Annotated in this window: 107 protein-coding genes and 1 tRNA gene (2 of these 108 running past the window's edge); 40 read left to right on the plus strand and 68 right to left on the minus strand. The window is 63.4% G+C overall.

Annotation, left to right across the window (positions count from 1 at the left end; translation table 11 throughout):
* The 3 genes in view from VHN57_RS08790 to VHN57_RS08800 are tightly spaced (each overlapping or abutting the next) and all read left to right on the plus strand, a layout consistent with a single transcriptional unit that may run on beyond the window.
* A protein-coding gene (locus tag VHN57_RS08790) for a DUF1285 domain-containing protein (protein WP_278987405.1) crosses the window boundary here: on the plus strand, positions 1–251 show its final stretch. Its footprint begins 316 nt before the window's first position; 251 of the gene's 567 nt are visible here — the last part of the coding sequence; the start codon falls outside the window, past its left edge; its stop codon occupies positions 249–251.
* A complete protein-coding gene (locus VHN57_RS08795) occupies positions 248–859 on the plus strand; it encodes a CoA pyrophosphatase (RefSeq protein WP_278987403.1) in 612 nt (203 codons plus the stop codon). Before VHN57_RS08790 ends, VHN57_RS08795 begins: the two co-directional genes overlap by 4 nt.
* Positions 840–2051, plus strand: a complete 1212-nt coding sequence (locus VHN57_RS08800) for a CCA tRNA nucleotidyltransferase (RefSeq protein ID WP_278987402.1) — start codon at positions 840–842, stop codon at positions 2049–2051. The genes VHN57_RS08795 and VHN57_RS08800 overlap by 20 nt, the downstream gene beginning before the upstream one ends.
* Here VHN57_RS08800 and VHN57_RS08805 read toward each other — a convergent pair.
* From VHN57_RS08805 to VHN57_RS08825, 5 genes are all read right to left on the minus strand, one after another.
* On the minus strand, positions 2015–3769 hold the full coding sequence (locus VHN57_RS08805) for a putative bifunctional diguanylate cyclase/phosphodiesterase (protein WP_278987401.1): 1755 nt from the start codon (positions 3767–3769) through the stop codon (positions 2015–2017). The two genes, VHN57_RS08800 and VHN57_RS08805, sit on opposite strands and share 37 nt — an antisense overlap.
* Positions 3770–3837: 68 nt before the next feature.
* On the minus strand, positions 3838–6165 hold the full coding sequence (gene parC, locus VHN57_RS08810; protein ID WP_423283618.1) for a DNA topoisomerase IV subunit A: 2328 nt from the start codon (positions 6163–6165) through the stop codon (positions 3838–3840).
* A gap of 45 nt (positions 6166–6210) precedes the next feature.
* A complete protein-coding gene (locus VHN57_RS08815) occupies positions 6211–6504 on the minus strand; it encodes a CcdB family protein (protein WP_278985857.1) in 294 nt (97 codons plus the stop codon).
* A complete protein-coding gene (locus tag VHN57_RS08820) occupies positions 6504–6746 on the minus strand; it encodes a type II toxin-antitoxin system CcdA family antitoxin (RefSeq protein WP_278985855.1) in 243 nt (80 codons plus the stop codon). Before VHN57_RS08820 ends, VHN57_RS08815 begins: the two co-directional genes overlap by 1 nt.
* Before the next feature lie 47 nt (positions 6747–6793).
* Complete coding sequence (locus tag VHN57_RS08825; RefSeq protein WP_423283621.1) at positions 6794–7714, minus strand: LysR substrate-binding domain-containing protein; 921 nt, start codon at positions 7712–7714, stop codon at positions 6794–6796.
* 131 nt (positions 7715–7845) lie between these two features.
* On the opposite strand from VHN57_RS08825, the gene VHN57_RS08830 reads away from it, so the two are divergent.
* The 7 genes from VHN57_RS08830 (at position 7846) to purC (ending at position 14557) form a co-directional block, all read left to right on the plus strand.
* Positions 7846–8016, plus strand: coding sequence for a hypothetical protein (locus tag VHN57_RS08830; RefSeq protein WP_004207346.1), 171 nt, complete (start codon positions 7846–7848; stop codon positions 8014–8016).
* A gap of 61 nt (positions 8017–8077) precedes the next feature.
* Positions 8078–8842, plus strand: a complete 765-nt coding sequence (gene otsB, locus VHN57_RS08835) for a trehalose-phosphatase (protein ID WP_278985851.1) — start codon at positions 8078–8080, stop codon at positions 8840–8842.
* 98 nt (positions 8843–8940) lie between these two features.
* Positions 8941–10710 (plus strand): glycoside hydrolase family 15 protein, encoded by a 1770-nt coding sequence (locus tag VHN57_RS08840; RefSeq protein ID WP_278985861.1) that lies wholly within the window; start codon positions 8941–8943, stop codon positions 10708–10710.
* A complete protein-coding gene (gene otsA, locus VHN57_RS08845; RefSeq protein WP_278985848.1) occupies positions 10707–12113 on the plus strand; it encodes an alpha,alpha-trehalose-phosphate synthase (UDP-forming) in 1407 nt (468 codons plus the stop codon). Before VHN57_RS08840 ends, otsA begins: the two co-directional genes overlap by 4 nt.
* Before the next feature lie 35 nt (positions 12114–12148).
* On the plus strand, positions 12149–12283 hold the full coding sequence (locus VHN57_RS08850; protein WP_004207350.1) for a hypothetical protein: 135 nt from the start codon (positions 12149–12151) through the stop codon (positions 12281–12283).
* Between the two features lie 89 nt (positions 12284–12372).
* The gene (locus VHN57_RS08855; protein WP_278985845.1) at positions 12373–13647 is read left to right on the plus strand and encodes an aminotransferase class V-fold PLP-dependent enzyme; all 1275 of its coding nucleotides are present in this window, start codon (positions 12373–12375) and stop codon (positions 13645–13647) included.
* 127 nt (positions 13648–13774) lie between these two features.
* Complete coding sequence (gene purC, locus VHN57_RS08860) at positions 13775–14557, plus strand: phosphoribosylaminoimidazolesuccinocarboxamide synthase (RefSeq protein WP_004207352.1); 783 nt, start codon at positions 13775–13777, stop codon at positions 14555–14557.
* A gap of 45 nt (positions 14558–14602) precedes the next feature.
* Here the strand turns inward: purC and VHN57_RS08865 are convergent, their stop codons facing one another.
* Both VHN57_RS08865 and VHN57_RS08870 read right to left on the minus strand, forming a co-directional pair.
* Entirely contained in the window at positions 14603–15355 is a 753-nt protein-coding gene (locus VHN57_RS08865) for a sulfite exporter TauE/SafE family protein (protein ID WP_161734003.1), read from the minus strand.
* Positions 15356–15426: 71 nt separating this feature from the next.
* Positions 15427–16641, minus strand: coding sequence for an MFS transporter (locus VHN57_RS08870; protein WP_169861044.1), 1215 nt, complete (start codon positions 16639–16641; stop codon positions 15427–15429).
* A gap of 92 nt (positions 16642–16733) precedes the next feature.
* Between VHN57_RS08870 and VHN57_RS08875 the strand changes: the two genes are divergently transcribed.
* A complete protein-coding gene (locus VHN57_RS08875) occupies positions 16734–17498 on the plus strand; it encodes an AraC family transcriptional regulator (protein WP_010337743.1) in 765 nt (254 codons plus the stop codon).
* A gap of 3 nt (positions 17499–17501) precedes the next feature.
* Here the strand turns inward: VHN57_RS08875 and VHN57_RS08880 are convergent, their stop codons facing one another.
* A complete protein-coding gene (locus VHN57_RS08880) occupies positions 17502–17654 on the minus strand; it encodes a hypothetical protein (RefSeq protein ID WP_004207357.1) in 153 nt (50 codons plus the stop codon).
* A 154-nt stretch (positions 17655–17808) separates the two neighbouring features.
* Between VHN57_RS08880 and purS the strand changes: the two genes are divergently transcribed.
* The 3 genes from purS (at position 17809) to VHN57_RS08895 (ending at position 19402) form a co-directional block, all read left to right on the plus strand.
* On the plus strand, positions 17809–18042 hold the full coding sequence (gene purS, locus VHN57_RS08885; RefSeq protein ID WP_004207358.1) for a phosphoribosylformylglycinamidine synthase subunit PurS: 234 nt from the start codon (positions 17809–17811) through the stop codon (positions 18040–18042).
* Positions 18043–18045: 3 nt separating this feature from the next.
* Positions 18046–18720, plus strand: coding sequence for a phosphoribosylformylglycinamidine synthase subunit PurQ (gene purQ, locus VHN57_RS08890; protein WP_069338256.1), 675 nt, complete (start codon positions 18046–18048; stop codon positions 18718–18720).
* Positions 18721–18871: 151 nt separating this feature from the next.
* Positions 18872–19402: a hypothetical protein gene (locus VHN57_RS08895; protein WP_278985838.1), complete on the plus strand. Its 531-nt coding sequence runs from the start codon at positions 18872–18874 to the stop codon at positions 19400–19402.
* An 11-nt stretch (positions 19403–19413) separates the two neighbouring features.
* Here the strand turns inward: VHN57_RS08895 and VHN57_RS08900 are convergent, their stop codons facing one another.
* From VHN57_RS08900 to wecB, 4 genes are all read right to left on the minus strand, one after another.
* Positions 19414–21558: a GumC family protein gene (locus tag VHN57_RS08900; protein WP_423283627.1), complete on the minus strand. Its 2145-nt coding sequence runs from the start codon at positions 21556–21558 to the stop codon at positions 19414–19416.
* The gene (locus VHN57_RS08905; protein ID WP_010337739.1) at positions 21558–22286 is read right to left on the minus strand and encodes a polysaccharide biosynthesis/export family protein; all 729 of its coding nucleotides are present in this window, start codon (positions 22284–22286) and stop codon (positions 21558–21560) included. The genes VHN57_RS08900 and VHN57_RS08905 overlap by 1 nt, the downstream gene beginning before the upstream one ends.
* Before the next feature lie 117 nt (positions 22287–22403).
* A complete protein-coding gene (wecC, locus tag VHN57_RS08910) occupies positions 22404–23699 on the minus strand; it encodes a UDP-N-acetyl-D-mannosamine dehydrogenase (protein WP_069338254.1) in 1296 nt (431 codons plus the stop codon).
* A 71-nt stretch (positions 23700–23770) separates the two neighbouring features.
* On the minus strand, positions 23771–24907 hold the full coding sequence (gene wecB / locus VHN57_RS08915; protein ID WP_278987540.1) for a non-hydrolyzing UDP-N-acetylglucosamine 2-epimerase: 1137 nt from the start codon (positions 24905–24907) through the stop codon (positions 23771–23773).
* A 157-nt stretch (positions 24908–25064) separates the two neighbouring features.
* Here wecB and VHN57_RS08920 point away from each other — a divergent pair, with 157 nt between their 5' ends.
* The gene (locus tag VHN57_RS08920; protein WP_017499497.1) at positions 25065–26384 is read left to right on the plus strand and encodes a UDP-glucose dehydrogenase family protein; all 1320 of its coding nucleotides are present in this window, start codon (positions 25065–25067) and stop codon (positions 26382–26384) included.
* A 124-nt stretch (positions 26385–26508) separates the two neighbouring features.
* On the opposite strand, the gene VHN57_RS08925 is transcribed toward VHN57_RS08920, so the two are convergent.
* The gene (locus VHN57_RS08925; protein WP_010337736.1) at positions 26509–27357 is read right to left on the minus strand and encodes an ABC transporter permease; all 849 of its coding nucleotides are present in this window, start codon (positions 27355–27357) and stop codon (positions 26509–26511) included.
* Between the two features lie 113 nt (positions 27358–27470).
* On the opposite strand from VHN57_RS08925, the gene VHN57_RS08930 reads away from it, so the two are divergent.
* Positions 27471–28160 (plus strand): GcrA family cell cycle regulator, encoded by a 690-nt coding sequence (locus tag VHN57_RS08930; RefSeq protein ID WP_037519632.1) that lies wholly within the window; start codon positions 27471–27473, stop codon positions 28158–28160.
* 51 nt (positions 28161–28211) lie between these two features.
* Here the strand turns inward: VHN57_RS08930 and VHN57_RS08935 are convergent, their stop codons facing one another.
* Entirely contained in the window at positions 28212–29390 is a 1179-nt protein-coding gene (locus tag VHN57_RS08935; RefSeq protein ID WP_278987538.1) for a M48 family metalloprotease, read from the minus strand.
* A gap of 115 nt (positions 29391–29505) precedes the next feature.
* Positions 29506–30348 carry an outer membrane protein gene (locus tag VHN57_RS08940; protein WP_423283631.1) on the minus strand — a complete coding sequence of 281 codons (843 nt, stop codon included), beginning with the start codon at positions 30346–30348 and terminating at the stop codon, positions 29506–29508.
* Positions 30349–30501: 153 nt separating this feature from the next.
* Here VHN57_RS08940 and parE point away from each other — a divergent pair, with 153 nt between their 5' ends.
* A complete protein-coding gene (parE, locus tag VHN57_RS08945) occupies positions 30502–32481 on the plus strand; it encodes a DNA topoisomerase IV subunit B (RefSeq protein ID WP_278988525.1) in 1980 nt (659 codons plus the stop codon).
* Positions 32478–33752, plus strand: a complete 1275-nt coding sequence (locus VHN57_RS08950; protein ID WP_423283634.1) for a serine hydrolase — start codon at positions 32478–32480, stop codon at positions 33750–33752. Before parE ends, VHN57_RS08950 begins: the two co-directional genes overlap by 4 nt.
* Before the next feature lie 168 nt (positions 33753–33920).
* Here the strand turns inward: VHN57_RS08950 and VHN57_RS08955 are convergent, their stop codons facing one another.
* The 9 genes from VHN57_RS08955 to VHN57_RS08995 all read right to left on the minus strand — a co-directional run bounded on the left by VHN57_RS08955 (position 33921) and on the right by VHN57_RS08995 (position 42606).
* On the minus strand, positions 33921–34712 hold the full coding sequence (locus VHN57_RS08955; RefSeq protein WP_423283636.1) for a LysR family transcriptional regulator: 792 nt from the start codon (positions 34710–34712) through the stop codon (positions 33921–33923).
* Positions 34709–35107 carry a Co2+/Mg2+ efflux protein ApaG gene (gene apaG / locus VHN57_RS08960; protein ID WP_004207375.1) on the minus strand — a complete coding sequence of 133 codons (399 nt, stop codon included), beginning with the start codon at positions 35105–35107 and terminating at the stop codon, positions 34709–34711. The genes VHN57_RS08955 and apaG overlap by 4 nt, the downstream gene beginning before the upstream one ends.
* 32 nt (positions 35108–35139) lie before the next feature.
* Positions 35140–36348 carry a trans-sulfuration enzyme family protein gene (locus VHN57_RS08965; protein WP_037519625.1) on the minus strand — a complete coding sequence of 403 codons (1209 nt, stop codon included), beginning with the start codon at positions 36346–36348 and terminating at the stop codon, positions 35140–35142.
* Positions 36345–37343, minus strand: a complete 999-nt coding sequence (locus VHN57_RS08970) for a threonine dehydratase (protein ID WP_423283638.1) — start codon at positions 37341–37343, stop codon at positions 36345–36347. The genes VHN57_RS08965 and VHN57_RS08970 overlap by 4 nt, the downstream gene beginning before the upstream one ends.
* A gap of 184 nt (positions 37344–37527) precedes the next feature.
* The gene (locus VHN57_RS08975) at positions 37528–37944 is read right to left on the minus strand and encodes a hypothetical protein (protein ID WP_278988369.1); all 417 of its coding nucleotides are present in this window, start codon (positions 37942–37944) and stop codon (positions 37528–37530) included.
* 85 nt (positions 37945–38029) lie between these two features.
* On the minus strand, positions 38030–39073 hold the full coding sequence (leuB, locus tag VHN57_RS08980; protein ID WP_423283640.1) for a 3-isopropylmalate dehydrogenase: 1044 nt from the start codon (positions 39071–39073) through the stop codon (positions 38030–38032).
* 120 nt (positions 39074–39193) lie between these two features.
* Positions 39194–39928: a DNA repair protein RecO gene (recO, locus tag VHN57_RS08985; RefSeq protein ID WP_423283642.1), complete on the minus strand. Its 735-nt coding sequence runs from the start codon at positions 39926–39928 to the stop codon at positions 39194–39196.
* A gap of 38 nt (positions 39929–39966) precedes the next feature.
* A complete protein-coding gene (locus tag VHN57_RS08990) occupies positions 39967–40947 on the minus strand; it encodes a TerC family protein (protein ID WP_278987695.1) in 981 nt (326 codons plus the stop codon).
* Positions 40948–41088: 141 nt separating this feature from the next.
* On the minus strand, positions 41089–42606 hold the full coding sequence (locus tag VHN57_RS08995) for an acetyl-CoA hydrolase/transferase family protein (protein ID WP_278987697.1): 1518 nt from the start codon (positions 42604–42606) through the stop codon (positions 41089–41091).
* A gap of 116 nt (positions 42607–42722) precedes the next feature.
* Between VHN57_RS08995 and VHN57_RS09000 the strand changes: the two genes are divergently transcribed.
* Positions 42723–43610, plus strand: coding sequence for a LysR family transcriptional regulator (locus tag VHN57_RS09000; protein ID WP_278987698.1), 888 nt, complete (start codon positions 42723–42725; stop codon positions 43608–43610).
* Here the strand turns inward: VHN57_RS09000 and VHN57_RS09005 are convergent.
* The 3 genes from VHN57_RS09005 to uvrC form a co-directional block, all read right to left on the minus strand.
* Positions 43607–45133, minus strand: coding sequence for a methyl-accepting chemotaxis protein (locus tag VHN57_RS09005; protein WP_423283645.1), 1527 nt, complete (start codon positions 45131–45133; stop codon positions 43607–43609). The genes VHN57_RS09000 and VHN57_RS09005 overlap by 4 nt on opposite strands.
* On the minus strand, positions 45130–45402 hold the full coding sequence (locus VHN57_RS09010) for a hypothetical protein (RefSeq protein WP_423283647.1): 273 nt from the start codon (positions 45400–45402) through the stop codon (positions 45130–45132). Before VHN57_RS09010 ends, VHN57_RS09005 begins: the two co-directional genes overlap by 4 nt.
* A gap of 132 nt (positions 45403–45534) precedes the next feature.
* Positions 45535–47448, minus strand: a complete 1914-nt coding sequence (uvrC, locus tag VHN57_RS09015; RefSeq protein WP_423286005.1) for an excinuclease ABC subunit UvrC — start codon at positions 47446–47448, stop codon at positions 45535–45537.
* 240 nt (positions 47449–47688) lie between these two features.
* Between uvrC and VHN57_RS09020 the strand changes: the two genes are divergently transcribed.
* The 3 genes from VHN57_RS09020 (at position 47689) to VHN57_RS09030 (ending at position 50393) form a co-directional block, all read left to right on the plus strand.
* Positions 47689–48741, plus strand: coding sequence for an NAD(P)-dependent alcohol dehydrogenase (locus VHN57_RS09020; RefSeq protein ID WP_278986891.1), 1053 nt, complete (start codon positions 47689–47691; stop codon positions 48739–48741).
* Between the two features lie 142 nt (positions 48742–48883).
* On the plus strand, positions 48884–49798 hold the full coding sequence (locus tag VHN57_RS09025) for an HAD family hydrolase (RefSeq protein WP_278986890.1): 915 nt from the start codon (positions 48884–48886) through the stop codon (positions 49796–49798).
* A 70-nt stretch (positions 49799–49868) separates the two neighbouring features.
* Positions 49869–50393: a GNAT family N-acetyltransferase gene (locus VHN57_RS09030; protein ID WP_278986888.1), complete on the plus strand. Its 525-nt coding sequence runs from the start codon at positions 49869–49871 to the stop codon at positions 50391–50393.
* Between the two features lie 63 nt (positions 50394–50456).
* Here the strand turns inward: VHN57_RS09030 and VHN57_RS09035 are convergent, their stop codons facing one another.
* The 8 genes from VHN57_RS09035 to VHN57_RS09070 all read right to left on the minus strand — a co-directional run bounded on the left by VHN57_RS09035 (position 50457) and on the right by VHN57_RS09070 (position 57042).
* Positions 50457–51071, minus strand: a complete 615-nt coding sequence (locus tag VHN57_RS09035) for a F0F1 ATP synthase subunit B family protein (RefSeq protein WP_004207390.1) — start codon at positions 51069–51071, stop codon at positions 50457–50459.
* Positions 51064–51558 carry a F0F1 ATP synthase subunit B family protein gene (locus tag VHN57_RS09040; protein WP_004207391.1) on the minus strand — a complete coding sequence of 165 codons (495 nt, stop codon included), beginning with the start codon at positions 51556–51558 and terminating at the stop codon, positions 51064–51066. The genes VHN57_RS09035 and VHN57_RS09040 overlap by 8 nt, the downstream gene beginning before the upstream one ends.
* 67 nt (positions 51559–51625) lie before the next feature.
* Positions 51626–51853 carry a F0F1 ATP synthase subunit C gene (locus VHN57_RS09045; RefSeq protein ID WP_004207392.1) on the minus strand — a complete coding sequence of 76 codons (228 nt, stop codon included), beginning with the start codon at positions 51851–51853 and terminating at the stop codon, positions 51626–51628.
* Between the two features lie 52 nt (positions 51854–51905).
* Complete coding sequence (locus VHN57_RS09050; protein ID WP_017503282.1) at positions 51906–52691, minus strand: F0F1 ATP synthase subunit A; 786 nt, start codon at positions 52689–52691, stop codon at positions 51906–51908.
* A 46-nt stretch (positions 52692–52737) separates the two neighbouring features.
* Positions 52738–53061 carry an AtpZ/AtpI family protein gene (locus VHN57_RS09055; protein WP_278986892.1) on the minus strand — a complete coding sequence of 108 codons (324 nt, stop codon included), beginning with the start codon at positions 53059–53061 and terminating at the stop codon, positions 52738–52740.
* 173 nt (positions 53062–53234) lie between these two features.
* Positions 53235–53621, minus strand: a complete 387-nt coding sequence (locus tag VHN57_RS09060) for a YdbL family probable chaperone protein (RefSeq protein ID WP_004207395.1) — start codon at positions 53619–53621, stop codon at positions 53235–53237.
* A complete protein-coding gene (locus tag VHN57_RS09065) occupies positions 53618–53806 on the minus strand; it encodes a YnbE family lipoprotein (RefSeq protein WP_004207396.1) in 189 nt (62 codons plus the stop codon). Before VHN57_RS09065 ends, VHN57_RS09060 begins: the two co-directional genes overlap by 4 nt.
* Positions 53803–57042 (minus strand): intermembrane phospholipid transport protein YdbH family protein, encoded by a 3240-nt coding sequence (locus tag VHN57_RS09070; RefSeq protein WP_423283653.1) that lies wholly within the window; start codon positions 57040–57042, stop codon positions 53803–53805. Before VHN57_RS09070 ends, VHN57_RS09065 begins: the two co-directional genes overlap by 4 nt.
* Before the next feature lie 152 nt (positions 57043–57194).
* Between VHN57_RS09070 and radC the strand changes: the two genes are divergently transcribed.
* Positions 57195–57887, plus strand: coding sequence for a RadC family protein (gene radC, locus VHN57_RS09075; RefSeq protein WP_278987658.1), 693 nt, complete (start codon positions 57195–57197; stop codon positions 57885–57887).
* A gap of 2 nt (positions 57888–57889) precedes the next feature.
* Here the strand turns inward: radC and VHN57_RS09080 are convergent, their stop codons facing one another.
* The 3 genes from VHN57_RS09080 to VHN57_RS09090 all read right to left on the minus strand — a co-directional run bounded on the left by VHN57_RS09080 (position 57890) and on the right by VHN57_RS09090 (position 60325).
* Positions 57890–58270, minus strand: a complete 381-nt coding sequence (locus VHN57_RS09080; protein WP_423283655.1) for a VOC family protein — start codon at positions 58268–58270, stop codon at positions 57890–57892.
* Positions 58271–58367: 97 nt separating this feature from the next.
* Positions 58368–59759 (minus strand): DEAD/DEAH box helicase, encoded by a 1392-nt coding sequence (locus VHN57_RS09085; protein ID WP_278987655.1) that lies wholly within the window; start codon positions 59757–59759, stop codon positions 58368–58370.
* Between the two features lie 134 nt (positions 59760–59893).
* Positions 59894–60325 (minus strand): hypothetical protein, encoded by a 432-nt coding sequence (locus VHN57_RS09090; protein ID WP_423283658.1) that lies wholly within the window; start codon positions 60323–60325, stop codon positions 59894–59896.
* 77 nt (positions 60326–60402) lie between these two features.
* Between VHN57_RS09090 and VHN57_RS09095 the strand changes: the two genes are divergently transcribed.
* The 3 genes from VHN57_RS09095 (at position 60403) to VHN57_RS09105 (ending at position 63142) form a co-directional block, all read left to right on the plus strand.
* Positions 60403–61857: an FAD-binding oxidoreductase gene (locus VHN57_RS09095; RefSeq protein ID WP_278987651.1), complete on the plus strand. Its 1455-nt coding sequence runs from the start codon at positions 60403–60405 to the stop codon at positions 61855–61857.
* A 116-nt stretch (positions 61858–61973) separates the two neighbouring features.
* Positions 61974–62762, plus strand: a complete 789-nt coding sequence (locus VHN57_RS09100; protein ID WP_278987649.1) for a SapC family protein — start codon at positions 61974–61976, stop codon at positions 62760–62762.
* Positions 62763–63067: 305 nt separating this feature from the next.
* A tRNA-Glu gene (locus VHN57_RS09105) sits at positions 63068–63142 on the plus strand.
* 798 nt (positions 63143–63940) lie between these two features.
* Here VHN57_RS09105 and VHN57_RS09110 read toward each other — a convergent pair.
* From VHN57_RS09110 to VHN57_RS09125, 4 genes are read right to left on the minus strand one after another with little or no spacing between them, the layout of a single operon-like run.
* Positions 63941–64480 carry a lytic transglycosylase domain-containing protein gene (locus tag VHN57_RS09110; RefSeq protein WP_230461472.1) on the minus strand — a complete coding sequence of 180 codons (540 nt, stop codon included), beginning with the start codon at positions 64478–64480 and terminating at the stop codon, positions 63941–63943.
* Positions 64464–67397, minus strand: coding sequence for a MobF family relaxase (mobF, locus tag VHN57_RS09115; protein WP_017502399.1), 2934 nt, complete (start codon positions 67395–67397; stop codon positions 64464–64466). Before mobF ends, VHN57_RS09110 begins: the two co-directional genes overlap by 17 nt.
* Entirely contained in the window at positions 67394–69397 is a 2004-nt protein-coding gene (locus VHN57_RS09120; RefSeq protein ID WP_017502400.1) for a type IV secretion system DNA-binding domain-containing protein, read from the minus strand. Before VHN57_RS09120 ends, mobF begins: the two co-directional genes overlap by 4 nt.
* Positions 69394–69696: a hypothetical protein gene (locus tag VHN57_RS09125; RefSeq protein ID WP_026109438.1), complete on the minus strand. Its 303-nt coding sequence runs from the start codon at positions 69694–69696 to the stop codon at positions 69394–69396. The genes VHN57_RS09120 and VHN57_RS09125 overlap by 4 nt, the downstream gene beginning before the upstream one ends.
* Positions 69697–70179: 483 nt before the next feature.
* On the opposite strand from VHN57_RS09125, the gene VHN57_RS09130 reads away from it, so the two are divergent.
* Positions 70180–70440 carry a hypothetical protein gene (locus tag VHN57_RS09130; protein ID WP_017502403.1) on the plus strand — a complete coding sequence of 87 codons (261 nt, stop codon included), beginning with the start codon at positions 70180–70182 and terminating at the stop codon, positions 70438–70440.
* 185 nt (positions 70441–70625) lie between these two features.
* On the opposite strand, the gene VHN57_RS09135 is transcribed toward VHN57_RS09130, so the two are convergent.
* The 4 genes from VHN57_RS09135 to VHN57_RS09150 all read right to left on the minus strand — a co-directional run bounded on the left by VHN57_RS09135 (position 70626) and on the right by VHN57_RS09150 (position 73795).
* Positions 70626–71609: a DUF2493 domain-containing protein gene (locus VHN57_RS09135; protein WP_038292990.1), complete on the minus strand. Its 984-nt coding sequence runs from the start codon at positions 71607–71609 to the stop codon at positions 70626–70628.
* A 406-nt stretch (positions 71610–72015) separates the two neighbouring features.
* Positions 72016–72231, minus strand: coding sequence for a DUF6117 family protein (locus tag VHN57_RS09140; RefSeq protein WP_026109578.1), 216 nt, complete (start codon positions 72229–72231; stop codon positions 72016–72018).
* A gap of 11 nt (positions 72232–72242) precedes the next feature.
* A complete protein-coding gene (locus VHN57_RS09145) occupies positions 72243–73253 on the minus strand; it encodes a DUF2493 domain-containing protein (RefSeq protein WP_293921997.1) in 1011 nt (336 codons plus the stop codon).
* Between the two features lie 83 nt (positions 73254–73336).
* A complete protein-coding gene (locus VHN57_RS09150) occupies positions 73337–73795 on the minus strand; it encodes a DUF736 domain-containing protein (protein WP_017503022.1) in 459 nt (152 codons plus the stop codon).
* Positions 73796–74130: 335 nt separating this feature from the next.
* Here VHN57_RS09150 and VHN57_RS09155 point away from each other — a divergent pair, with 335 nt between their 5' ends.
* The 5 genes from VHN57_RS09155 (at position 74131) to VHN57_RS09175 (ending at position 81213) form a co-directional block, all read left to right on the plus strand.
* Positions 74131–74640 carry a hemerythrin domain-containing protein gene (locus tag VHN57_RS09155; protein ID WP_017503021.1) on the plus strand — a complete coding sequence of 170 codons (510 nt, stop codon included), beginning with the start codon at positions 74131–74133 and terminating at the stop codon, positions 74638–74640.
* Between the two features lie 247 nt (positions 74641–74887).
* The gene (locus VHN57_RS09160; RefSeq protein WP_026109577.1) at positions 74888–75544 is read left to right on the plus strand and encodes a DUF6766 family protein; all 657 of its coding nucleotides are present in this window, start codon (positions 74888–74890) and stop codon (positions 75542–75544) included.
* Positions 75545–75897: 353 nt separating this feature from the next.
* Positions 75898–76074, plus strand: coding sequence for a type II toxin-antitoxin system ParD family antitoxin (locus VHN57_RS09165; RefSeq protein WP_081600964.1), 177 nt, complete (start codon positions 75898–75900; stop codon positions 76072–76074).
* Positions 76071–78056, plus strand: a complete 1986-nt coding sequence (locus VHN57_RS09170; protein WP_038293050.1) for a hybrid sensor histidine kinase/response regulator — start codon at positions 76071–76073, stop codon at positions 78054–78056. The genes VHN57_RS09165 and VHN57_RS09170 overlap by 4 nt, the downstream gene beginning before the upstream one ends.
* A gap of 31 nt (positions 78057–78087) precedes the next feature.
* Entirely contained in the window at positions 78088–81213 is a 3126-nt protein-coding gene (locus tag VHN57_RS09175; RefSeq protein WP_026109576.1) for a hybrid sensor histidine kinase/response regulator, read from the plus strand.
* Between the two features lie 48 nt (positions 81214–81261).
* On the opposite strand, the gene VHN57_RS09180 is transcribed toward VHN57_RS09175, so the two are convergent.
* From VHN57_RS09180 to VHN57_RS09255, 16 genes are all read right to left on the minus strand, one after another.
* Positions 81262–82038, minus strand: coding sequence for a Crp/Fnr family transcriptional regulator (locus VHN57_RS09180; protein WP_026109575.1), 777 nt, complete (start codon positions 82036–82038; stop codon positions 81262–81264).
* Positions 82039–82402: 364 nt separating this feature from the next.
* Entirely contained in the window at positions 82403–83032 is a 630-nt protein-coding gene (locus tag VHN57_RS09185) for a hypothetical protein (RefSeq protein ID WP_293921994.1), read from the minus strand.
* A gap of 41 nt (positions 83033–83073) precedes the next feature.
* A complete protein-coding gene (locus tag VHN57_RS09190; RefSeq protein ID WP_293921992.1) occupies positions 83074–84264 on the minus strand; it encodes a DUF932 domain-containing protein in 1191 nt (396 codons plus the stop codon).
* 113 nt (positions 84265–84377) lie between these two features.
* A complete protein-coding gene (locus VHN57_RS09195; RefSeq protein WP_423283665.1) occupies positions 84378–86480 on the minus strand; it encodes a strawberry notch C-terminal domain-containing protein in 2103 nt (700 codons plus the stop codon).
* A gap of 111 nt (positions 86481–86591) precedes the next feature.
* Positions 86592–87596: a site-specific integrase gene (locus VHN57_RS09200; protein WP_036529394.1), complete on the minus strand. Its 1005-nt coding sequence runs from the start codon at positions 87594–87596 to the stop codon at positions 86592–86594.
* Positions 87593–88948, minus strand: coding sequence for a tyrosine-type recombinase/integrase (locus VHN57_RS09205; protein WP_066212557.1), 1356 nt, complete (start codon positions 88946–88948; stop codon positions 87593–87595). Before VHN57_RS09205 ends, VHN57_RS09200 begins: the two co-directional genes overlap by 4 nt.
* Positions 88945–90177, minus strand: a complete 1233-nt coding sequence (locus VHN57_RS09210) for a site-specific integrase (protein WP_036529393.1) — start codon at positions 90175–90177, stop codon at positions 88945–88947. Before VHN57_RS09210 ends, VHN57_RS09205 begins: the two co-directional genes overlap by 4 nt.
* Before the next feature lie 90 nt (positions 90178–90267).
* On the minus strand, positions 90268–92541 hold the full coding sequence (locus tag VHN57_RS09215; RefSeq protein WP_423283670.1) for a strawberry notch-like NTP hydrolase domain-containing protein: 2274 nt from the start codon (positions 92539–92541) through the stop codon (positions 90268–90270).
* 122 nt (positions 92542–92663) lie between these two features.
* Positions 92664–93809, minus strand: coding sequence for a hypothetical protein (locus VHN57_RS09220; RefSeq protein WP_375188862.1), 1146 nt, complete (start codon positions 93807–93809; stop codon positions 92664–92666).
* Positions 93761–94339, minus strand: coding sequence for a ParB/RepB/Spo0J family partition protein (locus VHN57_RS09225; protein WP_423283673.1), 579 nt, complete (start codon positions 94337–94339; stop codon positions 93761–93763). Before VHN57_RS09225 ends, VHN57_RS09220 begins: the two co-directional genes overlap by 49 nt.
* 52 nt (positions 94340–94391) lie before the next feature.
* Entirely contained in the window at positions 94392–94877 is a 486-nt protein-coding gene (locus tag VHN57_RS09230) for a hypothetical protein (protein ID WP_063976795.1), read from the minus strand.
* Between the two features lie 4 nt (positions 94878–94881).
* The gene (locus VHN57_RS09235; protein ID WP_063976796.1) at positions 94882–96723 is read right to left on the minus strand and encodes a site-specific integrase; all 1842 of its coding nucleotides are present in this window, start codon (positions 96721–96723) and stop codon (positions 94882–94884) included.
* Positions 96720–98468 (minus strand): site-specific integrase, encoded by a 1749-nt coding sequence (locus tag VHN57_RS09240; protein WP_063976797.1) that lies wholly within the window; start codon positions 98466–98468, stop codon positions 96720–96722. Before VHN57_RS09240 ends, VHN57_RS09235 begins: the two co-directional genes overlap by 4 nt.
* The gene (locus VHN57_RS09245) at positions 98461–99612 is read right to left on the minus strand and encodes a tyrosine-type recombinase/integrase (RefSeq protein WP_063976798.1); all 1152 of its coding nucleotides are present in this window, start codon (positions 99610–99612) and stop codon (positions 98461–98463) included. Before VHN57_RS09245 ends, VHN57_RS09240 begins: the two co-directional genes overlap by 8 nt.
* A 98-nt stretch (positions 99613–99710) precedes the next feature.
* Positions 99711–100265 carry a ParB/Srx family N-terminal domain-containing protein gene (locus tag VHN57_RS09250; RefSeq protein WP_423283676.1) on the minus strand — a complete coding sequence of 185 codons (555 nt, stop codon included), beginning with the start codon at positions 100263–100265 and terminating at the stop codon, positions 99711–99713.
* 32 nt (positions 100266–100297) lie between these two features.
* Entirely contained in the window at positions 100298–101185 is an 888-nt protein-coding gene (locus VHN57_RS09255) for a DUF7146 domain-containing protein (protein ID WP_026109727.1), read from the minus strand.
* Between the two features lie 180 nt (positions 101186–101365).
* Here VHN57_RS09255 and VHN57_RS09260 point away from each other — a divergent pair, with 180 nt between their 5' ends.
* From VHN57_RS09260 to VHN57_RS09280, 5 genes are all read left to right on the plus strand, one after another.
* Positions 101366–102166 (plus strand): helix-turn-helix domain-containing protein, encoded by an 801-nt coding sequence (locus VHN57_RS09260; RefSeq protein ID WP_293921984.1) that lies wholly within the window; start codon positions 101366–101368, stop codon positions 102164–102166.
* Positions 102167–102228: 62 nt separating this feature from the next.
* On the plus strand, positions 102229–102579 hold the full coding sequence (locus VHN57_RS09265; RefSeq protein ID WP_017503688.1) for a hypothetical protein: 351 nt from the start codon (positions 102229–102231) through the stop codon (positions 102577–102579).
* A 65-nt stretch (positions 102580–102644) separates the two neighbouring features.
* A complete protein-coding gene (locus tag VHN57_RS09270) occupies positions 102645–103073 on the plus strand; it encodes a hypothetical protein (RefSeq protein WP_017503687.1) in 429 nt (142 codons plus the stop codon).
* 32 nt (positions 103074–103105) lie between these two features.
* Complete coding sequence (locus VHN57_RS09275) at positions 103106–103642, plus strand: JAB domain-containing protein (RefSeq protein ID WP_017503686.1); 537 nt, start codon at positions 103106–103108, stop codon at positions 103640–103642.
* A 64-nt stretch (positions 103643–103706) separates the two neighbouring features.
* Positions 103707–104129, plus strand: a complete 423-nt coding sequence (locus VHN57_RS09280; RefSeq protein ID WP_293921980.1) for a helix-turn-helix domain-containing protein — start codon at positions 103707–103709, stop codon at positions 104127–104129.
* A gap of 113 nt (positions 104130–104242) precedes the next feature.
* Here VHN57_RS09280 and VHN57_RS09285 read toward each other — a convergent pair whose 3' ends face one another.
* The 4 genes from VHN57_RS09285 to VHN57_RS09300 are packed head-to-tail and all read right to left on the minus strand — an operon-like array spanning position 104243 to position 110353.
* The gene (locus tag VHN57_RS09285) at positions 104243–107455 is read right to left on the minus strand and encodes an error-prone DNA polymerase (protein WP_017503115.1); all 3213 of its coding nucleotides are present in this window, start codon (positions 107453–107455) and stop codon (positions 104243–104245) included.
* Positions 107455–109266, minus strand: a complete 1812-nt coding sequence (locus VHN57_RS09290; protein WP_157228574.1) for a DUF6504 family protein — start codon at positions 109264–109266, stop codon at positions 107455–107457. Before VHN57_RS09290 ends, VHN57_RS09285 begins: the two co-directional genes overlap by 1 nt.
* On the minus strand, positions 109181–109942 hold the full coding sequence (locus VHN57_RS09295; RefSeq protein WP_026109607.1) for an ImuA family protein: 762 nt from the start codon (positions 109940–109942) through the stop codon (positions 109181–109183). Before VHN57_RS09295 ends, VHN57_RS09290 begins: the two co-directional genes overlap by 86 nt.
* 12 nt (positions 109943–109954) lie before the next feature.
* The gene (locus VHN57_RS09300; protein ID WP_157228575.1) at positions 109955–110353 is read right to left on the minus strand and encodes a hypothetical protein; all 399 of its coding nucleotides are present in this window, start codon (positions 110351–110353) and stop codon (positions 109955–109957) included.
* Between the two features lie 143 nt (positions 110354–110496).
* On the opposite strand from VHN57_RS09300, the gene VHN57_RS09305 reads away from it, so the two are divergent.
* Positions 110497–110658 (plus strand): DUF6771 family protein, encoded by a 162-nt coding sequence (locus VHN57_RS09305; RefSeq protein WP_375284378.1) that lies wholly within the window; start codon positions 110497–110499, stop codon positions 110656–110658.
* A 1353-nt stretch (positions 110659–112011) separates the two neighbouring features.
* Here VHN57_RS09305 and VHN57_RS09310 read toward each other — a convergent pair.
* Positions 112012–112389 carry a hypothetical protein gene (locus VHN57_RS09310; RefSeq protein WP_157228576.1) on the minus strand — a complete coding sequence of 126 codons (378 nt, stop codon included), beginning with the start codon at positions 112387–112389 and terminating at the stop codon, positions 112012–112014.
* A gap of 77 nt (positions 112390–112466) precedes the next feature.
* On the opposite strand from VHN57_RS09310, the gene VHN57_RS09315 reads away from it, so the two are divergent.
* Positions 112467–113227, plus strand: a protein-coding gene (locus VHN57_RS09315; protein ID WP_312219538.1) for an IS5 family transposase whose coding sequence is annotated in 2 segments (ribosomal slippage) — positions 112467–112800 and positions 112800–113227 — 762 coding nt in all. Because the reading frame shifts where the segments join, the coding sequence is not laid out codon by codon here.
* Positions 113228–113839: 612 nt separating this feature from the next.
* Positions 113840–114094, plus strand: coding sequence for a hypothetical protein (locus VHN57_RS09320; protein ID WP_017503124.1), 255 nt, complete (start codon positions 113840–113842; stop codon positions 114092–114094).
* 445 nt (positions 114095–114539) lie between these two features.
* Here VHN57_RS09320 and VHN57_RS09325 read toward each other — a convergent pair whose 3' ends face one another.
* On the minus strand, positions 114540–115343 hold the 3' portion of the coding sequence (locus tag VHN57_RS09325) for an NAD(P)H-hydrate dehydratase (protein WP_017503125.1). 114 nt of this gene lie beyond the right edge of the window; the window shows 804 of its 918 coding nt (coding positions 115–918); the start codon falls outside the window, past its right edge; the stop codon is at positions 114540–114542.

The raw sequence follows: 115343 nt of genomic DNA on the forward strand, positions 1-115343 counted from the left end.
AAGGCGCCAGCCGCAAGCTCGCCTTCCGGCTCAACACCGGCGAACTGGTGCCGGCCGGCCCCGAGCATGCCCTGACCCTGCGCGAGAAGGATGGTGGCCCCCATCCCTATCTCCACGTCCGTGCCGGGCTCGACGCGCTGATCGTGCGCAGCGTCTATTATGAACTGATGAACCTGGCCCTGAGTGAAGAAGGCGAGCGGGTCGGCTTGTGGAGCGAAGGCCGCTTCTTTCCGCTGGACGGCGCGGCATGACGCTGGCCGAGCGGCTGCGCGCCGCACTGATCGACGGGCATAGCCGCGATATCCAGTTGCTTCCGTCCGAAACCCGCGATCCGCGCATCGTCGGCGACATGGCACTAGCCCCCGCCGCCGTGCTGGTCGCGATCACCGACCGGGCCAATCCCGGCCTGATCCTGACCCAGCGTTCGGAAAAGCTGCGCAAGCATGCGGGGCAAGTCGCCTTTCCCGGAGGCCGGGTCGATCCGGACGATGTCAACGAGATCGCCGGCGCCCTGCGCGAGGCCCGAGAGGAAATCGCTCTGCCCTCCGAGCGGGTCGACATCATCGGCACCTCGGATCGCTATCATACCTTCACCGGCTTCGACATCGTGCCGGTGCTGGGTGTTATCCCGCCCGACCTGCCGCTGCGCGCCCAGCCGGGCGAAGTGGCCGACTGGTTCGAACTGCCGCTTGACTATGCGCTCGATCCGGCCAATCGGGTGCGCCGCAGCCTGATGTTCGAAGGCATCGAGCGGCAATATTATGAAATCGACTGGCAGGGCCGCCGCATCTGGGGCGTGACCGCTGCCATCCTCGCCAATCTTTCCCGCAGGCTCGGCCATGACCCGCATTCTTCCTGACGCCCCCTGGCGCCACCGCTCCGGCCTTTCCGGCCTTCTCGCCGCGCTCGACGCCGACCAGGGCCGTGCCCGCTATGTCGGTGGCGCGGTGCGCGACGGGCTGCTCGGCCTGCCGGTCAATGATCTCGACATCGCCACCAGCCTGATGCCGCAGGATGTGGTCGATCGGCTGAAGGCGGCCGGGATCAAGGCGGTGCCGACCGGGATCGAGCATGGCACGATCACCGCTGTGTTGCCCGACGGGCCGGTCGAGATCACCACGCTGCGCCGCGACGTCAGCACCGACGGCCGCCGCGCCACCATCGCCTATACCGACGACTGGCAGCAGGACGCCGCTCGTCGCGACTTCACCTTCAACGCCCTCTATGCAGATCCCCTGACCGGCGCGATCAGCGACTATTTCGGCGGCGTGGCCGATCTCGATGCACGGCACCTGCGCTTCATCGGCGATGCCAGCGCGCGGATTGCCGAGGATCATCTGCGCATCCTGCGCTATTTCCGTTTCCTGGCCCGCTATGGCGACAACGAAGTTGACGCATCGGCCTATGATGCCTGCGTCGCAGCGGCCAACAGCCTGATGGCATTGTCGCGCGAGCGGATCGCCGACGAACTGCTCAAATTGCTGGTGGTGCGCGATCCTGTGCCGGCGCTGCGCCTGATGGTGGACGGCGGGATCTGGCTGCCGGTGCTGCCCGAAATCACGCACGAAGGCATCGACCGGCTGGCTAAGCTGATTGCGCGGGAGAATGAGGCGAGCATGGCACCATCGGCGCTGCGCCGATTGGCCGCGCTGGTGCCGGCCGACGCGGCGCTGGCGGACCAGATCGGCGCGCGGCTCAAACTCTCCAACAAGGCGCGCAAGCGGCTGATCACCGCGCTCGAAACCGCCTCCGCCCCCGAAGGCCCGCGCGCGCTGGCGCACCGGGTCGGCGTGGAAGGCGCGATCGACCGCATCCTGCTCGACCCCGCCGCGTGCCTGTCGGCACTGGTCCCGCTCGACGGCTGGACGCCGCCCAGCCTGCCGATCGGCGGCGGCGCGCTGATCGCGCGCGGCCTTCAGCCCGGCCCGGACGTCGCCCGTGCCTTGCAGGAAGTGCAGAAATCATGGGTGGCGGAGGATTTCCCCGACGCCGACCGGGTCGGCGAAATCGCCGATCAGATCGTCTCGAAATTCCAGCGCACGCGCCAATAGTCGAAGGCATCGGCTTCGCTCATCGGGCGGGCGAAATAATAGCCCTGCCCCTGCCAGCAGCCCATCTTCTGCAGCATGTCGGCCAGTTCCTGGGTTTCGATACCCTCGGCCGTGACCCGCAGGTTGAGCGATTCCGCCAGTGACAATATGGTGCGGACGATCACGGCTTTATCGTGATCTTCCAGCATGTTGGACACGAAACTTCGATCAATTTTGAGGATATCGATCGGCAGGCTGTGCAGGCTCGCCAGGTTGGAGAAGCCGGTGCCGAAATCGTCCATCGCGATCGGCATCTGCAGATCCTTGAGCGCGAACAGCAATTTGCGCGCCTTGTCCGGATCGGCGATGATCGCGCTTTCGGTCAGTTCGGCGGTCAGGCGATGGCCGCCAATGCCCGAATAGCGCAGCGCTTCCTCGAACATCGATGCGACATCGTCGCGCGCCATCTGGATCGGCGAAAGGTTGACGTTGACGCCGACCGGCAGGGCCTGGCCAAATTTCGCGTCCCAGCGGCTCAGCGCCTGCGCCGCTTCATAGGCGGCCCAGCGACCGAGCGGGGTGATGAGACCGCTCTCTTCCGCGACCGGCACGAACTCCACCGGCGAGACATGGCCCAGTTCCGGGTCATCCCAACGCGCCAGCGCCTCGAAACCGGTAATTTCGCCGGTCTGGAGATGGATCAGCGGCTGATAGGCCAGGGTCAGCCCGCCATGGGCCAGCGCATCACGCAGTCGGCTCTCGATCGAGAAGCGGCGCTGCGCTTCCTTGAGCACGCCATTGCGATAAATCTCGACCTTGCCGGTGCGCTTGGCGATCTTGACCGCCGCCTGCGCCTTGCGGACGACATCGTCCGGATCATCCTCCAGATGCGTCGACAGGGCGCAGCCGATCGCGCAATCGACGCGGATCTGCAGGTCAGACAGGCGGATCGGCGAACTCAGCGCCTCTCTGATTCTCTGAACGATCTGAAGAGAGTCAGACAAGCCATTGTTCAAGCGCGCAAAAATTGCAAAGTCATTGCCGCCGATGCGGGCCAGCACATCGCCCTGGCGCAGGCAGGATTTGAGCCGCTTGGCGACCGTGATCAGCAGTTCATCACCGGCCATCGGGCCAAGCGATTCGTTCACCCGGCTGAACCGGCTGAGATCGATCGCGATGATGCCGAACTGGGCATTGTCCGGCCAGCTGCCATTGGCGAGCCGATCGTCAATCTCCTCGCCGAAGCCGGTGCGGTTGGGCAGCGCGGTCAGGCCATCGGAAAGCAGCTCGCGCCGCAAATTCTTCTCCATCGTCCGCTCGCTGGTGCGATCGATCGCGGTGAAGAGAAATTGTTCGGCGCGCGCGCCGGTGGCCCGCAGCCGTCCGAGCGTGCAGAGAAAATATTCAGGGCCAAGCTTGCCGTCACGGCGGATTTCGAAACTTTCCGAATCGCGATCCGACTGGGCAAAACCGGTGACGCGCGCGCGCCATTCGGCCGATGCCTGGGCCGTTGCGGCCGTCCGTTCGCGATGTTCCCGGAACGCCTTGAGGAACGGCTCATTCGCTTCGACAATGCTTATTGCATTGTTCTCACATGATAAAATTGCCGCAGCCTGCGACAAGGCGGTGAGCCATTCGCTCGCTCCGATCATGTGCGGCAGATGCGTGTCATCACCCCCGGGCAAGGGGAGGCCACTGGTCTGTTCAGGGGGCCAGCTACGCACCGACATGGCTTTCATGCCTCTGCCTTATCCGCCAAGGGTAAATATTCGGGAAACGAACATCTGCCGATGGTGCTGAATTTGCGTCAGAACTTGTTGTCGCGCGGGAAGCCTGTCGGTGGCATGCGACCGGCGGCACCGCGGGCTACCCGCCATGGCGTCATGTCCGCCTCGGTCCGGGTCCGGCCGGTCTCGCCGCCCATCGCCCAGCTGATCCCGTCGCTCAGGCGGAAGGCGATCGCGTCGGACAGGCCGCCGTCGCGATAGCGCTGCATCTGCACACCCTGCCCGCGCGCCATCTTGGGCATTTCGATGATCGAATAGACCAGCAGCTTCCGGTTCTCGCCGATGACGGCAATGCTGTCCGCCTCCGGATCGACCGCATGCAACACGGCAAGCTTCGCGCCCGTGCGGACATTGACCACCTGTTTGCCCTTGCGCGTCTCCGCCAGGATATCCGCCACATCAGCAAGGAAGCCGCGCCCGTCGGACGAAGCCAGCAGCAACTGCCCGCCGGCCTTTGCCGGCATCAGGGCCACGATCGCACCCTGATCGTCCATGTCGACCATCATCCGCACCGGATCGCCAAAGCCGCGCCCGCCCGGCAGCTTGTCCGCCCCCAGCGTGTAGATGCGCCCGCTCGACGTCGCCATCAGCAGCTTGTCGGTGGTATAGGCGTGGAAGGCGAATTGCGGGCCATCGCCTTCCTTGAACTTCAGCGTATCGGCCGCAGCCAGGTCGCGATGCCCGCTCATTGCGCGGATCCAGCCGCGTTCGGACAGGATCACCGTCACCGGCTCGCGCTCGATCATCGCCTCAAGCGGGATCTCACGCGCCGGCCCGGCTTCCTCGACCAGCGTGCGGCGCCGGCCGATCACCGTATCGGGGCCATAGCGCTTGCGCAGGTCGGCAATGTCGCGCTTCAGCCGCGTGCGCTGCCGGGCCGGACTCTCGACCAGCTTTTCCAGCTCCGCCTGTTCCTTGACCAGCTCGGCATGTTCGCGCCGCAGTTCCATTTCCTCCAGCTTGCGCAAGCTGCGCAGCCGCATGTTGAGGATCGCCTCGGCCTGACGGTCGGTCAGGCTGAATTCGGCCATCATGACATCCTTGGGCTCATCCTCGGTGCGGATGATCTCGATCACCCGGTCGAGGTTGAGATAGGCGATGATATAGCCGTCGAGCAGTTCCAGCCGCGCGGCAATCTTCTCCAGCCGGTGCTGCGCCCGGCGGACCAGCACCTCGATCTGGTGCTTGAGCCATTCGACCAGCACCGCGCGCAGCCCCAGCACGCGCGGCGTATGGCTGGCGTCGAGCACGTTGAGGTTGAGCGGAAAACGATTTTCCAGGTCGGTCAGCCGGAACAGGCTGTCCTTGAGCACATCGACCGGGACGTTGCGGCTCTTGGGCACGATGACGATGCGGATCGCCTCGTCGCTCTCGTCGCGCACATCTTCCAGGATCGGCAGCTTCTTGTCGTTGATCAGCGCCGCGATCTGCTCGATCAGCTTGGACTTCTGCACCTGATAGGGGATTTCGGAAATCACCAACTGCCAGGTGCCCCCGGCCAGCTTCTCGATCCCCTCCGCTTCCCAGCTGCCGTCCTCGTTGCGGCCGGTGGAGAAGCGGGCACGGGTGCGGAAGGAACCGCGCCCCGTGCGATAGGCTTCGGAGATGATCGCCTGATTATCGACCAACACGCCGCCGGTCGGGAAATCCGGCCCCTTGACGATCTCCATCAGCGCGGCGTCGTCCGCCTCCGGGCTGTCGATCAGCAGGGTGGCGGCATCCAGCAGTTCGCCGACATTGTGCGGCGGGATGCTGGTCGCCATGCCGACGGCGATGCCGCTGGCGCCATTGGCCAGCAGATTGGGGAAGAGGCCGGGAAAAACCTCCGGCTCCTCATCCTCGCCATTATAGGTCGGACGGAAATCGACCGTGCCTTCGTCAAGGCCCGCCATCAGGTCGGCCGCCGCCTGGGTCAGCCGCGCCTCGGTATAGCGCATGGCCGCCGCATTATCGCCGTCGATATTGCCGAAATTGCCCTGGCCATCGACCAGCGGGGTGCGCAGCGAGAAATCCTGCGCCAGGCGCACCATCGCGTCATAGACCGATGCGTCGCCATGCGGGTGATATTTACCGATAACGTCGCCGACGACACGGGCGCATTTCTTGTAGCTGGTGGTGTTGCGCGCCGGATTGGCGACCAGAATGTCCGGGTTCGCGCCGCCCGGCTCCATCCGCAGCAGCCGCATCGCCCAGAGCAGGCGCCGATGCACCGGCTTCAGCCCGTCGCGCAGGTCCGGCAGCGAACGCGCGGTGATGGTGGAGAGCGCATAGACCAGATAGCGCTGCGAGAGCGCCGCGTCGAAAGGATGGTCCTTGATAGCGTCGAACGGGTCGCGAAAATCGGTCATCGGGAGTGGCTTAGCAGGACGGGGGCAAAACGGAAACGGATTTGCTCAATAGCCGCTGACGAGCATGTCCAGGGCATTCATGATAGCATCCTGCTCATGCCATAAGGTCGCAACGCGACGCCCGAGCAAATGCGTCGGCACGGACGCGGCCATATGCGTTGCCATGATGTAAGGTTGCGCCTGGACATCAAATTGTGGGTGCAATCGCTTCGTGGGCGATGGGACATCCGTAGGCGACAGCAAGGGAACGACAAAGCGCCTGTCGAAGACTTGCAGCAAATCAGCCTGACAATCCAGCACCAGCCCATCTCCCAGCCGGTAAACATCAAAGCGCGCCATCAGAATGACCGATATTGGTCAAGCGGCGAACCATGCTCCTTTTCATATCGATTCCACGCGGCAATGTTTTCGGCACTCTCCGCCTGCCATAGCCGACCACGTTCCGCCGCGATCTCCTGCCGCAAGGCATCTTCGCAAGCACGCGACAGGTTGATGCCAAGAGCCTTGGCTTCCTCCACCAAGGCACTGTCGAGCGACAGGTTGGTCGCCTTGCGCGTTCCGATCCGTTCCTGCTTTGTCATACCGGCACTCCTGCACATAGCATGCGCATAGATATACGCATAAACGCTCAACGCGGCAAGAAACGCGCCTCCGGATCGGCGGCGATGGCGCTCGCAAATTCCGCGCTGATCCAGTCGCGAAAAGCCTTGATCTTGGGCGTGTTGCGGGCGTGGGGCGGATAGACCAGCCAGTAGCTGGCGATTTCGCGGACATAGGAGGGCACCGCCTCCACCAGTTGCCCCGCTTCCACCTCCGCCTTCCAGAGGAAATGGTTGAGGATGGCGATCCCCTGCCCGGCAATCGCGGCGCGGCCCTCCATCACCTGGCTGTCGAGCGCGATGCCGGGCGGGCCATCGGCCGGGTCGGCCTCCACGCCCATCGCCGCGAACCATTCATGCCACCACATGTCGTCGGGCGACAGGCGCGGCAAGGCGTGGAGCGCCTGCGCATCGGCGATTGGCCCGTACCGGTCGCGCCAGGCCGGGCTGCACATCGGCACCAGCCGGTTATGGGTCAGCAGCTTCGCCTCCAGCCCCGGCCATTCGCCCTTGCCGCCGCGCACCGCCAGATCGATGCCGTCGCGCGCCAGGTCGACCACCGCGTCATCGGCCATGATCCGCACGGCGAGGTTCGGGTGGCGCATCTGGAAGGCGCCGATCCGCGGCGCCAGCCAGAGATGCGCGAAACTGTTGGTGCAGCTTATGCTCAGCACCGCCGAATGATCCTGGGTCAGCGCGGCAAAACCCTGCCGCATCTGGTCGAAGGCGCGGGTCAGGATCGGCGCGATCTCGCGCCCCTTCTCGGTCAGCGCCACCTTGCGCCCGGTTCGCTGGAACAGGCTGATGCCCAGCCGCTCCTCCAGCAATTTCACTTGATAGCTGACCGCCGCTTGGGTCATCCCCAGTTCCTGCGCGGCGGCCGTAAAATTCTCCAGCCGCGCAGCGGCCTCGTACACGCGAATGGCGGACAGGGGCGGCAGCGGCGACATGCGCCATTCGATAAGCCAGGCTTATCTATGCTGTCCATGCTTTTGTTGGCGCCAAGCGGGCCGTTCGGGCAGAGACAGCGGTGCCGGCGGCCCTCCGCGCCCGGCGATGATCATGGACGGAAGGAACAGTGATGCGCGATCAATATGACGCCCGGCTGTGGAACGACAGCCATGAAGAAATCAGCAAGAGTGCCGACCATTTCCTGCATCGCGTGATGCAGGCATTTCGGGTGCTTCACCGCATCGAATGGAGCGCGCCCTGGGCCGATGAACGCCAATGCAAGCGCCCCTGCCAATCGTGAAAATCCCGGCAAGGGGCAAAACAGGGGTTGCGGTTTCCGGTACAGGCGCCACCTTTAGGCCGTGCCCGAAACCGCTCTTCCCCCTCTGCCCGATCTTCCCGCTCCCCCGCCCGCGCTGCTGACCGGCGCCGCCCTGTTCCTCGATTTCGACGGGACATTGGCGCCGATCGCGGACACGCCCGACGGGGTGCATGTCGATGATGATCTGCTTGCCCTGCTGGCGGCGCTACGACGCAAGCTGGACGGGCGCCTCGCCATCGTCAGCGGCCGGTCGATCGCCACGCTGCGCGATTTCGGCTTTCAGGATTTCCTGCTCGCCGGCACCCACGGCCTTGAATTTGCCGCGCCCGGCGCAGCGCCGGATGCGCCGCCCCGTCTGCCCGCCATAGACGCGGTCGAACGGGCCTTTCATATCTTTGCCGACACCCGTCCCGGCGTGCTGGTCGAACGCAAGTCGATCAGCGTCGGCCTCCATTTCCGCGGCGCGCCCGATTGTGGCGAGGCCGCCGGCCTGCTTGCCCATCAGCTTGCAGAGGAACATGGCCTGGCCGTGCAGTCCGGCAAGATGCTGTTCGAACTGCGCCCCGGCGGCGCCGACAAGGGCAGCGCGCTCACCCGCCTGATGCAGCAGGCGCCGATGGCCGGCGGCACGCCGATCTTCATCGGCGACGATGTCACGGACGAGGAAGGTTTCGCCGCCGCCGCGCAATTGGGCGGCCATGGCATATTGGTCGGGCCCGCGCGGCACACGCACGCGGCCTTCGGCTTGGAACAGGTTGCCGCCGTCAGGCATTATCTGGCGCAGGGGGTCGCCGCGATCATCTGACCGGCGGCCACCATTCGCATGAACGAAGGGGGCCGAACATCATCGATACCAGCGACCATATCCTGGCCGGAAACGAGCGTGATCTCGACCTCTGGCCGATCGGAAACTGCCAGGCATCCGCCCTGATCGACCGCGCCGGGCGCATGGTCTGGGCCTGCGTGCCGCGGGTCGACGGCGACCCCGTCTTTTCCGCCCTGCTCGACAACAAGCATTGGGACAGCAAGGAAGCGCGCGGATTCTGGGCGATCGAGCTGGAAAATTGCATCGCGGTCGAGCAGCATTACATCCGCAACACGCCGATCCTGGTCACCCGCCAGAGCGACGGCCAAGGCAATGCGATCGAGATTTTCGATTTCTGCCCGCGCCACAAGCATAAGGGGCGCATGTATCGCCCGGTCGCCTTCGCCCGCATCGTGCGCCCCGCCGCCGGCAGCCCGCGTATCCGTGTCCGCCTGCGCCCCACGACAAGCTGGGGCAAGGAAAATGTCCCGGTCACCTACGGCTCCAACCATATCCGCATGGTCCTGTCCTACATGGCGATGCGGATATCGACCAACGCGCCGATCGGCCTTATTTCCCAGGAAAGCTGGTTCCGGCTGGAATCCGACATGCATTTCTTCATGGGGCCAGACGAGGGATTTTCCGACGCGCTGCGCCCGGCGATCGAGCGGATGCTGGACGACACCATCCTGGAATGGCAGCTCTGGGTGCGCGGCCTTGCCATCCCGCCCGAATGGCAGGAGGCGGTGATCCGCTCCGCCATAACGCTCAAGCTCTGCCAGCATGAGGAAACCGGCGCGATCGTCGCCGCGCTCACCACCTCCATCCCCGAACATGCCGACAGCGGCCGCAACTGGGACTATCGCTACTGCTGGGTGCGCGACGCCTATTATACGGTCGAGGCGCTGAACCGGCTCGGCGCGCTGGACGTGCTGGAAACATACCTCGTCTATCTGCGCAACATCGTCGACGGCGCCAAGGGCGGCCATATCCAGCCGCTCTACGACGTGCGCGGCAATGCCACGCTGCATGAATGGGAGGCCGCGCATCTGCCCGGCTATCGCGGCATGGGGCCGGTGCGGGTCGGCAATGCCGCCTATGAACAGATCCAGCACGACGCCTATGGCCAGATCGTCCTTTCCTCGGTCCAGGGCTTCATCGACCGGCGCCTGCTGCGCATGGCCGGCCATGCCGATTTCGAGGCACTGGAGGCGGTAGGCGAACGCGCTTGGCAGGTTTATGACCAGCCGGACGCGGGCCTGTGGGAATTGCGCACCCGCGCCCATGTCCACAGCTATAGCGCGGTGATGTGCTGGGCCGCCTGCGATCGGCTCGCCCATGCCGCCACCGCGCTCGACCTGCCGCTGCGCGCCGCCCATTGGGAAAACCGCGCCGAAACCATGCGCGCCCGCATCATCGAATCCGCCTGGCGCGCCGACAGCAAGGCGATCTCCGCCAATTTCGAGGATGACGCGCGCGACGCGTCGCTGCTGCAACTGCTCGACCTGCGCTTCCTGACCGCCGACGATCCGATGTTCACTGGCACGCTCGAAGCACTGGAAAAGGATCTGCGCCGCGGCAACGACATGCTGCGCTACAGCGCACCGGACGATTTCGGCGAGCCGGTCACCGCCTTCAATGTCTGCACCTTCTGGCTGATCGAGGCGCTGCATCGCACCGGCCGGACCGAGGAGGCACGCGAACTGTTCGAGGAGATGCTGTCCCGTCGTACCGCCGCCGGCCTGCTGTCCGAAGATATCGATCCCCATAATGGGGAACTCTGGGGAAATTACCCGCAAACCTATTCGTTGGTCGGCATCATCAACTGCGCCGTCTTGCTGAGCAAACCGTGGAGCGTGATGCGATGAGCCGTCTGATAGTCATTTCCAACCGGGTCAGTCGCCCCAATGGCGCCGCCAATCAGGGTGGCCTTGCCGTGGCGCTGGCCCAGGCGCTGCGCGAAAGCCGGGGCATCTGGGTCGGCTGGTCGGGTGGCACGACCGACAATTTCACCGGCCATATCGGCTTTGCCGACGATGACGGGGTCAAGACCGCGACGATCGACCTGGAAGAACAGGATGTCGACGAATATTATAATGGCTATGCCAACAAGACGCTGTGGCCGCTGTTCCATTATCGCATCGACCTGGCCGAATATGCCCGCGATTTCGAGGGCGGGTACAATCGCGTCAACCAGCGCTTCGCCGACACCGCCAGCCCGCTGATCGAACCGGAAGACATCATCTGGGTGCAGGATTATCACATGATCCCGCTCGGCCAGATGCTGCGCGACCGGGGCCATCAGAACCGGATGGGCTTCTTCCTGCACATTCCCTGGCCGCCGACCCGCCTGCTGGTATCCCTGCCCCACCATACCAAGCTGGTCAGCACCCTCTTCGCCTATGACGTCATCGGCTTCCATACCGAGGAATGGCTGGAATCCTTCCGCCATTATGTCGAGCGCGAGATGGGCGGCACCGTCGATGGCGATTTCGTCACCGTCGGCGGTCGCACCATCCAGGCCGTCGCCTGCCCGATCGGCATCAATGCCGAGGAGTTCAAGCAGGCCGCCGCCAGCGACGCGGCGGTGGAGATGCACCGCCAGGTCCGCGCCTCGCTGCAGGATCGCTCGCTGATCGTCGGCGTCGACCGGCTCGACTATAGCAAGGGCCTGGAAGAACGGTTCAACGGTTACGCCCGCTTCCTGAAGGATCACACCGAACATCATCGCCGCGTCGTGCTGGCGCAGATCGCCCCGCCCTCACGCGGCGAGGTGGAAAGCTATCAGCAGATCCGCGCCACGCTGGACTCGCTCGCCGGGCGGATCAACGGCGAATATAGCGATGTCGACTGGACACCGATCCGATACGTCAACCAGGGCTATCCGCGCGACAAGCTGGCCGGCATCTATCGCTCCGCCCGGATCGGCCTGGTGACGCCGCTGCGCGACGGCATGAACCTGGTCGCCAAGGAATATGTCGCAGCCCAGAACCCGGACGATCCCGGCGTCCTGATCCTGTCCCGCTTTGCCGGCGCAGCGATGCAGCTGAAGGACGCGCTGCTCATCAACCCCTATAGTCCCGAAGAGATGTCCGACGCGATCGACCGGGCGCTGGCCATGCCGCTCGACGAGCGCAAGCGGCGCTGGCGGGCGATGATGGACAGCGTCGAGCAGCAGGATATCAGCTGGTGGCGCAGCGCCTTCACCGATCGGCTGGCCGCCACCCGCCAGGAGGAGCCGGAGGCCGAACCGGAACCGGCCACCGAATGATTGAGATCAGGCACCGGTCCCGCTAGGCCGGTGCCATGCATAGCGAAGATGATGACGAACCGCGCGGCCTGTGGGCCGCCATCAGTGCCAAATCCGGCGTGATCATTGGCAGCATCGGCCTGATCGCCTGGCTGGCGCTGATCTGGTTCATGTTCGGCGATGTGCTCTAGCGCCCCTGCGGATTTCCCCTTGCGCCTCGTTGAACCAGCGGCAGACATGATGCCGCTCCGGCTTCGGGAGCGCCAAATGGGGGATGTCCATGCTCGATCGCCGTTCCTTCCTCGGCAGTGCCGCTGCCGCCTCGCTCGCCGCGCCGATCGGGGCGGAAGCGCTGATCAGCGTACCGCTGCCGGCCGCCGATCTCCATGCGAAGAATGAAGATGCTTATTGGGCGGCGCTGCGCAAACAGTTCCTGATCCCGGCCGATGTCGTGAACCTCAATGTCGGCACCGTCGGCTCCTCGCCGCGCCCGGTATTGAAGGCGATCTTCGACGGGTTCGAGACGACCGAGCAGATGACCCAGGAAGGGTCCGAGGATTATCCGATCTGGGGCTATGGCGCCTGGGACCAGTATCGCAAGCCCTTTGCCGACTTCATGGGCGCGAAGGTCGAGCAAATGGCGATCCTGCGCAACTGCACGGAGGCCAACAGCTATATCGCCAATGGCTTCGACATGAAGCCGGGCGACGAGGTGCTGATATCCGACGAGGAACATGGATCGGGCGAAATGCCCTGGATGCTGCGGTCGCGCCGCTATGGCGTGGTGGTCAAGAAATTCGCCATGCCCAAGCCGCCGAAGAACGCTGCCGAAATCCTCGACCGCATCAACGACGCGATCACGCCGAAAACCCGGATCATCTTCGTCAGCCATATCAGCACCTCGACCGGCGTGGTGCTGCCGGCCAAGGAGATTGCCGCGCTCGCCCGGTCGAAGGGGATCATCTCCGCCTTTGACGGCGCCCATGCGCCGGGCATGATGAAGGTCGACCTCAACGATATCGGCTGCGACCTCTATACCGGGTCGATGCACAAATGGCTGTTCGCGACCAAGGGCACCGGCTTCCTCTATCTGCGCGACAAAAGCGTGATGGACCGGGTCTGGAACACGATCGCGACCGGCGGCTATGACGACCCGACCCGCATGGCGGACCGTTATATGCAGATCGGCTCCTCCTGCATCCCGACCTTGATGGGCCTAAACGCCGCGATCAGCTTCGCCGACAGCATCGGCATGGAGCGGATCGAGGCGCGCAACCGCATGCTCGCCGACTATATCCATGCCGAAATGGTGAAGCGCGGCGCGGAGGACTGGACCTCGCCTGATCCGGCGCTGCGCTGCGCGATCGCGACCGTCAACGTGCCGCCGGTGCAGCGGATGGAATTGCAGGACTGGCTCTGGAAAAATCACAAGGTGCGCATTCGCGGCGGCAACCCCAGCAAGCTGCGCCTCGCCACCCCCTATTTCCTGAGCAGGGCGGACATCGACCGCTTCCTTGGCCTGTTCGACGAATATCGGAAGATGAAGGGGGCATAGCCGCTACAATTGCACCCCCGCCTATATTGCTCTATGGGCCACCCCAAGCAGCCCCGGCACCCGCTGATCCTTTCCGATTCGCGTTTGCCGGGGCAAAATCTTTTGTAAGAAAAAGACAGGAACGCGCATGGCCCGTCGCCGCCAGATCTACGAAGGCAAGGCAAAGATCCTTTACGAAGGCCCCGAGCCCGGCACGATCATCCAATATTTCAAGGATGATGCGACCGCCTTCAATGCCCAGAAGAAGGGCACGATTTCGGGCAAGGGCGTGCTCAACAACCGTATCTCCGAGCATATCTTCACCCTGCTCGGCCAGATCGGCGTACCGACCCACTTCATCCGCCGCCTCAACATGCGCGAACAGCTCGTCCGCCAGGTCGAGATCGTGCCGATCGAGGTCGTGGTGCGCAACGTCGCCGCCGGTTCGCTGTCGAAGAAGCTCGGCATCGAGGAAGGCACCCAGCTGCCCCGCACGCTGATCGAATATTGCTACAAGGATGATGCGCTGGGCGACCCGCTGATCTCCGAGGAGCATATCGCCTGCTTCGGCTGGGCCACGCAGGAAGAGATGCACGACATCGCCGACATGGCGATCCGCATCAACGACTTCATGTGCGGCCTGTTCGCCGGCATCGGCATTCGCCTGATCGACTTCAAGCTGGAATTCGGCCGCCTCTATGACGGCGACTACAGCCGCATCATCCTGGCCGACGAGATCAGCCCCGATGGTTGCCGCCTGTGGGACATGGCGACCAACGAGAAGCTGGACAAGGATCGCTTCCGTCGCGACCTCGGCGGCGAAGTCGAAGCCTATCAGGAAGTGGCGCGCCGCCTGGGCCTGCTGCCCGAAGGGTTGGACACCACCGTCCTCGACCTCGACACGCATCGCAAGAAGCGCGAGAAGGACTGATCTACGAAAAGGCCGGCCGCAACGCCGGCCTTTTTCTTTCAGCTCTTAGGCGAGGATGGCATCCGCCATCAGCTTGAGCCCCAGCAGCACCATCAGCACATAGATGAGCGTGTAGAAGCGCGCAGCATCCACCCGCCGGACCAGCCAGACGCCGGCGAAGGTCGAGACCACCGCCACCGGCACCAGCAGCGCCGTCGCCATCAGATTGGCATGAGTGAACTGGCCGAGCGCGGCATAGGCCGGCACCTTCATCCAGTTCATGACAGCGAAGGCGACAGCCGTGGTGCCGACCAGCATGTCGCGCGGCAGCTTCTTGGGCAGCACCCACATCTGGAAGGGCGGTGATCCGGCATGGGCGATCTGGCTGGTGAAGCCGCTGGCGATACCGAACAGGGTGCCGACCCAACCCGGCGAACTGGACGGCAGGACGATCGCCCCGCCCCGCTCGACCCAGAGCCGCTGCAACCCGAACAAGGTGGAAATGGCGCCGAGCGCGCCCAGCACCGCGGTTTCGGAGACCTGCGCCGCGAACCAGTAGCCCAGCGCCACGCCGATTGCCATGCCGGGCAGCATCACCGCCAGGATATGCCCGTCCCAGCTACGGCGGAACGCCCAGACGCTGACCGCGTCCTGCAGGATCAGGATCGGCAGCAGGATCGCCGCGCCGCGCACCGGATCGACTCCCAGCGCCATGATCGGCATCGCCAGCGCCCCGACACCGGCAAATCCGCCCTTGGCGAGCCCCGATATGATGACGGCGATGATGGCACAGGCGAGATAGAGAAGGTCGGGACTCATGCCCCAGCCTTATAAGCAGTTGCCGGCAAAGAGAATAAGCGGGGCGACCTGAGCCGCCCCGCCCGTGACATTCAGTTCCGTTCGCGTCCCAGATTGGGCAGGAAGGCGGTGAGCAGGCCGATCGCCGGCAGGAAGGCACAGACCCGGAACACCATCTCGATGCTGCTATGGTCGGCCAACCAGCCCAGCCCGGCCGCGCCCAGACCGCCCATGCCGAAGGAGAAGCCGAAGAACAGGCCGGAGATCATGCCGACCTTGCCGGGCACCAGTTCCTGCGCGAACACGACGATCGCGGGAAAGGCGGAGGCAAGGATCAGGCCGATGATGACGGTCAGCGGCCCGCTCCAGAACAGCCCGGCATAGGGCAGCGCCAGGGTGAAGGGCAGCGCCCCCAGGATCGAGAACCAGATCACATATTTGCGCCCGAACCGGTCGCCCAGCGGCCCGCCCGCGACCGTACCCACTGCCACCGCCGCCAGGAAGGCGAACAGATGGAGTTGCGCATTCTGCACCGACAGGTCGAACCGCTGGATCAGGTAGAAGGTGTAATAACTCGTCAGGCTGGCGAGATAGACATATTTGGAGAAGATCAGCGCCAGCAGGATGGCGATGCCCCGCGCCGCCTGCCCGCGTGGCAGTTCGATATGCAGCGCGCCAGCGCCCCCGACCTGCAGCCGACTGAGGCCATGATGGCGATACCAGTTGGCGACATTCCACAACACCGCGCCCGACAGCAGCGCCAGCAGCGCAAAGAAGGCCAGGCTCGACTGGCCCCAGCGCACCACGACCAGCGCCGCCGCCAGCGGCCCCAGCGCCTGCCCCGCATTGCCACCGACCTGGAACAACGACTGGGCCAAACCATGGCGACCGCCGGCTGCCATCCGCGCCACCCGCGAGGATTCGGGGTGGAAGACCGATGAACCGACGCCCAGCAGCGCCGCGCCGACCAGCACGAGGCCGTAGCTGTGCGCGATCGACAGCACGGTCAGGCCCGCCAGCGAGAAGAGCGTGCCACCCGGCAGTGCCATCGGCGTCGGCCGCTTGTCAGCATAGAGGCCGATCATCGGCTGCAGGATCGACGCGGTAATCTGATAGACCAGGGTCACCATGCCGATCTGGCCGAAGCTCAGATGTAGCTCGCTCTTGAGACCCGGATAGATGGCGGGAAGCAGCGACTGCATCATGTCGTTGAGCAGATGGCAGAAGCTGATCGCCACGATCACGCCAAATGCCGTGCCGCCCGCTGCCAATTGTGCGCCTGCCTTTTCTATCCTTATCTCTTTCATTGTCCGTTCCTTTCTGAGGCCGGACCGATTAGCGCTTCCCTTCTCGTCCCGCTTCCGCATATGGGCCAATCTCTTTTGCGATCGGGACAATCATGGACCAGCGGCACCCGGACGATCATGAGCATGTGCCCCGGCCGGTGGTCGGCATCGGCAATGATTATCCGCCCTCCTTCGAACTGGCCGAGCATCAGCATCGCCGCGGGCAATTGCTTTATGCCGCGTCCGGCGTGGTCGCGGTCAGCACGCCGCAGGGCGCCTGGGTCGCCCCACCCGAACGGGCCGTCTGGATTCCGGGCGGCACGCCCCATGCTGTGCGGATGGTCGGCGCGGTGCAGACGCGCAGCGTGCTGGTCGATCAGGCCGTCTATCCCGGCCTGGCCCGGTCCTGCCGGGTGCTCGGCGTGTCACCACTGCTGCGCCAGCTATTGGTGGAGGCCGCCCATGTTCCGGTCGAATATGCCGAAGCGGCGCGCGATGGCCTGGTCATGCGGTTGCTGGTGGCGGAGATCGAGCGGGCGCCGCTGATCCCGCTGGCCGTGCCCTTCCCGCGCCATGCCGCGCTTGCGGCGCGCTGCCACGCCTTTGTCGAACAGCCACAGGCGCATGTGACGATCGACCAATGGGCCGACGCGCTGGCGATGAACCGGCGTCGCTTCACCCGGTTGTTCCGGCGAGAAACGGGGATGAGCTTCGCGCAATGGCGGCAACAGGCCTGCCTGTCGGCCGCTCTGCCCCGGCTGGCGGCGGGCGAACCGATCACGACGATCGCTCTGGACCTGGGCTATGACGGGCCGGCCAATTTCTCGACCATGTTCAAGCGGGCGCTGGGAGTCTCGCCCAGCCGCTATCGCCCCTGATCCTCAGGCGGACTTGGCGCGATAGCCCACCAGAAGGCCAAAGCAGAAGGTCGCGAACAGCGCCAGTTGAACCCGCCCATGCGGGTCATCATAGCCCACAATCTGCTGCCCCCAGGCAAAAAGTCCCACAAACATTGCCAGTGCCAGACCGGACATGCCCCATATCCCTGTAAAAAACTCGGCGATCAGATTATCCTCAGCTTCCTAAGAAAGTCATAATCTCTTGCCTGCGCGCCGCGCCGCGCCTAGGGGGAGCGGCAAAGTTCATCCCCCCGCATCGGCGGGCGGCATGCCAAGGAGTTTGCACCTCATGAAAGCCCGCATCTTCGTCACTCTCAAGGGCGGCGTCCTCGATCCGCAGGGCCGTGCGATCCATCACGCGCTCGAAGGCCTGGGCTTTGGCGGCGTCAACGACGTGCGCGCCGGCAAGCTCATCGAGCTGGACCTGGCCGATGGCACCAGCGACGAGGATATCGACGCCATGTGCCGCAAGCTGCTGGCCAACACGGTCATCGAAAATTATCGCATCGAAAAGGTGGCCTGAGCCATGAAGAGCGCCGTCATCGTCTTTCCGGGCAGCAATTGCGACCGCGACCTGGCGGTGGCGTTCGAGGCTGCGACCGGTTCCAAGCCCACCATGGTGTGGCATCGCGATACCGAACTGCCCGACGACATCGACCTGATCGGCGTGCCCGGCGGCTTTTCCTATGGCGACTATCTGCGCTCCGGCGCTATGGCCGCCCGCTCGCCGGTGATGCAGGCTGTCGCCCGCGCCGCTGACCGTGGCGCCTTCGTCCTGGGCATCTGCAACGGCTTCCAGGTGCTGACCGAAAGCGGTCTGCTGCCCGGCGCCCTGCTGCGCAACGCCGGCGGTCATTTCGTCTGCCGCGACGTCGCCCTGACCGTCGAGAACGCCCAGAGCGCCTTCACCAGCCGCTATGCCGCCGGCGAAGCGATCAGCTTCCCGGTCGCCCATCATGACGGCAATTATTTCGCCGACGACGCCACGCTCGATCGGCTGGAAGGCGAAGGCCGCGTCGCGCTGCGCTACGCCCTGAACATCAACGGTTCGGCCCACAACATCGCCGGCGTCCTCAACGAAGCCGGCAATGTGCTGGGCATGATGCCCCACCCCGAACGCGTGATCGAACAGGCCCATGGCAACACCGACGGCCAGCGCCTGTTCGCCGGCCTGGTCGAGGGCCTGCTCGCCCGCGCCTGATCCTCCGGATCGAGATCACAAAAAAGCCCGCCACGCATCAGCGCGGCGGGCTTTTTTTTTTACGTCCGGCTGCGGCGATGCCGGCATCGGTCCTGACTTGCATCATTCCCCCTTTGTTCTACACGGGATGGACAATGACCAAGGGGGATCGATGATCAGCAAATCGCGCGTGCAGCTGATGGCCTTGCTGCTATTGCCGACGGCCGCTCAAGCTGCCGAACCCGGCACGATCGCGGTTCCCGAAGCGGTCCTTGCGCTAAGTGGCTGCTGGGAAGGCGAAGGCAGCGTGATGGGCAAGCCGGTCAGCGTGTCCATCCGCAGTCAGCCCATCACGCTCGACGCCATGCTCGCACTCGATGTGGAAAGTAGCGCCCTGGCCGATCCCAAGGATCGCTATGCTGCGCATCTGATCTTCGGCGGCACCGCAAAATCCCATCCGATCATCGGTTTCTGGGCCGACAGTTTCGGCGGCGCCTTCACGGCCCTTGGCGAAGGCGAAAGCCAGCCCGATGGCTTCGACATCGACTATGCCTATCCCGACGCGACCTTCGTCAACCGTTGGCGCATCACAGGCGCGCAACTGACATGGAGCATCGTCGCGCGGGACGAGGCAAATGCCGAAAAGCCCTTCGCCAGCTACAGCCTCCACAAGGTTGCGTGCGCGCCCGCCAAGACGCGCTAAACGATCAGGTTCTAGCCGCCCCGGTGATAGTCATAATCATAGGCCCGGCCATGCGCCTTGGTCAGCACCGCGCCGACGATCGAGCCGCCAGCCCGGCGCAGTCGTTCCACCGCGACCCGCAGGCCGCCATGATGGTTGCGGCCCCATTCGACCACCAGCAGCGTGACCTGCACCTTGGCGGCGAGCAGTTGCGCGTCGGACATGCCCAGGATCGGCGGCGCGTCGATCAGCACCGTGTCATAGCGGTCGCGCACCGCGCCCAGCAGCGCATCGAGCGCCGGGGTGGAGAGCAGTTCCGCCGGATTGGGCGGCACCGCGCCACAGGGTAGCAGCGACACGCCCGCGACACCGCTGTCGAGGATCAGATCCTCGGCCTTGCCCTGCCCGGTCAGCACCTCGCTGATGCCGCGCGTCGCGGTCACCCGGAACAGGCTGTGCTGCACCGGCCGGCGCATGTCGGCGTCGATCACCAGCACCTTCTTGTCCAGCCGCGCCAACGCGCGGGCCAGCGCGTTGACGGTCAGCGACTTGCCTTCCTCCTCCTGCGCGCTGGTAACCAGGATGGAGCGCGGCAGGCCGGCAACCGATGCCAGTTGCAGCGACGCCGCGATCGGCGCGAAGATGTCGGGCGCGCTCGGCTGGTCGCCGGTGGTCGGCACTGCGCCCAGCAGCGGCAGGTCGACACGCTCCGCCAGCGTATCGGCCGACGTCACCGCATCGTCGAACATGTGCCGCGCCGCGATCAGCAGCAGGCCCAGCAGCATGCCGCCGAGCAGCGCGACCAGCATGATCTGGCCGGCATGGGGGGCAAAGGGCGTGGTCGGCACCGCCGCCCGGTCGAGCGGCTGGATGCGGCCCGCCTGGAAACCCGCCTGCGATGCCATGTCGCGATAGCGCTGCAACAGGCTGTCATGCAGCAGGCGATAGGTTTCGACCGACCGGCTCATCATGCTCATCTGCATGTCGCGGCCGCGCTCGACCCGCGCATCACCTTCCAGCGCGGCGATTTCCGAGGCAATCTGCTTCTCGCCATGCGCCGCCACCTCATATTCCTGGCGCAGCGACGCGCGGATCGTGTTCGCCATGCTCTCGGCCTGGTCGTCAAGCGCCGCCAGCCGCGCCCGCGCTTCGCGCATTTCGGGGTGCGCATCCTTGCGGAACTGCCGTTCCTCGACCAGCGCCGCCCGCGCCTGCGCCCGCTCCGCCATCAACTGCTGCATGGCGCCGTTACCCAGCACCTCGGGCAGCGTCTCGGCGCTCGCGGCCTTGGCGCTTTCCCAGCGCTTCTGCGCGGCGATACGGTCCGCGACCGCCTGCGCGCGGAAGGCGTTGAGCTGTGCCAGACGGGCCGCGGTCGATCCTTCCGGCACCGGTGCGGCATCGGGCTTTGCATCCTTGCCGTCGCTCTTCTTGTCCTCGTCCGTGGCCGCCTCGGCCGGCACAGCGCCGGTGCGCGAGGCATAGACCGCCAGATCCCGCTCGGCCCGTTCCAGATCCTTGCGCGCGCCATCCAGCTCACCCAGCAGGAAACGACGCGCCTGCACGCCGGACTCAAAGCCGCGCTTCAGGTCCGCCCGGATCAGGCTGTCGGCATAGCTGTTCGCCACCCGCGCCGACAAGGCCGGATCGGCGCTGACGAAGCTGATGCGCAGCACCCGCGACTTGCCCGGCAGTTCGACCTGCAGATTGTCGCGCAGCAGCTTGATGACCTGCTCATGCTCGACCTGGCGCTGGGTCAGGCTGCCCTGCCCCTGTGCCGGGCGGCGCGCATCCATGCCCTGGAAGAAGACCGGGCTGCCGACCAGCGCCAGATCGCGCGCGACATCCTCGGCCAATGCCCGGCTGCGCAGCACTTCCAGTTCGGTCTGCATCATGCTTTCCGTGTCGGCCGCGCTGACCGGCTTCTGCATCGCGCCGGCGCCGGCGGCCCCCGCCGGCACATCCTCCACCTCGACCGAGGCGGTCGCGCGATAGTCCGGCGTCGACAGCAGGATATAGATGACGCCCGCCAGCACGCAGTGCGCCATGGTGACGAACAGGATCACCCTGTGCCGCCGCACCACGGTCCATGTGCCGCGCGCACTCTCGACAAAGCGGGTGGTGCGATCCTCCTCCCCGGCCTGACGCTGTTCCAGTTCGATGATCCGGGACACCATCAATTGCCTCCGTCTATGGCGATGAAGCCGGTCGCGACGGCAGGAATGGCGATCAGCGCGCCGCCAAGGATAGCCTTGGCGCGCGACAGGCCGACGATCACCAGATCGCCGGGCAATATTTCAGGATCGGGCGCTTCGCCCTTGCGGATGGCACCCAGGTCGAAAGTCGCGGCCTGGCGCTGCCCCTCGACGGTGCGGACCACCACCACCTGCCCCAGGCTCGCCAGCCGGGTTGGGCCATGGGCCAGCGCCACCGCCTGGATGAGGCCGATCCGGCCTTCGATCGGAAACAGGCCGGGCTCGCGCACCTCGCCATCGACGGTGATGCGGCGGCCGACCGCCTGCTTCACGAACACCGTGACCTGCGGCGACACCAGATAGCGCTCGCCAAGCCTACCGGCGATCACGTCCGACGCCTCGCCGGCGGTCAGCCCGCCGATCGACACATCGCCGACCAGCGGCATGCGGACCATGCCGGCCGCGCTGACCCGCGCATCCTCCAGCGACAGGTCGGGCTCATGATAGACCTGGATACGCAGCACATCGTCGGGACTGATGACATAGTCGCGGCCCACCGCGGCAGGCGCGGGCATCAGCGCATAGGCGGCCTCGCCGCGCGGGGCATCCTCAACAGTCGAGCAGCCGGCGAGCAGCATCGCCGCTGCCGCGACGGCGCCGCCCTTCATGCCCTTGCCATAGTGCCCCAAAATCTGGCGCTTCATGCGCATCAACACCCCATTGCGAACCGGGTGCGGCCCGCAAAAGGGCCGCTCGGCTCGGGGGTTAGCGACGCGGCACCGTCATGGCAACCGCGCGGGGGGCAGGACGAACCGCCCGGCCGACGATCAGACCGCGATGCGCTGCGCAGCCGGCTCGGGCTGACGGCGCGGCTGGTCGGGCCAGATGCCGCGCGTATCATAGACGGCCTTGCCGGCACGTTCGTCGACGGGAACGGATTTGAACATGTCATGATCGACAAGAATGATGAACACGCCGCATTGTTCCAGAGCCGTATCGAGATCGATCAGTTCGGCACCGGTGCCGGCGAACTCCATCGGCAGATCCTGGGCATAGGGTTCGACGAGCTTGACCCGCTTGCCGTAGCGGCGGGCGAGCCGGCTGGCGACCTTGACCGCCGGGCTTTCGCGGAAATCGTCGATGTTCGGCTTGAAGGCGAGGCCGAGGCAGGCGACATCCTCGCCGGCAAAGGCGTCGATCATGTCCGACGATTTGGCCACGACATAGTCGGTCTTGCCGTCATTCACTTCGCGCGCCGTGCGGATGATGCGGGCATTTTCCGGGTCGCCATGGACGATGAACCAGGGATCGACGGCGATGCAATGACCGCCAACGCCCGGCCCCGGCTGCAATATGTTGACGCGCGGATGGCGGTTGGCCAGGCGGATCACCTCCCACACGTCGATGTCCATACGGTCGGCGATCACCGACAATTCATTGGCGAAGGCGATGTTGACGTCGCGGAAGCTGTTTTCCACCAGCTTCACCATCTCGGCCGCCCGCGCCGTGGTGGTGATGCAGGCGCCGCGCACGAACTGGCGATAGAAGCCCAGCGCCTTGCGCGCGCAGCGCGGCGTGATGCCGCCGATGCAGCGATCATTGTCGATCAGCTCGACCAGGATGCGGCCGGGCAGCACCCGCTCGGGGCAATAGGCGATAGCGATGTCGCCCGCCACGCCCGGCGCCGGCATCTTGAGGTCGGGGCGCAGCTCGGCGATCAGGTCGCGCATCGCCTCGGTCGTGCCGACCGGCGAGGTGGATTCCAGGATCACCGTATCGCCGTTCTTCAGCACCGGTGCGACGGTCCGCGCCGCCTGCAACACATAGGAGATGTCGGGCGCGCGGTCTTCGGCCACCGGGGTCGGCACGGCGATGATGAAGACGTCGCTGGCCTCGACGCTGAGCGACGCACGCAGATTGCCGCGTGCCACCACGCCCTGCACCAGGCCGTCCAGATCGACTTCCTCGATATGGACCCGGCCCGAATTGACCGTCTCGACCACATGGGCGCTGACATCGACACCGACGACCTGCGCCCCGCCGCGCGCGATCAGCGCCGCAGTCGGCAGGCCGATATAGCCCAGGCCAATGACGGAAACCTTCTGCTTGCTGTCGACGGGCATGGGGGAGATAATCCTTCATTCACCAAGTTTCGGAGCGACATTGCCCGGAAATGTTGAAGATTCCGGTAATGTCAGGCGGCAAGATGCGCCGCGCCGGCCTTTCCTGCAATGATATCGGCAATCCGCTCGGCCGCCTTGCCGTCGCCGAACGGGTTATGGGCACGGGCCATCGCCTGATAGGCGACATCATCATCGAGCAGCGCCAGCACCTCGCGCACGATCCGGTCCCGGTCCGCGCCGACCAGCTTCGCCGTGCCGGCCTGCACCCCTTCGGGCCGTTCGGTGGTCTCGCGCATCACCAGCACCGGCTTGCCAAGCGAGGGCGCCTCTTCCTGCACGCCGCCGCTGTCGGTGAGCACCAGATGGCACAGGTCGAGCAGGCGGACGAAATGGGGATAGTCGAGCGGTTCGATCATCGCGACATTGGGCAGGTCGCCCAGCATCGCATCCATGACCGGACGGACATTGGGATTGGGATGGACGGGGAAGATCACCGCGACATCGGGCCGCGCGGCAATGTCCGCGATGGAACGGGCGATCGCCTCCATCCCGCCGCCGAAATTCTCGCGACGGTGGCTGGTGACGGCAACGATCCGCTTGCCGGCGAAGCGCGTGGCCAGATCATCAAGGCCGCTGGCCAGCGCTGGTTCGCCATGGACCCGATCGACCGTCGCCAGCAGCGCGTCGATCACGGTATTCCCCGTGACATGAATGCCGGCCGCATCGCGATTTTCCCGCAGCAGTGCGTCGGCCGCCGCCTGGGTCGGCGCGAAATTCATGTCGGCGATACAGGCGACGACGCGGCGATTAACCTCCTCGGGCCAGGGATGATGGATGTCGCCGCTGCGCAGGCCCGCCTCGACATGGGCGACCGGGATCTTGCGATAATAGGCCGCCAGGCTCGCCACCATCGTCGTCAACGTGTCGCCATGCACCACCACCCGGTCCGGCTTTTCCGCGTCGAACGCCTCGCCCAGCGCGACGATCAGCTTGGCGGTCAGCCCGTCCAGCGTCTGGTTGGGCGTCATGACGTCCAGATCGATGTCGGGCACGATGCCGGCAATCTCCAGCACCTGATCCAGCAGGCCACGATGCTGCGCCGTCACGATCACGCGGGTGTCGATATCGGCACGCGCCTTGAGCGCATGGATCACCGGAAACAGCTTGATCGCTTCCGGCCGTGTCCCAAATACCAGCGCTACTTTCACTCTGTGCCCTTTCGTTCGGATGCGCCTTCCCTGGCAAAAAAGGGTAACCAGCCGCTAAACGGTAGCATGGTAATTACGCAAAGGCGCGAATTGTATTGCGTTATGACTATGCTAGAGCCTCAAACCAATCACTTCCCGTTTGGAGTTCCACCAACTCATGAAAATCACCATGATCGGCACCGGCTATGTCGGCCTCGTCTCCGGGGCCTGCTTTGCGGATTTCGGCCATGATGTCGTCTGCGTCGACAAGGATGCGGGCAAGATCGCCGCGATCGAGGCCGGCACGATGCCGATCTACGAACCCGGCCTTGACCAGCTGGTCGGCACCAACGCCGCCGCCGGTCGCCTGACCTTCACCACCGACCTGCCCGAAGGCGTGAAGGGCGCCGACGCGATCTTCATCGCCGTCGGCACGCCCTCGCGGCGGGGCGATGGCCATGCCGACCTCAGCTATGTCTATGCCGCCGCCAAGGAAATCGTCGAATCCCTCGATGGCCCGGCGGTCATCGTCACCAAGTCGACCGTGCCGGTCGGCACCGGCGACGAGGTCGAGCGGATCGCGCGCGAACTGCGCCCGGACCTCGACATCCAGGTCGTGTCGAACCCCGAATTCCTGCGCGAAGGCGCGGCGATCGGCGATTTCAAGCGCCCCGACCGCGTCGTCGTGGGCACCACCGGATCGGAACGCGCCATTTCGGTGATGAGCCAGGTCTATCGCCCGCTGAACCTGAACCAGGCGCCGCTGATGTTCACCGGCCGTCGCACGGCCGAACTGATCAAATATGCCGCCAACGCCTTCCTGGCGACCAAGATCACCTTCATCAACGAGATGGCGGACCTGTGCGAGGCGGTCGGCGCCGAAGTGCAAGACGTGTCGCGCGGCATCGGCCTCGACAAGCGGATCGGCAGCAAGTTCCTGCATGCCGGTCCGGGCTATGGCGGCTCCTGCTTCCCCAAGGATACGCTGGCCCTGGTCAAGACCGGGCAGGATTATGACGCGCCGATCCGCATCGTCGAAACCGTGGTGCAGGTGAACGACCTGCGCAAGCGCGCCATGGGCCGCAAGATCGTGAAGGCGCTGGGCGGTGAAGCGCGCGGCAAGACCGTCGCCTTGCTGGGCGTCACCTTCAAGCCCAACACCGACGACATGCGCGACGCGCCCAGCCTGGCGATCGTGCAGGCGCTGGAGGATGCCGGCGCGAAGGTCGTCGCCTATGATCCCGAGGGCATGGACGTGGCCGCGCCGATGATGCCCGGCGTCACCATGGCCGGTTCGGCCTATGAGGCCGCTTCCGGCGCCGACGCGCTGGTGCTGGTGACCGAATGGGACGCCTTCCGCGCGCTGGATCTCAAGCGCCTGGCCGGTTCGATGAGCGCACCGGTGCTGGTCGACCTACGCAACATCTATCCGGTCGCGGAAGCGGAAGCCGCCGGCTTCACCGTCACCCGCGTGGGCGGAAAGGGCAGCGCCGCCTGATGTGGCCATGGGAAGAGGAGGGCGTCAGCGCCCTCCCCCGACTGCGCCACTGGCTGCTGGCCGCCATGCTGATCCTCGGCGCGATGCTGGCCGTGCCGATCTTCGCCGCGCTCACCTGACGCCGTCAGGCCTTGAGCTTCCAGCCCTTGCGCAGCAGCACATAGCAGAGCACCGCCAGCCCGGCATTGAGCGCCAGCAGCACGACGCTGCCAACCAGCACATTGCCGTCCGCCGCCGCGACGAAGCCATAGCGGAAACCGGAAATGGCGTAGAAGAAGGGGTTGGCGTGGCTGATCGCCCGGAAGAGCGGCGACAGGCGGTCGATCGAATAGAAGGTGCCCGACAACAGGGTCATCGGCCCGATCACGAAATTGGTGATCGCGGCGGCATGATCGAATTTTTCCGCCCAGATCGACGTCATCACGCCGATGAAGGCGGTCAGGCTGGCGCCCATCAGGCCGAACCAGATCACCGCCCACAGATGCGTCGGCGTCACATGCACGCCGGGCCACAGCGCCATCGCCCCCCACAGCGCCAGACCGACCGCCACCGCGCGCGTCACCGCCGCGCCGACCAGCGCCAACAGCAATTCACCCACCGACAGCGGCGGCATCAGATAGTCGATCAGCGTCCCCTGCATCTTGCCCGCCAGCAGCGAGAAGCTGCTGTTGGCAAAGGCATTGTTCATCATGCCCATCATCATCAGGCCCGGCGCGATGAAATCGGCAAAGGGCACGCCCAGCACCTGGCGGTTCGCCCCGCCCAGCGCGATGGTGAAAATCACCAGGAACATCAGCGTGGTAACGGCCGGCGCCCAGATCGTCTGGAGCTGCACCTTCATGAAGCGCCGCACTTCCTTGCGGTAGAGCGCGCGCATGCCGGCCCAGTTGACGTTGCGGATCACCAACTCCCCCGGTTCATGGAAGGGAACAGGTGCGGGATGGGCGGCTGCAATTTTGGGCTGGTCGTTCATGATGGGATCGACTATCGGCTGGTCCGTTATGCCGCAAGGGCGTTCTGCGCGGTTGGAAGTCGCGCCTGCATGCCCCATATAGGGCGCATAGCACAGATTGTGAGGAGTTTTCATTGTCCTGGACCGACGAACGTATCGACCAGCTCAAGGCGATGTGGGAAAAGGGCCTGACCGCGAGCCAGATCGCGGACGAACTGGGCGGCGTCAGCCGTAACGCGGTAATCGGCAAGGCGCATCGCCTTGGCCTGCAGTCGCGCCCGTCCCCGGTGAAGGCCAACGAGGCGCCCAAGAAGGCCGCGCCCGCCCGCAAGCCGGCAGCCCCTGCCCCGGAAGCCGAAGCGCCCCGCGCTGCCGCGCCCGTGGCCGCCCCGCCGCCGCCGCCGCGTCCGGCCCCGGTCGCCGCACCGGCTGCGCCTGCCGCACCGGCTGCTGCCGCTGCCCCCAGCGACGCGCCTGCCGCGCCGCAGCCGCGCATCGTGTCGGTCGGCCCCGGCGGCTTCCTGCGCCAGGGCCCCGGTGACCAGCAGGCACCGATCCCGCCGGCGCCGCCGCGCCGTCTGGTGCCCGCCAAGCCGAGCGCCGAAATTGCCGGCAAGACGAGCCTGCTCGATCTGACCGAGCGGATCTGCAAGTGGCCGATGGGCCATCCGGGCGAGCCGGACTTCCATTTCTGCGGCGAAGCGGTGAACCCCGGCTTCCCTTATTGCGTGGAACATTGCGGCCGCGCCTATCAGGCGCAGCTGCCGCGCGGCACGCGCCGCCCGCCCCCGCCGCTGCCCTTCGGCGGCCCGCGGGTTCGCTGAGCCAAACCAGACAAGGAAGGCCGCCCCACCGGGCGGCCTTTTCTTTTGCCCCTATTTGCCGACCAGTTGCGGATTTTCCGCCTTCCAGACCATCGCCGCATGAATGCGCCGTTCGACGCTGGGATGGTCGTAGAACAGGATTTCCTCCAACCGCGAGGGCGATGAGGCGCGATATTCGATCGTCTTGACCAACGCCTTGGCCAGGCCATCGGGCTCATGCGCGACCTTGAGCGAGAAACGGTCGGCGGCATTCTCGTCATAGCGGCTGATGCTGTTCATCAGCGGCACCAGGAATATCCCGACCACTGCCGCCACCGCCCAGGCGACCGGCATATGCGCCGGATCGCTGATCGCACTGCCCGCGCCGAACCAGCGCGCCGCCACCGGATAGAGCCGGTCAACCAGGAAGAAGAGCAGCATCGCCAGCAGGCTCATGCCGCCGGCCAGCCACAGCACATGATGTTCGGCATAATGGCCCATTTCATGGCCCACCACGCCGCGCACCTCGGCCAGGTCGGCGCCGCGCTTGAACATCACATCGCTCATTGCCACCCGCGCCGTGCCGAACAGGCCGGAGACATTGGCGGTATAGCGTTCCGACTGCTTCGACCCGTCATAGATATAGATTTTGTCGCCCGGCACGCCGGCACGATGCGCCAGTTCGACCACCGCATCGCGGGCCGGCCCGGCTGGCGCGGGGGTATATTTGTTGAACAGCGGTTCGATCGCCACCGGTGCGATGACGACCATCAGGATGATGCCCAGCACGACCACCAACCCCGACCAGGCCCACCACCAGCGCGGCGTGCGGCGCATCAGCGCATAGATGGCGACCGCCAGCAGCGCCAGCAGCGGGATGCTGATCGCACTCGACAATATGTCCTCGCCCAGCCAGCCGCCGAAACCCTGGCTGGTCAGCCCATAGCTGCGCTCGCGTCCCCAATTGGCATAGATGGACCAGGGCAGTTCGATCAGCCAGTCGAGCAGGAAGAAGAGCAAGGCGGACAGGAACACCGCCAGATTGGGGCGCCGCACATGCACCCGCCGACCGAGCCGCACCAGCAGACCGCTGCGCCAGATCAGCGCCATAGCGACCAGCGTCACCAGCATGCCCCACAGCAGCAGCCAATGTCCGCCCTGGGTATAGGCGACCGCCCGTTCATGCTGGGCCGGCGACAGCGTCGCCAGATAGGCGGCGGTCGCCGCATCGGGGTTGAAACCTGCCGCCATATTCTCGACCTCCCGCCATATCTTGTCGGCGGGAAGCTATGTCGAGCGCGGGATCAGGTAAAGATCACAAGAGGAAAGAGCCGGAACATCGTCCCGGCCCCTTCATTGCGGCGGATCAGAAGCGGAAGCTGGCGGTCGCCATCAGGCTCTGATTGTCGAACTTGTCGCCACGATTGATGCTGGTGCCGCCGGATGGCGTGATGATGAAGGGATTCGTCGCGGGCGCGCTGCCCTGCCCCACATCGACGCGATAGTCGCCCGTGTTGTAACGGGTCCACAGATAGCGCGCGCCGATCGAGAAATTCTGCGCGACCTTGGCTTCGACACCGCCGCCCATGGTGTAGCCCCAGGCATCTTCCTTGCGATCATATTCGGTGAAGCTGTTGGCGGTATTGGTGGTGTCGAAATGGTTCTTCACCTTGGCATAGGCCAGACCGCCGGTGATATAGGGCATGAACCCGCCATCGGTAGTGTAGCCCAACCGCGCGCGCAGATTGGCGTTCCAGCCGATCCGCCGGGTCATGGTATAGCTGGCTGGCGTAGTCGAATATTCGGTCACGCTGTCGCTGACATAGGCCTTGCCCGCTTCGCCGACGATGCCCGCGACGATATTCCCGAACTGGCGGTCATAACCGACATGCCCCATCCAGCCGATCGCATCCTTGTCGCCGTTGCAGCCGCTGGCCGGCGTCGCCCCCCGTGCCGAACCGCCGCAGGTGCCGGGCGAAAAGGCATTGGCCCCGGCCGCCGTGGTGACGACATTATCATAATTGCCGTCTCCGTCGGTGTCGAAGCGCAGATGCTCGCCGCCATCGCCCTTCGACCAGTTATAGCCGAAGGAACCGCCGACATAGGGGCCGGTCCAGTCGACCTTGCCGCTGTCGTCCTGCGCCATTGCGGGCGTCGCCAGGGCGAGCGCCAGCGTGGCGCCCATCGGCGCAAAATGCTTGAATGTCATGAATTTCTCCAGCCTGACCTTGGGAATATACCCTGATGGAGGCAACGGCTCTGTCGACCAATTTGTTGCAAAGCGCCTTGTAACAATTGATTGCTGGCGATCGCGTGCGCGCAGCGCTTGCACCCGACGCCCGGCTGCCTATAGCTTGGCGGAATGTCCGAAGACCTGTTCGCCTCCGCCCAGTCCACCACCTCGCCGGGCTATGACGCCTCCACCATCGAAGTGCTCGAAGGGCTGGAGCCGGTCCGGCGCCGTCCGGGCATGTATATTGGCGGCATCGACGAGCGCGCCTTCCATCATCTCGCTTCCGAAGTGCTCGACAACAGCATGGACGAAGCCGTCGCCGGTCACGCCACGCGGATCGAGATCAGCCTGGAACCGGGCAACAAGCTGACCATCACCGACAATGGTCGCGGCATCCCGGTCGACGACCACCCCAAATTCCCCGGCAAGTCGGCGCTGGAAGTCATCCTCACCACGCTCCATTCGGGCGGCAAGTTCGAAGGCAAGGCCTATGCAACCTCGGGCGGCCTGCATGGCGTGGGCATCAGCGTCGTCAACGCCCTGTCGATCAAGACGGTGATCGAGGTCGCACGCAACAAGGAACTGTTCCGTCAGAGCTTCAGCCAGGGCCTGCCCACCAGCGGCCTGGAAAAGGTCGGCGCCGCCCCCAACCGGCGCGGCACCGCGGTCAGCTTCATCCCCGACAGCGAGATTTTCGGCGAGCAGAAATTCAAGCCGGCCAAGCTCTATCGCCTCGCCCGGTCCAAGGCCTATCTGTTCGCCGGGGTCGAGATACGCTGGAAATGCGCGCCCGAACTGATCGGTGACGACACCCCGCCCGAAGCGGTGTTCCAGTTTCCCGGCGGCCTGGCCGACCATCTGAAGGAGCAACTGGGCGACCGCGAATGCGCCACCACCCAATTCTTCTCGGGCAATCAGGATTTTCCGGGCGAAGCCGGCCGGGTCGAATGGGCGGTCGCCTGGCCGCTCTGGTCCGACGGCAGCTATAGCTGGTATTGCAACACCATCCCCACGCCCGATGGCGGCACCCATGAAAACGGCCTGCGCGCCGCACTGGTGAAGGGTATCCGCGCCTTTGGCGAACTGGTGGGGCAGAAGAAGGCGAAGGACATCACCGCCGATGACATCATGACGTCATCGGAAATCATGCTGTCGGTCTTCATCCGCGATCCCCAGTTCCAGAGCCAGACCAAGGATCGCCTGACCAGCCCGGACGCCGCGCGCCTAGTCGAAAATGCCGTGCGCGACCATTTCGACCATTTCCTGACCGACCATATGGACCGGGGCAAGGCGCTGCTCGCCTATGTCATCGACCGCATGGACGAGCGGCTGAAGCGCAAGCAGGAAAAGGAGGTCAAGCGCAAGACCGCCACCAGCGCGCGCAAGCTGCGCCTGCCCGGTAAGCTCACAGATTGTTCGAACGATGACCCGGAAGGTGCTGAAATCTTTCTGGTCGAAGGCGACTCGGCCGGCGGATCGGCCAAACAGGCCCGCGACCGCAAGACGCAGGCGATCCTCCCCCTGCGCGGCAAGATCCTCAACGTTGCCTCAGCAAACACCGCCAAGATATTGGCAAACCAGGAAATTGCCGATATGATCCTGGCGCTGGGCTGTGGCACACGCAAGGATTGCAACCCCGACAATCTGCGCTACGAACGCATCGTCATCATGACCGACGCCGATGTCGACGGCGCCCATATCGCCACCCTGCTGATGACCTTCTTCTTCCAGGAAATGCCCGAGCTGGTGCGGCGCGGCCATCTCTATCTGGCCCAGCCGCCGCTCTACCGTCTGACCGCCGGCGGCAAGAGCCTCTATGCGATGGACGATGCCCAGCGCGAGGCGATGCTGGCCAAGGAGTTCAAGGGCAAGAAGGTCGAGACCAGCCGCTTCAAGGGGCTGGGCGAAATGAACCCGATGCAGTTGCGCGAGACCACCATGGACCCCAAGACCCGCAGCCTGATCCGCATCACCCTGCCCGACGATATCGAGGATCGGCAGCAGGTCCGCGATCTGGTCGAGCGGCTGATGGGCACCAACCCGGCCCATCGCTTCGCCTTCATCCAGGAAAATGCGGCAGCGGTCGATGAGGAAGCGATTGACGCATGAGGCTGCTGGCGGCTGCGCTCGTCCTCATCGGACTGGCGCTGCTGCCGGCCCGTGCCATGGCTGATCCCAGCCCCGCCTTTCGCGCGCGCGCCACGCAACTGGTGAGCATCCTCGCCGGTCCGGGCGACGAAGCCGACTTTTTCTCCCCCGTCTTCCTCGACGCGATCCCGGTCGATCGCTGGCGCGCACTCGCCGCCGACCTGCGCCGCGAGCATGGCCGCCCGGTCGCGCTTGGCGCGCTCACCCAGCAGAGCGCAACGGCCGGGCAGATGGAGGTCCGCTACGAACGGGCAATCGTCGCCATCACGCTGGTGATCGCCCCCGATCCGCCCAACCGCGTCGTCGGTCTGCGCATCATCGGCAGCCGCCAGGCCGATGACAGCATGGCGGCGGTGCTGCGCGACATCGCCGCCCTGCCCGGTCGCAGCAGCTTCGCCATCGCCCGACTGACCGATGCCGCTCCCGTCCTACTCCAGTCGCACCATCCCGACCAGCCGATGGCCACCGGCTCCTCCTTCAAGCTGACCGTGCTGGCCGAATTGGCGCGTGCGGTGCAGGCCGGCGAGCGGCGCTGGAGCGATGTCATCCCGCTCGGCCCGAAAAGCTTTTCCGGCCGGCTGATGGCATGGCCCGATCACGCGCCGATGACGCTGCACAGCGTGGCGACCGCAATGATCGCCGAAAGCGACAATAGCGCGTCGGACACGTTGCTGCTGGCCCTGGGCCGCGACAAGGTCGACGCCATGCGCCAGCGCTTCGGCATCGCCGATCCCCGCAGCTTGCCGATGCTGACCACGGCAGAGGCCTTTGCCCTGAAGATGCCCGGCAATGCCGATCTGCGCCGTCGCTATGAGGCCGGGACCATCGCCGATCGCCGCGCCCTGTTGCGGGATGCCGCCGCCCGGCTGACCGCCGCCCATGTCGATGTCGGCACCGTGTCGGAAAATCCGGTGGCGATCGACACGCTCGAATGGTTCGCCAGCCCGCAGGAGGAAATCGCCCAGCTCGACTGGCTGCGCCGCAACGGTGGCGACGCCCTGTCGATCATGGCGGTCAATCCGGGCATCGCCCCCGCCAACGCGAAACGCTGGCGCTATTTCGGCTATAAGGGCGGCAGCGAACCCGGCGTCATTGCCATGAACTTCCTGGTGCAGGCGCAGGACGGCCAATTCTATGCGGTCAGCGGCGCCTGGAACGATCCGGTCGCCCGCGTCGACGAAGGCCGCTTCGTCATGCTGATGACGCGCGCGCTCAACCTGCTCGCCGACTGATCCCCCGGCCCGACGCCTGTCCTACACGCCCCCGATCCTCTATACATGCCCGATGGGACATGAACGGAGTGCGCAACAATCCATCACCAGCTGGACATTTAATGTCAAAATGTGCAGGAAATATGCGAAGTTAAGCGCACGAAATCCTATTTTCCCGGCCGCGCCGGATCAGGCCGTGAGCGCCTCGATCAGCGCCTTGACCTTCTTCTGGCGCCATTGCGGCAACGGCGCGATCAGCCAGTAGCTGAGCATCGTCGGCAGGGCATCGCCCACCTTGCGCACCCGTCCATTCTCGATATCCGCCTGTGCCAGCAGCAGCGGCACGCTCGCCCGGCCAAAGCCGTTCGCCGCCGCCTCGATCGCCAGGCCCGCATCCGCCACCCGGATTGCGGCAGGCAGGTCGCCCGAGGGGCAGCCGGGCCACTCGATCCGCTGCTCCGGCCCGCCCGCCGCCGCCTCCACGGTGACGAAGGCGGTTTCGCCGATCTTGATCCCCTCATGCTCGCCCGCGCCATCGGTCAGGCGCAGCGCTAGGTCCAGATTGGCCTCGGTAAAGTCCAGCGCCTCGTCGGCGGCGACCAATGAGAAGGTCAGGCCGGGCTGGCTCGCGGCATAGGCGGCCAGGCGCGGCTGCAGCCATTTGGCGGTGATGTCGCGCGGCGCCGCGATCGTCAGCGACGAACTGGACTGGCCAGCCTGCATCGCCCGCACTGCTTCCTCGAACTCCAGGAAACCGGCACGCAGCGCTTCAAGGCCCGCTTCGGTCTCGGGCGTCAGTTCCAACCCCTTGGGCGTGCGGCGAAACAGCACCACGCCCAGCATATCCTCCAGCGCGCGGATCTGCTGGCCGACCGCCGCCGGCGTCACCGCCAGTTCGTCGGCCGCGCGGGTGAAGGACAGGTGACGCGCCGCCGCATCCAGCACGCGCAGGCCGTTGAGCGGCAAATGGGTCCGCTTCATTCGGCCACCGCCGGCGCGATCAGCGCGAAATGGGGAATGGTTACCTCGAACGTCTCGCCATCGGAACCGATCATCGTATAGGCGCCGCGCATCGACCCCGTCGCCGTGTTGAGCGGGCAGCCCGACACATAGTCATAGCTTTTGCCCGGTTGCACCACCGGCTGTTCCCCGATCACGCCTTCACCCTCCAATTCCTGCTGAATGCCCCGCCCATCGGTGATGATCCAGTGACGGCTCAGCAGTTGCACCGGCTGTTCGCCCTGATTTTCAATCCGGATATGATAGGCCCAGAACCAGCGCCCCCGGTCCGGCTCCGACTGTTCGGGCAGGAAAGTCACGGCGACATGGACGATGATGTCCCGCGTCGTCGCGTGCAGGGGGAACAATGCGTTCATGTCTCCCGCATGCGCCTCCCTGCCCGGTTCCGTCAACGCCCTATCGTCTTGAGCGCCTGGTCGAAGTCCGCGATCACATCGTCCGGATCTTCCAGGCCGACGTTCAGGCGCAGCATATCCTCGGTGATGCCGACTTCCAGTCGCGCCTCTTCGGCCATGCCGAAATGGGTGGTGGATGCCGGATGGGTCATCAGCGAGCGCGAGTCGCCGATATTGTTGCTGATGTCGACCAGTTCCAGCGCGTTGAGCAGGCCATGCGCCTCGGCCCGGCCACCACCGGTGTAGATAGAAAAGATCGGCCCGGCCGCTTCCATCTGCCGCATCGCCAGCGCATGCTGCGGGTGGCTCTCCAGCCCCGGATAATTGACCTTGGGCAGGCGGGTTTCGAGGAATTGCGCAACCTTGAGCGCATTCTCACTCTGGCGGCGAATGCGCAGGTCCAGCGTCTCCAGCCCCTTCAACACGACCCAGGCGTTGAACGCACTCAGCGTCGGGCCGGTGTTGCGGTGGAAGGGCAGCAGCACATTGTCGATCCAGTCGCGGCTGCCGCAGATGGCGCCGGCCAGCACGCGGCCCTGCCCGTCCATCATCTTGGTCGCGCTATAGGCGACGACATCGGCGCCGAACTCCATCGGCCGCTGCAATGCGGGCGAGGCGAAGGCATTGTCGACGACAGTGGTGATGCCGCGTGCCTTGGCGATCGCGCAGACGGCGGCGATGTCGACCACGTCCATGGTCGGGTTGGCCGGCGTCTCGAAGAAGAAGACCTTGGTATTGGGTTGGGCCGCCGCTTCCCAGGCCGCAACGTCGCTGCCGTCGATCGTCGTCGTGGCGATTCCGAACTTGGGCAGCAGCGTGTCGACCAGCCAGCGGCAGGAGCCAAAGGCCGCCTTGGCCGCGACGACATGGTCGCCGGCCGACAGCTGGCACAGCAGGGCAGCGGTCATCGCCGCCATGCCGGTCGCGGTGGCGCGACAGGCTTCGGCGCCTTCCAGCAGGGCGATGCGCTGCTCCAGCATCTCGACGGTCGGGTTCTGCAGCCGGCTATAGGTCATGCCCTGCTGTTCGCCGGCGAAGCGCGCGGCGGCATCCTCGGCCCGGTCGTAGCAATAGCCGCTGGACAGGAACAAGGCCTCGGACGTCTCGCCATATTCGGTGCGTGCGGTGCCGCCCCGGATGGCCAGCGTCGCCGGCTTCCAGTTCTTGGTGATCTCAGGGTTCTGCCCGCTCTTCCGCTTCATATCGCCTTCCGCATATCCGTCGTGACGCGCGGCGTTTCGCCGCCCAATATCTGTGCCATCTGGCTCATGTCGCCATTACCGCCCGAGAGGATAACCGCAACCTTCTTGCCGCGCATCTGCTCCTTTTCCTGGATCAGCGCGGCCAGCGCCACCGCACCGGCGCCCTCGGCCAGATTATGGGTGTCCTGCCAGTAGATGCGGATGGCGTCCGCCACCTCGTCATCGGTGACGCCGACGAAACGGTCGGCGCGCGGCCCGAAATAGTCGAGCGCGGCCTGAACCGGGGTGCAGACGGCGACGCCATCGGCAAAGGTATAGGCGGTCGGGCTGGTGAGCAATTGCCCTGCCTCGAACGAGCGCTTGGCCGCATCGACATGGGCGGAAACGACGCCGACGACCTTGGTCTTTAGGCCCAGCGCATCCCTTGCCGCAATCGTGGCGCACAGGCCCGATCCGCAACCGACGGGAACATAGACGGTGTCGAGGTCCGGTACCGCATCGAACAATTCCAGCCCATAGCTGGCGACGCCGCGCACCAGTTGCGCATGATAGGCCGGGACCATGAACAGCCCCTGCTCGGCGGCCAGGCGCACCGCCTCCGCCTTGGCGCTGTCGAAATCATGGCCATGCTCAATCAGGGTGGCACCGAATGCGCGCATCGCGGCATTCTTCTCCAGCGCATTGCCATGGGGGACAACGATCGTCGCCTGCAGACCGGCGGCGCGGGCCGCGCGCACCTGCGCCTGGCCATGATTGCCGCGGGTCGCGGTGATGATGCCCGTCACCGCGGGGTGGGTGCGGCGCAGCCAGTCGATATAGGTGATGGCGCCGCGCACCTTGAAGGCGCCGGTCGGCGTGTGGTTCTCATGCTTGACCCAGGTTTCGACGCCGATCCGCCCGGCCAGCAGCGGCCAGGCATATTGCGGGGTCGGCGGCACCTGGTCATGAACCATGGCGGCGGCGGCACGAAGGCTGGGCAGGGAAAAGTCGTCCATGCCGCTGCCTAGCTGGCGCGTGGAAGAGCCGACAGGACCGATATGCGCGAATTGGCCCCCTAGAGCCTGATCGTTTGAGGCGGAAGCGCCTTGCGCTTCCACCGATAGCGTGAATCAGGCTCTATTCTTGGATGCTAGACCTTGATTCACGCTTCAGGCAGATTCAGCCTGAAGCGATCAAGGTCTAGGCGGCCCTGCGCACCCTGCCCTCGATCAGCGGATGCAGATGCGCCTCTTCCCACTCCATATGGTCGTAGAGGGAATCCTGCAGCGCTAGCGTCGCCCGCTTGTAATTGCCCCAGTCGGCCGCGATCTGGGCCGGGGTCCATTGCTTGATATGGTCGCTGTAGCGCAGGAACAGCGCCACCATGGTACGGCCATGCTGATGCACGACCGGCTCGGCTTCCATCGCCAGCGGCCCCTGGCGCAAGCCCCGCGCCAGCATGTCCTCACGCCCCATATGGTCGCGAAACAGCTGGGCGAAGCGGATGCGCCAGCGGGTCAGGATCGCCATGTCGCGGACGTCATCGTCCATCATGCTGGCAAAATCCCGCATCATGCCCCGCAGGACATGATGGTCTTCAATCAGTTCAGTCGGCATTTGCGTCCCCATTCACCGCTCATATCGACCGGAAACGAAGAAACTTTACGTTCGCGTCATGCAAATGCGACGAACCGAAGCGGAATTAAAGCGCAGCGAGAACCGCGTCGCCCATCTCCACCGTGTTCATCGTGCCGCCCAGATCCGGCGAACGGGCGCCGTCGGCCAGCGCCTTGGCCACCGCCGCCTCGATCCGGTCGGCCGGCTCGGGCAGGTTCAGCGAGTAACGCAGCATCATCGCTGCAGACAGGATGGTCGCCAGCGGATTGGCCTTGCCCTGACCGGCAATGTCGGGCGCGGAGCCATGGATCGGCTCATAAAGGCCCTGGCCGCTTCCGTTGAGCGTCGCCGACGCCAGCATGCCGATCGAGCCCACGCACATGCTCGCCTGGTCCGACAGGATATCGCCGAACATGTTGCCGGTGACGATGACGTCGAACTGGCCAGGGTTGCGGACCAGCTGCATCGCGGCATTGTCGACATACATGTGGGTCAGGGCGACATCGGGATATTCGGCCGACACCTCGATCACCACGTCGCGCCACAGCTGGCTGGTCTCCAGCACATTGGCCTTGTCGACCGAGCAGAGCTTGCCGCGACGGGCGCGCGCCGCCTGGAAGCCGGCATGGGCGATGCGGCGCACCTCGGCTTCGTTATAGGACATGATGTCATAGCCTTCGCGCAGGCCGTCGGTGGTGGTGCGCATGCCCTTCTCGCCGAAATAGACGTCGCCATTGGTCTCACGCACGATCAGCAGGTCAATCGAGCCGGCCACTTCGGGCTTCAGCGCGCTCTCATGCGCCAGTTCGGGGAAGACCTTGGCCGGGCGCAGGTTCGAGAAGAGGCCCAGTTCCTTGCGCAGGCCCAGGATCGCCTGTTCCGGGCGAAGATGGCGCTCCAGCGAGTCGCAGTCGGGATCCCCAACCGCGCCAAACAGGATGGCGTCGGCGCGCTTGGCGATGTCCAGCGTCTCGGGCGGCAGCGGATGGCCGACCGCCTTATAGGCCGAACCGCCGACCAGACCCTCTTCATAGGTGAGGCCGTCGATCGCCAGCGCATCAAGCACGCGCTTCGCCTGCGCGACGATCTCGGGGCCGATACCATCTCCAGGGAACAGGGCGATCAACATGGGAAACCTCTTTCTAAATCTCTGCCGGCACGGTTCCGCGAAAGAAAATGGCCGCCGCTGCCCAGCGGGCGAACGGAGAATGCGGAAACGGCGCGCCCGCCCTTGCAAAAACTGCGCGCGTTACGCAACCGCTCTTTTCAGCCGATCGACCAGTCTTTCGCGCGCGGCCAGCACATCGGCCCGCCTTTCGGTCAACACCGACCGCTCCAGGAAGAAGCCGGTCAGGCGCAATCCATCCATGATCTGCGGCCAGTCCCCCGCCCCGCCCTGCAACAGGAAAGGCGGCAGCGGCAGCAGGCGCGCCTCATAGCCATCCGCCCCGGCCCGACTGACCGCCGCCGCGCTGCGCGGGCTGACAAAGGCCAGGTCGTCGGCAGTCCCGGTGGCGGCGCAACGGCTCAGATCAAGGCCGAAACCCAGCTCCGCCAGCAACAGCAATTCGTAGCGGACCAAAGCCGCCGCCCAGCCGCGTGCCGCCGGCGCCGCCTCGACTGCGCCAAGCACGCCGTTCAGCGCTTCGTAAAGCGTCGGATAGGGCGTTCCCTCCGGCAGGGCCGCCGCCGTCAGCGCGCAGGCCCAGTCGATCGCTGCCGCCGGCAATGGCTCGCCCAGCAAGGGCGCGCGGCTATGCTCCAGTTCGACCGTCAGGCTGGCCAGTTGATCCTCGGTACGGGCGTGGAACTCGGCCTTCACCGCATTGCCCGGCAGCAGCACCGGGCGCAGACCCCGCGACCGCCCGCCGCGCACATAGCCCGCGACCAGCCCATGATCGGGCGTCAGCAGCCGCGCGACCGCGCCATGTTCGCCATGGGCACGCAGCGCGCAGACGATGCCGGATGTGATGAGGACGGGCATGGCGCCTTCCTATCGGCGATCCGGCATTCGTGCCAAATCTAATGTTGCGGCTGCGCCTCGCCACGGGTGCGCCACAGCGACAGGCCGATGCCTGCACCCAACACCCCGGCCGTCACCAGCAGGGAAAAGGCCGGCGGGATCTTCTCCAGCCCCAGCGCATCGGCCAGGAAGATCTTGGCGCCGATGAAGATCAGCACCACCGACAGCGCATATTTGAGATAATGGAAGCGGTGGACCGCCGCCGCCAGCGCGAAATAGAGCGCGCGCAGCCCCAGGATCGCGAAGATGTTGGAGGTATAGACCAGATAGGGATCGGTGGTGATGGCAAAGATCGCCGGCACGGAGTCCACCGCGAAGATGACGTCGGCAATCTCGATCATCACCAGCGCCAGGAACAGCGGCGTCGCATGGAGCAGCGGTTTGCCGCCCGGCTCGGCCGGCTGGCGCACGAAGAAATGGTCGCCCTCCACCCGGTCGGTCACGCGCATGTGACGGCGCAGGAAACCGAGCAGCCGGTTGCCCTCCATCGTCTGTTCCTTGCCGGCCGTCCACAACATGCGGATGCCGGTGAAGATCAGGATCGCCGCGAAGAAATAGAGCGCCCAGGAGACATTCTGGACCAGCGCCGCGCCTAGCCCGATCATGATCGCGCGCAGGACGATGACGCCGATGATGCCCCAGAACAGCACCTCATGCTGATAGCGGCGCGGCACTTGGAAGAAGGAGAAGATCATCGCGATAACGAAGACATTGTCGAGCGCCAGCGATTTTTCGACGACGAAGCCGGCCAGATAGGCGACTGCCGCCTCCTGCCCCATCTGCCAGGCGATCCAGCCGCCAAAGGCCAGGCCGATCGCAATGTAGAAACCCGCCAGCTTCACGCTCTCCCGCACGCCGATCTCGCGCTGCTTGCGATGCAGCACGCCCAGATCCAGCGCCAGCAGCGCGATGATGATCGTCAGGAAGAGCGCCCACATCCAGATGGGCTTGTCGAGAAAGTCAGTCGTCAGGAATTCCATGATGGGTCCGTGCTGCAAAGATGCAGGTCAAGCGGACGGCATGGCTCCCGGTTCCCTCAGCGGAAATATGTCGGAAAGCGGCAATCGAACAGCAATGATCAATGGCCCGGCGCAGGTCAGGCTGCGCCGGGCCATTGATGATCAGCCCAGCATCATCGTGCCGGTATCGATGAAGCGCTGGTGCCAGGCAAAGGCCTCGGCCGGCAGCATCGGCGACTGCAGGCCATAGCTGCCCTGCATCGCCCGCCTGAAATAATCCTTCAGCATCGGGCGATAATCGGGATGGGCGCAATTGTTGATGATCAGTTCTGCCCGCTGGCGCGGCGCCAGCCCGCGCAGGTCGGCCAGCCCCTGTTCGGTGACGATCACCTGCACATCCTGATTGATATGGTCGACATGGCTGGCATGCGGCACGATCGCCGAAATCTTGCCCTGCTTGGCGGTCGAGGGCGTCATGAAGATCGACAGATAGGCGTTGCGGGCAAAGTCGCCCGATCCGCCGATCCCGTTCTGGATGCGCGATCCCATGACGTGGGTGGAATTCACATTGCCATAAATGTCCGCCTCGATGAGGCCGTTCATGGCGATGCAGCCCAGGCGGCGAACCAGCTCGGGATGGTTGCTGATTTCCTGCGGACGCAGGATCATCTTGTTGCGGAAGCGGGCCATGTCGGCATTGAGCCGCGCCGCCGCCTCGGGGCTGAGCGAGAAGGCGGTGGCGCTCGCCATCCGCAGCTTGCCGGATTCCAGCAGGTCGAGCATGCCGTCCTGAATGACCTCCGTATAGGAGACCATATTGTCGAACGGCGCGTCGATCAGGCCGGTCAGCACGGCATTGGCGATATTGCCGACGCCCGACTGGAGCGGCAGCAGCGACGCCGGGATGCGGCCCATCTTCACTTCATGGCCGAGGAATTCGAGCAGATGGCCGGCAATCGCCCGCGCACTGTCATCGGGCGGGGTGAAGGGCGCGTTGCGATCGGGTGAGTCGGTTTCGACCACCGCCAGCACCTTGGCGGGATCGACCCGGAAATAGGGTTCGCCGATGCGATCGTCGGCGCGGGTCAGCGGGATCGGCACGCGGCTCGGCGGCAACGCCGTGCCGTAATAAATGTCGTGCATCCCTTCGAGCGCGGCATTCTGCCAGCTATTGACCTCCAGGATGATACCCTTGGCACGATCGAGCCAGGTCTTGTTGTTGCCGACCGAGGCGGACGGGATCAGCAGGCCGTCGGGGGTGATGCCGGTCACTTCGACCACGGCGACATCCAGTTCGCCCAGGAAGCCCTGCCACGCCATCGGCGCGACCTGGCTGAGATGCATGTCGAAATATTGCATCTCGCCGCGGTTGATCCGCTCACGGGCGATCGGGTCGCTATTATAGGGCAGGCGAAATTCGACGCCGTCGGCCTTGGCGAGCGCACCGTCCAGTTCCGGCCCGGTCGATGCGCCGGTCCACACCTTCACCCGGAACGGATCACCAGCGGAATGGGCGGCGGTGATGCGATCGGCGAGCGCCAGAGGGACGGCTTTGGGATAGCCCGAACCGGTGAAGCCGCTCATGCCCACGGTCATGCCGTCGGCAATCAGGGCAGCTGCGTCCTGCGCGCTGCGTCTTTTTGCCGCAAACCCTGCATGACCGATACGATCCGATGCCATCCTCTCGTCTCCATTAAATGTCTGACTGGCGTCCCTGCGCCGGCGCTTAGGTCTGGCTTTTCCGTTCTCCGCACAATAGGGATTCCCGGCACAATATCTGTGCAGGACATGTTCAAATGAGCGACCTGCTTCTTTCGATCCGCACCTTCATACGGCTATGTGAAAAGCCCAGTTTCACGCGCGTCGCTGCCGAGATGCATGCGAGCCACACCACCATAGCGCGACGGCTCGATCAGGTGGAAGCCCATTTTGGCACCGTGCTGTTTCATCGCACCACGCGCCGGCTGGTCCCGACGCCGGAAGCCGACCAGTTGCTGGTCCATGCCCGCACTCTGGTCGATGCGCTGGAAGTGGCCGAACAGGAATTGCGCCCGGTCCAGGGCGATGTCAGCGGCACGGTGCGGATCGGCGTCACCACTGCGCTGGGCCTCTATTATCTGGGCCTGCTGAGCCTCCTGAGCGATCAGCATCCCGGCCTGCGGATCGACATGGCGATGACGGACTGGCAGCGCGACCTGGTCCAGGACCGGCTCGATCTGGCGCTGCGCGTCGGCCCGGTCGGGGACGACATGCTGGTCGTGCATCGGCTGGGTGCCCTGCCCCGCATGCTGGTCGCCCATCCCGACTATGTCGCGCGCCATGGCCTGCCAACCAGCGCCGACGACCTGCCGAGCCATCGCTGTATCGCCTATGGCTATGGCGACCTGCCCGCCAAATGGACGGTGGACGGCCGCGACCAGTTGATCAGCGGCCCGTTCCGCAGCGACAATAGCGAGGCGGTGCATCGCGCCGCGCTCGCCGGCCTTGGCATCGCGATGCTGCCCGCGGTTCGTGTCGCGGATGATCTGGAGGCGCGGCGCCTCGTGCGCGTCCTCCCCGCCAGCCAGATCGACCCGATCGACATATTGGCGGTGCATCCCGCGCTGAAGCGCCTGCCCGCCCGCGCCAGGCTGGTGCTCGATTTCCTGAAGGCGAATTTCCCCGGCGATCCGCCCCAGCGCTAGGCGGCGCGCAGTTCCTCCAGCACGTTACGCACCGTTTCCTGCAATTCCTGCGAACGGCTGGACAAGGCGGTGGCCGCCGCGTCGGTTTCGCCCATGGCCGATTGCGCCTCCGCCAGGGCCAGGCTCAGCGCTTCGGCCTGGGACGCCGCTTCGGCGATATGGCGGGCCATCTCCTCGGTTGCCGCGGCGATCTCGCCGGTGGCGCGTATCTGCTCCGCCACATGATCGACGATGCCGGCGGTAGACCGATCGATCGTGTCGGCCGATTGGGTCGCGACGTCGATCGCGCCCGACACGCTGTCGGCCGCGCGGCGAATATCCTGCAGATAGATGTCGATCTGGCGGGTGGCCTCGGCCGTCTGCGCGGCGAGGCTCTTCATCTCCGATGCCACGACGGCAAAGCCCCGCACTTCGCTGCCGCTGCGTGCCGCCTCGATCCCGGCATTGAGCGACAGGGTTCGGCTCTGCGCCGCGATCTGGGAAATCAGCGCGACGATCGAACTGGCGGAATCGACCGTCGCCGACAGCATGTCGACCTCCGGCGTCAGCGCACGGGTTGCCATCGCGCCACGCAGCGCATTGTCGCGGGTGTGGCTAGCGCTCCCGCCCACGCCATTGATCGAAATGGCCAGCTTTTCCGTGTCCTGCGCCACCGCGCGGACATCGCCATCAGCGCGGGCATGGGCCTTGCGCAACTCGGCTGAGCGCTGGGTCGTGCGATCGAGCAGATCGAACAGCCATTGCTTGCTGGCCGACAATTGCCCGGCCAGTTGGCCCAGATCGCCGACCACGGCGCCCAACCGCGCCTCCAGCGCATCGGCCACCAACCGACGCCGCTCGCCTGCCTCTTCGGCCCGCCGCGCCGCTTCCTCGATCGCGCGCTGCCGCGTCGCAATCGTCTGCGCCCGCTCCAGTTCGGCCAGCGCGACCTCGGCCCGCTCCTTTGCCGCATCGGCTTCCTTGCGCAGACCTTCGCTCCGCTGCCGTTCCTCGGTCTGCAGGCGGATGGTCTGGGTCAGCAGCGACACGATCCACCACAGCATCAGGGTCTGGATCACCACGATGAGCGCATGTACCAGCACCCGCGGCAGATCGCCCTCGCTGGCGAACACCCAGGCGGGATAGCTATAGTTGAGGATCAGATGGTGGAGCGCCGTCACGCCGGCCGCGACCAGCAACGCCCGCCGATCAAGCAGAACGGTCTGCGCTGCCAGCGCCGCGAAAAAGCCCATATGCATGTCCATCTGCCAGCCATGACCGCGCAGCAGGAAGACATAGAGCGCCGGGATCGCCACCGATGTCACCGCCAGGGTCATGCGCGCAGGCGCCGAAATGTCGCGCCGCCGCACCATGATGGTCGGAAGCAGCGCCAGCAGCGCAGCCGCCAGCGCGCCGACTTCCGCGTCGGGTGCCTTCAGCCACCATCCGATCAGCATCAGTGCCGGCACATTCAGCCAGAACAGCCACATCAGCATGCGCGCACCGGCAAGGCGGATGCTTTCCATCGGGCGTTCGACGTTCATGCCCGCCCTCCCTTGCCAGCGCAGAGAAAATCGGGCGCCGCCAGCAACAATACGCCGCGCGCCAGCATCGGCCAGCCCAGCCGATCGCGATCGCCCCGCACCACCAATGCCCCCTCGATCTGCCCCTGGCCGACCGGGATCGCGCCGACTGCAATCAACCCCGCCGCCAATCCATGGCCGCTGGCCGTTGTCAGGGGAATGGCGAGCATGTCGCCACGCGCCGGCGGCGCCAGAACACCCGCCATCATCAGAAAAGCGACTGTCGCCAATTGCGCAGCCGCAAGCCCCCACCTGTTCCCCACTATTGTCTCCCCCGCCGATCGGCTGGGGAAACATCACCAACAATTGTTAACGCGATACTTATGAGCCAGCAAAAATCATTGCGTTATCGTCACATTTTTTCAGCCGTGGAAATAATCATAGACCTGCTGCGCCACTGCCTTCGACACGCCGGGTGCCCGTTGCAGATCCTCCAGCGCCGCATCACGCACCGCCCGCGCCGTTCCGAAATGCATCAGAAGCGCCTTTTTCCGGGCCGGGCCGATGCCCGGCACCTCGTCGAGCGACGACACGGTGATCGCCTTGCTGCGCTTCGCCCGATGCGCGCCGATGGCAAAGCGATGCGCTTCATCGCGCAGGCGCTGCATGTAGAAGAGCAGCGGATGATTGATCGGGAAACTCACCTCCCGGCCATCCATCAGGTGGAAAACCTCGCGCCCGTCGCGGCCATGATGTGGCCCCTTGGCAATGCCGATCATGCAGACATCCTCGATGCCCATATCCTCCAGCATCGCCCGCGCCGCCGACAATTGCCCCTTGCCGCCGTCGATCAGCACAAGGTCCGGCCATTCGCCGCCGTCGCGATCGGGGTTTTCGCGCGCCGCCCGGCCAAAGCGCCGCTCGAACATTTCGCGCATCATCGCGAAATCGTCGTTCGAGATGTCCGGGTTCTTCATGTTGAACTTGCGATAGGCGTTCTTGCGGAAGCCCTCCGGACCGGCGACCACCATAGCCCCCAGCGCGTGCGCGCCCTGGATATGGCTGTTGTCGTAAATTTCGATCCGGTCGGGCACGCCGTCCAGCCCGAAGGCCTCGACCATCTCGTCCAATATCTTGGCCTGGGTCGTGGTCTCGGCCAGACGCCGGTCGAGCGCCTCCACCGCGTTGCGCTGCGCCTGCTTGATAAGCCGCGTGCGCTCGCCGCGCTGGGGCACCTCGATCCGCACCTTGCTGCCCAGCCTTTCGCTCAGCGCCAGCGCCATCAGCTCGCACTCGGCTGGCTCACGGTCGGTCAGGATCAGCTTGGGCGGCGGCACTTCCTCGTAAAATTGCGCCATGAAGCTTTCCAGCACCTCTTCGGTCGCCACGTCATTGGTGTGGACCGGGAAGAAGCTGCGATGCCCCCAATTCTGGCCGCCGCGGATGAAGAAGGCCTGGATGCACATCGATCCGCCCTTCTCCGCCAGCGCGAAGATGTCGGCGTCGCCCAGCCCCTCGGCATTGATCGCCTGCGATCCCTGGATGAAGGTCAGCGCCTTCAGCCGGTCGCGGATCATCGCCGCCTGTTCGAAATCCAGCGCCTCGGCCGCCGCCTCCATCGCCGCGCCCAGCTTCTGCTGCACGGCGGTCGACTTGCCGCCAAGGAAATCCTGCGCGTCCTGCACCAGTTCGGCATAGCCGGCCGTGTCGATGCGATCGACGCAGGGCGCCGAGCAGCGCTTGATCTGGTACAGCAGGCAGGGCCGCGAGCGATTGGCGAAGAAGCTGTCGGTGCAGGACCGCAGCAGGAACAGCTTTTGCAGTGCGTTGATCGTCCGCGTCACCGATCCGGCGCTGGCGAAGGGGCCATAATAGCGCCCCTTATATTTGCGCGCGCCGCGATGCTTCTGCACGCGGGGAAAGGCATGATCCTCGCGCAGCAGGATGAAGGGAAAGCTTTTGTCGTCGCGCAGCAGGACATTATAGGGCGGGCGGTAGCGCTTGATGAGTTGCGCCTCCAGCAGCAACGCTTCGGCTTCGCTGTTGGTGGTGACGATCGTCATGCTGCGGGTCTGCGCCACCATGCGCCGCAGCCGGTTGGGCAGCCGGTCGACCTGGGTATAATTAGCGACCCGATTCTTCAGCGCCCGCGCCTTGCCGACATAGAGGACATCGCCACGCGCATCCTGCATCCGATAAACGCCGGGCCGGGTCGGCAAGGTCTTCAGCGTCGTGCGGATCGCCTCCACGCCCGCATCGATATCGGGCTGGCTGCCGGTGACGGTATAGGTCGCCTTGTCTTCGTTGAAACGGTCGGGGGATTGCGGCTGCGACATGGCCGCAGAGATAGCGGCACCGGCGCGGATCGCAATGGCGGTGTGGAACAAAGGGCGGCCAACACCGGCATTCATGATTGCCATTCATGGCTGTGTTGCCGAAAGCCGGCCTAATCAACAGCCTGTCGACTTCCTACATGGGACAGGCACAGGCCGTCCCACGGCCCGCGCCCATCCAAGAATAGCAGCGGAGGGGCATATGCCCTGCACACCGCGAACCTCAAGCAAAGGGACATCCCCATGGCCACCAAAGCCTATGGCGCCAACGCCGCCGACAAGCCGCTCGAAACCCTCGACATCGAACGCCGCGCCGTCGGTCCGCATGATGTCGCGATCGATATCGCCTATTGCGGCGTCTGCCATTCGGACCTGCACCAGGTCCGTTCCGAATGGGACGGCACCGTCTATCCCTGCGTTCCCGGCCATGAGATCGTCGGTCATGTGACCGCCGTTGGCGATCATGTCAGCGCCTTCAAGGTTGGCGACACGGTCGGCGTCGGCTGCATGGTCGACAGCTGCCAGGGCTGCCCCTCCTGCGACGAAGGGCTGGAGCAATATTGCGAGAGCGGCTTCGTCGGCACCTATAATGGCAAGACCGATGATGCGCCGGGCCACACGCTCGGCGGCTATTCGCAGAATATCGTGGTGAAGGACAAGTTCGTCCTGAAGATCAGCCACCCCGCCGATCAGCTCGCCGCCGTGGCGCCACTGCTGTGCGCGGGCATCACCACCTGGTCGCCGCTGCGCCACTGGAAGGTCGGCCCCGGCCAGAAGGTCGGCATCGTCGGCATTGGCGGCCTGGGCCATATGGGCATCAAGCTGGCCCATGCCATGGGCGCCAAGGTCGTCGCCTTCACCACCTCGGAATCCAAGCGCCAGGACGCGCTGGACCTCGGTGCGGACGAAGTCGTCGTCTCGCGCAATGCCGAGGAAATGCAGGCCCATGCCAACAGCTTCGACTTCATCCTGAACACCGTCGCGGCCAGCCATAATCTCGACGCCTTCACCACCCTGCTGAAGCGCGACGGGACGATGACACTGGTCGGCGTGCCCGAGCATGCTCACCCCTCACCCAATGTCGGCGCGCTGATCTTCAAGCGCCGCAGCATCGCCGGCTCGCTGATCGGTGGCATCGCCGAGACGCAGGAAATGCTCGATTTCTGCGCAGAGAAGGGCATCGTCGCCGATATCGAGATGATCCGCATCCAGGATATCGAAGACGCCTATGCCCGCATGCAGAAGAGCGACGTCAAATATCGCTTCGTGATCGACAACGCCACGCTGGCCGCCTGATCGCTAGGCAAAGGGGCGAATGGCCAGGCGCCATTCGCCCCGACTGCGGGCCATGCCCGCCCCTTTCCGGGGGAAACCCCGATTGCTCCCAGCTTCCCGTGCCGGTCCAATCACCGGACGTTCAAGCGCCGAGGAGCCAGCCATGTCCGATCCCCTGCCGTCCTGGAATGACGGATCTGCCAAGGCCGCGATCCTGGATTTCGTCGCCCGCGTGACAGGCTCGGGACCGGAGCATATCCCCGCCCCGCAGCGTATCGCCACCTTCGACAATGACGGCACGCTCTGGGCGGAACAGCCACTTCAGACCCAGTTCCTGTTCGGCCGCATGCTGCGCGCAAAGCTGATCGAACAGGAACCGGAACTCGCGCAGCAACAGCCTTTCAAGGCCTATGTCGAACAGGACATGCCGGCCATGAAGGCGCTGGGAAAGCTAGGGCTGCTGGAGGTTGCCGCCCGTGAGCATGCGGGCGCGACCGAAGAGGAATTTGACAGGATTGCACGCGACTGGCTCGCCACCGCACATCATCCCCTGCTCGACCGGCCCTTCACCCGATGCGTCTATCGCCCGCAGATCGAATTGCTCGATTTCCTGCGCGCCCATGATTTCAAGACCTATATCGTCTCGGGTGGCGGGCTCGACCTGATGCGCGCCTTCGCCGAAGACGTCTATGGCATTCCGCCCGAACAGGTGATCGGCTCCAGCCTTCGCACCCGGTTCGAAATCGACGGTGATGGCGTCGCGCAACTTGTCAAGCTGCCCGAACTCCACTGTTTCGACGACCGCGAGGCGAAAGCGCAGAATATCGCCCTTCATATCGGCCGTCGCCCGATCCTGGCCTTCGGCAATTCGGACGGCGACCTCGCCATGCTCCGCTATGTGAAGACCGGATCAGGGCCACGGCTGGCGCTGCTGCTGCATCATGACGATGCCGCTCGGGAATTTGCCTATGATCGGGATTTCTTCCTGAGTCCCTTGGCCGAGGCGCTGGACAAGGCCCCGGATTATGGCCTGACCCTGGTCAGCATGAAGCAGGACTGGAACAGCATCTTCGTCTGATCCGCGGACCGCGCCACCTTCAGACAACCGGCCGTGGCACTCCGCACGCTGGCGCGCCTATGACCGCCTTATGGTCCATCTCCTTCCCTTCACCCCCGATCATTTCTCCACCCTGTCGGGCTGGTTTGGCAGCGACGCGGATGTCGTTCAGTGGGGCGGGCCCTATGTCCATTTCCCGCTGTCCGACGAGCAGATGATGGCGATGCTGGACGAAGGACGCAGCGATCCGCCCGCACGGCTGTGCTGGATGGCGCAGGACGGCGATCTACTGGTCGGCCATGTCCAGATCGCCTTCGACTGGCGCAACGGCAATGCCACGCTGGGCCGTGTCGCGATCGCGCCCGATGCGCGCGGCCGGAGTCTGGCGGTGCCGATGCTGCGCCTTGCGCTCGCCAGCGCCTTTGCCTTCGACGCCGTCGAACGGCTGGAACTCAATGTCTATGCCTGGAACCGGCCCGCCATCCGCAGCTATGAACGGCTCGGCTTCGTGACCGAAGGCATCCGCCTGTCCTCCGTCCGGGTCGGCGATGCGCGATGGGATACCGCGATCATGCGGATGCTGCGATCCGAATGGACGGACAGCACACCAGCCTGAACCCAAACAAAAAGGGCCGGCGCCTTTCGGTGCCGACCCTTTTGCTATTTCTGCCTGTTTCGATCAGGCGACCGGGCCAAGACCCTTGATCGCATCATCGACCAGCGCCTTGTCCGCCTTGGCATCATGGCCTTCGGCAATCAGGGCGGCTGCAGCGCCGGTAGCGGCCTTCACCGCCTTGGCACGAATGTCGGCGAGTGCGCTGCGCTCAGCCGCACCGATCTTGTCTTCCGCCATCTTCTGGCGACGGGCGACCAGATCGGCAGCCTGCACCTTGGCATCGGACAGAAGCGTTTCGGCTTCATGCTCGGCCGACTTGCGCATGGCGTCGGCTTCGCCAGCCGCAGCGGCCAGCTTGGCTTCATATTCGCCCTTGAGCGCTTCGGCTTCGGCACGAAGCTTCGATGCTTCGGCCAGCTGCTCCTTGATCTGGGCGATCCGGCCGTCCAGCACGCCGCCGATCAGGCTGGGCACCTTCTTGATCAGCAGGATGACGATGAACACCGCCATCGCCAGGCTGACCCAGGCCGTCGCGTCCATGCCGACCGCCTTGGGATCGGTATGCGGCGCGACGCCTTCATGCGCCACGGTGCCAACCGGCTCCATGCCTTCGGCATGGATTGCCTGATTGAGGTGCGGGGCCTGCGCCTCGCTATGCTCTACTGCTGCCTCAGCCATGAGCCAGTGCCGCCTTTACTGCGTTGCGGGCCGCTTCGTCCGACGCTTCCACGCCGGAAATCCGGACGACCATGTCGCGCGCCGCATCGGCGGCGACGGTTTCAATCTGTGCCATGGCGGCATCCGTGGCGGTCTTGATCCGGGCTTCGGCAGCGCCGATCTTGTCCTGGATCTCCGCATCGGCGGCGGCCAGCTTCGCTTCCGAAGCCTTGGCGGCATCCGCCTTCGCCTTGGCCAGCGTTGCCTGGGCGGCGGTGCGGCTTTCGGCATCACGGACGCGATAGTCCGCTTCCGCTTCGTCGGCGCGGGCGAAGGCTGCCTTGGCAGCATCGAGATCACCCGAAATCTTCGCGTCGCGCGCGTCGGCCGTCGCCTGCACCTTGGGCACCATGCCGCGGCCGATGACGAAGAAGACGAAGCCGAACGTCAGCAGCAGCCAGAAGATCTGGGAAGCATAGGTATCGGCGATTTGCGCGATTTGAGGCATTTTTATCCGTCCGAAAAGGGGGCGGTCGTCAAGGGGCAGGCAGCCAGGCTGCCCGCCCCGTCGATCTTTAGGCCACGAAGACCAGGATCATGGCGATAACGAACGCCAGCAGACCCAGAAGTTCGGCGGCGGCGAAGCCGATGAACAGACGACCCTGCTGGCCGTCAGCGGCACCCGGATTGCGCAGCGCGCCTTCGAGGAACGAGCTGAAGACGTTGCCCACACCGAGGGCGGCAATGCCCGCACCGATCGCGGCCAGGCCAGCACCGAGCAGCTTTGCGGCTTCTGCGTCCATGTTCTAAACTCCTTTTTCTAAACCAATTAAGCGTTGAAGAATGTACGAAAACTCAGTGCAGGTTTTCGGCGTCGTTGATGTAGACCGAGGTCAGCAGCGCGAACACATAGGCCTGGATCACGGCGACCAGCACTTCGAGCGCGCTGATACCGACCATCAGCACGAAGCTGGCGGCACCGACGGTCAGACCGAAACCGGGGCCAGCATTCGAGCTGTTGATGACGAAGCCGGCCAACACCTTGAGCAGCACGTGTCCGGCGGTCATCGCCACGAACAGTCGCAGGCCCAGGCTGAACGGACGCACCATGAACGAGATCAGCTCGATCGGGAAAATGACCGGGATCATCGGCAGGGGCGTGCCGTGTGGCACGAACAGGGAGAAGAAGTGCAGCCCATGCTTCCAGAAGCCAACGATCAGCACGATCGAGAAGCTCATGATCGCCAGCACGCCGGTGGCGGTGAAGTGGCTGGTGAAGGTGAAGGGGTGGACCCCGACCAGACCCAGCGGCAGCAGACCCAGAAGGTTGGCCATCAGGATGAACATGAAGAGCGAGAAGACATAGGGAATGTACTTCTTGCCGCCTTCACCCACGTTCGAGATCAGCAGATTCTTGATGAAGCCGGTGAAATATTCGACCGCCATCTGCCAACGACCGGGCACCAGTTCGCGCTTCATGCCGCCGATCACGAAGATCCACAGCACCACCGCAGCGGCGACCATATAGAGCGCGCTGTTGGTGAAGGCGATGTTGAAGCCGCCGATGGACAGGTGATCGGTACCGAACAGCGGTTCGATCGCAAACTGATGCATCGGATCGATTTTGCCGGATTCTGCCACTTGGACCCCTGTACCGTCTAATATTCGGACTAAGACAAAAGCGCCCCTATTGATCGGAACGCTTCGTCGTCGTCAATCTGATGATGTTCCTGAACGCCGCCACGATCCCGAGACCGAGGAAGACAAGCAGGAGCCATGGGGATGTGTCGAGCAGCCGGTCGAGAACCCAGCCGATCAACGCACCACCGACAAGACCACCGATCAGCTCTGCGAGAACCCTGTTGCCCAGACGCGAACCATCGTCCGCCTGCTGCACCTTCGTCCCCTGTCTGACCTGCTCGGCATGTTCCGCCTGCGCAATTCTCGCTTCCAGTGAAGCGATCCGCGCATCTTCCCCCGCCGGGTCCTGCCCGGATTCACCCGCAACCATTGCCAATCCTTCCATCAGGCTGAAACCCAATGGCAGGCGGCATGGCGCTTGCGGCTGCACCCGTCAAGGCGCGGCCCGTTTAGAAAGGGGATGACGGATAGTCAACTATACTTGGGCAGGAGATTATCCTGCCCAGACGAACTGGCGGCAAAAGTCCGCCAGCCACGCTTGTTTTACTGGCCTGCGGTGGCGCAATAGGCCGGCAAAGAGATCGCCCCGGCGCCCTTGGTCTGCCAGGCACCACCGCCGACGCGATAGACCTGCCCCGGCTTCACCCGGCTGCTGAGCGTCTGGCAACCGGTTGCGGCCGCCACATCTTGCACCGTCACGCCGCGCTTGCCGGCCAGATCGGTATAGACGGCCCGACGCTTGATGTTGATCGATTCGACCTCGGCCCGCACATCCGCGCCCACCGTGCCAGCGATGCCCAGATAGCCATCGGCCTGCTCGCCCACCGTGCCGGCGGCGATCGCGGCGGCCGCACCACCCTGGGCCTGCGCGGCACCGGCTAGAACCAGGCCACCCAGCACAGCGGCGGCCAGCATGAACTTGCGTGTCATTGCGGGAACAACTCCGGGTTATTGTTGATCAGATCCTTGGCGTCCTTCTCCAGACGGACGACGACCTCCTGCTGGACCTTCACGTTCAGATTGATCTCGATCGGCTTGTCCGGGGCCTTGACCTGGATGCAGCCCCCCAGGGCCGAAGCGGCCAGACCGGCCATCATGATTGCTGCTATCTTCATTTCGGCTCCGTATTTGACACAGTCTCGCTTGCCGCAGGCTGAACCGCAAGACCAGATTGTAAATCGGCAGCGCTTTGTGCGCGCATCTTCTGCTGGGCATCCTCGCCAATCTGGTCGCGGATCACCTGCGACGGATCGACATAGGATTGGGCGGATTTCATCAGGCCGCGGAAAGGCGCGGAAATTCGCACGTTGAAGATGAAGGGCAGGCCGACGAAGCTTTTCGCTATCCCCTGCGGCGCACCGCCCAATTGGCCCCGGTTGACGCCGTTGAACACCACATTGGTCACCATCTCGCCATCCAGTGCGCCATCCATCAGGATGGTGAGGCATTTATATTGCAGATCCTTCAGCGCATCGAAGGCGACCTTGCCCATAACTCCGACTTGTTCGTTCGACACCGGCCCCACATAGGACAGCACGCCGGACTGGCGCGTTGGATCGCAGGGGATAGTCGGCAGCACGCCCTCGGGCATGATCAGTGGCGCCATGCCCTGCTGCCGCGCGACCAGCACGCCGCCGGCAACCCGCCCGCCCTGCGCATTGAAGATCAGCGGCATGATGCCGTCGAACGTGCCGGTCGCCGACACGTTCTTGAGGTCCATAGCCTGGATGAAGGCGCCAGCGTCGAGGCCGATGACCCGGAAGGTCAGATAGCGGTCGACATCGGCACCAAAGTCCATGGTCGTGGGCAGAAGCACCAGTTCGCCGCCCGAAAAAGGAAAGCCGCCGCCCTCGATATGCACCTTCTGGCCGGCACCCAGGCGATAGCGCACCGTACCATTGCGTGCCTCGACCCCCGGATTGACCAGCGCGATTCGCGCCTCCTGCCCGGTCGGCGTCACCATATTGAGCAGGTCGGAGAAGCGGATTTCGCCCGACAGTCCCTCGACCGGGCCGAAGGCCGCCGCCAGATCCAGCCGATCGGTCCGGAAGACGCCATCGCTGCTGACATCGGAACCGGTCCAGCGAATATGCCCCTCGCCGGTCACGCGGCCAGCGACATTGGCGATAACGCCAAGCGTCAACGGCGTCAGTTCCTCCGGCTGCAATCCCGGCCCGAAGCCCAGGTCCGGCACGGTCAGGTCGGCATGCCCCTTCCCGCTGCCCAGGTCGTGCGCGATATCGGCGCGCGCCACCGTGACACCCTTGCCCGGCACCTGCAGCGTGCCGGTCGCGGTGATTCGGCCATCCTTCATCGCTAAGGCAAAGTCAGGCACAGACAACGGGTTGAAGCGCACCGAAGGCTGCGCATCGCGCACCTGCATCGCGGCCTTGAGCGACAGCGCCCCCTTGGCAAAGGCCCAGCCGCCCGCCCCCTGCTCGACGATCAGCGGCACGGTGCCGATCCGTCCCCCCGCGCCCTTGATGTCGCCGGCAAAGCCATCCTTCGTCGCCGCACCGGTCACGCTCGTCGCGGACAGGCGCACCGGCGCATCCTCCGGGCCGATGGCGAAATCGGCGTTGCCCAGGGTGAAACCGGTCTGGCCCAATATCAGCCGGGCATTGTCCGCCTTTAGGCCCATCGGGCTGTCGCCGTTTCGCCCGTTCAGCGCGACATTGCGAAGCTCCGCGCCGCCCTTCATGCCGCCCGGCCCCATGGCGAAAAGCGCCGAATTGGGCAGTGGGCAGAGCGTCTGCCGGGTCTGCCCCAGCGCGAAGCTGCCATAGCGCGCTTCCAGCAAGGTCAGTGGCGCGCAATGTTCGTTGATCACGATCGCGCCATTGGGCGCCAGCCGGCCATCGATCGGCAGGCCAAGACCGCGAACAGCACCATCGGGCAGCGGCCCATCCAGCCGCAATGCCGTCGTGAAGCGCGTATCGCCCTTCGGCCCGGCAACGAATCGGACAGGCTCAAACGCCAGCCGGGCACCGTCGGCCGTGTATGGATCAATGAACAGCTGCCCGCCAAAGCCGCCGCCAGCGCGGCGGGCCAGCCGGAGCGCCGCCTTGGGCAAGCCCCCGCCCTGCGACGTGATCGCGCCGTCCAGCGCCCAGTCGATCGCCGCGCCGCCCTTGCCCGGCCAGGCCAGCGTCACCCGGCCGTCCCGCGCCACGGCCACCTGCGCGCCGCTGCGCGCGGCGAATTCGGTATCGGTCAGCACCAGACTGCCTGCATCGCCCTTCTGCGCCAGCGCCACCCGCGCCCGCAGCAGATTATCCGCCCCGGCCCGCCGTGCCGCATCCGCCAATCGCAGGGCCAGCGGCGCCACCGGCGTGCCGGCCGTCGACGTGCGCAAAGCCGCCAGCGGATCGCGCCCGGCCATCCGCCCGTTCCGCGCGGTCAGATCGCCACTGAAGGTCGCATCACCGCCGCGCAGCGTCCAGTCACCGGCCAGTTCGGTTGGCCCCGCCAGCACGCCGGCACCGGAAAAGGCGCGCGCGCCGATCCGCGCCCGTCCGGCCATGGCCTGGGCCGAACCGTCGAACTCGATCCGACCGACAGGGGCCGCCAGCAACATGCCCTGCGCCTTGAGCGCCTCGCCCGCCAGCTTGGCCGATCCGTTCCAGCGGTCGAGCCCCCGCCCCAGCCACAGATCGATGTCGGCCGTCGGCGCAGCCATCGCCATGTCCGCGCAGGCCAGCGCATCGCCCTTGATCGGCCCGCGCAGATGCGGCCGGCCGTCCACCATCGCCACATCCAGCCAGGCGCTGGCCTTGGCCACGCCACAGCCGGCCATCCGCGCCCTGGGCATGGCAGCGGCCAGCTTGCCGCGGAAACCCGATTTCAGATTGCCACTGCCATCGATCTGCATGCCGACCGCACCCGCATCGGTATCCAGTCGTAACCGCGCGTCGCGCAGGTGAAGCAGCAGGTCAGGTATGGCGAAGGGCGCAGTCGAATCGGGATCGCGAAACTTGTCCAGTTCGCTCAGCGTCAGCACACCATCGCGATAGGCGCCGCGCATCCGCACACCACCGGCGCGAACCGCCGCCACCTGTGGCGTCACCCCGGAAAAGGCGATGTCGACCTCCACCCAACGAGCGGTCAGGTCCGGCCGCGCCGGATCGCCCAGTACGACATTCTCTATCCGCTGGGTGCGCAGGCCCACCTGCGTCAGGTCATAATTAGCCTGGACCCCGCGCCGATTCAGCTCGCGATTGACGAAATTCTCGGCGATCGGCGCGCGCTGCGTCCACAGCGCAACCAGCACCAGGCCGAGCGAACCCGTCCCGACACCCAGCCAGCGCAGCCAGCCCCGGCGAATTTCGGCTTCGCCGTTCTCGTCTTCCATCTGCCTGGCCAACCCCGACTTTCGCTCGCACTTCAGGTCCGTAACGCATCCATAACGTCCGACCCATTGGAAATATCCACCCCTGAAATAGCCTTGCCCACGAAATCCGCAAAGCCTAGCCTTCATTCGCCGGGGAATGGGGGATCGCCAGCATGACCGAAAAGGACGAACGCGCGAGCCAGGATGGCGCCGGTCATCGCGCCCGCCTGCGCCAGCGCCTGGCCGAAGGCGGCGACGGGCTGCTCGATCATGAACTGATCGAATATTTGCTCGCCCTCGCCATCCCCCGCCGCGACACCAAGCCGCTGGCCCGGCTGCTGTTGCGCGAATTTGGCGGGATCGGCGGATTGATGGCGGCCGACTGGCAGGCGATCGCACGGGTGCCCGGCATGGGCGATACCAGCGTCGCCGCGATCAAGATCGTTCAGGCAACCGCGCTGCGAATGCTGCGCAACGATGTGGCGGAACGACCGGTGCTGGGCAGTTGGCAGGCACTGCTCGACTATCTGCGCGCGGACATGGCCTATCTCCATGTCGAACGTGTGCGGGTGCTGCATCTTAACAGCCGCAACATGCTGATCCGGGATGAGAATATGGGCGACGGATCGATCGACCAGGCGGCCATATATACGCGCGAGGTTATCAAGCGGGCCATGGAACTGGGATCGGCGGCGCTGATCCTGGTCCATAATCACCCGTCGGGCGACCCGTCGCCCAGCAAGCAGGATATCGAGATCACCCGCCAGATCGTCGAGGCCGGCAAGCGGCTGGGTATCGGTGTCCACGACCATATCATCATTGGCGCGCTGGGGCATAGCAGCCTGCGCGCGCAAGGACTGCTGTAGGATCAGGCGCCCTCGATCAGCTCGGACGGCCAGCCGATCCGCACCAGCAATCCATCCGGCCCGTTGATCCCGACCTCATACAGCCCCCATTCGCGATGGCGCAAAATGCCGCCTGGCCGGATGACCAGATCATCGACCAGCGCCGCGATCGCCGCCACATCGGGCGTGCGCAGATAGACGCCAAAGGGATTATGCGCCGGCACATCCCAGGGCGGCGCACCGGCCTGGGTCAGATGCACCTCGCACCCCCATCCCTCCATGATATGATAATGGTGATCGCCGCCAATCCGCGCGAAGCCCAGCCTTTCCCAGAAGGCCAGCGCGACCGCGACGTCATTGCTGGGCACGATCGCAAAAGCGCCAACGCCTGGAATTGCCGTCATGGCCAATCTCTCCCCTTGCCCCATCCCGATCACATAACAAAAAGGCCCCCGCCATGCCTGCGCGTGACGGGGGCCTTTTCAATCTAAGTGGCGCCGTTCAGCCGCCAAAACCGAAATTTAGGAATTCGGGCACCGGACCGTTCCAGCCATCGTCCGGACCATCATCGGGTTCCTGACGGCGGCTATGCGGCGCCGGCCGTGCAGCCGGCGCATCGCGGCGGTCGTCACGACGATCATCCAGCTTGTCGCTGCGCCGGTCATCCTTGCGCTCGGGCTTGCGGCGCGCGTCGCGACCACCGGACCGCTCATTGTCGCGCTCCTCGCGATCGGCCTTGCGCGGCTCTTCCTTCGCGCGCGGCGCAGGCGCAGCCGCGACCGGCGTTTCGACATAGTCGATCTTGGTGCCGATCAGCTTCTGGATATTGTCGATCGCCTCGGCATCCTCGGCCGCGACGAAAGTATAGGCGACACCCTTGGCCCCCGCGCGACCGGTACGGCCGATGCGGTGGACATAGTCATCGGGATGCCAGGGCGCATCGAAATTGAAGACGTGGCTGACGCCCTTGATATCGAGGCCGCGCGCCGCGACGTCCGACGCCACCAGGATGTTGACGCTGCCATCGCGGAACCGCTCCAGTTCGGCGATGCGCGATGCCTGGTCGATATCGCCATGGATCTCGCCCGACTTGAAGCCGTGACGCTGCAGGCTCTTGTTCAGTTCGCGCACCGTGGTCTTGCGGTTGCAGAAGATCACCGCGCTCTGCACCTCTTCTGCTTCCAGCATCGCGCGCAACGCCTCGCGCTTCTTGCGCGAATCGACCTTCACCAGTCGCTGGGTGATGTTGGTCGACGCCGTTGCCGGGCGGGCCACCTCGATCGACTTGGGATTGTCCAGGAAACGATCGGCCAACTTCTTGATGACCGGCGGCATGGTGGCAGAGAAGAGAAGTGTCTGGCGCTGCGCCGGCAGCTTGGTGCAGATTTCCTCGATATCCGGGATGAAGCCCATGTCGAGCATACGGTCGGCTTCGTCGATCACCAGCATGTTGCAGCCGTTGAGCAAAATCTTGCCGCGCTGGAACAGGTCCATCAGGCGCCCCGGCGTAGCGATCAGTACGTCGACGCCCTTTTCCAGCGCCTTGATCTGGTCGCCCATCTGCACGCCGCCAATCAGCAGCGCCATGGAGAGCTTGTGATATTTGCCGTATTTCTCGAAATTCTCAGCCACCTGCGCAGCGAGTTCGCGGGTCGGCTCCAGGATCAGGCTGCGCGGCATCAGCGCACGGGCGCGGCCATGCGCCAGGATGTCGATCATCGGCAGCACGAAGCTGGCGGTCTTGCCCGTGCCCGTCTGCGCGATGCCGATGATATCCTTCATCATCAACACCGGCGGGATCGCCTGCGCCTGGATCGGCGTGGGCGTGTCGTAACCCGCCTCGGTTACGGCCTTGAGCAATTCGTCGGAGAGGCCGAGATCGGCAAAAGTCATTCAAATGTCCGGGACAGGAGGTTGGCCGTCCTGCGCGTCCGCACGACGGAAATCGCGCGCGACTTGCGAAAATATCGCCATCTTGTCAAGGAAATCGCGCAACATGCTGGCCAAACCAGCCGTTTTTCTGCCGATCAATCCTCGGCGTCCGCTTCCACCAGCCGCCTGAAGCTGTCGATCCCGCAACTCGCGCCGCTGCGCGCCTGCAACTCGTCCCGCCTCGAACAGAGCGACCCATCCTCGTCCGGTTCGACATAGAAGCCTGAATAGAAGCTGGCGGAATCACATCCCCGCTCAAGCCGCGCGCGATAGCGATGCTTGTCCGCCAGGATCAGGTCGACCCCGTTGGACACCACGATGCTGGCCCCGCGAATCGATCGCAACGCCACGCAGCGCGGCCCCTTCTTCTCTTCCCAGCGCTCGTCGCTCTTGGGCACGACTCGCGTCGGCGCCCGCCCCTTGGCCATCGGAACACGAATGATCACGCGCCGCTCGATCGTCAGTTGCGCCCATTGCACCGGGTCGGCAGCAGGCGCTGCAAGCAGCATCAGGATGGTATGAACCAAGCGGAACCCCTTTTGGGAGTGGCAAGCTATCGGCCAACGGTTGAACCGTCGATGAATTCCGGGGCATAGCATGTCCCATGACAGAACAAGCCATAATCGCACAGGATGCCATCGATCGCTTCGTCGCCCTGCTCGGCCCCAAGGGCGTCATTACCGATGCCGACGATATCGCCCCCTGGGTCAGCGACTGGCGCGGCCGCTATCATGGTGCGGCCCGCGCGATCCTGTCCCCTGCCTCGACGCGCGAAGTGGCCGACTGCGTTGCGCTGGCGGCGGAACTGGGCATCGCCCTCGTCCCCCAGGGCGGCAACACGTCGATGGTCGGCGGCGCGACACCGCCGGCCGACGGATCGGCGCTGATCCTGTCGCTGCGCCGCATGAACCAGATCCGCAACCTGTCGGCCGACGACAATCTGGCGGTGTGCGAGGCCGGGGTCATCCTTTCCAACCTGCACGACGCCGCCGAAGCGGCCGGCCGTCGCTTTCCGCTCAGCCTGGGCGCCAAGGGATCAGCCACGATCGGCGGCCTCGTCTCGACCAATGCCGGCGGCACCCAGGTGCTGCGCCACGGCACGATGCGCGCGCTGGTCGAGGGGATCGAGGCTGTGCTGCCTGATGGCAGCATCTTCGACGGGCTGGACGCGCTCAAGAAGGATAATCGCGGCTATGACATCAAACAGTTGCTGATCGGTGCGGAGGGTACGCTGGGCGTCATCACCGCGGCCGCCCTGCGGCTGGTGCCCGCCATCGCCGCCCGCGCGGTCGGCTGGGTCGGTGTGCAGACGCCCGCCGATGCCCTCGCCCTGCTGCGTCTGGTCGAAGGCGAACTGGGTGACAGCGTCGAGGGGTTCGAGGTGATTGCCGACGATGGCCTTGGCCATGTCCTGTCCCATATTCCCGGCACGCGCTGCCCGATCGAGACCCGCACGCCCTGGCATGTGCTGATCGAGGTCGACCATGGCGACATGCGCGAGCCCGGCCCGACCGAGCGGCTGGAAGGCGCGCTCGGCTTGGCGCTGGAACGCGGCATCGCGATCGACGCCGCCATTGCCGCCAGCGAATCCCAGGCAGAGGCCTTCTGGCGCATCCGCGAATCCCTGTCGGAATCCGAAAAGGCGCAGGGGCCCGCGCTGCAATATGACATCAGCGTGCCGGTGCCGCGCATGCCGGCCTTCATGCTGGAGGCTGCCGCCGCCGCCGAAGCAGCCTTCCCCGGCACGACCGCCTCTTCCTTCGGTCATCTGGGCGATGGCAATGTCCATTTCCATGTCCGCGCGCCCAGGGGCACCAGCGACGGTCCGGCCTGGATCGCGGCGCAGGGCCAGGCGATCAACGCCTTCGTCCATGACGCGGTGGTCGCCGCGGGCGGTTCCATCTCGGCCGAGCATGGTATTGGCCAGATGAAGCGCGCCGAACTCGGACGCCTCGCCAGCCCGGCCCGCATCCATGCCCTGCGCGCGATAAAGACAGCCTTCGATCCGGGCGGCATCATGAACCCCGACAAGCTCATCCCTCGCCCCGACGAGGGTTGAGCGCAGCATATCCACAAAGCGATTGCCTAGCGGGATAGCTCCGATTATCCCGTCACACCCATATTCGGATCAGCGACGCAAGCCTTGCGCGCTTTCTAACAGGACGGAACAACATCATGGCCAGCGCGCCCGCGAACAGCCTTCCCATCTTCTACAACGACCTGATCCCGCTCAGCACCGTCGATCATGCCGATTATCGCACCCAGCCGGTCGATGCCGCTCCGTTCCTGGTAACCCAGCACGCCGTGCCGCTGACCATCGACGAATTCGTCTCGGCCCAGCGTTTCATGCCCATCATCTTCTCGGCGGGCCAGGATTCGGTGCCGCTCGCGCTGATGGGCCTCAACGAAGGCGTGAACATCTTCGTCGATGACGAAGGCAAGCTGCGCGGCCCGGCCTATATCCCGGCCTATGTCCGCCGTTACCCCTGGATGCTGGCCAAGCTGCGTCCCGACAGCGACGAACTCTCGCTCTGCTTCGACCCGACCAGCAAGGCGATCGGCACCGAAGGCGACGGCCCGGTCCTGTTCGAAAATGGCCAGCCGACCGACGTGACCAAGGGCATCCTGAAATTCTGCGAGGATTTCGAGCAGGCAGCGGCCCGCACCGGCCAGTTCATGAAGGACCTGGCCGAGATGGACCTGCTGATGGACGGCGAAGTCGCGATCCAGACCCCGAACAACGAACAGCCCTTCGTCTATCGCGGCTTCCGCATGGTGAACGAGGAAAAGCTGCGCGACCTGCGCGGCGACCAGCTGCGCAAGATCAACCAGAACGGTCTGCTGCCGCTGATCCACGCCCATCTCTTCTCGCTGCAGCTGATGCGCGAGATCTTTGAAGGCCAGGTCAGCCAGGGCAAGGGCCCGATCGCTGTACCGGCCGCACCGGTGCCAGCAGACGCCTAAACTCCGATTAACTCCGTTAATCGCAAATATATCGGGACAGGGCGGGGCTTGCTCTTGAAAGCAGCCGCGCCCTGTCCTATTTCTGTTGCATGCGATGCACCTGCCCCCCTTTCGGGTGTGTCGTATAGGGCGCCTCCCCCTTGGAGGCGTCTCCTCCCTGAACCTGGCCACCCCGTGCATCGCATGGGGTGGTTTTTTATGGGCTGCAGTCAGCGTAGGTCGCCGGAAATTTTCGCTGCTTTCGCTTGACGCCATCGCCAGCCCTGCCTAAAGGCACGCCCCTGCCTGTCGCCCATGCGACATACGGCCCCTTCGTCTAGCGGTTAGGACGCGGCCCTCTCACGGCTGAAACACGGGTTCGATTCCCGTAGGGGTCACCAATCTTTTCAATGACTTAGCTCTTGAGGTTGGCCCCAAAATACCATTTTGCCTATTTCTTGTCCTTTTGACCGTCTGGGATTGTGTAGGACGCGCTTGGAAAAATTTTTCTTGATGAACTGCGGCGTAGTGCCTCGCCGCTGGCTCAGTTGACCAGCGTTGTGCAGCGCGAGGCTACACCTGCCTGAGCCCCACTCCGCATTCTTGTCTGGGCTTTAGCGTGATCGCCGTCGCTCGATCGCCTCACGCAAACTTGCAACCATGATCAAAGTCGAACTTCGATCTTTCACGATCTCCAACTCACCGGATTTGATCAGCTCATAGAGGCGGGACCGGCTTAACCCCGTCATTGTCACCGCTACCGCGATCCTTACGCTGATGGGATCAATGAGTGTAGGTGGCTTTGACTTCTCGACAGGAAGTGGCGCGTTAATTCTTGGCAGGCTCTTACGCACGGCAGAAGGTCTCCTTGTTGGAGTCTGCCAAATGGGATGAAGCCTTCTCAATCTATCGGAACTATGCGGAATTGGAAGTCCAAAGCTGACAGGTATGGGGCGGCGAAATGCGCGCGCGGCGAGGCCTCACCGTTTACGAGGAACATAAACCTACTGAAAGAGCCGCAGGTCCTGACCCTGACGCCTCACGGTGTCGCCAGCGCGGCACGCCGGCAAGGTGCCCGGAAAAGGGCTGGTTGAATGAACTCCGAATCGAAAATGTGCACTGCACAGCGTCACATTCGCTTTTCCTGAATACCGTTGCGGCAGGCTCAGATGACCGGGGGCGCCGATCATTTTGTTCGCTCAACGAACTCTTCCTCCAATGCCCCCCGCGCCGAAAGATGAGAAAATCGTTACACCAAACCGGCGCTTCAAATGTTCCGCTACGCTGCGGGCATATCGCCTCTGCCGATCAGACCTCGGACTGTGATAGACGCCCACCGCCTTCCAATAGCTGCCCGTCGATGCCAGAGCAGCGACGAAAATCCAACGGGCTGCGTGGGCATTGAAGCATGGATCGTAACGCAGCCAATGGCGAACTTCCTCCGGTGAACGATCAAGCGTTGCTGCGATTTTTGGCACCCACCAGCTATTGATCTGGAGAGGTCCGAGGTCGTGGCTCCCATTGCGGTTCGGAACCGCTGCGCCGATCCAACCGCCTTCCTGATCGCGCAGCCCCCACAGGGTCACTTCGAGCCATTTCTGTCCGCCCGCTGCTTGCCTGATGCAATGGGCGACCCTCCGTTCATCGGCTGCATTATGACCCGACGGTGCTGCAAGACAATCCGATTGCCAGATGATCAGTATCATCAGGGCGGCTGTCCGCTTACCGATCGTGATCATGCGATCGCTCCCCAATGTTCCGCTCTGTGGCAAGGTCCTCCGCCTTGGGCGCATGGGCTTGCCGATTCTCGGCCAGCGTCTGCAAATGACGGTCGAGCGTCTCGAACAGTGAGCGGGCATCGCCTGCAAGACGTCCGACAATTCCGCGGTCCGGCTCTCGCTGATCAAGTTTGCGCGCGAGCGCCCTTCCCTCTGCCTTCCGCCGCTCCTCAACCTGTTCGAGCTTCATTCCCTTCAACCGCGCCTCGTTCCGTGCGGCAAAGCGCCTGTTGTGATCGCGCTCCAGACGGCCCAAACCTTCGAGCGCCGATGTCTTCTCGCCCGACCTCTCTTCGAGTTTCGCGATGAGCTTCTTAGGGTCTTCTGTCCAGAGTTTGACGCCGTAACGGGCTCGCGTGATGGCGGTGTAGAAGTTTTGTCCATTGACAAGCGGGGACGCCACAGGGGCCAGCACATAGACGCGGTCATAGGTCTTTGACTGAGCGGAATAGACGGTCTCGGCATAGCCATGGTCCCAAGTGGAGTGGCGTCCAAGGTCAATCTGCTGGACCCGATCCCCGCGGTCCCAGCGAACCGTCGCCACCATGCCATCGAGCCGCTCCACCGTTCCGCGTTCGGCGTTTTTGAGACCAAGCTCCTTGGTCGCGAGCCGCCACTGGATGCGATCACCAGCGGCGAGGTTGCGATGCTCGGAGAGGAATATATTCACGTGCGCCGCCTTGCTGGTTCGCGGATTCCAATTGTGGATGCGCCCCTGCTCATCCGCCAGTCGCACAAGCTGCCGGCCCTTCGCATCGCGCACCACGGAAACCACCCGATACTCGCCATCGCGCGCCAGGCCAGCGCCGACCTGATCGCGGTTGAATTTCAGAACCTGGCCGCCGGAATAGAAGCGGGCCATCTGCTTCTCTTGGTCGCTGAGCCCGGCGGGGGTTAGGACCGCGAGCCGGGTGTCCTCGGCCGCAACGACGCCTTCCCGCTGCAATGTCTCGCGGATCTGACTGTTGACGATGAGGCGCGTCGCATTCTCCAGAACGAGGATATTCGTGGTTGCTCGGCTTTCAGGCTTGAGGCGCGTCCATTCCCTCACCAGCCCCTTGGCCAGTTCCTCCGCGTCTCCGCCGCTGACCACCTTATCGAGATGGTCCAGCGAACCGGCATAATCACCGGCGCGAGCCTGGGTGACAGCAAGCTTCATCGCCCTGGTTTCCTGCCGCCGTGATTCAACCAGCTCGGCGGTCGCGAGCCCAAGCTTCTGCATCAGCCAGAATGCCTTTCCCTGTTCGATCGCGCCGGTCTGCCGGTTGTCACCAAGCAGGATAAGTCTCGCACCGGTCGCACGGCTGATCTCCAGCACCCGCAGCGCCTGGCGGTTTCCGAGCTGGCCCGCCTCATCGAGGACCAGGACATCGTTGCTGCTCAGGCCATGCCCGCCACTCGCCAACAGGCTGGCGACGGTGCGAGATGCAATCCCCGCGCGATCACCCAGTTCAGCGGCGGCAGATGATGTCGGCGCAAGCGCCGTCAGTACCATCCCCGGATGCGCGGCGTTCTTGAGTGAGCGAACCAGCATGGATTTCCCGGCCCCGGCCACGCCATGCACGGCCGTTATCCGGTCTCCTGACAATGCCATGTGCACGAGAGCCTGCTCCTGCGCCGGGGATAGACCAGCGCTTTCCAGAACGGGCAGCAGCCGGTCTGCGCTGGCTACCTGTCTGCCGTCTCCCAGCGAGAGCGCGAGATGCTGGGTCAGCGCCTGTTCCAGCCTTACCGTCCTGCGGCTGGTTCGCCCACGCGTGAGGATTGCGTCGCCGGTCTGCCCCCGAGTAGCGAGCAGTTTGCGGCGGCTCTCATGGTCAATCAGGAGCGGTCTCAGGTCTTCGAACCGAACCTCTCCCACATGGGAGGCAAGGCCTACGGCAATGACGCGACCAAGTGGATTGACCGCCTCGCGCCCTTCCGATTGCCTGATCCCAAACAGGGCCGCCCGCGCTGCGTCGGCGGGCTCAACCGGGACGGGGCGCTCACCAGCCTCCATGGCCTGGGCGAGGACAGCTGCAAGTTTGGGCTCATAAGGGATGAGCCGCGCATCCCAGCGATCATGCAGCTCGTTCAGCCCGACTTTCACCTTTGCGCCACGCGTCTGATAGAAGCTCTGCCTACGCGCCGCCTGCCCGGAAAGGCCATGCTCAGCGGCATGAGCGTTGATCTGCTCGGCACGCTGCGACATCTCTTTGATCAATGCCTTTGGGACGCCCCTGATTTCGAACAATCCTTGGCGCGGATCGAAGTCGATCTCAAATCCATATTCCCGCAAATGGTGGGCAAGGGCGTTACGGTAGATTTGGCCGCTGGCCATCTGCTCGGCATACATGGCCCGCGTTTCGAGACTGGCCATCGGATTGCCCGGATCGCGGTTCGTCATGTTGAGGATCACGATATGGGTATGCAGATGGGGGTCGAGTTCGCGGCTGGCATGCTCAGTAAAGCGTGCCCACAGGAGCCGCCCCGTCGTCTCATGAACGATTTTCCCTTCTTCCCGGCGGCGCAGCTGGGCATGTTCTTCAAGATAGGAAAGCGCTGCGTCGACAGCCTTCTCATGCGCCGCGACCATCCTCTCATCGCGAAGGGCAAGCGCCATGATCGATACGGATTTGGGGGCGCTGATCGCAAAATCCCATCCGGGATGGTGGTCGATCCCGTCTGCACGCCGACGCCCTAACTGCTGGTCCTCGACAGCGCCGCTGAGCAGCGCATTAAGCTGCGCGGAATCCACCTCTCCGTGCAAACCAAGCTCGCCAGCGAGCGCTCCGCCCCAGGAAGATGTCTCCGCATCTCCCTTCGTGTAATAGTCCCCGACGGTGTAATAGCGGGCGATGTTGCCCGGGGAGCCCTTGAGGCGGCGCGGATGCATCATGCCGGCCTCGCATCGTCACGCTCACCGTTGGAACGGCTATGCTTGTGGAGGTTGAAACCACTCCTTGGCCCAAGGAGCTTGGGCGGTTCGGCGTTCGAGCTGTCCCCATCCTGCTTCGGAATTTGGTTGCCCTTATGCGCAGGCGGTTCACCCGCAGTTGCTTCTTCGGGTGAGCTGCCGTCCAAGGGCAGCTGCGGCGCGGGCGGCGCTTCCTTCCCGGCGCGACGGCGCTTTTTCTGCGACACCTTTTCGGGGTGGGGTAGAGCGTTGCCCTCCTCGAACCTCCTCGCAGGTTCCGTTCGCTCGACGAACGCCGGCTCAATCGTTGGCAGCCCATTGTACCGATCCCGGAAATGGACGACGGGCAGATTTCTTCCGAACCGGAGAAATCCCGACAGGTTGGGGAGGTTCGTGACCTCGGTATGCATGACCAGCGGGCGGGTGACTTGCATACGGGAGAGATTGACGCCGTCCCGCATGTCGTTGACCCCATAGGACATGCCCTCATTGGCCTCGACCTGTTCGACCTGCCCCAAATTCTCGGACACATGCTTGGCCGTGGGGGTATCGTTCGCTCGTAGCGCCACCCAGGTGGAACAGTATCCGGTGATCGCGGCCGCATCCTGGATGCCATAGGTTGCCTCCAGCTGCGGATAAGACTGGAACCCCAATATGCCGCATCCGCCATATTTGCGGGCGCGCGCCAGGAAGTCGCTCAGCGAGGGCAGGCGCTGAAGCGTAGGCAGCTCATCGATGACGCAATAGAGGCGGCGCTTCTGGTCGGGCGGAAGGCTCATGATCGCGCTGATCGCGATGTCGAGCCAGACGGTGACGAGCGGCCGCAGAGAAGGAAGCTGGTCGGCTTTCACCGTGATGAAAAGCCAGCTGTCATCCTCTTCATTCGCCACCCAGTCGCGCACCGAGAAGCCGTCCAGTGTGTCGTCAAGATAGGAGAAGCTGCGCATGACAGAGGCCAGTTCGGCGCGAATGCCCGCGGACGTACGGTCTCCCTCCAGCGAAATAAAGGCGGCGGCGTCCGTCCCTTCCGCAAAGGCCGCCAGCGTCTTCAGAGGGCTCCGCAGTAGCGTGTCGAGCAAGACCGAAACGAGCATCTGCTTGTTCTTCGCAAGCTTGCGGAAGACGGCGACCAGCGTTCCCCTCGCCGCCTTCGCCCAAAAGGGATCGCCGCCCTTATCTGGTATCGTGGACTCCGCGATCTGATCATAATGATAGTCGCGCGGCACATCGACCCAAGGGGACCAGCTGTCGGCTCGAGCGTCGAGCGGGTTGAGCAATATGTCATGCCCGGGCCGGTAGAATTTTTCGACGAAGGTGCCGGCCGTATCGAACACGATCGCCCGGCGGCCCTTCCCACGCATTCCCGCCAGCATCTTGACGATGATGTTGGTCTTGCCCGTCCCCGGCGCACCGCAGATTAATATATGCTCAGGCTCAAACTCTTCAGGAACCGGCACACCGCCGATAGCGAAGCTTCCCCGCTTCGACCGCCACAACAGCCGGCGCAATTGCCGTGCCGTCCCGAACCGGGCGCCGCGAATGAACTGATTGGACCCAAGCCCTTTCCCCGTTCGCGTGAAATAGAACCAGGCCCACAGAAGCATAAGCGCGGCAAAGGCACCTGACAGCCCCGCGCCATAGATCAGATGCTGCTCCATCGCCTGCATGGTCTTCTTCGCGATGGGGGAGGCCAGCAGCGCGTCCGAGTTCGTCCAATATTGGCGCCCAGCCGGGGTCCTGAACAGGATCGGCGCCCCACCCGGCACGTCGCTTTTCAGCGTAGCTTCGGCGATCTTCATCGCGACGAAGCGCTGATAGTCGCTGGATTTTTCGAGGACATACCAGATGATGCCGCCAACCCAGATCGCGAGACCCGCAAGCGAGGTCTGGAAAAAGACCTGGGTGGTCATCCTGACATTGTGGACAATGGCCTGACCACCCCGGGTCCAGGAGCCCAGCGTGTCGTTGCGGAAGATGCTCATAGTGCACCATCCTCGGGCGCGAGCAGCCCCCTTTCGAGGAGCAGGGCGCGGGCATCGTCCATGCCCTTCTGGAGAATGTCGGGGCGCCGCGTTCCGACCGAGGCGGCCAATATAGCGAAGACCTGAATGAGCGTCGCCTGCACCTCATCGAAGCGACCATGATAGCCGCCGGCATCGATGCCTTCGAAGCGATCGAGGATGTCGCGGACATATTCGGGGAGGCTGAGCCGCGCCGATCGGGCGCCAGCGACAAGGCGCTCGTAAAGAGCATCCTTCAATCTGATATTGATCCTGGGCAAACGCCGAACTCCTGTTCGATGCCTGTCCAGATGGGGTGAAGCCCGGTCGTTATACGCCTATTTACAGGGGATCTCAACGCCTTACGATGAGGAAGTGCGGCACCGACATGGTGCCAAAGCTTATCAGGCACTTAGCCCTGAATTGCCTTCATATGGTGACCATTTGGTACCAGCTACCGATGAAGAAAGCGACATCGGCACCGGCTGGCACCTTGCCGAAACCCGCGGAAAACCTCGCGATTCGCGCCCGCAGCACCCGTGCGTACGGTGCATTACAAAACGCCCTGGGCGTGAGTACCCCTTTCGCAGCGGGCTCGCCCCGCTGCGCTGCCTCGTGCCGGAAGGCGCGGGGCACCCCGGAGGGGATTTCTCTTCCCGGCGGCAGCCAGCCGAGACTCTGATTGGCACAACGAGTTGCGTTCATGGGCATGATCCTTGATAATGAAATTGGCGGGCAGACCATCCGACGTGAAAGGATGATCAATGCCAAAGTTGAATGACCGTGACCGCCTTGCCGACCTCGAAGCGCGCCAAACGAAAATCGCGCAAGAGATCCTGGACGCCCGCCGCGCTCTGCGCAGCAAATATGCCTCTATCCTGAGCGACATGGAGGTGGAGAGGCTCAGCGAAAAAGACTTTCGCGACCTTCTCCAAAACGCGATACGGGCGGGTGGGCCAGCCTCAATCACTGCACTGAAAGGCATTCCAACGACGTCGAAATCTCAACCGGAAAAGCGCCCGTAGGGCGTCCCTGTGACGAGCACGGCGTAGCCGCGCGCGGGAGGCCCGCGTTCCTTAAGAGCGCGGCATCGTTGTCCGACGGGACGGGCGCGCAGCGCCTGTCCTCGAGGGCAACGACATAGAGCGACAGACAAAAAAGCGGGAGCTATCGGGCCTGAACCCGACCGCTCCCGCATATCCGCATGACTTCAGGAAGCCCAGTGCGCCGGGCCGCCATAGAGTGAGAGGAGCACCGGCGCGACACCGATGGAGCGCATAACCCTTACCAGTTGAGCCTGAACCCCGCTTCCTTCAGCGACGATCGCTTCGACAGGCCGCAGCCGCGCAATCTGGTCATTGCGTACGAACCCGGCTCGGTTCCCCCACCTCCCCTTGTCGATGCCCAGTTTCACCACCGGCGTCTTGGTCTTTGCCGCCCATGCCTCGGCAATCGCATCGCCGCCGCTATTCTGCGCGGTGGTGAGCAGCACCATCTGCGGCCGGGTCGCCTTGGCCCGCGAGAGCGCCTTCCAGATCGGCTCGGGATCTGCCCACTGGCTGCCGCCCGAGAAGACGACCAGCGGGCCTTCAGGATGATACTGCCCGATCCGGCGCTGGCGTCGCGCGGCCAGATAGTCCGTCCCGTTGATGACGCTCGCTGTCCGTTTAGAGGACACCAGCGTCGCCCTTGGCGCAGACCAGGGCTTACCGGTTTCGTTATGATACACCGCCGCGGCATGGTCCCGCATGCAGGCTAGTGCATCCGATGCCTCATCGAGAAACGCCAGTTCCTCCTGCGCGCGCTCCAGCTCGACGGCGTGGATTTCGCTGCCGTCCGCCTGCCGGAGAAGGTCGCGCATCTGTCTTGCAGCACCGTCGGCTTGTCCCGCTGCCCGATCGCTCACTCGGTGGAAACTGTGGACGATGCCCCACGCGATGCGTCCCGCCACTTTCTCCATCCTGCTGTCCCGCAGAACATCGAAGAGCGTCGTGACGATCAACTCGACCGCGAGCTGAACCTCGGTCGCGTCAGGCATCTGCGCAGTGCGCTCTTCGTCGTCCCTGCTGACCCGGACGCCATCGAGGTCCGTTTCGAATGCGGCTAGAAAGCTGTCGGACGTAACCGCGCTTTCGTCCGCAATGAGCGCTGCAATCTCGGTGAAGCTGCGGACGGAACGGAATGCCTTGGTCATGAGAACCTCCTGTGATTGAAAGAGGTCTTCCCCCTGCACGGGCTCCGAGTGACGGGGTCAAGGATCGGGGCGCAGCCCCGACCGCGAAGCGGCGATGGGGGTCACGATTTTTTTCGGCACGCGCCCCCGCCAGCATGGACGGACTGCCGCCTGCCTGCCGAAAAAAATGGTGGGGCCCCGTCATCCTTGAGGCCGGCGCTGTCCCCGTGCCAAGATTAAAAGACTTGAGAGAAGAAGTGTGGCAGCGCTCCAGGGGGCTCGATGCCCCCTGGAGCGCTATGATCCTCGCGCGACATGTGCCCAAGCGCCCTTCTGACATCGCCCCGGACACCCGCGTCGATAAAAAAAGGACCGCGCGCCCGAATGGCTGCGGTCCCAAGGTAAATTTGGATTTCGTCGTCCGCTGTCAGGTCAGCGCCCGGTAGGCGTCGTAAGGGTTACCTTCCGCGAGGTGGCCGAAAGGGGTCATGAGATAGGCCCCCTCCTCCCGCCCGACCGCGCAGATCACGTAACGCGGGTCCCCTGACGCTGAGTCCTGGCATTCTATAAAAGCGAGGTTTCCATCTTCCGCTGCCCGAAGGAGCGACTGGAAATTGGCGCTAAGATAGTCAGGTATTGCCATGCCACCCTCCTTCAATGGCTGCCGCGGGAAGCGCGCGTGGGGATTTTGACGGCGTCAGCCGCCTGGTCCGCCTTGCGCAACGCATGGATGGGAACATTGGCTTGGCGAAGCAACTGGTAGAGATTGGCTTGCACACCCGAGCCCTCGCAGAGCACTGCCTCGACGGGCTTCAGATCGAGAATCTTGCGATTGCGGGTAAAAGCGGTCTTTCGCCCGGTTCCGTATAGGCCATAGCGCACGACGGGCACTTCAACGCCGGTGCGAGCCGCCCAGGCCGCGGCGATCTGATCCACACCGCGGCGTTGCCCGGTGGTGACCAAAGTCATATGGGAGACCCGTGCATGGATGGCGTCAAGCCGTGCCCAAATCGCCTGCCAATCATGCCAGTCGGCCGGACCGGTGACGACGACCACCGGCCCCTGCGGCAGGTGACGTTCGCGCTGCTCCAGCTGACGGGCACGCAGGAAGTCGACCGCAGCGATCTGGCTGGCGCTCGATGCAGAAGAGGCTCGCGTGCCCTTGGCCGGCGACCAGGGCCAGCCTGACTGCGCCCGGTACATTTCCGCGGCATAGTCGCGCATGCATTCAATGGCCTGCCGCTGCTCGGCGACCGACTGACACTGAAGCTGCTTTTCTTCGAGCGAACGGGCATAGATCTCGCTCCCTTCAGGGTCTCGCGCCAGCTCCCCCAGTTCCCTGGCATAGCCATCCTCGCGCTTTTCGAGTTCCCCCGCGAGAAAGTGGAAGCTGTTGACGAAACCCCAGGCGATATCAGGTGCCAGAGGCTCCAAACGGGTACCGGTAAAGAGGTCGAAGATCGCAGCGATAATCCCGCCGCATTCAGCCTGGGCCGCGATCGGCTCGGGCATCTCATGCTCCGCAGGCGCGTCTCCAGGCTCGGCGATTGTAAGCGGCATTGGGTCGCCAAAAGCCGCCTGATATTCCGGCGTTGCGATCATTTGTGCGTAGAGGGCGGGCAAGTCAGCAAATCGATCGATGCTGTGGCGCAGGGCGGTAGCCATGATGCGCATCCTTTCCAAAATTGGCAGACAAAAAGAAAGGCCGGGGAAGCCATTGCTCCCCCGGCCCATGACGCACAAAGACCTCAGTGAGGCACTTCATCGTCGAAATCGCTACCGCCCATGTAGCTGCCATCCATGCCGGCTGTGCTCGCGCCGAACCCGCCCACTGCCTCGCCGCCCACCCCCGGACGTTCCGAACGCTGGCCGCCGCCAAAGCCGCTCAGCGCATCACGGCGCCGCCATGCGACCCGATAGCCTTCAGCATCGCTACCGAACAAAGCGATCGGCAGCGGTTCGGCCAGGCTCGGATCATCGAGCGATCCTTGGAGGAAGCATTCGCCAGTCTTGTTGGCGGTCGCTTCCCAGAGCGCACCGATCTGTACCCAGCGCTGCCCCACGTTAAGCGCGACGATCTCGAAGACCGGCGCGCGCTCATTGGTGCTTTCGACAGGCCTGAGCCCAAGCCGCGGCAAGTCGATCGAACGGGTCGCGATATGACCGATAAGACGACCGTTCACGGGCTTGATTTCACCGATATTCATAACCTCAACTCCTTGGAAGTTCCGCTCTCGACCATCCGAAAGCGACACTCTCCAAGATCCTTCTCCCCTCTCACACGCGGCGCGTCCGTCCGGCGCGACCGTCGGCCCCGAAGGAGCCCGCCTCGCACCGGGCTTCCGCCCGGCCGTCGACCCAAAGAGCCGGACAAATCCGGGATCCCCCTCGCCATTCTTATTAACGGGACAGAAAATTGCCGCCAATCTGGCGACGATTGTGGTGCGCCGTCCCCAGGGGGCCGGCTCTTGCGAGTCGTTCGCTTGGAACGAGAGTAGGTTTGGAGAACTTAGCAGCGGGGGCGAACAAGAGGAGTTTCACCATGGCTGACAGCTTCACTGACGCGATCGCACTGCTCAAAGCCGATCACCGGGAGGTAGAAGACCTTTTTGAGCAATTCGAAAAGACAAAATCCGCCTCGAAGAAGCAGGCGATCGCGCGACAAATCTGCACAGAGCTCAAAATTCACACACTGATCGAGGAAGAGCTGTTCTACCCCGCGTTCCGGGGGAAGATCGAGGACGACACCCTGGACGAAGCCTATGTCGAGCATGACGGTGCAAAGGTGTTGATCAACGACATTGAAGCCGGAAGCCCCGACGACGATTTCTACGATGCTAAGGTCAAGGTCCTATCCGAAGAGATCAAGCACCATGTCCATGAAGAGGAGATGCAGTCGGAGGGCATGTTCGCGCAGTGCCGCAAGACCGACGTCGATCTCGTATCCCTTCGCGACCTCATGCTGGCGCGAAAATCCGAGTTGCAGGCGCAAGCCGGATCCGGCGCGCTGCCGCCGGCCAAGCCAACGGCCGTCAATCTGATGCCGGCGTAAATTTTGGATCTGACCGGGTCACGAGGCCCGGTCAGTGCGCAATAGGCTTGAATTGGGGCCTGAGGGGAAAAGGTTGCTGAACACGGCAACCCACCGGACGAAAATGGTGTCCCACGCACCATTTCGGCAGCGTTCACAAGCGATGTCCTCTTGCAACTGGATGGCGAACTGGCTGCGTTACAGGAAAAGAACCATAATCGTTCCACCTGCGTTCCAGCACACAAGAACAGGCTGAGGGAGACGTCGGATGAGGGTGCTGCGCGATAATGGGCTGACAATTGTCCTTTTGCTGCTTTTTGTCGGCAGCATAGCGGGTCAATGGCTCGCGGGCTGGCATGTTGCGGCCGAGGATGCACAGCGTCACCATCAGGCCGCGATGAGCCTTAGTGCTTATACGTCGAGCCCAGAATTCCTATCCTCGGTTTTCGAGAATTGGGAAAGCGAGTTCCTTCAAATGTCCGCCTATGTCGTCCTGACAGCCTTTCTGATTCAGCGTGGATCGGCTGAATCCAAGGATCCTGATGCGCAGCCACGCGACAAAGATCTGGATAAGCAGGCACTAAAGCCCGGCGCCCCGACTGTGCTACGTGGGGGTGCGATGTGGCGCGCACTATATGCGCGATCGCTCGGCTTGGCGCTGTTCGCACTGTTTCTGATTTCTTTCGTTATTCACTGGACCCAAAGTGCCCAGGTCGCTGCGCAGAACGCAATCGAACATCGTGAGGTGCCGTTGAGCACGCTTGCTTACCTGGGCGACCCGCAACTCTGGTTTGAGTCTTTCCAGAACTGGCAAAGCGAGTTTCTCTCGACCGCCGTCCTGGTCGTGCTTTCGATTTTCCTGCGTCAGCGCGAATCTCCAGAATCGAAGGCCGTCGCAGCGCCCCATAGCGAGACGGGCAGTTGATCCGATTTATCGCGGTGCCACTTACCCGGATATTCGCTCACTTCAGCGATCATGGCCAAGTTGAGGATAATTGACCGTGTGTTCACCGCCATCGCGACCGTTGACCCAGATTATGGGTCACCCGATGGTTCACCATCTCCACGTTGCTTATCATTGTCTCGCCAGAGCGGTCCGCCACTTCAGTATTCCGTCACCTGACAGTCCACCTGTTTGCGCCCCGGCTGAGGCGCGCCCCAAATTCGTCGGCATCGAGCATCCGACCGATACCCAGATCGCCGTTGTAATTGACGGCTTAGGAGGAACCCGCAGCCATTTTATGTGTATTGCATTGTCATACAATGCCGGGGGTATGCATGTCAGGTCGCCAAATACGCACGATCTCGCTCAGCCGCGAGCTGGACCGATTCATATCGGATCAGGTCGCATCCGGACTATATTCCAACGCAAGCGAAGTTGTTCGTGCGGGCCTTAGAACGCTCGCGGCGCAGCCAGCATCTACTTCAAGCCGAGTGAAACAACCAGAACGATGATCGACCCGTCTCTTGCCCAATGTATTGTCGAAAGCTCGACAGATTTTGCCATTATTACCCTCGCTGCCGATGGGCGCATAACCAGTTGGAACCCCGGCGCGGCCAATCTACTGGGGTGGTCGCCGGAAGAGGCGTTAGGTAAACATGGGCGGATTTTCTTCACCCCTGAAGATCAGGCCGCAGGATCGCCGGAAGATGAAATGAGCCGTGCGGCGCAAGAGGGTCGCGCGCTCGACGAGCGTTTCCACATGCGCGCCGATGGGTCGAGATTCTGGGGCTCGGGTCTCATGATGCCGCTTCAAGGCGAACCGGGGTTTGTGAAGATCGTCCGTGATCGCACCCGCGAGCGCGAGGCTGAACGCAGCCTTGCCACTCTTACCGATGCGCTACCGGGCTTTGTGTTCCAGGCGGATACGGACGGGCATATCGTTCAGATCAACGAGCGCTATCGCGAATATACCGGCCGCGGAGACGAGGATTTGCTCGGCAATCGTTGGCTGGACGCGATTCACCCGGATCATCGCGACAAGACCCAGGCGGCTTGGTCGGAAGCGGTTGGTTCAGGGGCGGCGTTCAACCAAACCTTCCCTGTGGCGGCGCAGGATGGCACCTACCGATGCTTTTCCTGTCGCGCGCTGCCACAGACCGACGATGACGGCCGTATTCTTCGCTGGATTGCAACATGCATCGACGTCGAGAATGAGGCTCAGGCGCGCGCTACGCTCGAAAAACTTAACCTCTCACTCGAACATGCGGTGACGGACCAGGGTGAGGCGCTGGCAGAGTCTCTGCGGAGCCTGCAGGCCGAAGTTGCAGAGCGTGAGCGCATCGAAGAGACATTGCGCCAAAGCCAGAAGATGGAAGCTATCGGCCAGCTGACGGGCGGCGTGGCTCATGACTTCAATAATCTCCTCACAGTTATTCTCGGCAGCATCGACCTGCTGAAGCGACCCAACCTTCCGGAGGACAAGCGCGAGCGATATGTAAATGCGATCGCCGAAACGGCGCAGCGGGCGGCAAAGCTTACTAATCAGCTACTAGCATTTGCCCGGCGTCAACCGTTGCAGGCCGAAGCCTTCGATATCGCCGAGCGCCTTCGCAAGGACGAGGAAATGCTTCGCAGTGTATCTGGTTCACGCGTGACGCTCGAACTGGACATCCGGTGCCAGCCATGTGTGGTAGAGGCAGATCCGGTTCAGTTCGACACCGCGATGCTAAACATGGCCGTGAATGCCCGTGATGCAATGGGCGGTGAAGGACGGTTGCAAATCGTTGTCGAGGAGCGTGACGGCATACCCGCAACACGGGGCCATGCCGCGGTCCAGGGCAAGTTTATAGCGGTCCTCGTGAGGGATACTGGCGGTGGCATATCAAAGGCCGATATATCACGGATCTTCGAACCGTTTTTCACCACCAAGGATGTCGGACACGGCACCGGCCTCGGGCTCAGCCAGGTGTTCGGATTTGCCAAGCAGTCCGGAGGCGAAATCAGTATCGAAAGCGAGATCGACAAAGGCGCGACCTTCATCCTCTATCTTCCCCATGCGCAGGAAAAGCCGCAGAGCCGGCCGGTTGACGTATCTCCGCCGACCGAGCCGCAACCGGGCCAGGAGCGCTGTGTCCTTTTGGTTGAGGACAATCAGCTAGTCGGTGAATTTGCAGCCCAGTTGGTCGGCGACCTGGGATATGGCAATATCTGGGTGTCGAGCGCCAAGGATGCTCTGGCTCTCATCGAAGCCGATCCCGAGCGTTTCGATATCGTCTTTACCGATGTTGTCATGCCCGGCATGTCGGGGATCGAGCTTGCCGAAATATTGCGCGCGCGCTTTTCCGACCTGCCGGTGGTTCTTACCAGCGGTTATAGTCATGTCCTGGCGGCGGAAGGGACGCACGGTTTCGACTTGCTTCACAAGCCCTACACCGCTGATGGTCTCGCGCGCGCGCTGCGAGTGGCGCGAAAGTCAAACGGCGCGAAAGCCTGATGGATGAATTTGGGGGGCAGAAGTCAGATCTATGAACTCAGGCGGCGATCATAAGGCTTTGGAATTTCTCGCTTGCGGCGGTGAAATGGGTGCCATCATCGCGGATTTCGATTGGGCCAAAACCAGCATCGGCCCTATCGCAACATGGCCTGCGGCGATGCGCGCGAATCTGGCGTTCGTGCTGCGCTCGCAAGCCCCGATCGTCACGCTCTGGGGTCCTAAAGGCATCATGATCTATAATGACGCTTATCGCGCGTTTGCGGGCGACCGGCACCCTAGCCTGCTGGGAAGTGATGTCCTTCAAGGTTGGCACGAGGTTGCCGAATTCAACGCCAACGTGATGCGGGAGGTCTATCAGGGTGGGGGAACACTCTCCTACAAGGATCAGGAGCTGACCCTTATCCGCGACGGCACGCCCCGCCGCCTCTGGACTGATATCGAGTATTCCCCGGCTTTTGACGATGATGGTTCCGTTCTGGGCGTTATCGCCATCGTCCTGGAGACCACGCAGGCCGTGCTTGCGAATGAACGTATCGCTGACGAGCGCCGCAAGCTGCTTCAAATGGCTGAGCATAGTCCAAGCTTCATGGCCCTGCTGGAAGGCCCGGAGCATCGGTTCCTGATGACCAACCCGGCCTATCAAGCCTTGGTTGGCGGCAGAGAGGTGATCGGCCGACCGATCGTCGAGGTGCTGCCGGAAGCCTTGCAGCAAAATTTCGTGGCCATTCTCGACGAGGTGTATGCCAGCGGGGAAGTGTTCCAGGCCACAGGAGCGCCATTTCGGCTTGAGGGGTCACCTGACGATCCCTCGCTCGAACGCCGTCTCGATTTCGTCTATCAACCGGTCGCAAACGAAAAAGGCGAGACTACTGGCATCTTCGTGTCGGGCATCGACGTCACCGATCGCATGCGGGCCGAGGCGGCGATCAGTGCCAGCGAAGCGCAGTTCCGGACCTTCGCGCAGGCGCTTCCCAGCCATATCTGGACGGCAACCCCCGATGGGAATCTCGATTGGTTTAATGACCGGGTGTTGGAATATAGCGGTGCTTCCGAGCGAGACCTGATAGGGAATGGCTGGACGGCAATCGTCCATGCCGATGATGTATCCGCGGCGGCCGAGCAATGGCGATCCTCACTAAGCTCGGCGAAGCCTTATGAAACGGAATTTCGCATCCGCGGGGCTGACGACAGCTATCGATGGCATTTGGTGCGGGCGGTACCGATTTGTGATGATGCCGGCGGTATCATCCGGTGGATTGGTACGAACACAGATATTCACGAACAAAAGCTCAGCCAGGCCGAGAGTACAGCAGATCGCGATCGCCTCTGGTCGATATCTCGCGACCTTATGTTGGTATGCACTTTCGATGGAGTCATCACAGCGGTCAATCCTTCAGCGCGGCGCCTCCTTGGATGGGCCGAAGAGGAAATGGTCGGAAAGAATTTGGGAGATTTCCTCCATCCCGATGACATCAGGAGCACGCAGGAAGAGGTGGAAAAGCTTTCTCGCGGTGTGACCACGCTCGCTTTTGAAAACCGCTATCGCACGAATGGTGGCGATTATCGGTTGCTCGCATGGACTGCAGTTCCAGATGCCGACCGCATTCACGCCGTCGGGCGGGATATCACGCAGGAGCGCCAACTTCTGCGCGATCGGGATCGGACCTGGAGCTTGTCTCCTATCCTAAAGGTGGTCACCGACAGCCAGGGTTACATCACCGACGTCAACCCGTCCTGGACCAAGGCGCTCGGCTGGACCCGTGAAGAGACGCTCGGCAAGCGCAGCACAGACTTCATGATCGACGATGAAGCCTTTTGGGGCGAGCGGGTGCGGACGCTGTCCGCCGGGCAGCCTATGCTCGAATACCAGACACGGTTGCGCGCCAAGGACGGTCATGAGCGCTTGATCAAATGGACAACTGTGCCCGAGGGCGGCACCTTCTACGGCTTTGGCAGAGACATAACCGCGGCAGCAGAGGCCGCGGCCGCGCTGGCCGACGCCGAAGCCGCGCTCCGTCAGTCGCAAAAGATGGAGGCGGTCGGACAACTGACTGGTGGCATCGCCCACGACTTCAATAATATCCTGCAAGGCATCACCGGGAATCTGGAAATTATACAGCGTCGCGTGATGCAGGGGCGCGTCACCGAACTCGATCGATACATCGCCGGCGCGTCTAACGCCGCTAACAGGGCAGCGGGCCTCACCCACCGTCTGTTAGCTTTCTCCAGGCGCCAGCCGCTCGATCCCAAGCCCGTGCGTGCCAATAGGCTCGTAGCGTCTATGGAGGATCTCCTGCGCCGGACCCTGGGCGAGCGCATTGAGCTCGAGCTTGCTCTCGCCGGCGGATTGTGGATTACCAAATGCGACCCCAATCAGCTTGAAAGCGCGATCCTCAATCTTGCGATCAACGCTCGCGACGCGATGCCAGATGGGGGCAAATTGACGGTCGAGACCTGCAACGCCCATCTCGATAGCGCCTACGCTGCGCGCCAGCGGGGGGTGAATCCGGGCCAGTATGTCTGCATCTGCGTGACCGACACCGGCGTGGGCATGGATGCTGACACCATTGCCAAAGCATTCGAGCCCTTCTTCACGACCAAGCCGATCGGTCAGGGCACCGGTCTTGGTCTATCGATGATCTACGGTTTTGCGCAACAGTCTGAAGGCTACGCAAAAATCTACAGCGAGGTCGCAAAGGGCACGACGTTCAAGCTCTACCTGCCCCGCTTCCGCGGCACCGAGGAAACGGATGAGCGCGCGCCTCAGCTAACCGACGCGCACATGGCTGACGCCGGCGAGGTCGTCCTTGTCGTCGAAGACGAACCGATCGTCCGCGGGCTGATCGTCGAAGAGCTTAAGGAACTGGGCTACCAGGCGCTGGAGGCTGCGGATGGGCCAAAGGGCCTCGAAATCCTTCAGTCCAGACGTAGGATTGACTTGCTGGTGACCGATATCGGGCTGCCAGGCCTGAATGGGCGACAGGTTGCTGATGCCGCGCGCGATCTGCGCCCTGAGCTCAAAATTCTCTTCATGACTGGCTACGCGGAAAATGCGGCTCTTGCCTCTGGTTTCCTTGAACCAGGAATGGAAATGATAACCAAGCCATTCGCGATGGAAGCGCTCGCAACGCGGATCAGGGCAATGATCGAAGGGTGACAGCCGACCCCATCGAAACCAATTCGTCCTATTCATATGGATCGATTCTTAGCAGGCCGCGGCAGCCGAAGAAATAGAACGGCCAGGCATTTGTGAAGTGCGGGTCGTTTTTTGATCCTGGGAATGTCTAATCAGTCCGGCTGCGAGCTCTATCGCGTTCCAGTCCGTTATCTGAAGGCGACCGCGGGAAAGTGCGAGAACGCCGTCCTCCCGCAAACTCTTCAGCATCCGGTTGACATGAACCGCCGTCAGCCCTGTCAGATCTCCCAGTTGCTCCTGTGTCCAAGGCCATTCAATGGATTGAGATTGGCTCGCACCCGACGCCCTTTGTCGCGAAGCCATTTCGCAGGCAAATCTAGCTATACGCTGCCTCGCATTACATCGTCCAAGACTTACCAGGCGCGATTGCAGCAGAGCTAGCTCAGCTGCTGCCTCTCGGCGAAAGGCGGCTCCAACATTAGGAAATTCAATAAATATCTGGTCCAGCGCATCGAGAGGAATCAGCGCTACCATGACTGGCGTTATAGCGATGACATCCCGCATTTCCTCAGCAAAGCCGGGATCTACGTTAGCGACGTCGCCCGACAGATACACACTCAAAATCTGGCGGGTGCCAGCCCTCGTCGTCTGCTGCTGGCACGCGATGCCTGTCAGCATCACGAAGGCGTTCTTAGCGAAATCTGTTTGCCGGGAGATAAATGAGCCGCGTTCATAGTTCATGACCCGCAAGGACAGCGCTGAAATTGCTACCGATTCTGCATTCGATAAATGCGAGTGAGTGGTAAGCTTTCGCATTAAAATATCTGGGGCGGAGATGTTCTGCATGACGGTCTCTAAACAGTAATCGCTCGCCATCTTTTACCCAACGAAGTCAGGCTCAGGCAGCACATTAATACATGTTAGCCCGCCTTGTTCCGTCATATGTCCAGGAGGTTGAGGGCCATCCGATGCTGTCTACCATGGCCGCGCGCGCCCTTGGACACCGAGGCTGAAGCCACGCGCGTAGAGGCCGAATGCGGTCCTGGCCATGTCCCGTGATGCGTCGCGCGATATGAGGTCGAGGAAGTTCCCCTCTTCGCCCCTCAGCTCTAGCATCCCAGAATGGGCGTCGAGGCGTATCAATGCGACGCGCGCCGAGTTCACAAGGCGCGCGTTGAAGCGATGCACATATGCCGCATCGGGCATCGGACTAGGCATGATCACCTCCTGTACCGGGACGGCGGTCTACGCTGTCCGCCGATAATCGCGGCCCAACGGCTTCGACCCATTCGGCGCGAGCGTCTTCGACCGTGTGGGTGAGCGCGTGATCGACGCAGAACAGCTGGAATAAGGTGTCGAAAGCGAGTTCCGGAGAGGACAGCGCGTCTGCTAGGGCGGCGCTGAAGCGATCTAAGGGTGTGAGATCACCCGCCGGCACCCATCGAGCCAGATCATCGCTTTCCGCATTGCAGAGGTCGCAGAAGGTGCAGTCATAGACGCCGGAGATCGCCCAGGCCTGCCGCTGAATGTCCCATCTTGCGCTGGCGTCGCGAACGAGCATGTCGCAACCGCAGTCCCTGCAGACAGGTTTGAGGCCACCGGCAGGCGATGTTGGATCGGGATCGTCGGGAAAACTCGGAACGAAGCTGAAGCTGTACGAAAGATCAGGAATCCGCAGGTCGAAATAGGTCGAACCCTCCGCGGCGAGATAGGCCGCGGTCCAGACGTCAGCCCCGTCCTCGATCTCGAATGAAATGACATCGGAAGCGAACAGGTCGCCTCCACTAAAGAATTCGACATCGATCCGATAGGCGCGCAGCGTCGTGGTCATGTGAGCCATGACAAATCTCCTTGAATTTTGGTCGGGTGGTGCCGGCTCGCTCAGCGAGCGCGTTCGAGCAGCTTGCGGGCCTTGCCTTCGAGCTCCAGGCGTCCGTCCTGATGCGGGCGGCTGCGTGCAAGCGCGGTGATCCCCTGGACGAAATCATAAACCGAAGCCGGAGGATGCCCCTCTTCAGCCAGAACCGTCGCGATGACCTTGGCGGTCTCTGCCTTGGAAAAGCCTTCCTTGCGCAGGAAGCTTTCCCGATCCTCGTCCTTGCGCGCGACGATGGCTGATCGCGCCGCCGATATCCCGTCGATGAACGAGCGCGGCGAACTATCGGCGAAGTGCGCGAGCGCTGGTGCTGCCTCATGCGCGAAGCGGTTCGCCGCGAACTTGGAGTGCCGGATATTCACTTCCTGGAAGTTTTCGACGCCCCATAAATTGCGGTTCTGACATACGGCACGGAGGTAGAAAGTGGCTATTCCCAGTGACTTGCTGCCAACCTCTGAGTTCCAGCAATAAAATCCGCGAAAATAGAGATCCGGCTCCCCATTGGGCAGTCGGCCGGCCTCGATCGGGTTGAGATCGTCAACCAGGAATAGGAACACATCCCTGTCCGAAGCATAAAGCGTTGTCGTGTCGCTCGTCACATCGACACAGGGGTTGTAGGTCATCGATCCCCAATCGAGCACGCCCGGCACCTTCCATCTTGTGTCGCCCGTGCCATTGCCCGCGATCTTCATCACCGCGGCGACCAGTTCATGATCCCAGATGCGACCATAATCCGGTCCGGTGACCGCCCGCAGTTCGGCCCGGCCATCGTGCGTCTGGAGCAGCTTCACATGCTCGGCCGGATGGCGGATGAGGCCATGCTGGAGGTTGATGCCGGCAAGCGCGGCGGGAAGTTGCCGCAGATAGGAGGCCGGGGCGCCAACCAGGCTGCACAGCTGCCCGAACGACCAGTTGGTGGGTGCAACCGGTGCGCTGTCACCGGGAAGAAGGAGCGAAAGCCGTTCGGGCTGGTCGCTACGGGCCTCGACCCGCACCGTCCGGCTCTCGATGATCCGCGTCGTCGCCCGTTCCGCGCGCGAGCGCACGCTGGCGTAGAGATCGTTCAGCGAGAGATAGCGCTCATCCTGGGGGCGATTGAACCATTCGGACGAAACGCGAGAAACAACGGTCCCGCGGGATATATCGACGCGATAAGGCTGCGCCTGCTGGCGCGGGGCAGAAGATAGGGCGTTCATGAATGCCTCCGAAGGTGGGAAAGTTGGCGATCCCGCGCAGCTTCCAACCGCGCTTCGCCGCCGCCCTTCCCCACCCCCCTTCCCTTCTGCTCGCCTGACTGGTCGGCGCTGCCTCAGGCCGCCTTCACGCCAGCAAGCCGGCTCCATTGCTCGCCGGTGCGGACGATCTGGTCGAGGATGGCCTCGGCACGGTCAGTGGGCACGAACAGCCTCGTCTTGTAATTGATGATCTCGGTGAAGCAGCCGATCGACTTCAGCCAATCCCGCCGTGCGGCGGGAAAATCACGAATTTCGAGCCGTCGCGCATCGTTCATATGGACCTGCACCAGTCGTGCAGTATCCATGCCGACGATCGGAACCCCTTGCCTCCCTCTGGCGCCAGCGATCATCTCCGCCGGGCTCAGCACAGTGGACATGTCGACACCGAAGGAACGGGCGAGTTTCTCCAGTCCATAGGGCGAAATGATGCGTCCGAGCAGCGAGTTGCCTTCCGCGTCAGTAACCCGCCAGACCCGCATATCGTCATCAGGAAGGCGATCCCAGACCGGAAGCAGGAGGCCGGTTGCCATGCTGATCGTTTCAACGTCGAGCTTTGATCGGGTCTCTTCGACCTCTGTGTCCCAGAGGCGTTCGAATTCCTCCTTATCGACAGGAGACCAGAGGCTCTCCTGTAGGGCGGTATCGCGGATGCGGTCGCGGCCGGTTGGACGAACAAGCTGCCACATGGCGATCGCATTGCCATCATTGTCCATACTGCTCCAGCTTGGCACCCGGAGTGCAACGCGACCCGACCGACCGTTGCGCAGCCGAATAGCTTCGACACCGCCATAATCACGCTCCAGCCGCAAGAGGCTGAGGGCACGCTTGCGAAAATGCAGTTCGATCCGACTAAGCCGTGTTTCGGCGCCCGTCACAGGATCACGCCGCAGTACCTGCTCGTCGAGGAGGGCCATCCGCTCTGCCTGCATGGTTTCGACGCCGACATCGAGCGTCCCGGCCTCACGCGCCGCATCGATGCGCGCCCGGATCAGCGCCATATATTCCTCGAAGATCGCATTCTGGATCGCGATCCGCAGAGCCAGCAGGCGATTGAGCCATCGCTGGATAGGCGGGAGATCATCGAGCAGACCGCCGCTTTCCTTGTCCAGGAGGCGCAGGCCCGTCATGTCGATGAAGGCGGCAAGGGTCGTGCTGGTGAGCTTGCCGCGGTAAAGAAGATGGTACCACTGGATGAGCGCATCGCGGGCATAATCGCTTTCGAGATTGTCCGAGGGGTCGAACATATTCTGTCCGCCCGTCTGTCGCTGGCCGCGAGTGAGGGCGCCAAGGCTGTCGAGCCGCCGCGCAATGGTGCTGATGAAGCGGCGCTCGCCCCGGCAATCCGTGGTCACTGGCCTGAAGACGGGCGCACTCTCCTGATTGGTGCGGTTGGAGCGACCAAGACCCTGAATGGCGTTTGCCGCGCGCCATCCAGGCTCCAGCAAGAAATGGATCCGCCGGCGGTCCGCGGATTTGCAGTTGCGATCGGCATGGTAGCTCCGCCCCGTGCCGCCGGCGTCGGAGAAGACCAGTATCTGCTTGGCCCCAGACATGAAGGCTTCGGCTTCAACGATGTTGCTTCGACCGCTCCGGCTTTCGACACGCTGGCGGCCATTTGCGTCAACAATGAGCCGTCGGGTCCGTCCGGTCACTTCCGCCACGGCTTCGGTGCCGAAATGTCGGATGATTTCATCGAGCGCCGAGCCAATTGGCGGCAAGGCGCAAAGCGCCTCGATCATCTCGTCACGCATGGCGAGGGCCGCCTGGCAGAAGACAGGGTTGCCAGCCTCATCGACCATCAGTTCGGAGCGCTCTGCATCGTCGCTCCCCGTGATGATCTTCATCATGCGGACTGGGAAGGCCGTCTTGAGGTAATCGATCATCGCCTCCCGAGGCGATAGTTCGATATCGAGGTTGGCGCGCTCCTCGGCAGACAGACTTGCGAGCCGTCGCCCCAGCATGGCTTCGGCCGTCGTCACAAGCTGGATAATCGCATGATTGCCTGCATCAAGCTCTCGGGTCACGGCATCGATCAGGCTGGGCACTTTCATTGCGATCAGCAATTGCGCGAAGAAGCGTTGCTTGGCGCTCTCAAACCGCGAGAGCGCAGAGCCCTTGGCCTGGGCATTGAGCGCCTTGTCCTCCATCCGGTCGACGATGTTGGTGAGCGCGAGCACTTCATCGAGATTGCGGTGGATGACGGCTTATCGCGAGGAAGCGGTAATGCGAAGGAACGCGGCGTAGGCCTGCGACGCTGCGGAGCATTTCGCCACGTCCTTCACATTATTCTACAGGGTGTCGAGCCATTCCATCAGACTGGCATCTCGCTTCCACGAAGGTGGCACGTTGCTCGCCGCCGGGGCGCAGACCTGTTCCAGCGCCTTGCGTTTGGTCTCCAGATTGGCCTGAGCATAGTGATTGGTCGTATCGAGGCTGACGTGCCCGAGCCAACTGCGGATGACGGTGATATCGACCCCGGCGGCAACGAGGTGGACGGCGGTCGCGTGCCGGAAGCTGTGAGGCGTAACGTGTTTTGACTGGAGGGTCAGCGTCGATTTCGCGGCTTGTCCCACGTAAGCGTTGAGCTTGAACCGCACGCCTGAGGCTCCGAGCGGTTCACCGTATCGATTGACGAAGATCCGTTCATCGGGCGCACGCGGCTGTCGCTCCAGCAGCTTCCTGAGCAATGCCACGGTTTCTGGCCAGAGCGGGCAGATGCGTTCCTTGCGCCCCTTGCCGTAAAGACGAACGAAGTTCGGTGCATCGAACCGGATTGCTCCGGGACAGAGGTCGAGCGCCTCCTGGATTCTCGCACCACTGTTGTAGAGGAACGAGAGCAGTACATGGTCGCGCAGCCCTTCGAGTGTCGATCGGTCGGGCTGGGCGAGTATGGCCTCGACCTCCTCGGGCTCGAGGTAATACGGCGCGGGGGTGGGCTCCCGCTTCAACGGTACAGCCAGTACCTCTGAGCACTGCGCGATGTATTCCGGATTTTTGTCCGCCACGAAGCTGAAGAAGCTGCGGATGGCGGCCAGTCGGCAGTTCCGCGTGCCGATCGTGGTCTTGCGGCCATGCTCGGTATGATGAAGGAACGCGCGCACCTCGCCGGCCGAGACGTCGGTGAGCATCAGTCGCGCAACCCCGCAGCCTTTTCGCTCCGCGACGAACCGAAGCAGCAGCCGCCAGGCGTCGCGATAAGAGCGGATCGTGTGGATTGACGCGCTGCGCTGCTCGGCCAGCCACTCCTGGAAAAACGCCCGCAACAACGCGGGCAAGGGATTGCCTTTCTTCATAGCCGTACCTCCATGCCGAGGCACGGGGCGCCGAGCGCGCGGAACCGTTCACTGGCTTCCTGTAACAGCTCCTGCGTGACGGTGATGTAGACCAGCGTGGAGTGAAGATCCCGGTGGCCCATGTAAGTTGATAGGAAGTGCAGCTTTTCCTGCGGGTTAATGCCGGATCGGTACCATTGGAGGATTCGATTCACCACCATCGAGTGACGCAGGTCATGAACACGAGGTCCCGTTCGCCCCGAAGCAGGTTTGAGCCCAGCACGACGCATGACGTTGGTGATCATCGTTGTTACCGCCTCGGGACTGTAGCGGCCATTAAAGTGAGCATGCCAGAACAGCCCTGATTGCAGGTCCTGAGACGCGCCGGCGCGCCGCCTTGCATCGATGTAGGCGTGCAGCTCAACCAGGACGCTGTTGGATAGCGGCAATATCCTGGTCTTGTAGAACTTCGTTTCCCGGATCGTGATCGTGCCCGCTTGCAGGTCCACGTCACCAAGATCGAGCCATGCCAGTTCGCTTCGCCGTAGCCCGGCGCAATAGGCCAGCATTATCATGGTGTAGAGGGTCAACGGCCGCAGCGGAGCGTCCGGCGACGGATAAGTCCGGGCGGTATCGAGCATACGCCGAACGTCAGCGGGGCTGAAGATATGCGGACGCCTATGGTCACGCCTGATTTCCGTCTCAGGCCGGATGTTGAACGGCTTCGGTGGGATGGTCGGATCAAGGCGGAACCGCGCTTTGGTCAGGATGCGCGCTAGCTTCTGGCATTCCGCCGCGTGGTTGCGGGTCGGCTTGGCAGCCGCCCAACTCGTAAGCATTGCCTCAAGTGGTTTCTTTGCTAGCTCCGGATGGACCTGAAGGAACCGATCGAACCGCAGCAGCCAGTGAGCTTGCGCTTCATATTGATATCCCCTGCTGCGCATCAGCATGACATGGTCGCGCATGAAGTCCCCCAGTACGCTGCCGAAGGGCACCGGCCGTCGTAACGCGGCCAAGGCCTCGTCGGGATTGGGCGAAGCCAGCGCCCTCCAGATCGGCTTGTTTTGTTTGACGTTGTACTGACTGCGCAACAACGCGATGGGGTTGTTGGCGATCCGCCCGATTTCCACGAGGTGGTCGAGGAAGCGATCCACGATGCAGACCTGGTTAAGCAGCGTCCGCAAGCGCCAACGCTTTTCCATGTCTCTCAGCCAGGCGGTGAGCATCTGCCGGTCAACCGCCGGATGACACCGGGCTGCATCCTCGAAGCTGCGAAGGAACCAGCGATACGTTGGCCTGCTTCCCGACCGGAACTGCGATTTTTCCAGGAAGATATTGACGAGGGTGCGATCGGGATCGTGCCAAGCGCTCATGACAGCACCTCCGTTCCCGGTACATCGAGCGCCACGGCTCGGAGATCATCTGTCGCCAGCTTGAGGTAGGTATTGGTGGATTCGGTGGATCGATGCCCAAGCAGGTCGCCGATCAGTTTTTGCGGCACAGACGCCCGCAGCATTTCGACCGCACGCGCGTGGCGGAAGACATGCGGCCCCCGCTTTCCTGACGGCTTGACGCCTGCGGCCGCCAACCGGCTGCGGACCATACCGTACAGGTTTGTCATTGCGATGTAGGGCGCGAGGGTTCGGATGAAGATTTCCCGGACCTCGACCTGCGGGCGCCCAAGTCGGAGATAGCCAAGGAGGGCTTCACCGACAGGCACCAATAGCGGCAGGTAGGAGTACGCATTGGTCTTGGTATGGCGGATGCGCAGGAATTCCCCGTGCCAGTTCACGTCTTCGAGGCGAAGCCGGCAAATCTCACCTTCGCGCAACCCATATGTGGCAAGTAACTGAAGTATCGCATAATCGCGTAGTCCCCGCGGCGATTTGTCCATCCTCGTTGTCGCCAGCACTGCGACGATTTGCTCGTTGTCCAGCGTCGAGGGCACATCTTCGTAGACATAGAGCATGGGGCCGATGATGTGCGGCGTGAGATCGGCCGGAACGCGCCCCGTTCGATGCAGATAGCGCACCACCGAGCGGAGACGCTCAGCGACATCGGCTAATGATTTTCGCCGTAAGCCCGGCGCGCGCATGTCCATGTAGAGATCGACATCCACGACGCTCAATGTCTGGAGACTGCCAGCACCGCCGCGGTCGAACTGCCATCGCAGGAAGTTTCGGGCCTCCCACATAAGCGCCGCAATGGTCGCATTTGCTAAGCCGCGCTCCTCGCGCAGCCATGCCTCGTACTCGCAGCAGATCGCCTGTCGGACTGCGGCATCCGGACCGATCAGCTCCGCCTCAGGGGGCCATTTGCCTTGGGCAAGGCGAAGGAGCTTGGCGATCGCAGTGCGCGGCAACATATGCCAGCGCACGCTGGGCAGCCGACCATACTCGGCCGCAAAGTCCCGCGCTGCATAGGCAAAATATTGAGCAACCTGCGCCGGCGTCACAGTGGCGACTTGGATATCGCACTCGGCCAGATAATCGAGAAACGCGCGTGCGTAGAGGCGATGGTTCGCTACGACCACCGGGTTGTAATTCTGCGTCGTGAGCAAATTCGAAAGTTCGGCGATCAGTTCGTCGTGTAATTTCAGCATGATTGACTCCTCAGCTGGTCCAGAGACCGCCGAGGTTCGCAATCAAAATAATGCGCAGCAACTTCGTGCCGCACCCCTGGAATCCCGCGCCTACGCCGCGTTCCTTCGCATTACCGCTTCCTCGCGATAAGCGATCTTATGGCGAGCTGCGCATAAGATCGCCCAACCATCGGCATAAGCGTTGTAAGTCTCGATCTGGGCCGGGGTCAGCGGATGAACGAGGGGATCATATTCAACGCCGCGGAATGTCAGCGCGCGCGCCGTGTAGAGCCCAAGGGCTTTCAAATCGCGCGCGACGATTTCCATCGCGGCGATCCCGCCCTTCTCGATGCCGCCCATGAAAGCGGCTCGATCATCGAACGACGTGCCCGCCCCCCAAAGGCCCAGGCGGATCGCGTAGCAAAGATTGGCGGGGTCGGTGGCGCCGGTCGCCGAAATGTAGAGGACGCGGGCGCGTGGGCGCAGGTTCTGAAGGCGAACGCCGGCCAGACCCTGCTCCGACCCCTTCTGGGTGCCGAACTTGGTTTCGGTGCCTGCGGCGTTGGCCATTTCGTGCGCTTCATCAAAGCAGATGACGCCTTCGAAATCATCTTCGAGCCAAGCCAGCAGCTGCGAAAGGCGCGAGGCCGTGTCATGGCGCTGGGACCGCAGCGTCGCATAGGTCAGAAAGATGATGCCGCTTTCCATCGAGATCGGCGCCCCGAATGGAATGGCGTCCAGCGGCTGGATGTCGATCGGCAGGCCGCCCAGCGCCGCCCAGTCACGGCGCGCATCCTCGATCAGTGCCGAGCTCTTGGATATCCATATCGCCTTGCGGCGACCGCGGCTCCACTGGTCCAGGATACAGGCTGCGACCTGCTGACCTTTGCCGACGCCAGTGCCGTCGCCGATGAAAAAGCCCATGCGATAGGCGCGCCCCGCACTGTCAGGCATAAGCATCGTGCCAGCTTCATTGGGCGCGTGGAGACCGGGCAGATCGCGCTCGAACGCCTGTCCCGCGTAGACAAGGGTTTCGAGCTGCGCGTCCGACATCGCGGTGACGGCGCAGCGGGGCAGCATCGGGACATAGGTCGGCGCGGGAGGAAGGATCGAGGACATTGCGATCGACTCGACGAGCTGGTCGGGATGCGGCTTTCCGCCCGGAATATCCATCCGCGAGAGACGCCAGGGCACATAGATGCCGATCTGCTCGTCGGCGGACCGCGGCGTTTCGCGAACAGCGTAAGCGAGCGGTTCTACCGTCGTATCCAACGCGGCGGTAGCGCGCGGCCTGAGCTTGCGTCCAATTGTGGTTGAAGGCAGCGCTATCAGCGGCGCATGGGTTCTGACAGGCATTCGCACCGGGATCCGTGCTTTAGTCGTTCCTGCCGGCTCACGCTGCGCGCTATCGAGCGATCCCAGCCTTGGCGGCATCGAAAGAATATGCGGCAGGGCCGCTCTTATGTCTGGCACGCAAATCCGTTCTTGCGCGCCGGTCCAGCCCTTGTCGTAGATCATCAGACGGACCGACACGCTGGTGCCATGCTTTGCAAACGGCCTGCCCTGGATCGTGATTTCCACGCGCGGCGGGACAAGGTCAGCGACAGCCCGGTAGCCTTTCTCCCCGCTTCCATCATGGGCAAATGCCGGCGACATGATCGCAACGCATCGGCCGCCGGGCGTCAGACGCGCGAGGGCGGAGCGAAGATGCCGGGCACCGGCATGCGCGTCGCGTCCCCGCTGTTCGCTGCGGGCGAAAGGTGGGTTGATAAGCACGACATTGGGCCGCACGGCTGTAGGTAAAAAGTCGTCGATGAACTCGGCATCGTAGCAGCTGACTTCGGCACCTAGGGCCTGCCCAAGAAGGCCGGCTCGCACGGGATCGCGTTCGTTCAAGAAAAGGCCCGCGCCCGCCAGTCGCGCAAAAATGGCCAGCAGCCCGGTACCAGCAGAGGGTTCAAGGATCAGATCGTCGGCCCCGATGACGGCAGCGCGTGCTACGAGATAGGCCAGTGGCAACGGCGTTGAAAATTGCTGCATGTCGACCTGGCGCTCCGATCGGACCGACTGGGTTGGCAGCCGCTCGGATCGCGCCAGCAGGTCAGCAAGGACAGCTTCGGGCGACGCCTCGTTCAGCGGATCTCGCATGAGCGCCAAGGCCTGAGCTGTCTCCAGCGCGTCGAACGCCTCGCGCAGCGACCAGACGCCCGTCGCGTCGCCAGCACCGAAATAGGCGGTCATCAGACGGGTGAGACGGTGCCGGCTGATCGGCTGACCGCTCGCTATGAGTTCGCAGAGGTCCTTCGCGACCGAAGTGAGAGTCCAGATTTTTTGATCGTGCGGCCCGGTGCCAGCGGTAACGGCGGCGAAATGATCTGAGGTCATGGCAAGCTCCTGATGCCCGTAGCCGAACGGCTCCAGGCGAGATTGTCGGACGGCAGGGCCTGCCCGACTTCGATGTTCGGAAAATTTGGGCGAGGCTCGCATGCGGCCCCGCCCACGATCGTTCAGGCCGCTTCGGGCAAGTCGCTCTGCTGATCAGCGGACGCAGGCTCGCCGTTGGGGGACTGCGGCTCGCTTTCCGGGGGAGCGAGATCCTCAAGCGGACCAAAGCGCATCGCGTCCGGTAGCCATTGCATCGCCCGATCCTTGATATCGGCCTCGACGATGATTTGGCCGCCAAAGAGCTTTTCGGCAGAAAGCGCGAGATCATGCTTCTTCAAGCCGCTGTACCGGCTGCGCAGTTCGGCCCCGCCAACCTCGTGGAAATGGTCCAGGATCGTTGGCTTGGCTACCCGATCGAAATAGCGTCGCGCGGTCGGACGCCACCATTGCGCAACATCGATGTCGAGCTTGGTCCCGAGGTGGTCGATGAGCATGGCCGAACGGTCACCTGCGGGCACCGCATGGAGGGTTCTGGCAACCGCCCAGCCAAGCCAGGCCGCCCGCGCCGTATCGGCGAGCGCACAGAAAGCGTCGTACCGTTCGCATATCCCGCCTGCATCGATCCAGCTGCGGTCGAGGCCCGCCTGCAATTCATCCCAACTTTCCGCGGCGGGCGTGTCGCTCTCGAAATTGCCGACGCGGGTACTGGGCACGGTGGCGCGCAGATCGCTCGGCATGTCGTAGCGATAGGCAACCGCCGCGTCGGCCATGATGAAAGCGCCGAGGTCGAGAGCAAAATGGGGATCGCTCGCGACATGGACCCGGAGGATTTCCGTCTTCATGAGAGCCAATTCTTCTGCCAGCTTCTGGCTTATCGGCGACCGTCCGGAAGCCTCATCGACCGGCTCATCGGCGCTCTCATCCTCCTCCTGGGATTGGGTATCGGCATCCTCGTCGACCTCCGGTTCAGGCTGCGGGATCGCGTAGATTTGTTCGTGAAGCCGGGGGGTGCCGTCATCGCCGATCACGAGATAGGCCAGCGACGTAGCCTTCTGGTCGGCACCGAGGACCGGCGGGCGCTCAGTCAGGCCCTGATATTCCGATTCCAGCCCCTCGATCCGTTCGATCTCTTCGTCGGAATAGCCATCTTCATCGGCATTCTCGGCAATTGTCTCCAGCTCGACCTCGATCGCGCGCTGCCGCTCTTCCTCCTCGGGAGTTAGCTCCGCCGGTTCACCCTCGATTGGATCCAGGCCGATGGTTTCCATGTACGGGACACGGCTGTGGCAGACGACGCGCAGTTCGCCAAAGCCCTCGGTGATCTCAGCGCCGCGGCCGCTGCCTCCAGGCGTTCCTGCGCCAGCGTTTCGACTATGTCGCTGTCGATCCAGTTTTCGCTCGCATTGTCGGAGAAGAGATCACCGTCGATCCTGCCACCGGCGGCGAGGTAGGCGTCGCGCCCGACGAGCAGGGCCTTGGGATCATTGCCGCGATAGAAGCCGGAGATCAGGCGGCGCCGGATTTCCGCGCAGTTCGTGGCGTAGTAGCCGTCGGCAAGTTCTTCGAAGACGGCTGCCTGGCGGGCTGTGTCGGTGATGCTGCCATAGGCCTTCGCCACATCGAGCGTAATGGTCCCATCAGCGAGGGCGTCAAAGACGGGATCCGCAAGGCCAGCAAGTCGCAGACGCCCCAGCACGAAACGCTCGGTGAGCCCAAAACGTATGGCAACGTCGGCCGGGCTCTTCTTCTCGGTCTCCATGATCGTCTGGAACGCGCGGCATTCCTCTGCCGGCGACATGTCTTAGGTCATGTGTCAACTGTCCTTCGAAGCATTTTTTGGCAGATATCCGTCAGTTTCTGGTCTTGTTGTCGGGTGACACTGTCCTTCGAGCTTTGGTGGTCGCTGGCACGGCGCGGAGCGCCGTGTCACGCTCGGCGATCAGCCGAGCGTTGTGACGTTGGTGGCGGTGCGCTTCCGCTTCGGCTGTGAGGGCGCGCTGCAACAGCAGCGCGTTCTCGCTAACCAGGCGACGCTGCTCTTGCTTCATGGTGCGGATGAGGCCGTGCAGTTCGTCGAGCTTGTCCTGCCAGGTCGTCACCGGCTTGATGGGATCGCCGAGGATGGCGTGAAGGTCGTCGATGATATCACGATGGTTGGTGTAGATCGTGTTGCGCGCGACCCCGGATTCGCGCGCGAGGGTCGCGACGGTGAGCGTATAGCCGCGCTGATGCAGCGGGTGGACCGGGCATCCTTTGCGCAGCCGTTCGAACGCAGCGTTGAGCCGGACCTGGGTCTGCTGGCGACGCTGTTCATGACGATCGGGTTTCCTGGGCATTGGATCATCCCTCATCGAGCTGGGTGAGGATACGGTCGCATTCGGCGACCCTGGCCTCAGCAAGCGCACGACTGCCGGCATCGAGCACCGGCTGTTCGAGCAGTTTCAGATTGCGGGCACGGCGCATTTCCCACACGGACCGATGTCGGGGCGTGACCGCGAAGTTGGCGCAGGTCGAGCAAGTGGTCTCGGTCCTGAGCACCGGATTGGGGCCGGCCTCGCCGCCGAAGCACGCCGAGGTTTCGGGGCGATAGACGCAGTAACCCCAGTCGCACACGCCGAGCCGCAGGTCGGTTTCCGCCATGAGGAAGTCCACATATGCCTGCACGTCGCCATTCCGGGTGCAGCCGCGGAACCGGGATCGTGCCGCAATGACGCGCCCGGCCTTGCCGCCGAGCGCGGTTGCGGTCAGCATCTCCTCCAGCGCCGCTCGCGTTTCCTCTTGGGCATGACGGTCGATCAACTCGTCGAGCTGGAAGTCGGTGCCGACGTAGCCGCTGTCGGTCATCGCGCGCGTCACATGGCCAAGATGTGCCTGGAGCGCGGCGAGCCCGGTGCGGTCGCGCTTGCCGACGAACCGCGCGAACGTCTTGCGGCCCTGATGGGTGTTGAGGTGCCAGGGCTTGCCCTCGTGGAGCGGCAGGCCGATGAACGGTGCGAACAGCAGATTGAGACGACGGATGATCGTATAAGTGGCCGGCAGGTCGATCTCGACGGCAGGACCGATGAGGCCGGTGCTCGATGTGATCAGGAACAACTCCTCGCGTCGCGACCGGCGCCGCAGCCCATCGGTCAGCTTCTCCATCACTGCGACCGCACGCACGACCGGCTCGGGCGCGATCCAGCGGTGGACGTCACCATGATAGCCGCGTGAGGTCTTGAAGATGCGGCCCGTAAGATAGGCGAACCGCTCGTCACCCGTAGCGGAAGGGTGACGTTCGATGCATCCGGCTTCCAGCCCAAGGATCTCCGAGAGACGGGCGCCGACCAGCCAGGCGATCGTCACGAAGCAGGCATCGTAGAGCCGGTCGGCAAGGTAGCGCACGGTCTTGGTGCTCGTCACCGGCGCCCGATGCCAGGGGGCCTCCTCGCCAGGCAGCACCTGGAACCGGAACGGCGCGATCGCGTCGATGACGCGGAAGCCGGCCTTGGTGGGAGAGAGCCCGGATGCGAGCGCCGCATCATAGGCCGCCTGCGCCTCGCCTTGCAGGGCGAGGATATCATCGGCCGCCGGTCCGATCAGCCGCAGCGCCGACGACAGTAACGGCACCGCGATCGCGTCGGGGGTATAAGGCAGCCAACCTCGATCACTCCTTTTGAACATGCCTGTCGTGCCCGGGAACGGATCACCGATGGCGACCGTCGAGTAGCGCGCGCCTTGGAGATAGATCAGGATGAGCAGGCTGCGATAATGATGGAGTGTGCCCGTCTTGAGCAGTTCGCCCTTCGGGTTTCGGCGCTCGGCCATCGCCGCCATGAACCGCTCGCTTGCGCCGCGATCAAGGTCGGCGAACCGGCGATAGCCCTGATCTGCCATCCAGCGGATGAGGAGGCGAAGCCCCTTGAACAGTCTCATGAGCGTGCCATCATGAACGTGCCTTCGCCCCGGCGGGGGATCGACCTTCGCGCTCCACAACAGGGTCTTTGCCGCCGCCAGCCAGAGCAGTAGCTCAGGATCGGTGAACCGCCCTGTTGCGACCGTAAAACCCCAGTCGAGCGAGTAGTCGCCCCGACTACAACCGGGCCGGATGCCGTCCAGGTGCCATATGTCGTCGCTGAAGCGCGAGCGCGACGATATCGCGATGTCGGGCGCGAACGCCGCCGCCTGGGCGAGCAACAGGGTCATTCCAGCACCGGCAAGGCAGGCAGCCCCGCCATGATCGCCCGCGCGGCATCGTGCAACTCGCCGGGGAAGTCGGGGAGGATATCGCCCGTGAGGATGCGATGGCTCTCGGCGTAGATCAGTGCCCAGCGCGTCGGATCGATCCGTGTCCGTGCTTCCTCCAGTACTGCGATCGCCTGGAGGATGCGCGCCAGATGCTCGGCATCCAGCGGGATCACCAGGCCCGGACAGCGCAGACACGCCCCGAGCCGAGAACAGGGCCTGCCCTGCCTGTCGCCACCGAGCAGATTGAGGCAGTCATGCCCGAACGGCACGCTCGCGGGCATTGCCGCCGGCGGCGCTTGAGAGACGGTATTTTCCCCCATCACCCATCCGATCATCAGCGCCTGCGCGCGGGCGATCGTCTCAGCCTGGATGCGCGCCGCCTCCGGCCCACGCACATAGCGTTCGGTCGTGTCGATGCGCGCATGGTTGAGTAGCGCCTGCGCCGCGATCAGATCGCCTTGGCTCGCGGTATAGACCTGGGTCGCCGCGCTGCCGCGCAGGAACGCCGCCGCAAAGTCGGGAAGCGGTTCGCGCCATCGTTCGGGTGCGGCCCGGTTCCAGATCGCGATCCGGTCATTGGCGCGGTCGATAAACTTCTTGATGCCTTTGCCCAGCGTGCTCATCGATACGAGGCGCACCGTGCCGAGCTTCTCGCTCTTCATCAGGAACAACAAGTCACGCTCCTGCACGCGGGCCTGGCTTGCAAGCGTCGCGGTCATGGCGATCAGCCGATCGATCAGATTGGGCGCCGCATAGGGTCGCCGACGGTCGAACGAACGGCGCTGCGCCCGCTTCACCTTCGCACCAGCACGCGGCTTGCCCCAGTCGATCATCACCCGATGCTCGTCGAGCGGATGCGAGCTCTGGCAGTCGCGTCGCAGACGCCGCAATGGGTCGGGATTACCGGCGGTCTGAACCGCGAGCCCGAGGAAGAAGGCCGGAAGATACTCCAGTGTCAGATGGAGATAACCGGACAGATGCCGCAGCCCGCCACGCGTGCTCAGCGTGGAGACGCCATAGGGGACCTTGCTCGCTGCCGTCACCACGCCATTGCCGACGCGCGCTATTGTGCGCACGAACCGGCACGTTCGCGCATCAACACCGGGCACCGCGCCGCGCGTGGCGAGGATGCGTTGCCCGGTCTCGAACCGGTCCCAGGCTTCGTCGATCTCCTCATAAGCTGCCTGAAGGATGCTTTTGAGCACCGCCTCGCTGAGCTTGGGTCGCGGCGTCGGCGACCGATTGGGCCAGGGATTGTAAGGGAAGTCGATCCGGCTCGGCAGACGATCAGGCGCGTGCCGCTTGGTCCAGTCGACCAGATAGCGCAGCACCGCCAGCGCATTGGCTTTCGAAGGTGCGGTCCAGCCCTTGCCATCCGGGCCTGGCTGTCGGTTGAGCCAGTCCATATAGCGCCCGACCAGTGTGGAGGTGAGGTCGGCCGCGCCAGCCACCGCATCCTCCTCTCGCGCGAACGTCGCGAACAGGCGCAGCGCACGATAGCAGCCGCGCTGCGTATCCGGGCTCGATCCAGCGTGATGCCCCCGGAACGCTTCGGCCAGCAGCACCGTCACATCACCCGGAAGCCCGAGCCTTCCCAGATCGAACCGCTTGTCCACCTCGCCCCAGGCGTCGCGGAACAGGACGATGGTATCACTCGCCTCCCGCGTCACCATGCGCCGGTTGATCGGTGCCCGCCTAGCCATCGTCGATCAGCGCGCCGTAAAGCCAGGCGATGCTCTCCTCCAGTTCGGCACCATGCATTTCCACGCAGCGCAGATAGATGGCAGTGCTGGCGATCGACCTGTGTCCGAGCAGCACCTGGACCACCTTGAGCGGGTTGATTTCCGGTGTCATGCGCGCCTGCCGCTGGAGCTGCGCCAGCATCGTCATCGCATAGCAGTGCCGCAGCCAATGGCCGGTCCCGACCACGCCGGCCGCCTTGAACGCCGCGCTCATCGCAGCCGTGAACCGGACTGGACTGACCGGCTTGCCCCGGCTCGTCAGGAAAAGCGCCGAAGGTGCATGCCATGATGGATCAGCGCGGCGCAGCCGCCGGATCAGCGGGCCGCGCACCTCATCGATGTAGCGATGCGTGGCGTCGAGCAACCGGATCGGCGGATAGACCGTGCGCGGATAGCCGCCCTTGGTGATGCTGAGCCCGATCCCGACCAGCGGATGCTCATCGGCATCCAGGTGGGCGATCTCCGGCACCTGGAACAGCTCCAGCGCGCAAAGCTCCTTGCGGCGCATTCCCGTCACCAGCGCCCAGCTTGCCATCAGATCGTAAGGCGACGCCAGCGCACTGAACAGCCGGCGAAGCTGATCGGCGCGCAGGGCGCGCGGCAGCCGCTCGGCCTCCGGGACGGTCAGCACATTGGCCGCGACGATGCCGGGACGCGCATCGAGATGCGCGAGCATCGACTGCCGCCGATGCGACACACGCACGTCGATGTAATGGAACGGCAGCTCCACGATCCAGCTCCGCTGATGCGCCCAGCCATAAAAGCGGCAGACTGTGCGGACCCGATCGTTGATCGTCGAGCGCCCATAGGGCCGCTTCGTGTGCGGGCTCGGGCGTTCCAGCATCCGGTTGCGCCACGCCGCTATCTCGCGTTCGCCAACCGCGTCCCAGGCGATCCGGGATTGCTCCAGGCTATCGAGCCAGTCGTGTAGATGTTCGCTATAGGTGCGGATCGTCTCGGCCGCGTGGCTGCGGCCCGGGATGGTCGCCAGTTCGTGCAGATACGCGAACGCAGGCTCGATAATCGCCATCCCATCATCGACGATGACCGGGAAGTGCGCCGGGATGTCGCCATAGCCCGGCAACGCTCTGATGATACGCGCCATCTGTCCTCCGTGGCGCGTCGTGCGCGCCCGATAGCAGGACAGCCTATTGCCGTTCAGAGCCCATGATTACGCTCAAAAGGACAGTTTCTGCCCCATGCTTAAATGTGCGGCGCGCTCAGGCGCGCCGATAAACCCAAGGGCGTCCGTGTGACGGACTCGTCGCCCCCGATCGCAAGCGGGACAATACCACAACCGCCGCGCAAGTGCTTGTTCCAGGCCGCCCTCCGCCAGCTCTTCGGGTAAGCGCTGCGGGCGGCCTGGAACAAGCACACCATTCTCTTATTCTTTCTATCGAAGGACAATCTGGACACATGACCTAACATGTTGAGCCGATTGAAATTTTCAACAAGGCTGATTTCTGCCGCATCGTTCCGATTGCTCAGCAGCTTCACCGTCACCGGGTAATCGGCCGGCAGCTTGCCCTCATCGATCAGTGCCTTGAGCTGCGTGAGACGGCGACCGCCGGCGGTGATCTGATATTCGCCCTTCTTGCGCGCCACCGGCAGGCCAATGAGGTTCTGGATGATGCCGCGTGCGAGGATGCTGGCCTTGAGTTCGCTATCGGCCACGGGGTCAGTCCGCTTGCGGACATTGGAAGGAGCGATCGAGAGCTTGGAAGCGGGAACCTGAATGTCGGGCAGTGCCTGGGACATGAGCTTTCTCCTGTTCGCGGGCGCCCTGACCATCAGGCCGCATTCCGCTCCCATCCCAACCTCACTTTCCCTCCTGCCCGCAGCATGTCGTTCCAGTCGTTGAATGGCGCTGCCGGCCAAAGGACAATGATCTCGCGTTCCGGAAGTGCGTAGCTCTGCAAAGCTTTGGTTACGGCCCGCCTGCCCGCATCGTCGTTATCGGCGAGGAGGATCAGGCGCTTGATGCGGCACGGTATCTCGATCCGATCGAATCGCTCGGCGCCAAGGCTCGCCCAAACCGGGATGGAGAGAAGCAAGGACGCGGATAGGGCATTTTCCACGCCTTCTGCCAGACCCAGCGTATCCATCGGTTCGAACAACTGCACGGCATCTCGATATAGCGGACCGAGCGCGCGCTTTGTCCGGCTGAGCAAAGCCGGCCGACCATTGGGCTGCAGAAATATCCGTTGGACAGCTGCCAGTCGGCGCGGTTGCCCGACAGCGACAAGCAATGCGGGCAACCGTCGAACCGCTCGACCTCGACCTAAGGGTGTGGCCGGGTGGTAGCGCATGAGATCATGGATCGCCGGAATTGACCGCTTGCGCAGATAGCGCTCCGCCGGAGTGCCGCTGACAGGTCGTCCTTCGCGCCAGAGACGAGCGGCATATCGCCGCATGTCGGTGGCAGGCTGGAGGCGCTCGAACTTTCGGCTCTCCCCACCTGGCACATCGAGCTTTTCGCGCCTGAGTGCGGCCAGAATTTCGGTAATTGTGCAGCCGGCAAAACATTTGAACAGGAGGCCGGTCCGACCGCACCGTACGGACAGGCTCGGCGTGCGATCCTCGTGAGCCGGGCATTGGCACATGCCCCACCCGTTGGACCAGACGCCCCCGAGTCGCCGGACAATGTGCTCTCCGGCTGCAGCCATGTCAGCGCTCATGGCAAACTCCGCGAGTCAGATGCCATAATGCTCGCATCAGCGGGATTGCGATGCCGAGGAATGCGCCAACCGCAGGGGCGTGATCGCTTTAAACTTACAACATGCTTTCGCCCGAGCCAGTGCTCCTGCGAGAGGATGGTTTCGAGACAACTCGACAGACCAGCGGCCAAAGGGCTGCACATGGGGGAAATCCTGAGGTTAAAAGAAGCCGACCTCTCCCCTCTTCCTTTTCTCCTGTTCGTTCCCAGACGGTACGCCAATGGCTCTATGCCATTCGATATAAGAGCGTTGCTTTTGCGTGTCAGTTTGATGACACTCATAGCTTATCGAAACGGATCGGCCACCTCGCCTGGCTCTCCCGGCTATGGTCGCCGACGCATGCAAGGGTCGGGTCGCACCGTGACAAGCAACATTTTGCCTCCCGAGCTGGAGAAATATCGCGCCGCCGTCGAGTCGCTGAGCGATCGTCAGCGTGAATGTCTAGCGCTTGTTGCGCGAGGGATGATTTCCAAGCGAATCGGACCCAAGCTAGGCATCATGCCCGGCACGGTCGACAAACATGTTGATAAAGCTCGGGTTGCGCTGAATGGGATGAGTCGCGCTGATGCAGCGCAGATCGTGCTGGCCTTCGAAACCGGCCGCGAAATTCAATTTGTCGATACCTATTTTTTACCACCCCCCGAATCGCTGGTAATTTCCTCCAAGGTCGAGAGAGCGGCAACTATCCCTGCTGATCACGAAGCGGATGGGCATCCGGATGATGATGGGCAGCTTGTTGAGGAACAGGGAAGCTATTCGCTCGAACGCCTCACAACCTCCCTCGTCGACTGGGTCCCGCTCCGCTCAGGCAGGAGACCGAGTAATGACCTGAACCAATCAAAAGCCATCGTTACCGTAGCGGCATTGGGCGCCTTGGGGCTCCTGCTTGCCGGCTCGGCCATATCGCTTCTTACGGTCATGGACAGTTTCGCCCACCCGTAAGGCACCATCCGACAATCAATTTCATGAACCATGCATTCCTGTGGAATGCGGGAGGAGACATCATGCCCAGACAACGTCAGATTATCGCCCATTCGATCGCGCAGCGGATGCACGCTGCGGAGGAAGCTATCGACCTTGCGGCGGCTCGCATCGCCGAACTCAATGCCGCCCTTCCCCTCGCCCGTCTCGAAGGGCGCCTGGACGCAGCGATCGGGCAGGACGCATTCCAGTCCTCCGCCTCGGCCATCATGCTGGTTGCCAAGACGCGGGCAGAGCTCGTCGCGACCCATGACCAGCTCAAGCGCGTGAGTGACGACATCGGTCTTGGCGAGCAGGCCTATGGCGATGTCTTCAAGGTCGCAACTGGCCAAAGCCAGCAGCCGGCGGTACCGAACCATCTCCGCGCCGCCTGAGCGACGATCGTCAAGCGCTTGACTGGGAACGACACTTCCGTTTCGAAGTCGATATGACCAGACAAATGATGTTCGTCGGACTTTTGGTCGTGAGCTCGATTTATGGGTTCGCAAAGGGTGGCCGGCCCGAGCAGATCGGGGCGGCAACCTTTGTGAGCGGCGTCATCGCCAGCATTGCGCTCGCCCATCCCATTGCCTTCCGGTTCCAGGGTGTCGAGCACGGCATGCTCTTTGTCGACACGGCCATGCTGGGTATTTTCTTATGGCTTTCTTTCAAAAGCACGCGATTTTGGCCGCTTTGGGTTTCGGGAATGCTGGTAGCCGAACTTTCGATCCACATCATGCGCGTGGCTGTGCCGGCTGTGGTGCCAAAAGCCTATATGGATGCCGTGGCGCTCTGGAGCTGGATTGCCCAGATCATTCTGATTGCCGCGACCTGGCGACACCAGCAACGGCTGGCCCGGCTGGGTGTCGACAAATCCTGGAAGACCTGATCGGTCTGGGAGCGCCCGATCGCGCGAGAGAATTGTCTGACCGGCTTCTCGAACGATTTGGGTCCTTTCCCGAGGCCCTCAACGCTACGGAGGGGGAGCGCGTCAAAGCTGTTGGTGGCGATGATCTGGAGGGGCTGTTTTCATCGGTTCGAACGGCTATCCACCACGTCCTGCGAGATCGCCTTCCACGTGGAGCCGTGCTGGCCGATGAGCCCGCCGTCCTTGATTATCTGAGAGGCGCGATGGCGTTTGCCCCGCAAGAGCAGCTTCGGGTACTCTATCTCAACGCAGGCAATGAGCTTCTATGCGACGAGGTAGCCAGCATCGGCTCCGTTTCCGCTGTCCATATTTACCCGCGCGAAGTGCTCAAGCGCTGTCTTGAGCTCGGCGCGACCGCCATCATCGTTGCGCATAATCATCCATCTGGTCGTCTTGTAGCCTCCCGGAGTGACAGGATCATGACCCGCAAGCTCGTCGAGGCCGCCACAGCGCTGGGTGTCGCGGTGCACGATCATATTCTTATCGCCCGGGAGGGCAGCCTGAGCTTTCGTAGAAAAGGATTTTTGTAGGCAGGCGCCGCAGCGATCGGCCCGGCCGAGCACGCGCAGCGCCCTTAGCAAAGGGAGAAAGACAATGCCGTATCAAGTCGTTGCTCGCATGGATGCCTGTCGCAAGCTGGTGACGATGCGTAAAGCTCTTGGTGACACGCTGGGCTATCGCTATTGCGCCAGTCCCGTCTGGGACATGCTTCTGGAACTCTATATTGCCGAGAGGGAGGAGAGGGTCGTCTATCTCTGGTCGCTCTGCAGTTTCGCAAATGTCCCGTTCCCCACAGCATGTCGCAAGGTGTACGAAATGGAGAAGATCGGTCTGGTCCTTTGCAACGCGACCGATCGGGACCGACGCGGAATTAAGGTTAGCCTGACCGAGAAGGGGCAAGGGGTCGTCGAGTCGCTTCTGGACCGGCTCGCCGAGATTTACCAAACCAACACGGGAATGCGCGCCGACATTCCCGCGCTTGTCAGCGCGGACAAGCGCACCAGAAACGCCAACTGATTATGTGCAGGTGACGGTCGCGCCCGCCCGTTGGCATCTGGCTTGAGAGTCCACTTCGGCCAGATCCACCGAATTCCAAGAGGCAGCCGCAAGCCCTCCACGCAATGATCTGTTCAGTGAAAATTGCGCGATTGAAGCCGCAAACAAGGTGCATCATCTCTCGCTGCCCGCTTCGACAAGTCTGCTTCACCATCGCTGGCGGCGCAAGTGGCGGCAGACAGCTTGGCTTCACCGATCGATCTGAGAAGAGGGGTATAGTCGATCACGCGATCTATGATGATGTGCGTGACAATCCCCTCGCGCTGCAACCGCCCACGCAACCCGACCATTGCTGATGCCAAGACCGTCCGCCGCTGCGCCTCAAACCGGTCCGGCCACAATATGCCATTCGCGATCCCGGTTTCATCTTCGATCGTGATGAACAGAACACCTTTAGCCGACCCCGGCTTCTGCCGCACAAGGATGACCCCCGCCACCTCGACATGCTGCCCGTCCTTCACCTGATCGAGTTCGGCTGCAGACTTGACCCCGCGCCGTCGCAAATCCTCGCGCAGAAACGCAAGCGGATGCGCCCGAAGCGAAAGCTGAATGGTCCGATAATCTTCGACCACCTCCCTTCCCTCGCTGAGCGGCTCCAGCGTCACCATGGGCTCGTCCCCTTCCGGACCGAACCGCCCTTCCCGCGCGTCGGCAGCCGCAAAGAGTGGCAGGGGTTTGTCGCCCAGCCCCTTCACGCGCCAAAGCGCCTGCCTTCGATCATGGGCAAGGGCGTGGAATGCATCCGCATCCGCCAGCCGCTCGATGGCGGCCGGCGGCACCCCTGCCCGTCGCCAAACGCCTTCGACGCTATCGAAGGGCGCGTCCCCTCGCGCCGACACGATCATGGCGCCGTGCAGGTTGGAAAGCCCACGTGCCATACGCAGCCCCAGCCGGACGGCGAGGTATCGCCCGCGTGTTGGCTCCAGCGTGCAATCCCAACGGCTGCGGTTGATGCAGGGCGGCCGCACCTCCACGCCATGGGCACGGGCGTCCCGCACGATCTGCGCAGGCGCGTAAAAGCCCATGGGCTGCGCGTTCAACAGAGCCGCGCAGAAGATATCGGGATGGTGGCACTTCATCCAGCTCGACGCATAGGCGATCTTGGCAAAGCTCGCCGCATGGCTTTCGGGAAAGCCATAGGACCCGAAGCCCTCAATCTGCTTGAAGGTGCGCTCGGCAAAGTCGCGCGGATAGCCGCGCCCCACCATGCCCTCGACCAGCTTGTCGTAAAAATGGCTGACGCCGCCGGTAAACTTGAACGTCGCCATAGCGCGGCGCAGCTGGTCGGCCTCAGCGGCCGTGAACCCGGCACCGACAATGGCCACCTTCATCGCCTGCTCCTGGAACAGCGGCACACCCAGCGTCTTCTGCAGCACGGCGCGCAACTCCTCGCGCGGATATTCCGGCTTCTCCTTGCCCTCGCGCCGCCGCAGATAGGGGTGCACCATGTCGCCCTGGATCGGCCCGGGCCGAACGATCGCCACCTCGATCACAAGATCGTAGAATTTCTCCGGCTTGATCCGCGGCAGCATTGACATCTGCGCACGGCTCTCGATCTGGAAGACTCCGAGCGTGTCCGCGCGCTGGATCATGGCATAAACGGCCGGATCATCTCGCTGGAGTGTTGGCGACGCCATGGTCATGGCGACGCCGCGATGCTCCGCCAGCAGCGCAAAGGCCCGGCGCATACAGCCCAGCATGCCCAGACCCAAAATATCGACCTTCATGAACTTCAGCGCATCGATGTCATCTTTATCCCACTCGATGACCTGCCGGTCCTCCATGGCTGCAGGTTCGATCGGCACTAGCTCATCCAGCCGGTCCGAGGTCAGGACAAAGCCGCCAGGATGCTGCGAGAGGTGGCGCGGTGTGCCGATCAGTTCACGCGACAGCTCCAGCGTCAGGGCAAGACGCGGATCGCTGGTGTCGAGATTGAGTTCGCTTGCCTGATCGTCGCGCACGCCTTCGAGCGACCATCCCCACACGAGCCCCGCGAGCGCCCCGGTCATGTCCTCGGGCAAACCCAGCGCCTTGCCGACCTCGCGCACCGCGCCGCGGGCGCGATAGCGCGTTACCACCGCCGTCAGAGCGGCGCGGGTGCGGCCATAGGTCTCATAGATCCACTGGATGATCTCCTCCCGCCGCTCATGTTCGAAATCGACGTCGATGTCGGGCGGTTCCTTGCGCTCGCCCGACACGAACCGTTCGAAAAGCAATTCATGCTTGATGGGATCGATCGAGGTGATGCCCAGCACGAAGCAGACGCAGCTGTTCGCCGCCGATCCCCGCCCCTGGCAGAGAATGCCCCGCCTTCGCGCTTCAGCGACGATGCTGTTCACGGTCAGAAAATAGGGGGCATAGCTCAACTTTTCGATCAGCCCGAGCTCATGGGCAAGCTGATCGGCATAGGCTTTGGGCACGCCATCGGGAAACATGCGGGCCGATGCCGCCCCCGTCAGCCGCTCCAGCAATTGCTGCGGCGTTTCGCCCGGACTTGCTTCCTGCGGATATTGATAGCGAAGCTGATCGAGGTCGAAGGTGCAGGCATGCGCGATGTCGGCCGTTGCTGCCAGCGCATCGGGATAGGCGGCAAAGCGCCGGGCCATTTCCGCGCCGGACTTGAGCTGCCGATCGGCATAGCGCTCGCGCTTGAACCCCAGCGCATCGACGGTGCAATGGTGACGGATCGCGGTCACAACATCCTGCAACAGCTCGCGATCATTGCTGTGATAGAGGATGTCACCCAGCACCACCGATCGCACATGATGCGATCGCGCCTGCGCATTGAGACCATGAATCCGGATCGCATCGTCCGGCCTTCGGCGCAGCGACAGCCCAAGATAGGCGCGATCGCCAAATGTAAGGTTTAAACGGCAGAGCGCTCGTGCATTGGCGTCGTCGGGCAGATCGGGAACAAGGATGGCGATCAACCCCTCGTGCCATTGTTCGACATCCTCCCAATGCAGCTCGCAGGCCCCCTTCCCTGCTCGCGCCTTGCCAACGGACAGCAGGCGGGTCAGCCGCGACCAGGCGGCCTTGTCGGTTGGATAGACCAGCAGGCTGGTGCCACAGGCAAGATCCAGCCGACAGCCGGGGATCAGACGGACGCCGGTTTCCTTGGCCGCTTGCCAGGCGCGCACGATCCCGGCTACCGAATTGCGATCGACGACGCCCAGTGCCGGTATCTTGAGCCAGGCGGCCTGAGCGAACAGTTCGTCAGGGGAGGACACGCCACGCAGGAAGGAGAAATGCGTGGTGACCTGAAGTTCGACATAATCCTCGCTCATCATCCGAACACACCATGGATGTGCCAGGAGAGATCGCCCGACCGCAGATTTTCGCCATCGCCGCGCCGGAACACCCAGAAACGCTCGCCCCGCTCATTCTCCACCCGGAAATAATCGCGCACGGCATAGCTCTCGCCGCGCCGACGCCACCATTCTCCACGAATACGCTCCGGTCCATCTGCCCGCACCACGACATGGGCGACCCCGCGCCAGACGAAGCGGCGTGGCGGCTGGTCGGGAAGCTCGGCCATGACATGGTCGATCCGCTCTGGCCGCCGCAGAATGCGGGCGGGCCGTGGCCATAAGGTCGGCCAGGGCATAGCGTCAGCCAGTGGCGCGATGCGCCCAACGCCGCGCTCGGGTACATCACTCTCGCGCATGGTCGGACGGTAAATGGCCCCCTGCCCCAGCCGAGCAACGATCTGATCGACGAGGAGTGCGATATCCGCCGCTTCGCCCGTCCCCAGATCGGCGTCGATCGCCGTGGGCGCCAGGGATTCGCTGCGCAACGCGAGCAGCCGCATGCGTTCGATGCCGAAGCCTGGATCGATGGTCTCGATCTTCATCGCGAGCAGCCGCAGCATATGGCCGATGTCGCGCGTGCCGCGCGCGGTCCCGACCGTGACGATCTGTTCTTCCTTGTCCACCCGCTCGCAAACAAGACGCAGAAGCCGCACGCCAAGCCCCAGTTCGCGCAATGTCCGCGCCAGATCATCGGCAAGGTCGGCCATGACCCGCGCGATCGTCTCAGCCGAGCCAATGGGTTCGGCAAAGATCCGCAGCACCTGCGGCAGTTCGAATGGGACAATGCCGACGAGCGGCTCGCCAACCCGCCCGATTGCCTGGTCGAGCCGGTGAAGCAGACTGGCCCCAAAACGGCGGCCGAGCGGCGCGCGCGGCATGGCGATGAGATCGGCGATGCGCTCGATCCCGAGGCGCTGGGCGGCGCTGCGCTGGCGGTCATCGAGCCGCAGTGCCGCTACCGGCAAGCTGCTGATCGCTTCCAGTTCCCCATGCACGTCGCAGATCGCAATGCGCTCTTTGCCATAGCGGGCGAGCGCATGGGCAGCGCCCGCCGTGCCCGCTATAGCGATGCGCGCGTCCAACCCGATCCGACGGCAAAAGCCGATGATCCGCCGCGCCATCGCCTGCTCGCCTCCGAAGAGATGGGCAACGCCGGTCAGGTCCATGAGCAGCCCGTCAGGCGCGTTGACCTGTGCGGTCGGCGTCCAGCGCCGCACGGCGAACAGCGCGAGCCGTTCCAGCTCCCGCACATCTCCCACCGGGTCAGCGTCGCGCGTATCGAGGCCGGGCACCATGGCTTTAGCCTGGGTGAGCGGCATGCCGGAAAAGAGACCAAGGCTTGCAGCTTGCGCGTCGAGTGCGGCGATCACCATGCGCTGCTTGTGAAGGATGCTGGTGACCAGCGGCGATGCGTCTGGCTGCGCATGTCCAAGGGGCTTCAGATTTGGCGCTGCCGCTTGCTTGCCCGATTTGAACGGATTGTCGGCCGCCTCCGAGCGGCGACCGAGTTCACGCGGCGAGGGACGTTGATGCGCAGGCAGGCTATCGATTTGTTCCTCGCGCGTGCCCATCGCGGCGCCCGCCCCGGCAGTCTGCGCCCAGCGCGCGCCAGGACGCCACCCGCCGCCACGTGGGCAGGAGCAGGACGAGCCGTCTTCCTCTTCGAGCGGAAGGACGGGCAGTTGGAGCGCAGATATCCGTTCAGGCGGCCTGCCGGTCCTCGCCTCGTTTCGGCGCAGCCGATCGACGGCGAGGCTCGGCAGGAACAGCGAGGCGACCCGTCGCATCGCAGCCCTCCAGTAGCCAGTTATCAGGATCCCCGCCGCGCTGGCGCACCAGTGACACCTGCCAGCGCGAGCGACCGACGCCAGATACCGGCAAGGGATCGGACGGCGCACAGCCGATGCGCCAGCGCGTCAGCGCAGAGGAAGGTTGGCCCAGCGGATCTTGCGCGGACCGTCGCCAGCGCCGCAGCAGCAGGGCCGTGGTGTTTCCCTCCTCAGCCGCCAGTTGCAGGCGACGCGTGGCGGTCATGCCGATGCGGGTAACCTCGCATACCACGGCTGCCAGTGCGCCATGGCGCAGCGCCTCTTCCATTACGGCAAGAGCGTGGTCGTCCTTGCCGGCTTCGACCTGGATCAGCCGGGTCGCCGGTACACCGGCGCAGGCAAGGCCGGGCGCGAACAGGTCGGGCTGGGACATGATCCAGAGAATATCGCCTTCCGACGCTCTGGCCGCGATGCCCGCAGTGAAGAGGGTGGCGGCGGCGTCATCGCCCAGCGCGCCGGTGTCGCCGGCAATCTCGTGCAGCGCGGCGCGCACCAGCCCGCCTGCTGCCAGGCGGTCATCGACGGCGGCAATACCGAAGGGCAGGCACGGCACATCGGCCCGCGAAACCGGCGCTATAGCCTGGATTTCGGCAATAAGGGCTTGCAGCCTTTCCGGGCGCGGGACAGTCGGCATGATGGATGAGACTCACGTGTTCTCTATATGTTCCTCTGATACTGTCACGGAGTCAATTGATCGAGATTTCAGTGGCGCATGTGCCTGATGCGCGTCACAAAAATCTGGTCCGCCAAAAAGCGGCCCGCCGTCCTCAACTGGACGGGCATTTTGGCCTTCATCATCTGAGCCGCGCCACTGAACGGTAAATCTCCGCTCGATGGCTGCGGCAATTCGCTCGACGATATCGAGGCGCGCGCCGCGGGAACGGGCAAAATTGCGATCGGACAGAGCCCGGCGCAGCCAAAGTGGTGCCATCGAAAGTGCGATGGAAATATCGACGCGAAGCTGATGCGCGCGCCCCAGCCGCTCACGGCCCTCGGGCACGTGAAGGTCATCGGCTAAAGGGCGATCTGGCTCATCTGATTCCATGATCGACGCCTAGAACATATCAAGAACGCAACGTGCAAGAGGCGCTGCGAGTTATCCACAGATAATTGGAGAGATGCCGTGTGACCGCCCGCTATTGCGCCAATACGCATTGACGCTCATAGGCGATGACCATGGACGACCATATGAAAGCGATCATCGAACGGACGGTCGAGCGCGCGCCCCAATGGCTGCGCAATGATCTTGGCGGCAAGGATGCGAATGCCCGCCGCAGCGCTGAAGAGACGCTTGCGGCTATGATCGCCAACGCACTGAACGAAGGGGCCGGCGAAAAACCGACGACCTGATTTCTGAGAGGAACCTGATCAGTCACCACCGTCAGCTTGAATATCCACGCTCGGCCTCTCGGTTGAGTGTGCCACCCTTCCCCCCTTTGGCTGGCAACTCCCTGAACCTTGGCCCCGTGTTTTAGTTTGCTCCGGCGGCGTTTTATTTCGCCTGCGAGACAGAACAGAGCTTCGGATGTAGCACGCCGACGACCAGTATCTACCAATCCGTGGTGCTGACATGGGAAGATCGGCTGACCCGTGCAGGGCGCGTTCGAGCGACACGTGCCGAGTGCCGGTTGGGATGGTTGGCGGCTAGACGGATTTTATCATGAACTTCAATACGGGACTTTCCTCAACATAGCCTGGCGCAAGCCATCCAATCGGGTTCAAAAGCCGAGGATGGACCTCCAATTTCCGCACAGAACTTCTCCTGAAGCATCGAATTGGCGCGGTCCTGACGGACACGGCTCCATCTCCACTACGCTTCGACCAAGCCACCTTCAGTGTCCTGTCCCATTCGGGCAACGATCCCCGCGCGAGGTGCGCCAGGTGGCGCGGCCCTTCCCACATCCTCGATGCTGACGAAATCCGCAGCTGTGTTCGTTTCCACTGAGAATTGACCCGGGTAGGGCGTAAATTTCCATTGAGAATTGACCCATGCTCAACTCGTCCCTGGCTTTGACAAGCGAAGATATATGGAGTGATGGACATGGCTAGTGAGCGTTATCCGGCGCCGACATTTTGGCGATCATGTGCCGATCCGGGAGATAGCGCGCCGCACCCCACTATTACCAAGCGCGTCCCGTGCGCGGTCAAAATCAGCGGGCGTATTTGGGGTCAAGTCGTCCGCGAAATACCTCATATGCGATAACGACGAACCACCTTCGCCTGCCCTCCGACATGAAATCATGGACCGCTTCGACAGTCCGCCCGAACCGTTGGATCATTTGTCCTATGTCGTCGATTACGTTGGCATCCCGCTGCTAATCGCCCCCCCCAGCAGACGATAGCGCTGACATTGGCGTGGAGCGTCCCCTCCCCCTCTATCCCAACATGATCCTTCGCCTTGTGCGGTCCTTCACCATGTCGCTAGACGCATGTTGAAGAGCATGTACCTGCGCCGTCGAGCAGACGATCAGTTGGGAAGATGGCGCGCGCTTCTTCCCCGATTTCCATCGTCCAGAAATACTCCGGAACGCGAACGATTTTCCGCATGGGGATGGAAGCGATCAGCGACACAATCCTGATCTGAGACATACCCCGTTGGGGTTATTCGCTGCGCTGCAAAATGTGCTATCCGATTCGCGCGACCCGACGGTTTGTCTTCACGATCGATCGTTCACTGGCCCCGTCCGAAATGGCGGGGCCATTTTAGTTGATCGTTGGTCGCGTGAGACTGAAGTCTTCAGCGGCGATCAGCATCAGAAAACTTCCATCGACTTGGACCAGGGCGCCCCGCGCGAAGGCCTTCTGGGCCGCATCGGCGATCCATCCGATCATCCCGCCGAAAGCTATCAGCACTTCATCATCCGCAGCTTTGGTTGCCGCTAGCATTTCGCCTTCAGACAAAATGAGCATCCCTGAGAGGCCCTCGAACGTCGCCGGGATCCGCATCTCGCCATCGGCCACTTCACCGGCAGCCCAATCGACCTGGAGTGTATCGCTGTCCATCCGTGGAGAATGACGCGCGCGTAGGGCGCCATCAAGATATATATAGAGAGAAGCTTTTGCGGCGCGAAGCTTCACCAATCTAGGCTCAGGACCTATTAAATCGCTTGCGGTGATAGCGAAGGGTTGATTCAATGACGGCGTGAGGAGACGTCGTGATGAGTGACCTGCTCTGGTTGTCGGAAGCGCAGATGCGCCGGATCGAGCCATATTTTCCGCTATCGCACGGGGTGCCACGGGTGGACGACCGTCGGATCATCAGCGGGATCATCTTCGTGATCAGGACCGGCCTGCGGTGGCGCGATGCGCCTGCCGATTATGGCCCGCCGAAGACGATCTACAACCGCTTCATCCGGTGGAGCCGGCTCGGCGTGTTCAACAAGATCTTCGCGGCCCTCGCGGCGAAGGGCGGCAAGCCCGACCAGTTGATGATAGATGCAACCCACCTGAAAGCACACCGGACGGCGGCAAGCCTGCTCAAAAAGGGGATGTTCCCAGACGTATCGGACGCACCAAGGGCGGCCTGAACTCGAAGCTCCACACCGTCTGCGACGGCAAGGGCCGGCCGCTGGTCATGCTGCTGAGCGAGGGCCAGATGAGCGACTACAAGGGCGCTGCCCTGATGCTCGACGCCTTGCCTCCCGCCAAAGCCTTGCTCGGCGATCGAGGCTATGACGCCGACTGGTTCCGCAAGGCGCTTGCGGAGCGCAACATCACCGCCTGTATTCCCTCAAAGAAGAACCGGAAGGTGCCAATCCCGCACGACGCTGCGCTCTATCGTCAGCGCCACAAGATCGAAAACATGTTCTGCAAGCTCAAGGACTGGCGGCGCATCCACACCCGATACGACCGTTGCGCCCACACCTTCATGTCCGCCATCTGTATCGCCGCCGCCGTCATCTTCTGGCTCAATCAATGAGTCCTGAGCCTAGGTAGCGCCTCGCCACCCCCCGTGTTCCATCGTCGAACTCTTGCGCTCCCCCGTAATCGGCAGCCAGGCGCTCCTTCAGCAAAGTCGAGGATCGAAGCGCCGCCTCGTCACAGCTGAACGCAAAGCGTTCTCCATTGCTCCGCATGACACTCATCGCAACGGCTATTGGCCTGCTCTTGAACGCGATCATAATCGATAATGCAGTCTTACAGTTTGCAATTGCCATGATGTCTGCGACCCTGATCTATGAACTTGCCTACGCTTGGCGATGCGCTTGGAAGCGGGAGGCGGCCGCTCGCTACAGGTTTGAAGAGATTGAAGCGGCCAGCATAAGCTCAGAAACGTCTGGCCCAGGCCGTTGAGCCTTGGATTTCATATTCAAATGCCGAAAATGGGCTTCTTACCGGCCGCCGGCAATCTCGCACCGACGAAACAGCCAACAAGAGTGTCTCCACGAAATTTATCTGAAAGGCGAACAGATCTCGCGGCCGTGAGTTGAAAGGATAGTTATTCACTGGGCCGGAAGTTGGCAAGCGGCTGTCCTGAACCGACAAACGGCGATGACGGATATTTTTCCTACTATCACTACTAGGGAATGATATGACGGAAGAAGAACTTCATGCGCTAAGATTTCAGGCTCTCGTCACGACCAAGCTGGCGCAGACAACGCTGGAGTTCGTCATCAACATGGCAAGATTGCAGGGCTTGTCGCTTGACCTGGAAGGGGCCGCTCAGGCCCACCTGAACTGCGAGGTCGATCAGAGCCTAGACCCGGCAAGTTTTGCGATCGAGCGCGATGCACGAACGGCGGTCGCGGAGATGCTATTGGCTTTCGCACGAAAGGCCGGGAATTAGTCCAAAAGCCTGATAGAATGTTGCTAGCGGCGTGGCGCGCGCCGCTTGCGACCCTTTGTCGTGATTTAGCGCCCAATTTTTCGGTCCTAGGTGCGGTCGGTCCGCGAAAGGGCAAGTCGCGACCCTTCTGAGACACTCAGAGATCAAATGCTGATCCCTAGGTGCAGAAGGTCCGCTATCGCGGCAGGTGTCGATCAACTCACTCCATTCCCCTCTATCAAGATGGACGGGAGCTTTTTGTAGCGGTGCAGACGTTTGTGTCTGCCACAGATTTCAATCAGCAGCGGATCGGGGCCCTCGCAAAGTCAGGAAGTCGCTTGCCAGCAGCACCAGTACTCGATCCGGGGCAATAGGGGACGCGACGCCCACGGTCGGGAGAATCACGGAAATCCATGTTTCATGCATCTGCGGATCGATTGCTCACGCAGGCAAAAATGGACGGCAGCTAGGGTAGGACATCCTCACCAGAACCCTGAGTTCGCATGGTCTTCTCAATGAGAGCAGGAATGAGCGGTAAAAGCTCGCGTGCCAGAAAGCCGACCTCACCGATTGTCTCTGCAAGGATGTTGCCGGCTTTCCCATGGATCCAAGCACCCCAGGCGGCAGCCTGAAATGCAGTCGCACCTCGAGAAGCAAGACCCCCTATGAGTCCAGCCAGCACATCGCCGGAGCCTCCCGTACCAAGCCCGACGCAGCCCCCCTCATAAATGAGACATCGGCCGTCAGGTTGGGCCAGATAACTAATATCTCCCTTGAGGAGTATGACGGCGCTCCATCGCGCTGCCATTTCAACCGCTATCGCTGCTGGCCTCGCCTTGATCTCTTCGATCGGCAGGCCGCTCAGCGCCGCCATCTCTCCATGGTGAGGCGTGAAAATCGCATCCTTGCTTACTCGCCACCGTGATGGGCCGAAATGACGCAATGAAACCAAGGCTGCAGCGTCGAGAATGAGACTGCCAGGGAAATCGAGGCTATCGAAAAGACTGGCGACAAATGCCCGCGCCGCCTTCCCCGTGCTCATGCCTGGTCCCAGGATGATCGTGTCGCACGCCGTGATTCGATCCTTCAATATTTCCGCTGCTGCGGGGGCGATTTCTCCGTCTTCGTCGGCGGGCAGCGCGATCATGGCTGCCTCCGGGACGAGCACGCCCAGCGACATTGCCGAAGATAGCACGGTCGCCATCTGCAGCTTTCCCGCACCTGCGCGTAGCGCGGCTTCGCCGGTAAGGCGAAGCGCACCGGGCACGAA

Origin of the sequence: Sphingobium salicis subsp. salicis (assembly GCF_049472635.1) — a bacterium.
Lineage (GTDB): Bacteria > Pseudomonadota > Alphaproteobacteria > Sphingomonadales > Sphingomonadaceae > Sphingobium > Sphingobium yanoikuyae_A.

Bases quoted from the DNA above. Each gene is read 5' to 3' on its own strand.
- VHN57_RS08830 (WP_004207346.1), top strand. From the start codon at position 7,846: ATGCGCGATCAATATGACGCCCGGCTGTGGAACGACAGCCATGAAGAA.
- VHN57_RS09205 (WP_066212557.1), bottom strand. From the start codon at position 88,948: ATGAGCGCTTGGCACGATCCCGATCGCACCCTCGTCAATATCTTCCTG.
- VHN57_RS09035 (WP_004207390.1), bottom strand. From the start codon at position 51,071: ATGGCTGAGGCAGCAGTAGAGCATAGCGAGGCGCAGGCCCCGCACCTC.
- VHN57_RS08965 (WP_037519625.1), bottom strand. From the start codon at position 36,348: ATGAAGCGGAAGAGCGGGCAGAACCCTGAGATCACCAAGAACTGGAAG.
- VHN57_RS09065 (WP_004207396.1), bottom strand. From the start codon at position 53,806: ATGAAGATAGCAGCAATCATGATGGCCGGTCTGGCCGCTTCGGCCCTG.
- purQ (WP_069338256.1), top strand. From the start codon at position 18,046: ATGAAGAGCGCCGTCATCGTCTTTCCGGGCAGCAATTGCGACCGCGAC.
- VHN57_RS09265 (WP_017503688.1), top strand. From the start codon at position 102,229: ATGCCCAGACAACGTCAGATTATCGCCCATTCGATCGCGCAGCGGATG.
- VHN57_RS08935 (WP_278987538.1), bottom strand. From the start codon at position 29,390: ATGGCGGCAGGTTTCAACCCCGATGCGGCGACCGCCGCCTATCTGGCG.
- uvrC (WP_423286005.1), bottom strand. From the start codon at position 47,448: ATGTCGCAGCCGCAATCCCCCGACCGTTTCAACGAAGACAAGGCGACC.
- VHN57_RS09110 (WP_230461472.1), bottom strand. From the start codon at position 64,480: ATGATCACGATCGGTAAGCGGACAGCCGCCCTGATGATACTGATCATC.
- VHN57_RS08880 (WP_004207357.1), bottom strand. From the start codon at position 17,654: ATGTCCGGTCTGGCACTGGCAATGTTTGTGGGACTTTTTGCCTGGGGG.
- VHN57_RS09320 (WP_017503124.1), top strand. From the start codon at position 113,840: ATGACGGAAGAAGAACTTCATGCGCTAAGATTTCAGGCTCTCGTCACG.
- VHN57_RS08815 (WP_278985857.1), bottom strand. From the start codon at position 6,504: ATGGCGCGCTTTGATGTTTACCGGCTGGGAGATGGGCTGGTGCTGGAT.
- VHN57_RS09220 (WP_375188862.1), bottom strand. From the start codon at position 93,809: ATGGAAACCATCGGCCTGGATCCAATCGAGGGTGAACCGGCGGAGCTA.
- VHN57_RS09295 (WP_026109607.1), bottom strand. From the start codon at position 109,942: ATGCCGACTGTCCCGCGCCCGGAAAGGCTGCAAGCCCTTATTGCCGAA.
- VHN57_RS09165 (WP_081600964.1), top strand. From the start codon at position 75,898: ATGTCAGGTCGCCAAATACGCACGATCTCGCTCAGCCGCGAGCTGGAC.
- VHN57_RS09160 (WP_026109577.1), top strand. From the start codon at position 74,888: ATGAGGGTGCTGCGCGATAATGGGCTGACAATTGTCCTTTTGCTGCTT.
- VHN57_RS09045 (WP_004207392.1), bottom strand. From the start codon at position 51,853: ATGGACGCAGAAGCCGCAAAGCTGCTCGGTGCTGGCCTGGCCGCGATC.
- VHN57_RS09085 (WP_278987655.1), bottom strand. From the start codon at position 59,759: ATGACTTTTGCCGATCTCGGCCTCTCCGACGAATTGCTCAAGGCCGTA.
- VHN57_RS09025 (WP_278986890.1), top strand. From the start codon at position 48,884: ATGTCCGATCCCCTGCCGTCCTGGAATGACGGATCTGCCAAGGCCGCG.
- VHN57_RS08870 (WP_169861044.1), bottom strand. From the start codon at position 16,641: ATGAAAGAGATAAGGATAGAAAAGGCAGGCGCACAATTGGCAGCGGGC.
- VHN57_RS09255 (WP_026109727.1), bottom strand. From the start codon at position 101,185: ATGAGCGCTGACATGGCTGCAGCCGGAGAGCACATTGTCCGGCGACTC.
- VHN57_RS08940 (WP_423283631.1), bottom strand. From the start codon at position 30,348: ATGACATTCAAGCATTTTGCGCCGATGGGCGCCACGCTGGCGCTCGCC.
- VHN57_RS09100 (WP_278987649.1), top strand. From the start codon at position 61,974: ATGGCCAGCGCGCCCGCGAACAGCCTTCCCATCTTCTACAACGACCTG.
- VHN57_RS09180 (WP_026109575.1), bottom strand. From the start codon at position 82,038: ATGCAGAACATCTCCGCCCCAGATATTTTAATGCGAAAGCTTACCACT.
- VHN57_RS08850 (WP_004207350.1), top strand. From the start codon at position 12,149: ATGCATAGCGAAGATGATGACGAACCGCGCGGCCTGTGGGCCGCCATC.
- VHN57_RS09030 (WP_278986888.1), top strand. From the start codon at position 49,869: ATGGTCCATCTCCTTCCCTTCACCCCCGATCATTTCTCCACCCTGTCG.
- wecC (WP_069338254.1), bottom strand. From the start codon at position 23,699: ATGCCCGTCGACAGCAAGCAGAAGGTTTCCGTCATTGGCCTGGGCTAT.
- VHN57_RS09070 (WP_423283653.1), bottom strand. From the start codon at position 57,042: ATGGAAGACGAGAACGGCGAAGCCGAAATTCGCCGGGGCTGGCTGCGC.
- otsA (WP_278985848.1), top strand. From the start codon at position 10,707: ATGAGCCGTCTGATAGTCATTTCCAACCGGGTCAGTCGCCCCAATGGC.
- VHN57_RS09055 (WP_278986892.1), bottom strand. From the start codon at position 53,061: ATGGTTGCGGGTGAATCCGGGCAGGACCCGGCGGGGGAAGATGCGCGG.
- VHN57_RS09235 (WP_063976796.1), bottom strand. From the start codon at position 96,723: ATGACCCTGTTGCTCGCCCAGGCGGCGGCGTTCGCGCCCGACATCGCG.
- VHN57_RS08825 (WP_423283621.1), bottom strand. From the start codon at position 7,714: ATGTCGCCGCTGCCGCCCCTGTCCGCCATTCGCGTGTACGAGGCCGCT.
- VHN57_RS09225 (WP_423283673.1), bottom strand. From the start codon at position 94,339: ATGTCGCCGGCAGAGGAATGCCGCGCGTTCCAGACGATCATGGAGACC.
- VHN57_RS09210 (WP_036529393.1), bottom strand. From the start codon at position 90,177: ATGCTGAAATTACACGACGAACTGATCGCCGAACTTTCGAATTTGCTC.
- VHN57_RS09135 (WP_038292990.1), bottom strand. From the start codon at position 71,609: ATGACCAAGGCATTCCGTTCCGTCCGCAGCTTCACCGAGATTGCAGCG.
- VHN57_RS08995 (WP_278987697.1), bottom strand. From the start codon at position 42,606: ATGGCATCGGATCGTATCGGTCATGCAGGGTTTGCGGCAAAAAGACGC.
- VHN57_RS09155 (WP_017503021.1), top strand. From the start codon at position 74,131: ATGGCTGACAGCTTCACTGACGCGATCGCACTGCTCAAAGCCGATCAC.
- parE (WP_278988525.1), top strand. From the start codon at position 30,502: ATGTCCGAAGACCTGTTCGCCTCCGCCCAGTCCACCACCTCGCCGGGC.
- radC (WP_278987658.1), top strand. From the start codon at position 57,195: ATGACCGAAAAGGACGAACGCGCGAGCCAGGATGGCGCCGGTCATCGC.
- parC (WP_423283618.1), bottom strand. From the start codon at position 6,165: ATGACCGATTTTCGCGACCCGTTCGACGCTATCAAGGACCATCCTTTC.
- VHN57_RS08925 (WP_010337736.1), bottom strand. From the start codon at position 27,357: ATGAACGACCAGCCCAAAATTGCAGCCGCCCATCCCGCACCTGTTCCC.
- VHN57_RS08800 (WP_278987402.1), top strand. From the start codon at position 840: ATGACCCGCATTCTTCCTGACGCCCCCTGGCGCCACCGCTCCGGCCTT.
- VHN57_RS08920 (WP_017499497.1), top strand. From the start codon at position 25,065: ATGAAAATCACCATGATCGGCACCGGCTATGTCGGCCTCGTCTCCGGG.
- VHN57_RS09145 (WP_293921997.1), bottom strand. From the start codon at position 73,253: ATGGCTACCGCCCTGCGCCACAGCATCGATCGATTTGCTGACTTGCCC.
- VHN57_RS09005 (WP_423283645.1), bottom strand. From the start codon at position 45,133: ATGAACGTCGAACGCCCGATGGAAAGCATCCGCCTTGCCGGTGCGCGC.
- VHN57_RS09260 (WP_293921984.1), top strand. From the start codon at position 101,366: ATGGGGGAAATCCTGAGGTTAAAAGAAGCCGACCTCTCCCCTCTTCCT.
- VHN57_RS08795 (WP_278987403.1), top strand. From the start codon at position 248: ATGACGCTGGCCGAGCGGCTGCGCGCCGCACTGATCGACGGGCATAGC.
- apaG (WP_004207375.1), bottom strand. From the start codon at position 35,107: ATGAACGCATTGTTCCCCCTGCACGCGACGACGCGGGACATCATCGTC.
- VHN57_RS09270 (WP_017503687.1), top strand. From the start codon at position 102,645: ATGATGTTCGTCGGACTTTTGGTCGTGAGCTCGATTTATGGGTTCGCA.
- VHN57_RS09215 (WP_423283670.1), bottom strand. From the start codon at position 92,541: ATGACCTCAGATCATTTCGCCGCCGTTACCGCTGGCACCGGGCCGCAC.
- VHN57_RS09240 (WP_063976797.1), bottom strand. From the start codon at position 98,468: ATGGCTAGGCGGGCACCGATCAACCGGCGCATGGTGACGCGGGAGGCG.
- VHN57_RS08820 (WP_278985855.1), bottom strand. From the start codon at position 6,746: ATGACAAAGCAGGAACGGATCGGAACGCGCAAGGCGACCAACCTGTCG.
- VHN57_RS08855 (WP_278985845.1), top strand. From the start codon at position 12,373: ATGCTCGATCGCCGTTCCTTCCTCGGCAGTGCCGCTGCCGCCTCGCTC.
- VHN57_RS09290 (WP_157228574.1), bottom strand. From the start codon at position 109,266: ATGCGACGGGTCGCCTCGCTGTTCCTGCCGAGCCTCGCCGTCGATCGG.
- leuB (WP_423283640.1), bottom strand. From the start codon at position 39,073: ATGTTGATCGCCCTGTTCCCTGGAGATGGTATCGGCCCCGAGATCGTC.
- VHN57_RS08905 (WP_010337739.1), bottom strand. From the start codon at position 22,286: ATGCGCATGAAGCGCCAGATTTTGGGGCACTATGGCAAGGGCATGAAG.
- VHN57_RS08970 (WP_423283638.1), bottom strand. From the start codon at position 37,343: ATGGACGACTTTTCCCTGCCCAGCCTTCGTGCCGCCGCCGCCATGGTT.
- VHN57_RS08990 (WP_278987695.1), bottom strand. From the start codon at position 40,947: ATGGAATTCCTGACGACTGACTTTCTCGACAAGCCCATCTGGATGTGG.
- VHN57_RS09245 (WP_063976798.1), bottom strand. From the start codon at position 99,612: ATGGCGCGTATCATCAGAGCGTTGCCGGGCTATGGCGACATCCCGGCG.
- VHN57_RS09040 (WP_004207391.1), bottom strand. From the start codon at position 51,558: ATGCCTCAAATCGCGCAAATCGCCGATACCTATGCTTCCCAGATCTTC.
- VHN57_RS09250 (WP_423283676.1), bottom strand. From the start codon at position 100,265: ATGTCCCAGGCACTGCCCGACATTCAGGTTCCCGCTTCCAAGCTCTCG.
- VHN57_RS09095 (WP_278987651.1), top strand. From the start codon at position 60,403: ATGACAGAACAAGCCATAATCGCACAGGATGCCATCGATCGCTTCGTC.
- VHN57_RS08900 (WP_423283627.1), bottom strand. From the start codon at position 21,558: ATGGTGTCCCGGATCATCGAACTGGAACAGCGTCAGGCCGGGGAGGAG.
- VHN57_RS09185 (WP_293921994.1), bottom strand. From the start codon at position 83,032: ATGGCTCACATGACCACGACGCTGCGCGCCTATCGGATCGATGTCGAA.
- VHN57_RS08805 (WP_278987401.1), bottom strand. From the start codon at position 3,769: ATGAAAGCCATGTCGGTGCGTAGCTGGCCCCCTGAACAGACCAGTGGC.
- VHN57_RS09140 (WP_026109578.1), bottom strand. From the start codon at position 72,231: ATGGCAATACCTGACTATCTTAGCGCCAATTTCCAGTCGCTCCTTCGG.
- VHN57_RS09120 (WP_017502400.1), bottom strand. From the start codon at position 69,397: ATGAGCATCTTCCGCAACGACACGCTGGGCTCCTGGACCCGGGGTGGT.
- VHN57_RS09170 (WP_038293050.1), top strand. From the start codon at position 76,071: ATGATCGACCCGTCTCTTGCCCAATGTATTGTCGAAAGCTCGACAGAT.
- VHN57_RS09285 (WP_017503115.1), bottom strand. From the start codon at position 107,455: ATGAGCGAGGATTATGTCGAACTTCAGGTCACCACGCATTTCTCCTTC.
- VHN57_RS09190 (WP_293921992.1), bottom strand. From the start codon at position 84,264: ATGAACGCCCTATCTTCTGCCCCGCGCCAGCAGGCGCAGCCTTATCGC.
- recO (WP_423283642.1), bottom strand. From the start codon at position 39,928: ATGCCCGTCCTCATCACATCCGGCATCGTCTGCGCGCTGCGTGCCCAT.
- VHN57_RS09300 (WP_157228575.1), bottom strand. From the start codon at position 110,353: ATGGAATCAGATGAGCCAGATCGCCCTTTAGCCGATGACCTTCACGTG.
- mobF (WP_017502399.1), bottom strand. From the start codon at position 67,397: ATGATGCATCCGCGCCGCCTCAAGGGCTCCCCGGGCAACATCGCCCGC.
- purC (WP_004207352.1), top strand. From the start codon at position 13,775: ATGGCCCGTCGCCGCCAGATCTACGAAGGCAAGGCAAAGATCCTTTAC.
- VHN57_RS09150 (WP_017503022.1), bottom strand. From the start codon at position 73,795: ATGAATATCGGTGAAATCAAGCCCGTGAACGGTCGTCTTATCGGTCAT.
- VHN57_RS09130 (WP_017502403.1), top strand. From the start codon at position 70,180: ATGCCAAAGTTGAATGACCGTGACCGCCTTGCCGACCTCGAAGCGCGC.
- VHN57_RS08875 (WP_010337743.1), top strand. From the start codon at position 16,734: ATGGACCAGCGGCACCCGGACGATCATGAGCATGTGCCCCGGCCGGTG.
- VHN57_RS08895 (WP_278985838.1), top strand. From the start codon at position 18,872: ATGATCAGCAAATCGCGCGTGCAGCTGATGGCCTTGCTGCTATTGCCG.
- purS (WP_004207358.1), top strand. From the start codon at position 17,809: ATGAAAGCCCGCATCTTCGTCACTCTCAAGGGCGGCGTCCTCGATCCG.
- VHN57_RS09000 (WP_278987698.1), top strand. From the start codon at position 42,723: ATGAGCGACCTGCTTCTTTCGATCCGCACCTTCATACGGCTATGTGAA.
- VHN57_RS08955 (WP_423283636.1), bottom strand. From the start codon at position 34,712: ATGAAGCGGACCCATTTGCCGCTCAACGGCCTGCGCGTGCTGGATGCG.
- VHN57_RS09200 (WP_036529394.1), bottom strand. From the start codon at position 87,596: ATGAAGAAAGGCAATCCCTTGCCCGCGTTGTTGCGGGCGTTTTTCCAG.
- VHN57_RS08975 (WP_278988369.1), bottom strand. From the start codon at position 37,944: ATGCCGACTGAACTGATTGAAGACCATCATGTCCTGCGGGGCATGATG.
- VHN57_RS09305 (WP_375284378.1), top strand. From the start codon at position 110,497: ATGAAAGCGATCATCGAACGGACGGTCGAGCGCGCGCCCCAATGGCTG.
- VHN57_RS08950 (WP_423283634.1), top strand. From the start codon at position 32,478: ATGAGGCTGCTGGCGGCTGCGCTCGTCCTCATCGGACTGGCGCTGCTG.
- VHN57_RS09060 (WP_004207395.1), bottom strand. From the start codon at position 53,621: ATGACACGCAAGTTCATGCTGGCCGCCGCTGTGCTGGGTGGCCTGGTT.
- VHN57_RS09020 (WP_278986891.1), top strand. From the start codon at position 47,689: ATGGCCACCAAAGCCTATGGCGCCAACGCCGCCGACAAGCCGCTCGAA.
- VHN57_RS08865 (WP_161734003.1), bottom strand. From the start codon at position 15,355: ATGAGTCCCGACCTTCTCTATCTCGCCTGTGCCATCATCGCCGTCATC.
- VHN57_RS09230 (WP_063976795.1), bottom strand. From the start codon at position 94,877: ATGCCCAGGAAACCCGATCGTCATGAACAGCGTCGCCAGCAGACCCAG.
- VHN57_RS09080 (WP_423283655.1), bottom strand. From the start codon at position 58,270: ATGACGGCAATTCCAGGCGTTGGCGCTTTTGCGATCGTGCCCAGCAAT.
- VHN57_RS09175 (WP_026109576.1), top strand. From the start codon at position 78,088: ATGAACTCAGGCGGCGATCATAAGGCTTTGGAATTTCTCGCTTGCGGC.
- VHN57_RS09280 (WP_293921980.1), top strand. From the start codon at position 103,707: ATGCCGTATCAAGTCGTTGCTCGCATGGATGCCTGTCGCAAGCTGGTG.